General features: G+C 69.7%; 94 protein-coding genes, 3 tRNA genes, 1 pseudogene and 1 riboswitch. Of the genes and pseudogenes, 46 read left to right on the top strand and 52 right to left on the bottom strand.

Annotated elements, in window-relative coordinates:
* The first annotated feature begins 3 nt into the window (after positions 1-3).
* From rsmG to ACGFNN_RS18950, 4 genes are all read left to right on the top strand, one after another.
* Positions 4-720, top strand: coding sequence for a 16S rRNA (guanine(527)-N(7))-methyltransferase RsmG (gene rsmG / locus ACGFNN_RS18965; protein ID WP_362545325.1), 717 nt, complete (start codon positions 4-6; stop codon positions 718-720).
* Between the two features lie 303 nt (positions 721-1,023).
* Entirely contained in the window at positions 1,024-2,121 is a 1,098-nt protein-coding gene (locus tag ACGFNN_RS18960) for a ParA family protein (protein WP_393557740.1), read from the top strand.
* Positions 2,118-3,218: a ParB/RepB/Spo0J family partition protein gene (locus tag ACGFNN_RS18955; RefSeq protein WP_393557228.1), complete on the top strand. Its 1,101-nt coding sequence runs from the start codon at positions 2,118-2,120 to the stop codon at positions 3,216-3,218. The genes ACGFNN_RS18960 and ACGFNN_RS18955 overlap by 4 nt, the downstream gene beginning before the upstream one ends.
* Positions 3,219-3,523: 305 nt before the next feature.
* Positions 3,524-4,141 carry a GNAT family N-acetyltransferase gene (locus tag ACGFNN_RS18950; protein WP_393557226.1) on the top strand — a complete coding sequence of 206 codons (618 nt, stop codon included), beginning with the start codon at positions 3,524-3,526 and terminating at the stop codon, positions 4,139-4,141.
* A gap of 80 nt (positions 4,142-4,221) precedes the next feature.
* Here ACGFNN_RS18950 and trxA read toward each other — a convergent pair whose 3' ends face one another.
* From trxA to ACGFNN_RS18915, 7 genes are all read right to left on the bottom strand, one after another.
* On the bottom strand, positions 4,222-4,554 hold the full coding sequence (gene trxA / locus ACGFNN_RS18945; RefSeq protein WP_362545334.1) for a thioredoxin: 333 nt from the start codon (positions 4,552-4,554) through the stop codon (positions 4,222-4,224).
* Positions 4,555-4,597: 43 nt separating this feature from the next.
* Complete coding sequence (gene trxB, locus ACGFNN_RS18940; RefSeq protein WP_362545337.1) at positions 4,598-5,569, bottom strand: thioredoxin-disulfide reductase; 972 nt, start codon at positions 5,567-5,569, stop codon at positions 4,598-4,600.
* Positions 5,570-5,695: 126 nt separating this feature from the next.
* Positions 5,696-6,607, bottom strand: a complete 912-nt coding sequence (locus tag ACGFNN_RS18935) for a hypothetical protein (RefSeq protein ID WP_393557224.1) — start codon at positions 6,605-6,607, stop codon at positions 5,696-5,698.
* Positions 6,604-7,323: an RNA polymerase sigma factor SigM gene (gene sigM, locus ACGFNN_RS18930; RefSeq protein ID WP_393557222.1), complete on the bottom strand. Its 720-nt coding sequence runs from the start codon at positions 7,321-7,323 to the stop codon at positions 6,604-6,606. The genes ACGFNN_RS18935 and sigM overlap by 4 nt, the downstream gene beginning before the upstream one ends.
* Positions 7,324-7,373: 50 nt before the next feature.
* Positions 7,374-9,074, bottom strand: a complete 1,701-nt coding sequence (locus tag ACGFNN_RS18925) for a serine/threonine protein kinase (protein WP_393557220.1) — start codon at positions 9,072-9,074, stop codon at positions 7,374-7,376.
* 130 nt (positions 9,075-9,204) lie between these two features.
* Positions 9,205-11,364, bottom strand: coding sequence for a murein biosynthesis integral membrane protein MurJ (gene murJ, locus ACGFNN_RS18920; RefSeq protein WP_393557218.1), 2,160 nt, complete (start codon positions 11,362-11,364; stop codon positions 9,205-9,207).
* Positions 11,365-11,413: 49 nt separating this feature from the next.
* Positions 11,414-13,711 (bottom strand): DUF6049 family protein, encoded by a 2,298-nt coding sequence (locus tag ACGFNN_RS18915; protein ID WP_393557216.1) that lies wholly within the window; start codon positions 13,709-13,711, stop codon positions 11,414-11,416.
* 180 nt (positions 13,712-13,891) lie between these two features.
* On the opposite strand from ACGFNN_RS18915, the gene ACGFNN_RS18910 reads away from it, so the two are divergent.
* Positions 13,892-15,334, top strand: a complete 1,443-nt coding sequence (locus tag ACGFNN_RS18910) for a CCA tRNA nucleotidyltransferase (RefSeq protein ID WP_393557214.1) — start codon at positions 13,892-13,894, stop codon at positions 15,332-15,334.
* 141 nt (positions 15,335-15,475) lie between these two features.
* Here ACGFNN_RS18910 and ACGFNN_RS18905 read toward each other — a convergent pair whose 3' ends face one another.
* The 3 genes from ACGFNN_RS18905 to ACGFNN_RS18895 all read right to left on the bottom strand — a co-directional run bounded on the left by ACGFNN_RS18905 (position 15,476) and on the right by ACGFNN_RS18895 (position 18,704).
* Complete coding sequence (locus ACGFNN_RS18905; protein ID WP_393557212.1) at positions 15,476-16,765, bottom strand: MFS transporter; 1,290 nt, start codon at positions 16,763-16,765, stop codon at positions 15,476-15,478.
* Positions 16,766-16,858: 93 nt separating this feature from the next.
* A complete protein-coding gene (locus tag ACGFNN_RS18900; protein WP_393557210.1) occupies positions 16,859-17,941 on the bottom strand; it encodes an inositol-3-phosphate synthase in 1,083 nt (360 codons plus the stop codon).
* 61 nt (positions 17,942-18,002) lie between these two features.
* Positions 18,003-18,704: a helix-turn-helix transcriptional regulator gene (locus tag ACGFNN_RS18895; protein ID WP_362545365.1), complete on the bottom strand. Its 702-nt coding sequence runs from the start codon at positions 18,702-18,704 to the stop codon at positions 18,003-18,005.
* A 385-nt stretch (positions 18,705-19,089) separates the two neighbouring features.
* Between ACGFNN_RS18895 and ACGFNN_RS18890 the strand changes: the two genes are divergently transcribed.
* Together ACGFNN_RS18890 and ACGFNN_RS18885 are read left to right on the top strand one after the other, a co-directional pair.
* Positions 19,090-21,756 carry a transglycosylase domain-containing protein gene (locus tag ACGFNN_RS18890; RefSeq protein WP_393557208.1) on the top strand — a complete coding sequence of 889 codons (2,667 nt, stop codon included), beginning with the start codon at positions 19,090-19,092 and terminating at the stop codon, positions 21,754-21,756.
* Positions 21,757-21,929: 173 nt separating this feature from the next.
* On the top strand, positions 21,930-23,435 hold the full coding sequence (locus ACGFNN_RS18885) for a glycosyltransferase family 87 protein (protein ID WP_393557206.1): 1,506 nt from the start codon (positions 21,930-21,932) through the stop codon (positions 23,433-23,435).
* Positions 23,436-23,447: 12 nt separating this feature from the next.
* On the opposite strand, the gene ACGFNN_RS18880 is transcribed toward ACGFNN_RS18885, so the two are convergent.
* The 3 genes from ACGFNN_RS18880 to ACGFNN_RS18870 all read right to left on the bottom strand — a co-directional run bounded on the left by ACGFNN_RS18880 (position 23,448) and on the right by ACGFNN_RS18870 (position 26,219).
* Positions 23,448-24,479, bottom strand: a complete 1,032-nt coding sequence (locus tag ACGFNN_RS18880) for an alanine racemase (RefSeq protein ID WP_362545374.1) — start codon at positions 24,477-24,479, stop codon at positions 23,448-23,450.
* 79 nt (positions 24,480-24,558) lie between these two features.
* The gene (locus tag ACGFNN_RS18875) at positions 24,559-25,677 is read right to left on the bottom strand and encodes a peptidoglycan bridge formation glycyltransferase FemA/FemB family protein (RefSeq protein ID WP_362545377.1); all 1,119 of its coding nucleotides are present in this window, start codon (positions 25,675-25,677) and stop codon (positions 24,559-24,561) included.
* 185 nt (positions 25,678-25,862) lie between these two features.
* Positions 25,863-26,219 carry a hypothetical protein gene (locus ACGFNN_RS18870; RefSeq protein WP_362545380.1) on the bottom strand — a complete coding sequence of 119 codons (357 nt, stop codon included), beginning with the start codon at positions 26,217-26,219 and terminating at the stop codon, positions 25,863-25,865.
* Positions 26,220-26,505: 286 nt separating this feature from the next.
* On the opposite strand from ACGFNN_RS18870, the gene rpsF reads away from it, so the two are divergent.
* From rpsF to rplI, 4 genes are all read left to right on the top strand, one after another.
* Positions 26,506-26,796, top strand: coding sequence for a 30S ribosomal protein S6 (rpsF, locus tag ACGFNN_RS18865; protein WP_006604399.1), 291 nt, complete (start codon positions 26,506-26,508; stop codon positions 26,794-26,796).
* Positions 26,797-26,867: 71 nt separating this feature from the next.
* The gene (locus ACGFNN_RS18860; RefSeq protein ID WP_385020499.1) at positions 26,868-27,476 is read left to right on the top strand and encodes a single-stranded DNA-binding protein; all 609 of its coding nucleotides are present in this window, start codon (positions 26,868-26,870) and stop codon (positions 27,474-27,476) included.
* 43 nt (positions 27,477-27,519) lie between these two features.
* Positions 27,520-27,756, top strand: coding sequence for a 30S ribosomal protein S18 (rpsR, locus tag ACGFNN_RS18855; RefSeq protein WP_003967857.1), 237 nt, complete (start codon positions 27,520-27,522; stop codon positions 27,754-27,756).
* An 18-nt stretch (positions 27,757-27,774) separates the two neighbouring features.
* Positions 27,775-28,221, top strand: coding sequence for a 50S ribosomal protein L9 (gene rplI, locus ACGFNN_RS18850; RefSeq protein ID WP_014155197.1), 447 nt, complete (start codon positions 27,775-27,777; stop codon positions 28,219-28,221).
* Between the two features lie 141 nt (positions 28,222-28,362).
* Here the strand turns inward: rplI and ACGFNN_RS18845 are convergent, their stop codons facing one another.
* Positions 28,363-29,700 (bottom strand): MATE family efflux transporter, encoded by a 1,338-nt coding sequence (locus ACGFNN_RS18845; RefSeq protein ID WP_393557203.1) that lies wholly within the window; start codon positions 29,698-29,700, stop codon positions 28,363-28,365.
* Positions 29,701-30,176: 476 nt separating this feature from the next.
* On the opposite strand from ACGFNN_RS18845, the gene dnaB reads away from it, so the two are divergent.
* Positions 30,177-31,634, top strand: coding sequence for a replicative DNA helicase (gene dnaB, locus ACGFNN_RS18840; protein WP_181011555.1), 1,458 nt, complete (start codon positions 30,177-30,179; stop codon positions 31,632-31,634).
* A 169-nt stretch (positions 31,635-31,803) separates the two neighbouring features.
* Here the strand turns inward: dnaB and ACGFNN_RS18835 are convergent, their stop codons facing one another.
* The 3 genes and pseudogenes from ACGFNN_RS18835 to ACGFNN_RS18825 all read right to left on the bottom strand — a co-directional run bounded on the left by ACGFNN_RS18835 (position 31,804) and on the right by ACGFNN_RS18825 (position 32,949).
* A complete protein-coding gene (locus ACGFNN_RS18835) occupies positions 31,804-32,004 on the bottom strand; it encodes a hypothetical protein (RefSeq protein WP_393557764.1) in 201 nt (66 codons plus the stop codon).
* Positions 32,005-32,146: 142 nt separating this feature from the next.
* Positions 32,147-32,392: pseudogene (locus ACGFNN_RS18830) on the bottom strand (hypothetical protein); the annotation flags it as partial.
* 104 nt (positions 32,393-32,496) lie between these two features.
* Positions 32,497-32,949: a PPOX class F420-dependent oxidoreductase gene (locus ACGFNN_RS18825; protein ID WP_393557201.1), complete on the bottom strand. Its 453-nt coding sequence runs from the start codon at positions 32,947-32,949 to the stop codon at positions 32,497-32,499.
* A 495-nt stretch (positions 32,950-33,444) separates the two neighbouring features.
* Between ACGFNN_RS18825 and ACGFNN_RS18820 the strand changes: the two genes are divergently transcribed.
* Positions 33,445-34,824 (top strand): serine hydrolase domain-containing protein, encoded by a 1,380-nt coding sequence (locus ACGFNN_RS18820; RefSeq protein WP_393557199.1) that lies wholly within the window; start codon positions 33,445-33,447, stop codon positions 34,822-34,824.
* Between the two features lie 180 nt (positions 34,825-35,004).
* On the opposite strand, the gene ACGFNN_RS18815 is transcribed toward ACGFNN_RS18820, so the two are convergent.
* From ACGFNN_RS18815 to ACGFNN_RS18805, 3 genes are read right to left on the bottom strand one after another with little or no spacing between them, the layout of a single operon-like run.
* Complete coding sequence (locus ACGFNN_RS18815; RefSeq protein WP_393557197.1) at positions 35,005-36,168, bottom strand: winged helix DNA-binding domain-containing protein; 1,164 nt, start codon at positions 36,166-36,168, stop codon at positions 35,005-35,007.
* A gap of 44 nt (positions 36,169-36,212) precedes the next feature.
* Positions 36,213-36,665, bottom strand: a complete 453-nt coding sequence (locus ACGFNN_RS18810) for a GNAT family N-acetyltransferase (RefSeq protein WP_393557195.1) — start codon at positions 36,663-36,665, stop codon at positions 36,213-36,215.
* Positions 36,666-36,693: 28 nt separating this feature from the next.
* Entirely contained in the window at positions 36,694-37,152 is a 459-nt protein-coding gene (locus ACGFNN_RS18805) for a MarR family winged helix-turn-helix transcriptional regulator (protein WP_393557193.1), read from the bottom strand.
* 155 nt (positions 37,153-37,307) lie between these two features.
* Between ACGFNN_RS18805 and ACGFNN_RS18800 the strand changes: the two genes are divergently transcribed.
* The gene (locus tag ACGFNN_RS18800) at positions 37,308-38,582 is read left to right on the top strand and encodes an MFS transporter (protein WP_393557191.1); all 1,275 of its coding nucleotides are present in this window, start codon (positions 37,308-37,310) and stop codon (positions 38,580-38,582) included.
* Between the two features lie 200 nt (positions 38,583-38,782).
* Here ACGFNN_RS18800 and ACGFNN_RS18795 read toward each other — a convergent pair whose 3' ends face one another.
* The 4 genes from ACGFNN_RS18795 to ACGFNN_RS18780 all read right to left on the bottom strand — a co-directional run bounded on the left by ACGFNN_RS18795 (position 38,783) and on the right by ACGFNN_RS18780 (position 42,040).
* On the bottom strand, positions 38,783-39,262 hold the full coding sequence (locus ACGFNN_RS18795; RefSeq protein WP_393557189.1) for an NUDIX domain-containing protein: 480 nt from the start codon (positions 39,260-39,262) through the stop codon (positions 38,783-38,785).
* 52 nt (positions 39,263-39,314) lie between these two features.
* Positions 39,315-40,211: a LysR family transcriptional regulator gene (locus ACGFNN_RS18790; protein ID WP_393557187.1), complete on the bottom strand. Its 897-nt coding sequence runs from the start codon at positions 40,209-40,211 to the stop codon at positions 39,315-39,317.
* 267 nt (positions 40,212-40,478) lie between these two features.
* Positions 40,479-41,603 carry a cystathionine gamma-lyase gene (locus tag ACGFNN_RS18785; protein ID WP_393557185.1) on the bottom strand — a complete coding sequence of 375 codons (1,125 nt, stop codon included), beginning with the start codon at positions 41,601-41,603 and terminating at the stop codon, positions 40,479-40,481.
* Positions 41,604-41,662: 59 nt separating this feature from the next.
* Positions 41,663-42,040, bottom strand: coding sequence for a phage holin family protein (locus ACGFNN_RS18780; RefSeq protein ID WP_365092660.1), 378 nt, complete (start codon positions 42,038-42,040; stop codon positions 41,663-41,665).
* Between the two features lie 78 nt (positions 42,041-42,118).
* Between ACGFNN_RS18780 and ACGFNN_RS18775 the strand changes: the two genes are divergently transcribed.
* The 4 genes from ACGFNN_RS18775 to ACGFNN_RS18760 all read left to right on the top strand — a co-directional run bounded on the left by ACGFNN_RS18775 (position 42,119) and on the right by ACGFNN_RS18760 (position 44,439).
* A complete protein-coding gene (locus ACGFNN_RS18775; RefSeq protein WP_362545417.1) occupies positions 42,119-42,436 on the top strand; it encodes a cupin domain-containing protein in 318 nt (105 codons plus the stop codon).
* A gap of 150 nt (positions 42,437-42,586) precedes the next feature.
* Complete coding sequence (locus ACGFNN_RS18770; RefSeq protein WP_362663336.1) at positions 42,587-42,796, top strand: DUF5326 family protein; 210 nt, start codon at positions 42,587-42,589, stop codon at positions 42,794-42,796.
* Positions 42,797-43,132: 336 nt separating this feature from the next.
* Positions 43,133-43,900, top strand: a complete 768-nt coding sequence (locus tag ACGFNN_RS18765; RefSeq protein WP_393557183.1) for an IclR family transcriptional regulator — start codon at positions 43,133-43,135, stop codon at positions 43,898-43,900.
* A gap of 101 nt (positions 43,901-44,001) precedes the next feature.
* Positions 44,002-44,439, top strand: coding sequence for an SsgA family sporulation/cell division regulator (locus ACGFNN_RS18760; RefSeq protein ID WP_033296801.1), 438 nt, complete (start codon positions 44,002-44,004; stop codon positions 44,437-44,439).
* Between the two features lie 90 nt (positions 44,440-44,529).
* Here the strand turns inward: ACGFNN_RS18760 and ACGFNN_RS18755 are convergent, their stop codons facing one another.
* On the bottom strand, positions 44,530-45,885 hold the full coding sequence (locus ACGFNN_RS18755; RefSeq protein ID WP_393557181.1) for a YibE/F family protein: 1,356 nt from the start codon (positions 45,883-45,885) through the stop codon (positions 44,530-44,532).
* 71 nt (positions 45,886-45,956) lie between these two features.
* A riboswitch (TPP riboswitch) is annotated at positions 45,957-46,098 on the top strand.
* Here ACGFNN_RS18755 and thiC point away from each other — a divergent pair.
* A complete protein-coding gene (gene thiC / locus ACGFNN_RS18750; RefSeq protein ID WP_393557179.1) occupies positions 46,091-47,920 on the top strand; it encodes a phosphomethylpyrimidine synthase ThiC in 1,830 nt (609 codons plus the stop codon). (Overlaps the previous riboswitch by 8 nt.)
* A gap of 123 nt (positions 47,921-48,043) precedes the next feature.
* Here the strand turns inward: thiC and ACGFNN_RS18745 are convergent, their stop codons facing one another.
* The 3 genes from ACGFNN_RS18745 to ACGFNN_RS18735 form a co-directional block, all read right to left on the bottom strand.
* Complete coding sequence (locus ACGFNN_RS18745; RefSeq protein WP_393557177.1) at positions 48,044-48,868, bottom strand: hypothetical protein; 825 nt, start codon at positions 48,866-48,868, stop codon at positions 48,044-48,046.
* Positions 48,869-49,049: 181 nt separating this feature from the next.
* A complete protein-coding gene (locus ACGFNN_RS18740; protein WP_393557737.1) occupies positions 49,050-50,123 on the bottom strand; it encodes a metallophosphoesterase in 1,074 nt (357 codons plus the stop codon).
* 159 nt (positions 50,124-50,282) lie between these two features.
* Complete coding sequence (locus tag ACGFNN_RS18735; protein WP_362545438.1) at positions 50,283-51,395, bottom strand: LacI family DNA-binding transcriptional regulator; 1,113 nt, start codon at positions 51,393-51,395, stop codon at positions 50,283-50,285.
* Positions 51,396-51,798: 403 nt separating this feature from the next.
* Between ACGFNN_RS18735 and hisC the strand changes: the two genes are divergently transcribed.
* The 5 genes from hisC (at position 51,799) to ACGFNN_RS18710 (ending at position 61,162) form a co-directional block, all read left to right on the top strand.
* Entirely contained in the window at positions 51,799-52,878 is a 1,080-nt protein-coding gene (hisC, locus tag ACGFNN_RS18730) for a histidinol-phosphate transaminase (RefSeq protein ID WP_393557176.1), read from the top strand.
* A gap of 278 nt (positions 52,879-53,156) precedes the next feature.
* Positions 53,157-54,665 (top strand): cytochrome ubiquinol oxidase subunit I, encoded by a 1,509-nt coding sequence (locus ACGFNN_RS18725; RefSeq protein WP_393557174.1) that lies wholly within the window; start codon positions 53,157-53,159, stop codon positions 54,663-54,665.
* Between the two features lie 19 nt (positions 54,666-54,684).
* Entirely contained in the window at positions 54,685-55,686 is a 1,002-nt protein-coding gene (cydB, locus tag ACGFNN_RS18720) for a cytochrome d ubiquinol oxidase subunit II (protein WP_362663187.1), read from the top strand.
* 167 nt (positions 55,687-55,853) lie between these two features.
* Positions 55,854-59,402, top strand: a complete 3,549-nt coding sequence (cydD, locus tag ACGFNN_RS18715; RefSeq protein ID WP_393557172.1) for a thiol reductant ABC exporter subunit CydD — start codon at positions 55,854-55,856, stop codon at positions 59,400-59,402.
* Positions 59,403-59,461: 59 nt separating this feature from the next.
* A complete protein-coding gene (locus tag ACGFNN_RS18710; protein WP_393557170.1) occupies positions 59,462-61,162 on the top strand; it encodes a GAF domain-containing sensor histidine kinase in 1,701 nt (566 codons plus the stop codon).
* A 75-nt stretch (positions 61,163-61,237) separates the two neighbouring features.
* Here the strand turns inward: ACGFNN_RS18710 and ACGFNN_RS18705 are convergent, their stop codons facing one another.
* From ACGFNN_RS18705 to ACGFNN_RS18690, 4 genes are all read right to left on the bottom strand, one after another.
* Positions 61,238-62,080: a Cof-type HAD-IIB family hydrolase gene (locus tag ACGFNN_RS18705; protein ID WP_393557168.1), complete on the bottom strand. Its 843-nt coding sequence runs from the start codon at positions 62,078-62,080 to the stop codon at positions 61,238-61,240.
* 215 nt (positions 62,081-62,295) lie between these two features.
* Positions 62,296-63,207 carry an LLM class flavin-dependent oxidoreductase gene (locus ACGFNN_RS18700; protein ID WP_393557166.1) on the bottom strand — a complete coding sequence of 304 codons (912 nt, stop codon included), beginning with the start codon at positions 63,205-63,207 and terminating at the stop codon, positions 62,296-62,298.
* Positions 63,208-63,327: 120 nt separating this feature from the next.
* Positions 63,328-63,870: an RNA 2'-phosphotransferase gene (locus ACGFNN_RS18695; protein ID WP_393557165.1), complete on the bottom strand. Its 543-nt coding sequence runs from the start codon at positions 63,868-63,870 to the stop codon at positions 63,328-63,330.
* A 349-nt stretch (positions 63,871-64,219) separates the two neighbouring features.
* Positions 64,220-66,001: an SDR family oxidoreductase gene (locus ACGFNN_RS18690; protein WP_393557163.1), complete on the bottom strand. Its 1,782-nt coding sequence runs from the start codon at positions 65,999-66,001 to the stop codon at positions 64,220-64,222.
* A 389-nt stretch (positions 66,002-66,390) separates the two neighbouring features.
* On the opposite strand from ACGFNN_RS18690, the gene ACGFNN_RS18685 reads away from it, so the two are divergent.
* From ACGFNN_RS18685 to ACGFNN_RS18665, 5 genes are all read left to right on the top strand, one after another.
* Positions 66,391-67,401: an ABC transporter ATP-binding protein gene (locus ACGFNN_RS18685; protein WP_393557735.1), complete on the top strand. Its 1,011-nt coding sequence runs from the start codon at positions 66,391-66,393 to the stop codon at positions 67,399-67,401.
* Positions 67,391-68,308 (top strand): ABC transporter permease, encoded by a 918-nt coding sequence (locus ACGFNN_RS18680; RefSeq protein ID WP_393557161.1) that lies wholly within the window; start codon positions 67,391-67,393, stop codon positions 68,306-68,308. Before ACGFNN_RS18685 ends, ACGFNN_RS18680 begins: the two co-directional genes overlap by 11 nt.
* Positions 68,305-69,216 (top strand): ABC transporter ATP-binding protein, encoded by a 912-nt coding sequence (locus ACGFNN_RS18675; protein WP_393557159.1) that lies wholly within the window; start codon positions 68,305-68,307, stop codon positions 69,214-69,216. The genes ACGFNN_RS18680 and ACGFNN_RS18675 overlap by 4 nt, the downstream gene beginning before the upstream one ends.
* A 30-nt stretch (positions 69,217-69,246) precedes the next feature.
* On the top strand, positions 69,247-69,966 hold the full coding sequence (locus ACGFNN_RS18670; RefSeq protein ID WP_393557157.1) for an ABC transporter permease: 720 nt from the start codon (positions 69,247-69,249) through the stop codon (positions 69,964-69,966).
* 278 nt (positions 69,967-70,244) lie between these two features.
* Positions 70,245-70,940, top strand: coding sequence for a hypothetical protein (locus tag ACGFNN_RS18665; RefSeq protein WP_393557155.1), 696 nt, complete (start codon positions 70,245-70,247; stop codon positions 70,938-70,940).
* A 95-nt stretch (positions 70,941-71,035) separates the two neighbouring features.
* Here the strand turns inward: ACGFNN_RS18665 and ACGFNN_RS18660 are convergent, their stop codons facing one another.
* The 9 genes from ACGFNN_RS18660 to ACGFNN_RS18620 all read right to left on the bottom strand — a co-directional run bounded on the left by ACGFNN_RS18660 (position 71,036) and on the right by ACGFNN_RS18620 (position 80,974).
* On the bottom strand, positions 71,036-71,851 hold the full coding sequence (locus ACGFNN_RS18660) for an HAD family hydrolase (RefSeq protein WP_393557153.1): 816 nt from the start codon (positions 71,849-71,851) through the stop codon (positions 71,036-71,038).
* Complete coding sequence (gene serS, locus ACGFNN_RS18655) at positions 71,848-73,125, bottom strand: serine--tRNA ligase (RefSeq protein ID WP_362545484.1); 1,278 nt, start codon at positions 73,123-73,125, stop codon at positions 71,848-71,850. Before serS ends, ACGFNN_RS18660 begins: the two co-directional genes overlap by 4 nt.
* Before the next feature lie 746 nt (positions 73,126-73,871).
* Positions 73,872-74,807 (bottom strand): prephenate dehydratase, encoded by a 936-nt coding sequence (pheA, locus tag ACGFNN_RS18650; RefSeq protein ID WP_362663159.1) that lies wholly within the window; start codon positions 74,805-74,807, stop codon positions 73,872-73,874.
* 39 nt (positions 74,808-74,846) lie between these two features.
* On the bottom strand, positions 74,847-76,163 hold the full coding sequence (gene efeB, locus ACGFNN_RS18645) for an iron uptake transporter deferrochelatase/peroxidase subunit (protein ID WP_393557151.1): 1,317 nt from the start codon (positions 76,161-76,163) through the stop codon (positions 74,847-74,849).
* Between the two features lie 5 nt (positions 76,164-76,168).
* A complete protein-coding gene (locus ACGFNN_RS18640; RefSeq protein ID WP_393557149.1) occupies positions 76,169-78,136 on the bottom strand; it encodes a copper resistance CopC/CopD family protein in 1,968 nt (655 codons plus the stop codon).
* 13 nt (positions 78,137-78,149) lie between these two features.
* A complete protein-coding gene (locus tag ACGFNN_RS18635; protein WP_362545495.1) occupies positions 78,150-78,596 on the bottom strand; it encodes a copper chaperone PCu(A)C in 447 nt (148 codons plus the stop codon).
* The gene (locus tag ACGFNN_RS18630; protein ID WP_365092688.1) at positions 78,593-79,249 is read right to left on the bottom strand and encodes an SCO family protein; all 657 of its coding nucleotides are present in this window, start codon (positions 79,247-79,249) and stop codon (positions 78,593-78,595) included. The genes ACGFNN_RS18635 and ACGFNN_RS18630 overlap by 4 nt, the downstream gene beginning before the upstream one ends.
* A gap of 50 nt (positions 79,250-79,299) precedes the next feature.
* Positions 79,300-80,028, bottom strand: a complete 729-nt coding sequence (locus tag ACGFNN_RS18625; RefSeq protein ID WP_393557146.1) for a YcnI family protein — start codon at positions 80,026-80,028, stop codon at positions 79,300-79,302.
* Positions 80,029-80,140: 112 nt separating this feature from the next.
* Positions 80,141-80,974: a hypothetical protein gene (locus tag ACGFNN_RS18620; RefSeq protein ID WP_393557144.1), complete on the bottom strand. Its 834-nt coding sequence runs from the start codon at positions 80,972-80,974 to the stop codon at positions 80,141-80,143.
* Between the two features lie 294 nt (positions 80,975-81,268).
* Here ACGFNN_RS18620 and ACGFNN_RS18615 point away from each other — a divergent pair, with 294 nt between their 5' ends.
* A complete protein-coding gene (locus ACGFNN_RS18615; RefSeq protein ID WP_393557142.1) occupies positions 81,269-81,823 on the top strand; it encodes an ATP-binding protein in 555 nt (184 codons plus the stop codon).
* A gap of 33 nt (positions 81,824-81,856) precedes the next feature.
* Here ACGFNN_RS18615 and ACGFNN_RS18610 read toward each other — a convergent pair whose 3' ends face one another.
* Both ACGFNN_RS18610 and ACGFNN_RS18605 read right to left on the bottom strand, forming a co-directional pair.
* On the bottom strand, positions 81,857-83,320 hold the full coding sequence (locus ACGFNN_RS18610) for an aminopeptidase P family protein (protein WP_362545510.1): 1,464 nt from the start codon (positions 83,318-83,320) through the stop codon (positions 81,857-81,859).
* A 109-nt stretch (positions 83,321-83,429) separates the two neighbouring features.
* Positions 83,430-84,863 carry a PP2C family protein-serine/threonine phosphatase gene (locus ACGFNN_RS18605; protein ID WP_393557140.1) on the bottom strand — a complete coding sequence of 478 codons (1,434 nt, stop codon included), beginning with the start codon at positions 84,861-84,863 and terminating at the stop codon, positions 83,430-83,432.
* A gap of 614 nt (positions 84,864-85,477) precedes the next feature.
* Here ACGFNN_RS18605 and ACGFNN_RS18600 point away from each other — a divergent pair.
* The gene (locus ACGFNN_RS18600; protein WP_393557138.1) at positions 85,478-86,161 is read left to right on the top strand and encodes a bifunctional DNA primase/polymerase; all 684 of its coding nucleotides are present in this window, start codon (positions 85,478-85,480) and stop codon (positions 86,159-86,161) included.
* A gap of 765 nt (positions 86,162-86,926) precedes the next feature.
* Here the strand turns inward: ACGFNN_RS18600 and ACGFNN_RS18595 are convergent.
* From ACGFNN_RS18595 to ACGFNN_RS18585, 3 genes are all read right to left on the bottom strand, one after another.
* Positions 86,927-87,892, bottom strand: coding sequence for a DUF5926 family protein (locus tag ACGFNN_RS18595; protein ID WP_362663141.1), 966 nt, complete (start codon positions 87,890-87,892; stop codon positions 86,927-86,929).
* 171 nt (positions 87,893-88,063) lie between these two features.
* Entirely contained in the window at positions 88,064-88,615 is a 552-nt protein-coding gene (locus ACGFNN_RS18590; protein ID WP_393557136.1) for an ATP-binding protein, read from the bottom strand.
* 230 nt (positions 88,616-88,845) lie between these two features.
* Positions 88,846-89,673 carry a glycerophosphodiester phosphodiesterase gene (locus ACGFNN_RS18585; protein ID WP_362545519.1) on the bottom strand — a complete coding sequence of 276 codons (828 nt, stop codon included), beginning with the start codon at positions 89,671-89,673 and terminating at the stop codon, positions 88,846-88,848.
* A 197-nt stretch (positions 89,674-89,870) separates the two neighbouring features.
* On the opposite strand from ACGFNN_RS18585, the gene ACGFNN_RS18580 reads away from it, so the two are divergent.
* The gene (locus ACGFNN_RS18580) at positions 89,871-91,346 is read left to right on the top strand and encodes a S1C family serine protease (RefSeq protein WP_393557134.1); all 1,476 of its coding nucleotides are present in this window, start codon (positions 89,871-89,873) and stop codon (positions 91,344-91,346) included.
* 58 nt (positions 91,347-91,404) lie between these two features.
* Positions 91,405-91,489 (top strand) — tRNA-Ser (locus ACGFNN_RS18575).
* A gap of 363 nt (positions 91,490-91,852) precedes the next feature.
* On the opposite strand, the gene ACGFNN_RS18570 is transcribed toward ACGFNN_RS18575, so the two are convergent.
* Positions 91,853-91,996: a hypothetical protein gene (locus ACGFNN_RS18570; protein WP_393557132.1), complete on the bottom strand. Its 144-nt coding sequence runs from the start codon at positions 91,994-91,996 to the stop codon at positions 91,853-91,855.
* Positions 91,993-92,874 (bottom strand): bifunctional DNA primase/polymerase, encoded by an 882-nt coding sequence (locus ACGFNN_RS18565; protein ID WP_393557130.1) that lies wholly within the window; start codon positions 92,872-92,874, stop codon positions 91,993-91,995. The genes ACGFNN_RS18570 and ACGFNN_RS18565 overlap by 4 nt, the downstream gene beginning before the upstream one ends.
* Before the next feature lie 250 nt (positions 92,875-93,124).
* Between ACGFNN_RS18565 and ACGFNN_RS18560 the strand changes: the two genes are divergently transcribed.
* The 3 genes from ACGFNN_RS18560 (at position 93,125) to ACGFNN_RS18550 (ending at position 96,111) form a co-directional block, all read left to right on the top strand.
* A complete protein-coding gene (locus ACGFNN_RS18560; RefSeq protein WP_393557128.1) occupies positions 93,125-93,439 on the top strand; it encodes a hypothetical protein in 315 nt (104 codons plus the stop codon).
* A 213-nt stretch (positions 93,440-93,652) separates the two neighbouring features.
* The gene (locus ACGFNN_RS18555) at positions 93,653-94,207 is read left to right on the top strand and encodes a SigE family RNA polymerase sigma factor (protein WP_393557126.1); all 555 of its coding nucleotides are present in this window, start codon (positions 93,653-93,655) and stop codon (positions 94,205-94,207) included.
* Positions 94,208-94,464: 257 nt separating this feature from the next.
* Positions 94,465-96,111: a long-chain fatty acid--CoA ligase gene (locus tag ACGFNN_RS18550; protein ID WP_362663330.1), complete on the top strand. Its 1,647-nt coding sequence runs from the start codon at positions 94,465-94,467 to the stop codon at positions 96,109-96,111.
* Between the two features lie 60 nt (positions 96,112-96,171).
* On the opposite strand, the gene ACGFNN_RS18545 is transcribed toward ACGFNN_RS18550, so the two are convergent.
* Together ACGFNN_RS18545 and ACGFNN_RS18540 are read right to left on the bottom strand one after the other, a co-directional pair.
* Positions 96,172-100,251: a PAS domain-containing protein gene (locus ACGFNN_RS18545; RefSeq protein ID WP_393557124.1), complete on the bottom strand. Its 4,080-nt coding sequence runs from the start codon at positions 100,249-100,251 to the stop codon at positions 96,172-96,174.
* Between the two features lie 392 nt (positions 100,252-100,643).
* Entirely contained in the window at positions 100,644-101,114 is a 471-nt protein-coding gene (locus tag ACGFNN_RS18540; protein ID WP_393557122.1) for an SSI family serine proteinase inhibitor, read from the bottom strand.
* A 444-nt stretch (positions 101,115-101,558) separates the two neighbouring features.
* Between ACGFNN_RS18540 and ACGFNN_RS18535 the strand changes: the two genes are divergently transcribed.
* The 4 genes from ACGFNN_RS18535 to ACGFNN_RS18520 all read left to right on the top strand — a co-directional run bounded on the left by ACGFNN_RS18535 (position 101,559) and on the right by ACGFNN_RS18520 (position 103,369).
* Positions 101,559-101,649, top strand: a tRNA-Ser gene (locus ACGFNN_RS18535).
* Positions 101,650-101,899: 250 nt separating this feature from the next.
* A tRNA-Arg gene (locus ACGFNN_RS18530) sits at positions 101,900-101,972 on the top strand.
* Positions 101,973-102,191: 219 nt separating this feature from the next.
* Positions 102,192-102,776: a histone deacetylase gene (locus tag ACGFNN_RS18525; RefSeq protein WP_393557120.1), complete on the top strand. Its 585-nt coding sequence runs from the start codon at positions 102,192-102,194 to the stop codon at positions 102,774-102,776.
* A 149-nt stretch (positions 102,777-102,925) separates the two neighbouring features.
* Positions 102,926-103,369 carry a cytidine deaminase gene (locus ACGFNN_RS18520; protein ID WP_393557118.1) on the top strand — a complete coding sequence of 148 codons (444 nt, stop codon included), beginning with the start codon at positions 102,926-102,928 and terminating at the stop codon, positions 103,367-103,369.
* A gap of 58 nt (positions 103,370-103,427) precedes the next feature.
* Here the strand turns inward: ACGFNN_RS18520 and ACGFNN_RS18515 are convergent, their stop codons facing one another.
* Positions 103,428-104,624: an NAD(P)/FAD-dependent oxidoreductase gene (locus ACGFNN_RS18515; RefSeq protein ID WP_393557117.1), complete on the bottom strand. Its 1,197-nt coding sequence runs from the start codon at positions 104,622-104,624 to the stop codon at positions 103,428-103,430.
* Positions 104,625-104,717: 93 nt separating this feature from the next.
* The gene (gene sigJ, locus ACGFNN_RS18510; protein WP_393557115.1) at positions 104,718-105,662 is read right to left on the bottom strand and encodes an RNA polymerase sigma factor SigJ; all 945 of its coding nucleotides are present in this window, start codon (positions 105,660-105,662) and stop codon (positions 104,718-104,720) included.
* 601 nt (positions 105,663-106,263) lie between these two features.
* On the opposite strand from sigJ, the gene ACGFNN_RS18505 reads away from it, so the two are divergent.
* From ACGFNN_RS18505 to ACGFNN_RS18480, 6 genes are all read left to right on the top strand, one after another.
* The gene (locus ACGFNN_RS18505) at positions 106,264-107,169 is read left to right on the top strand and encodes a DUF2797 domain-containing protein (RefSeq protein WP_393557113.1); all 906 of its coding nucleotides are present in this window, start codon (positions 106,264-106,266) and stop codon (positions 107,167-107,169) included.
* Positions 107,170-107,216: 47 nt separating this feature from the next.
* Positions 107,217-108,218, top strand: a complete 1,002-nt coding sequence (locus tag ACGFNN_RS18500; RefSeq protein WP_393557111.1) for an amidohydrolase family protein — start codon at positions 107,217-107,219, stop codon at positions 108,216-108,218.
* Between the two features lie 86 nt (positions 108,219-108,304).
* On the top strand, positions 108,305-109,042 hold the full coding sequence (locus ACGFNN_RS18495) for a response regulator transcription factor (protein ID WP_393557109.1): 738 nt from the start codon (positions 108,305-108,307) through the stop codon (positions 109,040-109,042).
* Positions 109,043-109,045: 3 nt separating this feature from the next.
* On the top strand, positions 109,046-110,788 hold the full coding sequence (locus ACGFNN_RS18490; protein WP_393557107.1) for an ATP-binding protein: 1,743 nt from the start codon (positions 109,046-109,048) through the stop codon (positions 110,786-110,788).
* Positions 110,789-110,997: 209 nt separating this feature from the next.
* Complete coding sequence (locus ACGFNN_RS18485) at positions 110,998-112,416, top strand: glycosyltransferase (protein WP_393557105.1); 1,419 nt, start codon at positions 110,998-111,000, stop codon at positions 112,414-112,416.
* Positions 112,413-114,608 (top strand): ArnT family glycosyltransferase, encoded by a 2,196-nt coding sequence (locus tag ACGFNN_RS18480; RefSeq protein WP_393557104.1) that lies wholly within the window; start codon positions 112,413-112,415, stop codon positions 114,606-114,608. The genes ACGFNN_RS18485 and ACGFNN_RS18480 overlap by 4 nt, the downstream gene beginning before the upstream one ends.
* The last annotated feature ends 143 nt before the right edge of the window (positions 114,609-114,751 follow it).

Genomic DNA, 114,751 nt, shown 5'->3' with positions numbered 1-114,751 from the left:
CCCGTGACGGAGGAAGCAGAGCTCCCTCAGGCGCCCAAGGAGGCGCAGGCGGTATTCGGTGAGTTCCTCCCCGAGGCTGTCAGGTACGCGGAACTGCTCGCGGACGCGGGCGTCAAACGAGGGCTGATCGGCCCTCGTGAGGTGCCTCGTCTGTGGGAACGCCACCTGCTGAACTGCGCCGTGCTCTCCGAGGTGGTTCCTCAGGGCGTCACGGTGTGCGACGTCGGATCGGGGGCCGGACTTCCGGGCATTCCCCTCGCGCTGGTGCGCCCGGACCTGAAGATCACTCTGCTCGAGCCCCTGCTTCGTCGTACGAACTTCCTTCAGGAAGTCGTTGAACTTCTGGGCCTCGACCACGTGACGGTCGTTCGCGGACGGGCTGAAGAGGTACTCGGCACGCTGCAGCCCGTACACGTCGTCACGGCCCGTGCTGTCGCTCCGCTGGACCGGCTCGCCGGATGGGGCGTGCCCCTGCTGCGCCCGTACGGCGAGATGCTGGCCTTGAAGGGAGGCACGGCCGAGGAGGAGATCCAGGGGGCGCGTGCAGCTCTCAACAAGCTCGGGGTGGTGGATACCGAGGTGCTGCACGTCGGTGAGGGCTTGGTGGATCCGGCGTCCACGGTGGTGCGGGTGGTCGCCGGGGAGAGCCCTGGCGGTGTGAGGTTCGCCGCAAAGCGCGCCAAGGCGGCAAGGACGGGACGGGCGCGGCGTCGCCGTTAGAGAAGGTTCCGAGCGAAGCTCGACTCACGCTTTGTGTGCTTCTGCTGTATTTGGTAGCTCTTCGTGAAGATGCTCCATGCAAGCAGCGATATGCGCCTCGTGCGGAGTGTCGGAAGTCGCCCGCTGTACTGCACGGGCATCGTGTTTCACGTGAAACGTCGCTCTCTGCTGCAGGGAATTATCGGTCGCGGTCGTGCGGCTGCCGCGCCGCGCGACCGTAGGCCCGTAAGGGCTGCCGAGTTGTCCACAGAACCGGATTCATCCACAGAAGAGTCGGCCTCGCTGGTTCGCGACCCCGAAAGCATGGCAGGCTCTGTTCATTGCGAGCCTGAAGTCGAGGAGAGTGAATCCTTGCGGTCCGACGCCAACATCGCGGGACCGATGACCGATCCGGTCCCCGGTCCCCGTACCGAGTCCCTGGGGGACGGTGTTTCACGTGAAACACCGCCGCCGATGGACGACACACCCATTGGCCGTGCGGCTCAGCTGGCGGTCGAGGCCCTCGGCCGTGCCGGCGAGGGGCTGCCACGACCAGACCGGACACGGGTCATGATCGTAGCCAACCAGAAGGGTGGCGTGGGGAAGACGACCTCGACGGTCAACATTGCCGCATCGCTCGCGCTCCACGGTGCGCGTGTTCTGGTGGTCGACCTCGACCCGCAGGGCAATGCCTCGACGGCGCTGGGGATCGATCACCACGCCGAGGTTCCCTCCATCTACGACGTTCTGGTGGAGAGCATGCCGCTCTCCGAGGTCGTACAGCCGGTCCCTGATGTAGAGGGTCTCTTCTGTGCCCCCGCGACCATTGATCTCGCCGGTGCGGAGATCGAGCTGGTGTCGCTGGTGGCGCGGGAGAGCAGGCTTCAGCGCGCGATCCAGGCGTATGACCAGCCGCTGGACTACATCCTTATCGACTGCCCTCCCTCCCTCGGTCTTCTCACCGTCAACGCTCTTGTTGCCGGAGCTGAGGTACTCATTCCGATCCAGTGCGAGTACTACGCGCTGGAGGGCCTGGGGCAGCTGCTGCGAAACGTCGATCTGGTCCGAGGGCACCTGAACCCTGACCTCCACGTCTCGACGATTCTTCTCACCATGTACGACGGCCGGACCAGGCTCGCGTCCCAGGTCGCTGAGGAGGTGCGCAGTCACTTCGGCAAGGAGGTGCTGCGAACCAGCATTCCGCGTTCCGTACGCATCTCGGAGGCGCCCAGCTACGGACAGACCGTCCTGACGTACGATCCGGGCTCCAGCGGTTCGCTGTCCTACCTTGAGGCGGCTCGTGAGATCGCGCTGAGAGGCGTAGGGGTGCACTACGAGGCTCAGCACGCACCGATGGCGGGCGAACCCGCCCACACAGGTGTCCAGAACAGCCAGCAGAGCAATCCGGAGGGCATGCAGTGAGTGAGCGTCGTAGAGGGCTGGGGCGTGGACTCGGTGCGCTGATCCCCGCAGCCCCGCAGGAGAAGCAGGTCACCGGTCCGGCGTCCGGTGCGAACCCGGTGGCCGCATCACCCGTGATGACCGCTGAGCGAGGGGTGGCAGCCGCGAAGCTGGCCGCCCTCCCCGCCGGTGCCTTGGTCCCGGAGCCGAGTTCGCCCGTGGGGGAGCCGGGAGCCGCGACAGGGCAGTCGGATTCTGCTGGAGCGTACTTCGCCGAGATTCCTCTGGCATCGATCACGCCGAACCCGAAGCAGCCTCGTGAGGTCTTCGACGAGGACGCTCTGGCAGAGCTTGTCACCTCCATCAAGGAGGTCGGACTGCTCCAGCCGGTTGTCGTGCGCAAGGTCGCTGACAGCCGCTACGAGCTCATCATGGGTGAGCGACGGTGGAGGGCGTGCGGCGAGGCGGGCCTGGAGCGGATCCCCGCCATCGTCCGGGCGACGGACGACGAGAAGCTGCTCCTGGACGCCCTTCTGGAGAACCTGCACCGCGCACAACTGAACCCCTTGGAGGAGGCGGCGGCTTACGACCAGCTGCTGAAGGACTTCAAGTGCACTCATGACCAGCTGGCGGACCGGATCGGGCGGTCCCGTCCCCAGGTGTCGAACACGCTCCGTCTGCTGCGGCTCTCCCCGCCGGTGCAGCGCAGGGTCGCGGCCGGAGTGCTCTCAGCAGGGCACGCGCGTGCCCTGCTCTCGGTGGACGACTCGGAGGAGCAGGACAGGCTTGCCCACCGGATCGTGGCCGAGGGCCTGTCGGTGCGTGCCGTCGAGGAGATCGTGAATCTTCTCGGGTCCGAGCCCACGAGTTCGGCGAAGCCCCGAGGCCCCAGGGCGGGCGGCCGGGTTTCTCCGGCATTGACCGATCTCGCTTCGCGTCTCTCTGATCGCTTCGAGACGCGAGTGAAGGTCGACTTGGGCCAGAAGAAGGGAAAGATCGTCGTCGAGTTCGCTTCGATGGAGGATTTGGACCGCATCCTCGGCAGCCTTGCTCCTGGTGAGGGACGGGTGTTGGAGCGCAGCCTCGAAGAGGAGCAGGACGAGACCGACGAAGCCTGAGTCCACCAGCGCTGAGGGCGGGCCGAGTTTCCGGAGAACTTCCCGGAACTCGGCCCGCCCTTTGCCGTCTCTCGGTATCCCCATCACCTCTGGGTGGATACGATGCGTTCTGGTATGGCGTATCCACCACCGTGATCCACCTCAGAGGAGGCGGGGGTAGTGCGATCACTGAATCGCAGCCACCTGGTGACGGCCGGGTTGGGGCTTGGTGCTGTCGGAGGATTTGTCGGCAGCCTGTTCCGAGAACGGAGTGCGCTGGCAGCCGCGCGTGATGTGGCGGGCGCAGGAAGTGAGGTACCGCCTACATGGGGCGTCGGCTTGTACCGCTCACCTTGGACAACCTTCCGGATCTCCCAGCGCGATGCCGGGCGTGTGTCTTCTGGGAACTTGATCCGGTCAGCGGGAAAGCAGCGGTAAAGGCCGGCAGAGCCGGGCTCGAGAAGGAAGCCTGGATCTCCGCAGTGCTCCTGGAGTGGGGCTCATGCGGACGGGTCGTCTACGTCGACGATGTACCTGCCGGCTTTGTGCTGTACGCACCGCCCGCGTATGTGCCTCGGTCGACGGCCTTTCCCACCAGTCCCGTCTCCCCTGACGCCGTGCAGCTCATGACCGCGTTGATCGTGCCGGAGTTTCAGGGCCAGGGGCTGGGCAGGGTGATGGTGCAGACAGTGGCCAAGGACTTGTTGCGGCGGGGCTTCAAGGCGATCGAGACATTCGGAGACGCCCGTTGGAAGGAGCCCGCGTGTCTGCTGCCTGCGGAGCATCTGCTCGCGGTGGGGTTCAAGACGGTGCGTCCCCACGCAACACATCCCCGGCTGCGGCTCGAGCTGCGCACGACGCTCTCCTGGAAGGAGGATGTCGAGCTGGCGCTGGACCGATTGCTGGGGGCGGTTCAGAAGGAGCCCGCGTTGAGGCCCCTCTGACCGTCTCGGAGTAGAACGGCACACGAGAACGGGCCCACCCTTGGTGAGGGTAGGCCCGTTTCACGTGAAACCGTCGGGTGTTACTTCTCAGCGATGAAGCCCTCGAGGTCCCGGAGAATGGCAGCCTTCGGCTTGGCGCCGACGATGGTCTTGGCGACCTCGCCACCCTGGTAGACGTTGAGCGTGGGGATGGACATCACGCCGTACTTCGCCGCAGTGGCCGGGTTCTCGTCGATGTTCAGCTTGACGATCTCGATCTCGCCGTGCTCAGCCGCGATGGCTTCCAGCGAGGGAGCGATCTGACGGCACGGTCCGCACCAAGCGGCCCAGAAGTCCACCAGTACCGGCTTGTCGTTCTTCAGGACGTCCTCTTCGAAGGAAGCGTCGGTTACGTTCTTCAGCGCGCCGGCCACGGCGGCCTCCTTAGCTGTACGGGGTGTGTTTTGGGGGATCTGGTCAGACTGCGGGGGTCTTCTCCGGCTCGGCGGGCTGCTCGTCGGAGAGCGCGGCCAGGAAGCGCTCCGCGTCCAGAGCCGCGGAGCAGCCGGTGCCGGCTGCGGTGATGGCCTGCCGGTAGGTGTGGTCGACAACGTCGCCGGCGCCGAACACACCCTTCAGGTTGGTGCGCGTGGAGGGCGCCTCGACCTTGAGGTAACCCTCGTCGTCGAGGTCGAGCTGGCCCTTGAAGAGCTCGGTGCGCGGGTCGTGGCCGACGGCGATGAAGAGGCCCGTCACCGGAAGCTCGGAAGTCTCACCGTTCTTGGTGTTGCGCAGGGTCAGGCTGGAGAGCTTCTGGTCTCCGTGGACCGTGGCGACCTCGCTGTCCCAGGCGAACTTGATCTTGGGGTCGGCGAAGGCGCGCTCCTGCATGGCCTTCGAGGCACGCAGGGAGTCACGGCGGTGGACGATGGTGACGGACTTGGCGAACCGGGAGAGGAAGGTCGCCTCCTCCATTGCGGTGTCACCGCCTCCGACCACGGCGATGTCCTGGTCCTTGAAGAAGAACCCGTCACAGGTCGCGCACCAGGAGACACCGCGTCCGGAGAGAGCGTCCTCGTTGGGGAGCCCGAGCTTGCGGTGCTGCGACCCGGTGGTGACGATGACCGCCTTGGCCCGGTGCACGGTGCCCGCGGTGTCCGTGACCGTCTTGACGTCCCCGGTGAGATCGACGGAAACCACATCGTCCGGGATGAGCTCAGCGCCGAACCGCTCGGCCTGGGCGCGCATGTTGTCCATGAGCTCGGGGCCCATGATTCCGTCCTGGAAGCCCGGGAAGTTCTCCACGTCGGTGGTGTTCATCAGCGCACCGCCGGCGGTGACCGCACCCTCGAACACCAGCGGCTTCAGCGACGCGCGAGCGGTGTACAGGGCTGCGGTGTAACCGGCCGGCCCGGAGCCGATGATGATCACATTACGGACGTCGCTCACGGGTTCTTCCTCGTCTCTGCAGACTGCCTACTGCCTACTGGGGTCGGTTCCACGACTCTCACCCCACCCAACGGATCCTACGGGGCATGCATTCCCGAAATGCCCGCGCGGATCCGGTCCGGGGTGTCAGGGACGGGTGTAGGAGTGCGTGAGCAGGAGACGACCCTTGGCCGTGGCCGAGGACACACACGCCGCGTCGACCACGTAGGCCTCCACGCGGGCCGAGTCGGTGGTGTGCGGCAGGATGACGAGGAATGCGGCCGTGCCGTTGAATCTGCCCTGTTCCAGAGCCAGCGCGGGAGCGTTCCGCCCTGTGCCCTTCTGTACGCAGGGCGGAACATCGACGGCAGGTGCGTTGAGAGGGGCTGGGGGCGAGGCGTTTTCAGGGGAGGCGAGATCCGGGGAGGATTTCGTCTTCAGAGAGGGGGTTCGAGTGTCGTGCCCAGCAGGCTCGGAAGCCTCCTTCCCTCCCAGCAATGAGTGCACGCGCCCTTCCAGCGAGCCGTCCGCGTAATCGCTCGCGCTCCTCTTGTCGGCGCTGACTCCCTGGTCGGCTGCCGAGCTCGACGAACTATGAGACGACTGGAAGGGCTGAAGGAGGAGAACGCTCATCCCGACAGCGGCCGCGCCGAAGGCGGTTCCGAGGATGACCGTGCGCCGTCGGCGCCGCCCTGCGGGAATTCGTCCTGGGCCCGTTGCCCCGCGAGGCCGGCCCCCCGGGCGATCGGCAGTCGAGGCTTCCTGGCCTCGGTATGTTTCACGTGAAACTGAGGGCGTGGACGTCACGCCAGTGGCTGCTGCCTCTGCAGCGAGCGCTGCGTCGATACGATCAGCGATGTCGACCGGCATGGGTTCATGCGAGGCCGTGTCGCCGAGCAGGGAGCGGATCTCCTCCAGGGACGCGTGGACCTCACCACATTCTTCGCAGGTGGCGATGTGGCGTCGGACCGCTCCCTCACGCGAAGGAGCCAGAAGCCCCTCGATGAGCTCGGAGATTTCCGAGACGTCGGGGTGCTGAGCCGTGTCGGCCGATGTCATGCGAGCCCACCTCCACCCTTGATCGCGGCAGGATCGCCGAAGCCTGAGTCTTTTGGTCGTGACGGCGGTGGGACGGATGCGCGCCGCGTGCGGTTCCCCTCGTCGGAGCCGCCCTCGCCGGGCTCGTTCCCGCCCCCCGCGTTTCTGCTGCGGAGATGCGTCAGGAGAGGAAGTAGCTTCGCCCGACCGCGTGCGCAGCGGCTCTTCACCGTGCCTGCGGGCACGTCGAGGATTCGGGCGGCCTCCGCCACGGGGTAAGCCTGCATGTCGACGAGGACCAGGGCGGCACGCTGTTCCGCGGGAAGAGTGGAGAGTGCCGCCAGAAGTTCGCGGTGCAGGTCCTGCCGTTCGGCTGGAGCCTCGGCTGATTCGTGAGGGTCCATGAGCTGATCGAGCCGCTCGGCGTCGTCGACCGGAGCGGTTCTGCGGGAGGCTGCCTTTCTGGCCCGGTCGAGGCAGGCATTGACGGTGATCCGGTGCAGCCATGTGGTGACAGCCGACTGACCACGGAAGGTGTGGGCCGCGCGGAAGGCTGAGATCAACGCGTCCTGCACAGCATCGGCTGCCTCTTCGCGGTCGCCGAGCGTACGAAGGGCGACCGCCCACAGCCGGTCACGATGCCGTCGGACGAGCTCACCGAAGGCATCCGGATCGCCTCCGACGTGCTGGGCCAGAAGATCCTGGTCGTTGATGTCGGCGAATCTGGCGTCGTCCAACGGTGAGCCCCCTCCCCTGGTGCCGTCAGCCGGCTGGTGCCCCGAGGCCGTCAGCTGGTGACCTTGATGTCCGAGATCTTGCCCCGGTAGTTGCCGGAGTCACTCGGCGGCAGCTTCGTCAACCAGACCAGAAGGTACCGCGCCTGCACGGGCTTGTCGGGCTTGAGGGACACCTTCGTTCCGGATCCTTCGGCGACGTCCGTGAATCCGTTGGGCATCTGCGGCACCGACGAGTCCGTTGTGGCCTTCAGCTCGACCGAGGTGGTGCCGCCGAGGAAGGACACCTCGACGTTGCCCACCCGCTGCACCTTGCCGAGGTCGAGCACGACACCGACGCCTTCCTTGAGCCGTCCGAAATCGGCGCTGAAGTAGCCGTCCGTGTTCCAGTACGAGCTCGCGTCCCCGTCGTAGACGTTCTTTATGGAGGCGGGCTTCTCGGACCCGTCGGAGCCGAGCGGGTCGTAGTCCTGCGCACCCACGATGGAGACGGGCTTGCTCGGCTCGACGGCGTTGTTGTTGTGCTCGCCCTTCTCCTCGGTGCTCGTCCGGGTCGGCGTCGGTTCCCCGGAGTCGTGGCTCCGGTCAAGGACCGTCTCGGCCAGCTGCCAACTGCCCAGGCCGAGAGCGGCGATGAGCAGTGCGGACACCGCCCACTTCAGGACCTTCCCGGTACGGCTCTGGAGCGGCGCCGGCGGGGCCGTGATGACCGGCTGGGTGGCTGAGGCAGGTCGAGTCGACGGGCGGCCGTAGGTGCCTTGCTGGTAGGTCGTGCGCTGGTACTCGGGAGGTGCGCTGTAGGCGGGCTCAGGAGGAAGGATGCGCGGCATCGCCGCGACGGCCTTCGCGAGCTCGTCCGGTGTGGTGCACGGCTGTTCCTGGCGCGACGCGGTGGCGCCGTCGTTGGCAAGGGCCCGCATGGCGAGTTCGGAGAGACCGCGGTGGACGCCTGCCCTCACCTGGTCCGGGGGGATCAGGCCGAGGTCCTTGGGGAGCCCGGTCAGACCGTAGGCGTCGCTCTCGTAGGGCCAGCGCCGCGTCAGTGCCGCGTAGAGGAGAGCGCCGATCGCTTCGGTGTCCGTGCGCTGCGGCTGGTCGGCCGTGATGCCGCGGAGAGCGGCGTTCACAGCCAGACCACGGATCCGGTACTGGCCCGTCGAGCTCCGCAGGACAGCACCCGGAGTGAGGCGCAGGTGCGCCAGCCCTTCACGGTGGGCGGCAGCCATCGCCTGGGAGATCTGGCTGACCAACTGGTAGGCGTCGTGGGCTTCCAGCGGGCCTGCGGCGAGCAGAGCCGTCAGCTCGGTGGCATCGGGGAGCCATTCGTGGACGACGTAGACGAGGTCGTCCTCCTCGACGGCGTCCAGGACCTGGACGAAGCGCGGATCACCGAGCAGGGCCGAGGAACGGGCGGCGGCCAGCACCGAGCGTGCGCGGGGGTGATCGGCGGTCAGCAGATGGACACCGACCGCGCGCCGCAACTTCTCGTCGACGGCACGCCAGCTGCTGAATCCGTCCAGTCGGGTGACGCACTCCTCAAGGCGATAGCGTCTGGCCAGCTTGTGACCGCTGTGCAGGTCGGGAGAGGCCGGGACAGTACCGGAGGCGTCCTGGCCTGCCTCGTTGCTGCCTGAGCCCTCAGCATCCGGGGTTTCTGCCGTCCCGTCGGTCGTGGCCGCGTCCGCCTTGGCGGTCAGCGGCTCGTCGCCGCTGTTGTCGGCCACGTCGACAGCAGCCGTGCTACGTTCCGCCACCGTCGTTCCTGCCTCCCCATCCGTTGCGCGATGCCAGCCAGCTCTGCACAGTCACGCCAATTGTGCCCACACTCCGGCGCTATGCACGACACGCGGTGTCCAGCGATGGTTGTGCGGCTCGGAGCGTTGTTCAGCGTCCGAGACGACCACGGACCATGCCGACCATGCCGTTGAGCTCTTCGATACGCATCTTCTTCGCTGCGACGAAGAAGATGCCCAGCAGGACGACGCTGCCACAGACCAGTGCCACGACGGATCCTCCCGCCCCATCGCCGAGCGCCTTGAGTAGAGCGAAGCCCACAGCGCCGCCGATCGCCGCTGCGGGGACCGCTGCCAGGCAGAGCCGGGCGTAGGTGCGGACCACACGGGCTCCGTCGAGATCTCCGCCGAGGCGGTTTCTCAGCCGTCGCCATGCGATACCGACACCCACCGCGTAGGCCAGACCGTAGGAAGCCGCCATCCCGACGACTGCCCACTGTGCCGGAAGAATCACGTAGCAGAGGGCGGAGGCCGCAGCATTGACCGCTGCGACGATGACCGTGTTGTAGAAGGGCGTGCGGGTGTCCTCGTACGCGTAGAAACCGCGCAGGACGACGTACTGCACGGAGTACGGGATCAGCCCGAGGCCGAACGCCATGAGGATGAAGCCCATGGACCGCGCGGCCTCAGTGCCGCTGGAGGCGTAGAGCAGGGTGCACATCGGCAGACCGAGGGCCAGGAAGGTGAATGCGACCGGGACGATGGCCACGGCCGAGTTGCGCAGACCCTGGGAGATGTCGTCCCGGACCGCACCGGGGTCGTTGTCGTGCGCGGCGCGGGAGATGCGCGGCAGCAGGGCGGCCATGACCGACACGGTGATGATCGCCTGGGGCATGCCCCAGATCAGCTGAGCGTTCGAGTAGGCCAGGAAGCCCGCGCCGTTCCGGTCGGAAAGCTCGCCCGCCGAGGTAGCCAGCTGGGTGACGACCAGCACGCCTGCCTGGTTGGCGAGGACGAACAGGACCGTCCACTTCGCGAGCCGGACCGTTTTTCCGAGCCCGTGGCCCCGCCAGTCGAAGCGCGGGCGGAATCGGAACCCTGCTTCGCGCAGGTACGGGATCATCGCCAAGGCCTGCACCACCAGACCGAGCAGCGTGCCGATTCCCAGCAGCCGCACGCCCTCCGGCGGGATCGTCTCGACACCCATCTGGGACTCGGCCGAGGTGCCGTAGACCCAGATGAAGAGGCCGAACGTGAAGATCATCACGATGTTGTTGAGGACCGGAGTCCACATCATCGCGCCGAACTTTCCACGGGCGTTCAGGATCTGGCCCATCACCACATGGATGCCCATGAAGAAGATGGTCGGCAGGCAGTAACGGGCGAAGGTCACGGCCACGGTGTCGGCCGCGGGCTTGTTCGCGATGGTGCTCGACATGAGGTGGACCAGTTGCGGCGCTGCGAAAACGGCGATCGCGACGATCACGCCGAGCGCGACCATGACCAGCGTCAGCAGCCTGTTCGCGTATGCCTCGCCGCCGTCCTCGTCGTCCTTCATCGACCGGACGAGCTGCGGGACGAACACCGAGTTCAGCCCGCCGCCGACGGTGAGGATGTAGATCATCGTCGGCAGGGTGTACGCGATGGTGAAGCTGTCACCGAGTACCGCGGCGCCCAGTGCCGCAGTGATCACCAGGCTGCGGACGAAGCCGGTGAGCCGGGAGACCAGGGTGCCCGCCGCCATCAGAGCGCTGGACTTCAGTATCCCGGCGGCCTTGCCACCCGACTTCGGAGGGGCGGGAGCCGGCGCCGGAGCGGCTTCGGCGGCCGGTCCGGGAGTCCTGCCGGAGCCCTCCTGGTCACGGAAGAGGTGGGCGAAGGCGTCCTGTTCGCCACGGTCGTCCGCTGCCTGCGAGACCAGGTCGTCCACGCCGACGTACTGGGTGGTACCGGCGTCGTCCCCGTAGGGAAGGTGCCGGGAAGGGCCTGCCGGCTCCGGTGGCGGCGTCTGAGCCCAGATGCGGGGGTCGGGGGCGTGCTGGGCTGCGGGAGGCTGCTGGTACAGCCCCTGCGGCTCCTGATAGGTGCCCGGAGGGGGTGGAGGGTGCGAGGCGCGGTCGTAGAGCGCCTCTGCCACCGGATCCTGCGCGGCCAGATCCTGGGATCGGTACGGATCGTGATCGTACGCGTGCTGAAGGTAGGGGTCAGGCTCGTACCCGGCCTGGCCGGCGCCGGGTGGCACAGGCGGATCGCTGGACCACCCGTCCCCGCCGACGCCCTGGCCGCGGTCACCGTCGTACGGCGCGTTCATCGAAACCCCACCTCATTGTCCCCGGCCGACAGGCCCCGACAGACATCGCTCAACGGTCCACTTTCTCACTCGGAACCGAAGGGTCACCGCTTTCCGGACCGGTGTCCGGCGTCGGGTCACTCGGCTGCTCGGGTTCACCGCCGTTGCCCTCCGCCGGCCCGCCGGCAGCGGTGCGCTTGCGATGGGTGTACATCCTGATGCCCGCCAGCACCAGCAGCAGAAGTCCACCCGCGATCACCAGGAGCACCGTGGGTGTCACCTCGGACGCCTTCACGGTGAAGGTCATTTCCTCACCGTACGGAACTCCGTCCGCGGTGAAGAGCCGAGCCTTGATCTGAGCCTGTCCGTTGGCGTTCGCCGAGGCGTCGAACTTCACGGACTGGCTGTGTCCGCCGGCGATCTCGACGGGCTGCTCGGCGACGGCCTTGCCGTCGTCGAGCTTGAGGCGGGTGGCATTGCCCGAGGTCAGACGGAGCACCAGATGATCGACACCCTGGACCAACTTGTTCTGCACGGTCACAGGAATGGTCGCGCTGCGGCCGGACAGGGTCACGTCCGACTTGGTGATCAGCTGGACCTCGTTGGAGAGGCCCTGCAGATAGGTGCGGACCGAGTCTCGGTACTGCTGGGCTTCCAGCGCCTTCCCTCGCCATGAGGTCGACACCGCGCGATTGATCGCGTTCCCGAAAGGCGTCACGACTCGGTCGGGCTGGGTCAGGATCACCTGGAAGCTGTCGAGGGAGTCCTGAGTCGTCCTGATGTCCTGGAACGCCTGGGTGGGCAGCTCCTGGCTACGCAGCCGCTTCGGGTACCGGGACGCACCGGGCACCTTCGTGGTGGCCCCTGAGTCGGGCTTCTGCTCCGCCGCCTCCGTCAGGTCGATCGGCTGCGTCCAGTGTTCCGTGCTGAGCGCCCGCAGAGCACGCGCCATGCTCTGGGCCTGGGCCGCGGTGGGAGTCCGCTGAGGCGCGACGACGATGCTGCGTTCTTTGTCGGGCGCCTGCTCGGTCAGGGTCAGGGTCTGTGCCAGGAACTTCTGGACGGCGAGGGTGGAGGCCCCTGCCTTGGACATGTCTCCGGTGAATGCGGTGGAGAGCCGGTAATCCGAAACGACGGCGGTGGTGCCGCCACCGATCGGCCGGGCAGATGTCGGCGTGTAGGGCAGCCCACCGGTGTCCTTGAGGCTGTCGCTGCGGGCGATCACCTTGTGCGCGCCGGCGGAGGTGGCGACGTCTACCACGGAGGGATCGACGGCGCCGTCCACCGGCCACGCGAAGTCCGTCGACGGCTTCACATGGAGAACGGTCTCCACCGTGGTGGCGGCTACCTCCGTGGCGGTCTGCAGATGGCCGAGGGCGCCCGGCACGTTCTTTCCTCGATGGGCGATCGATGCGAGGTCGGGGTCGGCGAACGGCAGGGCCACCACCTTCCGGTCCTTCACCGCCGCTTGCAGGTCCGAGAGCCACTTCTTGGCAATGGCCTGGTTCTTCCCCGCAACCGTGGTGTCACCGACCTTGACGCGGTAGTTCTTCGTCATCGCGTCGACCGAAGCGAGAAGATCCGGGTCGATCACCCAGGTCACGGGCAGCTGACGCCCCAGCGAGACCATCTGCTCCAGGCGGCCGCCCGGAGCGAGTTCGAGTGCCAGATCGTCGTTCGCGAATACCGGCGTCTGCTGCTCGTCGGAGCCGGTCTCGGCGGTGACGTGCGCGGACGCGATGAGCGGCCACAGGTACGTGAGCTTGGTCTTGCTCTCGGTGTCCTCCGGCTGCCAGGGGAGGAAGGTCCGCTGAATGCCCAGCACCTGGTCGTAGGCGTAGTCCGAGGTATGGCCCGTGAGCGACACCCCGAGCTGATACACACCCTCGGCGCCCAGGTCGAGCTTGTCGACCGGTACAGCAAGGGTGAAGTCCTGACTGACACCGGGGGCGAGCTTGGGGACCTTCACCGTGTAGGGGTCGCCGAGCCTGGCCGGGTCACTGCCCGGCTGGTACCCGGTGCGCTTGGCCGCCTCATCGACCTGGCCCCTCCCGGAGAGCCGCGGGCCGACTCGCAGATCGACCTCGGCGTCCGAGACAGCCTTGCTCCCCCTGTTGGTCAGAGTTCCGGAGACGGTGAGTGTGTCGCCTTCGACCGGCGCGCTGGGGGCGAGCGTGTCCAGGGACACATCGACCGTGCGGGACCCGGTGGGTGCCTTCGTCGTTTCTTCGGCCTGCGCCGAGGACACTGAGGGACCGGCCAGTAGGCCGGCGATCAGCGGTGCCCCGAAGATGAGGGAGGCTGTGCGCCGGAGCCACCGGCGGGCAGGGGAGGGATTCATCCCCTGAAAGTCTGCCGCCTCGGCCACGCGTATCCGTCCCTCGTCGTCGTCGGCTGGTGCCGGTCCTGCCGGTCTCTGCGTCCCCGCATGGTAACGATGTGCCCGACGGCTGAGTGCCGCGGACCGTGCCACATGATCGGGAGAGTCTCGCAGGGCCTCGGGAAACGATGACGCCGGGGCCGGTCGGGGCACGTACCCTTTTCTGTTGTGCCGAACGCCAACGAAGACAGCCCCCGTGAACTGAGCCAGGTGCAGCATCGCGCAGTCAGTGAACTGTTGCAGGTGTCTCCTGTCGCCGACGATCTCGCCCGCAGATTCCAGAAGGCGGGATTCGGTCTTGCTCTGGTAGGGGGTTCCGTCCGGGATGCGCTGCTCGGCAGGCTCGGGAACGACCTGGACTTCACCACCGATGCCCGGCCTGAGGACGTGCTGAAGATCGTCCGGCCGTGGGCCGACTCGGTCTGGGAGGTCGGCATCGCCTTCGGTACCGTCGGCTCGCAGAAGGACGGCTACCAGATCGAGGTCACCACCTACCGGTCGGAGGCCTACGACCGGACCTCGCGTAAGCCCGAGGTGTCCTACGGCGACTCGATCGAGGAAGATCTCGTGCGCCGCGACTTCACGGTCAACGCGATGGCTGTCGCGCTGCCACAGATCGAGTTCATCGACCCTCACGGAGGGCGCGACGACCTTGCACAGCGTGTGCTGCGGACACCGGGCACGCCCGAGGAATCCTTCTCCGACGACCCGCTGCGCATGCTCCGTGCCGCTAGGTTCGCAGCCCAGCTGAACTTCGAGGTCGCTCCCGACGTCGTAAAGGCCATGACGGACATGGCTGGACGTATCGAGATCGTCTCGGCAGAGCGAGTCCGTGAGGAACTCAACAAGCTTCTGCTCTCCAACCACCCCCGCAAGGGACTCGGGCTTCTCGTCGACACAGGCCTGGCCGACCGGGTGCTGCCCGAGCTTCCCGCGCTGCGGTTGGAGCGTGATGAGCATCATCGCCACAAGGATGTCTACGAGCACTCGCTGACTGTTCTTGAGCAGGCCATCGACCTGGAGCAGGACGGACCGGACCTGGTGCTGCGTCTGGCTGCCCTGCTCCACGACGTCGGCAAGCCGAGGACGCGCCGCTTCGAGAAGGACGGCCGCGTCTCGTTTCACCACCACGAAGTGGTCGGCGCGAAGATGGCCCGGAAGCGCATGGCCGAGCTGAAGTACTCCAACGAGATGATCAAGGACGTCTCGAAGCTGGTGGAGCTGCATCTGCGCTTCCACGGCTACGGCGACGGCGAATGGACCGACTCCGCCGTGCGCAGGTACGTCCGGGACGCGGGGCCCCTGCTGGACCGGCTGCACAAGCTGACGCGTTCCGACTGCACGACGCGGAACAAGCGCAAGGCGAATGCTCTGTCGCGCACCTACGACAGCCTCGAGGAGCGCATCGCGCAGCTGCAGGAGCAGGAAGAGCTGGACGCCATCCGGCCTGACCTGGACGGCAACGAGATCATGCAGATCCTCGGTGTGGGCCCGGGCCCCGTGATCGGGAAGGCCTACGCGTTTCTGATGGAGCTCCGTCTGGAGAACGGTCCGCTGGAGCGGGATGCCGCGATCGCTGCCCTCAAGGACTGGTGGGCCGCGCAGGAGTGACCCCCAGGGTCTGGGTGCAGGTCTGTGGCTGAGGGAACCGGGTGATGTTTCACGTGAAACATCACCCGGGAGGCCTCGATGCGGAAGACCGTGAGAGGTGCTGTTTCACGTGAAACAGCACCTCTCACTCTTTGGCGCCGGTCACTCTTTGACGCCGGTTCGCGGAAGGCGTGCACTTGTCCGCCGACGACGGAGCATCGCCGCCGACACCAGTGCATAGAGAACGGCCACGGTGCCGACCACGACGACGGACCTGCCGTCGGAGGGGAGCACCAAGGCGGCCATGGCGGCGGCGGCCACGAAGGCGACGTTGAAGAGCACGTCGTACAGAGAGAAGACGCGGCCGCGGTAGGCGTCGTCCACGGAGGTCTGTACCTCGGTGTCCGTCGCGATCTTGGCGCCCTGGGTTACGAGCCCGAGGACGAAGGCGGCAGCGAGCATGGGGACGGGGGCGAACGGAAGCCCCAATGCCGGCTCCAGCACGGCCGCTGCCCCGGAGCAGAGTGCCAGCCATCCGTAACGCCCCAAGCGGCCGACGGCCCAGGGAGAGGCCAGGGCCGCCACGAAGTACCCCGCCGCAGAGGCGCCGAGGGCCAGGCCGAGGAGGGCCAAGCCGTCGGATTCGCCGTCCGACCAGGCGTAGCGGCACAGCATCAGCACCATCACGGTCAGCGCTCCGTAGCAGAAACGCAGCACCGTTATGGCACCCAGCGCGTAGGCCGCGTCCCGGCGCTCGGCCAGGTGACGCAGGCCCGCGACGAGACCTCGTGCGGTGGTGGAAAGCGCCTCCGACAGCGGCACACGGTGCTCGGCGAGATCGGGCCCGAGGAGAGGGCGGGGCAGGCTCAGGGAGACCAGAGCCGAGAGCAGGTAGAGGAGTGCGCCGAGGAGGACTACTGCGGCGTCGGATCCGTCCGTCAACAGGCCGACGGCCAGCGCCAGTCCGCCACCAGCGGTGGCGGCGAGCGTGCCCGCTGTCGGGGAGATGGAGTTGGCGAGGACGAGCCGCTCGGAATCGACTACGCGGGGCAAGGCGGCCGACAGGCCCGCCAGCACGAACCGGTTGACGGCGGTTACGCAGAGGGCGGAAGCGTAGAACAGCCAGTCAGGTACGGAGCTCAGGAGCAGAAGGGCCGTGCAGCACGCGAGCGAGGCGCGGAGCAGGTTCCCGTACACGAAGACCTGACGGCGTGCCCAGCGGTCGAGCAGCACCCCCGCGAAGGGGCCGATCAGGGAGTAGGGGAGCAGTAGCACCGCCATCGCGGAGGCGATGGCTCCCGGTGTCGTCTGGTTCTCCGGCGAGAAGACGACGTAGGTGGCGAGCGCGACCTGGTAGACGCCGTCGGCCGACTGGGAGAGGAGTCGTACGGCCAGCAGGCGACGGAAGTTCCGAAGGCGCAGGAGTACGCCCAGATCACGTACGACAGGCATGTGTGCAAGGGTCACACACGCGGGGGGCCTCCGGGCGCATTGCCCAGGGACCCCCCGCAGGGTGAAGCGTCACTACGACAGTGAGCGGCTGGATCAGCGCTCGACTTCGCCGGCGATGAACTTCTCGACGTTGGCACGGGCCTCGTCGTCGAAGTACTGGACCGGCGGGGACTTCATGAAGTACGAGGAGGCCGAGAGGATCGGGCCGCCGATACCGCGGTCCTTGGCGATCTTCGCCGCGCGCACCGCGTCGATGATGACACCGGCGGAGTTCGGGGAGTCCCAGACCTCGAGCTTGTACTCCAGGTTCAGCGGGACGTCACCGAAGGCGCGGCCCTCGAGGCGCACGTACGCCCACTTGCGGTCGTCCAGCCAGGCCACGTAGTCCGACGGGCCGATGTGGACGTTGTCCGCACCGAGCTCGCGGTCGCGGATCTGCGAGGTGACCGCCTGCGTCTTGGAGATCTTCTTGGACTCCAGGCGCTCACGCTCGAGCATGTTCTTGAAGTCCATGTTGCCGCCGACGTTCAGCTGCATGGTGCGGTCCAGGATGACGCCGCGGTCCTCGAACAGCTTCGCCATCACACGGTGCGTGATGGTGGCGCCGACCTGGGACTTGATGTCGTCACCGACGATCGGGACTCCGGCCTCGGTGAACTTGTCCGCCCACTCCTTGGTGCCGGCGATGAAGACCGGGAGAGCGTTGACGAAGGCGACCTTGGCGTCGATCGCGCACTGGGCGTAGAACTTGGCGGCGACCTCGGAGCCGACCGGCAGGTAGCAGACGAGGACGTCGACCTGCTTGTCCTTGAGGATCTGGACGACGTCGACCGGGGCGTCCGCGGACTCCTCGATCGTCTCGCGGTAGTACTTGCCCAGTCCGTCGTGCGTGTGGCCGCGCTGAACGGTCACGCCGGTGCTCGGGACGTCAGCGATCTTGATGGTGTTGTTCTCGCTGGCGCCGATCGCGTCCGCGAGGTCGAGACCGACCTTCTTCGCGTCGACGTCGAACGCGGCGACGAACTCGACGTCGCTCACGTGGTAGTCGCCGAACTGGACGTGCATCAGACCGGGCACCTTGCCGGCCGGATCGGCGTCCTTGTAGTACTCGACGCCCTGCACCAGCGAGGCGGCGCAGTTGCCCACGCCGACGATGGCTACGCGAACCGAACCCATGCCGATTGCTCCCTGTGTGTTCTCGGTGTGCCCCGTGGCGCCCTGAGGGCCGCCGGGGGTGTCACTTGGTGTCGTCGGACGGATCCGGCCGGGTGTCGTCCCGGTACCGGGGCAGGCCGCCCGTCTCTCCTGATGTGTCGTGCTGAGTGGAGCCCTCGGGCGAGGATCGTCGCTGATCCCGTCCCGACCGCTCGCTCTCGATGAGCTCGTTCAGCCAGCGCACTTCGCGCTCCACGGACTCCATGCCGTGTCGCTGCAGCTCAAGCGTGTAATCGTCGAGTCGTTCACGGGTGCGGGCGAGGGAGGCACGCATCTTCTCGAGGCGCTCCTCCAGCCTGCTGCGGCGGCCTTCGAGGACCCGCATACGCACATCGCGCTCCGTCTGCCCGAAGAAGGCGAAACGAGCAGCGAAGTGCTCGTCCTCCCAGGCATCAGGACCGGTGTGCGAGAGCAGTTCCTCGAAGTGCTCCTTACCTTCTGCCGTCAACCGGTAGACGATCTTCGCCCTGCGGCCGGCCAGTGAGGACGAGGGAGCGACCCCACGGCTCGTGCTGCTCGGCGGGGCGGGAACGCTCCCCGGTTCCTCGATCAACCAGCCGTTGGCGACCAGCGTCTTGAGGCAGGGGTAAAGGGTGCCGTAGCTGAAGGCCCGGAAGATTCCCAGCGAGGTGTTGAGACGCTTCCGCAGCTCGTACCCGTGCATGGGGGACTCGCGGAGCAGGCCGAGCACGGCGAATTCGAGGATGCCGGAGCGTCTGCTCATCTTCGCCTCCTCCTTCGACCCGGCTTCCGCGGGCCGTCGGGCCCACCTTATGTCGTGCTGATGTATCGACTCGATACATCAGCACGATAGATCGACTCGTGATGTTCGACAAGGGGGCGTTTCGTGAGCGGCGTCACATCCTCGATTCATAGGGAGTGACTTGCGTAATTTGGGGTGAACTTCGGTCCCTGGAGGTTTTTGACCGTGCGTAGTCTGTGCGGCATGCAGACCACCGGGAACCGCGAGGCGCCACCGTGCGTCAGTACTCGCGGACTGCCGGATGTAACGCGGGTGAGCCTTCCGCAGGGCTTGTCCGTAATTCGGGGGGACCGGATCTCAACTGCCGCTTCCAGGCGCTCTCGCCTGCCCGAGGAGTAGTCGTTCGATGAGCGAGCACCGTCGCAAAGCGCCGCAACCGCAAGGTGGCGGGCGCGCAGCGGCCAGACGAGCCGCCCAGCAATCTGCCGGACGCCGAGTCCCGCAGTCACGTAGGGCTACCAATGAAACACCCTCCGGATCGCACGGCGATGAGCCGGTCTACGGCAGCCGTGCAGAGGCCCGGCGCGCCGCGCAGCGTGGAGGGGGCCGACGACGAGGCGCCGGCGGCCATGAGGGCCACGGCCGCGCGGACACCGGCAAGAAGCGCTTCATCGACTACCCGCGGGCCGGCAAGTACGGCTTCCGTCGCTGGGTTCCCTCGTGGAAGCTCGTCTCCGGCCTGTGCCTGGGCTTCCTGGGCGTCATGATGGGCGCCGCCGGTATCGCGTACGCGCTGGTGGTCCCGCCTGAGCCCAAGGACCTCGCCACCGCGCAGAACAACGTCTACTACTGGGACGACGATACGCAGATGGTCGCCACGGGCGGTTCCGTCAACCGGCAGTCGCTCGATTACGCCCAGATTCCCAAGGAGATGCGGAACGCCGTCATCTCGGCCGAGAACAAGTCGTTCGAGAAAGACCGTGGCATCGACCCGATGGGTATCGGCCGCGCCTTCTACAACATGGCGCTGGGAGGCGAGACCCAGGGTGGTTCGACGATCACGCAGCAGTACGTGAAGAACTCGTTCCTCTCGCAGGAGCAGACGTTGAGCCGGAAGGTGAAGGAGCTCTTCATCACGCTCAAGGTCGGCGAGACGGTGCCCAAGGACGAGGTCATGGCGGGGTACCTCAACGTCTCCTACTACGGGCGGAGCGCCTCAGGCCTCCAGGCTGCGGCGCGCACGTACTACGGCAAGGACGCCACCAAACTCAACGCGAGCGAGTGCGCCTTCCTGGCGACCCTGCTCAAGGGCGCGAGCTACTACGACCCCGCTGGTGCTCCCGAGGTCGACCCGGTGAATGCGACTGCGGCGAAGAACCGTGAGCGCGCCGAGAAGCGCTGGCGCTGGATCCTCGACGAAGAGGTGAAGGACGGCCGGCTCAGCGCGACCGAGCGGGCGAAGTACACCGAGTTCCCCATGCCGGATCCGCCGAAGAAGGATGCCAAGCTCGGTGGGCAGACCGGTTACCTGGTCGACCTCGCTACGAAGTACTTCCTCGCTCACAACACGGAGAACGTGACCGAGAAGGAACTCGCCCAGGGCGGCTACGAGATCCACACGACCTTCAACAAGAAGAAGGTCCAGCAGCTCGAGAAGTCGATCGCGAAGGTACGCGCGGCCAAGATCGACCCGAAGAAGCGGCCTGATCTGGACACGCACGTCCAGTTCGGTGGTGCGTCCGTGGACACCAAGACGGGAGCCATCGTCGCCACGTACGGCGGAGAGGACGCCACGAAGCACTACACCAACAACGCCGACGCGACGGGCGCCCAGGTCGGCTCCACCTTCAAGCCGTTCGTCCTGGCGGCCGCGATGGAATACGGAAAGCGTGACCCCAAGCTCGGCCCCGAGCAGAGCGAGTCGGAACGCACCCCCGTATCGCCGAAGAGCGTCTACAACGGTGACAACAAGCTCAAGATCAATCTGTACAACGGCGAGGTCTGGCAGAACAAGGAGGGTAAGGAGTGGCTGCAGACCAACGACGGTGACCGCAGCTACGGCGACATCGACCTCCGCTACGCGATGCAGCAGTCGGCCAACTCTCCGTACGTACAGCTCGGAATGGACGTCGGTACGGACAAGGTGAAGCAGGCCGCGATCGCCGCGGGGCTGCGGGACGACGACTACATGGCGGACGCGAGCGTCCCCTCGTTCTCCATCGGCACCTCCTCCCCGAGCGCCATCCGGATGGCGGGCTCGTACGCCACCTTCGCGACCAGTGGCAAGCAGCGGGAGCCGTTCTCCGTCACCGAGGTCAAGCACGACGGAAACGTCATCTACCAGCACGAGTCGGTCACCAAGCCGGCCTTCAGCAGCGCTGTCGCGGACAACGTGACCGACGTGCTGAAGAACGTCGTCGAGCGAGGGACGGGTACCCCCGCCAAGATCCCGGGACGCGACGTGGCCGGCAAGACGGGTACCACGGACGGCAACAAGTCGGCCTGGTTCGTCGGGTACACCCGGCAGCTGTCGACCGCCGTGAGCATGTTCCGCATGGACGACAACGAGAAGAACAAGAACCGCAAGTTCCTCGAGATGTACGGCACCGGTGGGGAGAAGAGCATCCACGGTGCCTCGTTCCCCGCGCAGATCTGGCACGACTACATGGTCCAGGCGGTCGACGGCACCGAGGTCGAGGCCTTCCCGAAGCCGGAACCGATCGGTGACACGCTCTACGGTGGTGGCGCGGCCAGCCCCAGCCCGACGCCGAGCCCCACGCCGTCCCCCACGGAGTCGAGCGAGCCGCCGGCATCTCCGACGCCCACGCCGTCCTCCCCCACCCCCACGCCGAGCGACACGTGTGCGCCGCTCGACTGGGAGTGCAGGAACAACCAGAACGGTGGGAACAGCAACGGCAACAACAACGGAGGGGCCACCGACGGATCCTCCGACGGCGGTACCGATGCCGGGACCACGGACGGTGGTACCGACTCCGGGACGACCGACGGCACGACGGACGGTCAGACGCAGGGCAACGACAACGGGGGCGGGGGCTTCATCGGCGGCACCTAGCCGCCGGGCGGCCGGAGCGGTCGACAGCGTCGCGCTCCGGTCCGGACCTCGCCAGGCGCCTTCCTGACGCCACAGGGGCCCGCCGGCACCTCTTGCAGGTGCCGGCGGGCCCCTGCCGTGTGTCCCGGCGTGAGCCACGCCCGCACACAGCCCCGTACGGCAGGATGTGCGACATGCCAAGCGCAGAAGACACGAGCGTGCACCAGGAGCCGTCCGTCGTACCGCCCACGCGACAGGACGAGATCGCCGCGGCGGGCAGCGAGCTGATCGGCGGTCCCGCCGGCCGCTGGGCGCGGTTCGGAACGAGCCCGCTCACCCCGGTGCGTGTCATCGCGCTGGTGGCCATCGGGATGTTCGCGCTCGGCATGGTGCAGAAGATCCCCTGCTACGACTGGGCCTGGTTCCGCGGCACCAGCTCCCAGTACACACACGCCTGCTATTCGGACATCCCCCACCTCTTCGTCGGCCGGGGTTTCGCCGACGGTCTCGTGCCGTACGCCGACCGCCTCAGCGGGGACATGTCCTACCTCGAGTACCCCGTCCTGACCGGCCTCTTCATGCAGGTCGCGTCCTGGCTGACGCTGACTCCCTCGTCGGACCCCATGCAACAGCGTGAGCAGATGTACTGGATGGTCAACGCGGGCATGCTCATGATCTGCGCGGTGATCCTCGCGGTGTGCGTCGCCCGCACCCACCGGCGCCGCCCCTGGGACGGCCTGCTGGTCGCGCTCGCCCCCGCACTCGCGCTCACCGCGACGATCAACTGGGACCTGCTCGCCGTCGCGCTGACCGCCGCGGCGATGCTGATGTGGTCCCGCGGCCGGAACCTCGCTTTCGGCGTCCTCATCGGTCTGGCCACCGCCGCGAAGCTCTACCCTGTGCTGCTCCTCGGTCCCCTGCTGGTGCTGTGCTGGCGAGCGGGCAGGTGGCAGGAGTACGGGAAGGCGCTCCTCGGTGCCGCCGGTGCCTGGCTGGTGGTGAACCTGCCGGTGATGATCTACGCCCCGGAGGGGTGGAAGAAGTTCTACACCTTCAGTCAGGAGCGACAGATCGACTACGGCTCCTTCTGGCTGATCATCACCCAGCGCACCGGCCGGCCCATCGACGTGGCCACGGTGAACACCGCTTCGGTGCTGCTGATGATCCTGTTCTGTGCAGGGATCGCAGGACTGGCTCTGACCGCCCGGCACCGGCCGCGCTTCGCCCAGCTGGCCTTCCTGGTGGTGGCCGCGTTCATCCTGACCAACAAGGTGTACTCACCGCAGTACGTGCTCTGGCTGATCCCGCTCGCCGCCCTGGCCAGGCCCCGGTGGCGGGACTTCCTGGTCTGGCAGGCCTGCGAGGTCGCCTACTTCCTGGGGATCTGGTTCTACCTCGCCTACACGACGAGCGGGGACAAGCACCAAGGGCTGCCCCAGGAGGGCTACCAGGTCGCCATCGCCCTGCACCTGCTGGGCACCCTCTACCTGTGCGCGGTGATCGTCAGGGACATCCTGAGGCCGGACAAGGACCCGGTACGGCAGGACGGGTCCGACGACCCCTCCGGCGGCGTCCTCGACGGGGCACCGGACCGGGTGGCCCTGATGCAGATGCAGGAGCATGCCGACCGGAACACGGCACCCGCGGTCGAGGGACCGCGGGTGACGTGGGGCGCTGCGAGCCGGGTGGCCTCGGACTGACGGAATACCGGCCTACCGGTCCACGAGGCGGTCGAACTGGGTGGTCGTGTGGCGCAGATGGGCCACCAGTTCGTCGCCGACCCTCGGCTCCTGGGCGTCCGAGGGCACGAAGAGGATCGACACCTGCATGTGCGGAGGCTCCGCGAACCAGCGCTGCTTGCCTGCCCAGACGAACGGTGACAGGTTGCGGTTCACGGTGGCCAGTCCGGCCCGCGCCACGCCCTTTGCCCGCGGCATCACGCCGTGCAGGGCCTTCGGCGCCTCCAGGCCGACGCCGTGGGAGGTACCGCCGGCGACGACGACCAGCCAGCCGTCCGACGCTGCCTTCTGCTGGCGGTAGCCGAACCGGTCACCCTTCACCACGCGCGTGACGTCGAGGACCGCGCCACGGTACTCCGTCGCCTCGTGGTCACCGAGCCAGAGCCGGGTGCCGATGCGGGCGCGGAAACGTGTCTGCGGGAACTGCTGACGCAGCCGAGCCAGCTCCTCGGCCCGCAGATGACTGACGAACATCGTGTGCAGCGGCAGCCGGGCGGCACGCAGCCGGTCCATCCAGCCGATGACCTCCTCGACCGCGTCCGAACCGTCGGTGCGGTCGAGCGGCAGGTGGAGGGCGAAGCCCTCGAGGCGTACGTCCTCGATCGCCGCGTGCAGCTGGCCGAGCTCCTCCTCCTTCACCCCGTGACGCTTCATCGAGCTCATGCACTCGATGACCACACGCGCGCCCACCAGGGCATGTACCCCGTCCACGGAGGAGACGGACCGGATCACCCGGTCGGGCAGCGGAACCGGCTCCTCACCCCGTCGGAAGGGGGTGAGCACGAGCAGGTCGCCGCTGAACCAGTCCTTGATGTGAGCGGCCTCGTACGTGGTCCCGACAGCGAGGGTGTCGGAGCCGAAACGGATCGCCTCGTCGGCCAGCCGCTCGTGCCCGAAGCCGTAGCCGTTGCCCTTGCAGACCGGCACGAGACCGGGGAACTGGTCCAGCACCGACTTCTGGTGCGCCCGCCAGCGCGCGGTGTCGACGTAGAGGGAGAGCGCCATGGCCGGCCCGGAACCTTTCTGGTGGATGCGGTGTAAGTGAGAGAGAGGAGAGGAGCTGATGGATGTGACCGGGACGGGATCAGCGGCGCGACATGTACATATCGAGCGCCTTGTGCAGCAGCTTGTTGAGGGGGAAGTCCCACTCACCGACGTACTCGACGGCCTCGCCACCGGTGCCGACCTTGAACTGGATCAGGCCGAAGAGGTGGTCGGTCTCGTCCAGCGAGTCGCTGATGCCTCGCAGGTCGTAGACGGTCGCTCCCATCGCGTAGGAGTCGCGGAGCATCCGCCACTGCATCGCGTTGGAGGGGCGGACCTCGCGCCCGATGTTGTCCGAGGCGCCGTAGGAGTACCAGACGTGCCCGCCGACCACGAGCATCGTGGCCGCGGACAGGTTCACACCGTTGTGCCGGGCGAAGTACAGCCGCATGCGGTTGGGGTCCTCGGAGTTGAGCACCGACCACATGCGCTGGAAGTACGACAGCGGGCGCGGCCGGAACCGGTCGCGTACGGCCGTGATCTCGTAGAGCCGCTGCCATTCGGCGAGGTCCTCGTAGGAGCCTTGGACGACCTCGACCCCGGCCTTGTCGGCCTTCTTGATGTTGCGCCGCCAGAGCTGGTTGAAGCCCTTGAGCACGTCTTCGAGGGAGCGGTTGGCCAGGGGCACCTGGAAGACGTAACGGGGCTGTACGTCACCGAATCCGGCGCCGCCGTCCTCGCCCTGCTGCCATCCCATCTTCCGCAGCCGGTCGGAGACCTCGAAGGCACGGGGCTCGATGTGGCTGGCCTCGACATCACGCAGCCGCTTCACATCGGGGTCCTGGATGCCGGACTTGATGGCTGCCGAGTCCCAGCGGCGGATGACCACGGGCGGGCCCATCTTCACGGAGAAGGCACCCTGCTGCTTCAGGTGGGCGAGCATCGGCTGGAGCCACTCGTCCAGGTTCGGGGCGTACCAGTTGATGACCGGGCCCTCGGGGAGGTAGGCGAGGTAGCGCTTGATCTTGGGGAGCTGGCGGTACAGCACCAGGCCCGCGCCGACCATCTCGCCGTTCTTGTCGAACCAGCCCAGATTCTCGGAGCGCCATTCGGTTTTCACGTCAGCCCACGCCGGGACCTGGCAATGACTGGCCGAGGGCAGACTCTGGATATACGCCAGGTGCTGTTCTCGGCTGATGGTCCTCAGGGTCAGGCTCATGCGGGGCGCTCCTCGGCAGGTGTGTCCCCATCGGTCAGGGGCTCCGGCTCTCGCGCCGAAGCCTACTGTGACCGACGGGTGCCCGGCCTGGCCCATCCGGACCCGACCGGGCACCACCTGTGCGGGATCGCCCGGTGGGACACCGAGCGAGGCGGCCGGCGCCGCGTCCGCGTGCGCTGTGCCGGTCAGGTGACGACGCCGCCGAAGAGCCCGCCGTGCGCCATACCCAGGTAGAAGCCCACCGCGGATGCGCCCAGCCCCATGATCAGGCCGAACCGCTGCCAGGTGGTCCTGGAGATGAACTGGCCGTACGCGCCGGTCAGGATGCCGATCAGCCCGGCCCACGAGCTGATCAGGTGCAGGTTGTGGAACATCGCCGTCACGAACGCCAGCACGCCCAGGACTCCGGTCACCACCATGAGAGCTTCCTGAAGCGGATGCGGCTTGCCGTCGGTCGCGAAGAGTGATCCGTTGGCCGGTCGGGCATTGGCCACCCGGCTGGGGGCGATCCGGGTGCCTGCGGGACGGACGGTCTGTGCCATGGAGCACCTCCTGGCGGGAAGGGCGGTGCAATGTAGCGCCTCTCACACCGCATCTGTCTCGATTGTGCTCCCTGAACACCGGATTTCAACCGGAAGCCGGTCTGCGGGTAGTCTGTACGGTCTGCACCGGTGTCTGCCTTGAGCCAGCACTGCGGCCTCCCTCGACTCACGAAGACGGACGTTGTCAGTGGCGGCTGTTTTACTCGGAGACACTGTTGCTTACGCATCACGACCCTCCTGCCACGGAACGACCGTGGCCGCTGAGTCCAAAGGAGGTGGGTTCCACATGCGTCACTACGAGGTGATGGTCATCCTCGACCCCGATCTCGAGGAGCGAGCAGTCTCCCCGCTGATCGAGAACTTCCTCTCCGTCGTCCGTGAGGGCAACGGAAAGGTCGAGAAGGTCGACACCTGGGGCCGTCGTCGTCTCTCTTACGAGATCAAGAAGAAGCCCGAGGGCATCTACTCGGTCATCGACCTCCAGGCCGAGCCTGCGGTCGTCAAGGAGCTCGACCGACAGATGAACCTGAACGAGTCGGTCCTCCGGACCAAGGTCCTCCGTCCCGAGACCCACTGAGCTTCTAGCTCAGTGGTCATCGGGTTCGAGTAGCAAGCAGCCAGAAGCAATCCCCGCCGAGAGGTTCACCCATGGCAGGCGAGACCGTCATCACGGTCGTCGGCAATCTCGTCGACGACCCCGAGCTGCGCTTCACCCCGTCCGGTGCGGCGGTCGCGAAGTTCCGTGTCGCGTCCACTCCCCGCATCTTCGACCGGCAGACCAATGAGTGGAAGGACGGCGAAGGCCTGTTCCTGACCTGCTCGGTCTGGCGTCAGGCGGCGGAGAACGTCGCGGAGTCGCTCCAGCGAGGCATGCGCGTCGTCGTGCAGGGCCGGCTGAAGCAGCGGTCCTACGAGGACCGTGAGGGCGTCAAGCGCACGGTCTACGAGCTGGATGTCGAGGAAGTCGGCCCCAGCCTGAAGAACGCCACGGCCAAGGTCACCAAGACCACGGGTCGAGGTGGTCAGGGCGGTGGCCAGGGTGGATACGGCGGCGGCCAGCAGGGCGGCGGCAACTGGGGCGGCGGTCCCGGTGGTGGCCAGCAGGGTGGCGGCGGTGCTCCCGCCGACGACCCGTGGGCGACCGGTGCTCCGTCCGGCGGCGGCCAGCAGGGCGGGGGCCAGCAGGGTGGCTGGGGCGGAAGCTCCGGTGGCTCCGGTGGCTCTGGCGGAGGCTACTCGGACGAGCCTCCCTTCTAGGGCAGCTCGTACCCCCACTTCTTGATCACACAGGAGAAACACCATGGCGAAGCCGCCTGTGCGCAAGCCTAAGAAGAAGGTCTGCGCTTTCTGCAAGGACAAGACCCAGTACGTGGACTACAAGGACACGAACATGCTGCGGAAGTTCATTTCCGACCGCGGCAAGATCCGTGCCCGCCGCGTCACCGGCAACTGCACGCAGCACCAGCGTGACGTCGCCACGGCAGTCAAGAACAGCCGTGAGATGGCGCTGCTGCCCTACACGTCCACCGCGCGATAAGGGAAGGGTGACCGAATCATGAAGATCATCCTCACCCACGAGGTCACTGGCCTCGGTGCCGCCGGCGACGTCGTGGACGTCAAGGACGGGTACGCCCGTAACTACCTGGTTCCGCGTGGCTTTGCCATCCGCTGGACCAAGGGTGGCGAGAAGGACGTGGCGCAGATCCGCCGCGCCCGCAAGATCCACGAGATCGCGACGATCGAGCAGGCCAACGAGATCAAGGCCAAGCTCGAGGCCGTCAAGGTTCGTCTGGCTGTTCGCTCCGGCGACGCCGGCCGTCTCTTCGGCTCCGTCACCCCGGCTGACATCGCCTCGGCGATCAAGTCCGCTGGTGGTCCGGACGTCGACAAGCGTCGCGTCGAGCTCGGCTCGCCGATCAAGACGCTCGGCGGACACCAGGTGTCCGTCCGTCTGCACCCCGAGGTTGCCGCGAAGCTCGGTATCGAGGTCGTTGCTGCCTAAGGGCACAGCTCGGCAGAGCTAGGTGAAGGGCCGCACCCCTGGGGTGCGGCCCTTCGTCGTTTCACGTGAAACAGGGCTGGCTGGGGTGAAACAGGGCTGGGGATGACCGGCCGGCCCCGTCCCTCGAAGGCATTGGTCGCCTCAGCGCGTAGCTCCAGTCACGATCCATCGGCCTGACCGCATACGGAACCAGAGTGTCGCCAGCCGGACGGTCATCATCAGCGTCATCGCCCCCCAGAGGGCGGTCAGTCCCCCTCCGGCATGGGGAACGGCAAGCGCGACCGGGGCGAAGACGGCCAGGGTGAGGACCATCGCCCAGGCGAGGTAGCGGCCGTCTCCGGCTCCCATCAGCACCCCGTCGAGGACGAAGACCACGCCGGAGACCGGCTGGGAGAGGGCCACCACCAGCAAAGCGGGCAACAGGGTGTCCTGGACGGAGGGATCGCCGGTGAAGAGCGGCACGAAGAGCGGTCTGGCGAGGACGATCAACGCGCCGATGACCACTCCGGACGCGATGCCCCACTGGACCATCCGTCGGCATGCCTCACGAGCGCCGTCCTCGTCACCGGCCCCTAGGTAGCGGCCGATGATGGCTTGTCCAGCGATCGCGATCGCGTCGAGAGCGAAGGCCGTCAGGCTCCAGAGCGACAGGATGATCTGGTGCGCGGCGATGTCCGTATCGCCCAGCCTGGCAGCGACAGCGGTGGCGATCATCAGGACTGCGCGCAGGGAGAGGGTGCGGACCAACAGAGGCAGGCCGGCCTGCGCGCTCGCTCGGATCCCCGAGATGTCAGGCCGCAGCGACGCTCCGTGCCGATGTGCGCCGCGGATCACGACGATCAGGTAGGCGCTTGCCATGCCCACCTGGGCGATTACGGTCCCCCATGCGGATCCTGCGATGCCTAGCCCAGCACCGTAGACGAGTCCGGCGTTGAGGGCGCCGTTGGCGGCGAATCCCCCGATGGCGACATAGAGGGGAGTCCGGGTGTCCTGCAGCCCACGAAGGATTCCTGTCGCTGCCAGCACGACGAGCATCGCCGGGATGCCGAGGCTGGAGATTCGCAGATAGGTGACGGCATACGGTGCTGCCGTGTCGGATGCGCCGAAGATCTCGATCAGCCAAGGAGCCAGAGGCAGGGTAAGGGCGACGACCGACGCGCCGATCAGCAGAGCGAGCCAGATGCCGTCCATCCCCTGACGGATGGCGGATGCCAGGTGCCCGGCACCGACCTGGCGGGCGACTGCCGCAGTGGTGGCATAGGCGAGGAAGACGAAGATGCTCACTGCCGTGGTCAGAAGTGCGGCCGCGACCGCCAGACCAGCAAGTTGCGGAGTGCCCAGATGGCCGACGATGGCGCTGTCCACCATGACGAAGAGTGGTTCGGCGACAAGGGCGCCAAAAGCCGGCACGGCGAGCGCGATGATCTCGCGATCGTGCCGACGGCGGGTGGGCGGCAGGGCCGTGAGCGCCTTGGTCATGGGGGTCAATCTAATCTTCCACAGGTAATAGATGCAATGTGATAGAGGGGCTTACTTGCTCCCGGCCGGAAGACTCGCGGCCGGGTCGATTTCGGTGATCTTGGGCTGAGGGCGCAAGTTTTTCTACCCCACAGCCGGTGGACGGGGAATTCCCAGGTCAGAGGCACCATGGGTGTGCCGCTATGAGTTTGTCCACAGTGCTGTCCCCCGATCCATGCACAGGATCCGGTGACTTCTCCACAGCATCTGGTCCGTCGTCCACATGCCCTGTGGATAACCAGATTGGCTGACGGTGCTGACGGGCCTACCGTTGTCCGGCGCCCGCACTCCGTTCCGGCTTGGAAGCCCGCAGAACTTGACGCGCCGGAACCGGAGTCGGGCGCCTTGTTTGTCGGTGCTGTGCCGTAAGAAAGAGTGGCATGGCTAGGTCCGCGAAGCGGACGGGAGGAGGTGGCCCGGTGAGCATTCCCGAGCCTTTGGACGATCCCTGGGCCGATGTCGGTCCCAGTGACCGCCTTCCCGTTTCCCGTCAGCGCCGCGGAGAGGGCAAGGGTCGCGACGAGCAGCATGAGCGCGGCCGCGAGAGCGGCTGGGACGGCGGCTCATCGGGTTTCGAGAGGGTCCCCCCGCAGGATCTGGATGCCGAGCAGTCGGTCCTCGGCGGAATGCTGCTCTCCAAGGACGCCATCGCCGATGTCGTGGAGATCATCAAAGGCCACGATTTCTACCGCCCTGCCCACGAGACCGTCTACACGGCGATCCTCGACCTCTACGCCAAGGGCGAGCCGGCCGACCCGATCACGGTGGCCGCGGAACTCGTCAAACGGGGTGAGATCACCAAGGTCGGCGGAGCCCCGTACCTCCACACACTGGTCCAGTCCGTACCGACCGCGGCCAACGCGTCGTACTACGCGGAGATCGTCCATGAGCGCGCGGTACTGCGTCGCCTGGTCGAGGCCGGCACCAAGATCACACAGATGGGATACGCGGCCGACGGCGACGTCGACGAGATCGTGAACTCGGCTCAGGCCGAGATCTACGCCGTCACGGAACAGCGGACCAGCGAGGACTACCTTCCCCTCGGCGACATCATGGAAGGTGCTCTCGACGAGATCGAGGCGATCGGCTCCCGCAGCGGTGAGATGACCGGAGTGCCGACAGGTTTCACCGATCTCGACTCCCTGACCAACGGCCTTCACCCGGGTCAGATGATCGTCATCGCGGCTCGCCCCGCCATGGGTAAGTCCACACTCGCCCTGGACTTCGCCCGTGCCTGTTCGATCAAGAGCAATCTCCCGAGTGTCATCTTCTCCCTGGAGATGGGACGCAACGAGATCGCCATGCGCCTGCTCTCCGCCGAGGCCAGGGTGGCGCTTCACCACATGCGATCCGGCACCATGACCGACGAGGACTGGACGCGTCTCGCGCGCCGGATGCCGGATGTGTCGGCGGCGCCGCTCTACATCGACGACTCGCCGAACCTCTCGATGATGGAGATCCGTGCGAAGTGCCGTCGGCTCAAGCAGCGCAACGACCTCAAGCTCGTGGTGATCGACTACCTGCAGCTGATGCAGTCCGGCGGGGCGAAGCGGGCGGAGAGCCGTCAGCAGGAGGTCTCCGACATGTCACGTAACCTCAAGCTCCTCGCCAAGGAGCTCGAGCTGCCCGTGATCGCGCTGTCCCAGCTGAACCGTGGTCCCGAGCAGCGCACGGACAAGAAGCCGATGGTCTCCGACCTCCGCGAGTCGGGCTCCATCGAGCAGGACGCCGACATGGTGATCCTGCTGCACCGTGAGGACGCCTACGAGAAGGAGTCCCCGCGTGCGGGTGAGGCGGACCTGATCGTGGCGAAGCACCGAAACGGTCCGACGGCGACCATCACAGTGGCCTTCCAGGGCCACTACTCCCGCTTCGTCGACATGGCTCAGACCTGATCCGGCCTCGTGCAGGTCTCCAAGTTCGAGTCTCAGGTCTCCGCCCTCTCGGGCACCTCTTGCTTGAGCGCGTCGAACGCGGACGCCCGATGAGGCGGACACCGGTTGGCTAACGGTCCCGCGATTGATCTTGGGGTGTGTCGGCCTGGATGTCCGGCTGGTGGGTGATTCAGCAGGCCGTCGCGCGGACGAGTACGAGTTCGGTGCTCGCCTTGCGGCGAGTGAGTCTGCGGGCGGCGCGGCCCAGGCCGTCGCTGATGGTCGTCGTCTTGATCGTGTTCTGCCTGCGCTTGCCGGAGACGAACGCCCGCCGCCCGGGTCTGCCTGCTCTCGGGCGGCCGACCTGGGTCTCCATCCCATCGATTCGCAAAGTGACATTCTCGGCCTCGGCGTAGGCGAACACGTCCTCCAAGGTGCGCAGCCGCAGCCCGGGTTGGGTTGGGGACGGCGAAGCCACGCTCGGCGAGCAGGGGCCGGATCTCGGCGATCGCCCGGCCGACGGTGGACGAACCCACCTCGTAGATCACGCCGAGTGCGGCATGGGTGAGCCGGGTCGGCACATGCACCAGCGTGGCCGGCAGCCGGTCGACGAAGACCAGTTCGTACGTCGGCCCGGACTTCGGCCCGGCTCCGGCGTCCCGTTGCCGTACACCCCCGCGTCGGTCCCGGCGCCCTGGCCCACACCGCGCCCCCAGCGCGTGGCGAGCTCCATGGTGAGCCCGCCCAGTGCTCCTGCGACAGGACACAGAGGGCAGCATGGGACATGGCCGTGCGGGCCTGACTCTTCATCACACCCGACTCGACTCGCACGGCCTTCGCCATGTGCCCACCTGTGACCAAGATGGGTCGCGGGCGCAGTCCGTCAAGCGGAGAAGCCAGTGACCTTGTTCGGTTTCACCCGCACGATAAGCCGGAGTACTTCCTCCGGCTCGGCCGGCGGGTTCTCACCGAGGTATTTCTGCGAGAGCGTGCGAGGCAGCGACTTCTCCCGGTCCTCGATCAGCTCGGCGGTGCCCCGGATGTCTACAGAGTGGTACGGGTTCTCGGTATCGAAGACGGTAAGGCTGACCCGCGGGTCCCGGGCGAGGTTCCTGGCCTTCTGGCGCCCCGCCGTAGTGGAGAAGAGCACCGTGTCTCCGTCCCTCGCGATCCAGACCACCGAGGTCTGCGGCCCACCGTCCCGGTTCAGCGTCGCGACAGTGGCGAAGTTCCTCCCGTCCAGCAGTGTGCGCGTCCCCTCGTCAAACGTTGCCGACACAGCCCCACCCTTCTGTTCAACACTCCGAGTCGTGCGCTGCTGATGCAGAACAGGCATGGAGATCGAATTCTTCCCACCACAGGGCCAAGGGCTGCTGACCTCAGCCACGGCACCGGCCCTCGCTGGTACCGCAGACGGCGCCGAGACAAGTGCGGCCGCGATCGCGCATTGCGCACCGGTGAAGAGACGGTGACGGCGGGTCCAGCAGAGATCCTGCCCGTGGGTAACTGATGTTCGATGCTCTGGCGGGGGGGTATCGCGGGTCAGCCCGAAAGAGGCCGCCGCCTCGGTGGGATCCAAGACCCCACATCCCGCGTCCCCTTCCCGGCCAGGCGGTGTCCCGTCGGCAGGCGACCGGACAGGGCTACAAGGCGAGTGTGGTGCCTCCGGAGGCTGGTGGGGCCGTGGGGCCGGAGGGGGCGAGTCGCTGTCGGCCTGGCGACGCCAAACCGTGTCCTGAGCCGCTTGGCCGGTGCCCGTCCGAACCACCGGGCCGGCCGTCATGCACGGTGGTCTGTTCCACGGTGCGCTGGTTCATGGTCATGCTTGGGCATGACCACTTCCGAAGTTCTGCTTCCGACCACCCGCCGAGCTCTGTTGCACCGCATCGCCACAGCACAGGCCGAAGGCCGGACGCCCTCCCTCGTCGCTGCCGTACAGCGCGACGGGCGGATCGCCTGGAGCGGCGCGCGCAGTTGTGTGGACGGCCATGAGCCCGACGGGGATACGCAGTTCAGGATCGGCTCACTCACCAAGACCTTCACCGCTGTGCTCGTGATGCGGCTGCGGGACGAAGGGCTGCTGGATCTGGACGATCCCCTGGAGAAGCACCTCCCCGGCACGGATGCCGGCGAGGTGACCGTTTTCCAACTGCTGGGTCACAGCGGTGGGCTGGCGGCGGAGACACCTGCCCCCTGGTGGGAGAGGACGCCCGGGGAGACCCGGCCCGCTCTGGTGGATGTGCTCGGCGAGGAGCCGCTGATCCATCCCTCCGGGCACGTGCACCACTACTCCAACCCCGGTTACACACTGCTCGGTTCGCTCGTCGAGCGAATGCGCGGCGCATCCTGGCCCGAGGTCCTTCGGCGGGAGATTCTGGAACCACTCGGGATGGAGCGCACGACGACTCAGCCGCACGCTCCGCATGCGGGAGGCTGGGCTGTCCATCCGTGGGCCGATGTCATGCTGCCCGAGCCGGTCGAGGATCTCGGGCTCATGGCACCGGCGGGTCAGCTCTGGTCTACCACCACCGACCTGCTCCGCTTCGCCGCGTTCCTGGCGCAGGGCGATGCCCGGGTGCTGTCCGCTTCCTCGGTCGAGGAGATGCGAGCTCCCGCGGCTCCCGCGGAGGCCGGTGACTGGGCCTCCACCTATGGCCTGGGTCTTCAGTGCGTACAACGGGGGGACCGCACCCTCCTCGGTCACTCGGGATCGCTTCCCGGATTTCTTGCGACGCTGTGGTTCAGCGTCGAGGACGATGTGGCTGCCGTGGTGCTCACGAATGCCACTTCCGGGCCGCTGGTGGGCACGGTCGCTGCTGATCTCGTGCAGATCGTTGCCGAGGCGGAGCCCCGGATCCCGGCGCCCTGGCGCCCACTACCCGATGTGGATGCGGAGCTCCTGGCGCTGACCGGGCCCTGGTACTGGGGCACTCACGTGTACGGGCTGAAGCTGCTCGCGGACAGAGGGCTCGAGCTGCGACCGCTACGAGGGGCCGGCCGTGCGGCGCGCTTCCGGGCCCGTCCTGACGGCACCTGGACCGGGCTCAACGGCTATTACGCGGGAGAGACGCTGCGCGTGGTGCGCGCGGCTGACGGCACGGTGGACCACCTGGACCTCGGATCCTTCGCCTTCACCCGGGAGCCGTACGGAGGGAGTGCGTCCATTCCCGGAGGTGTGGACGAAGGAGGCTGGCGGGGGCTGATGATCTGAGGGTGGTGCAGGGCGTTTCACGTGAAACGCCGACGCAGGAACGTCGGAACGGCGCGCCCTGAGGGGCCGCAGCGGTCCCCTGAAGTGCCTTCGACGGTGCCCTGGACGCCGCCCTGAACGGACCGACGGGGCCGCGGTGGTCCCGTGGGCGTCGGTCCCCGCGGGACGACGCCAGGGCGGTCAGGCCGTCAGCTCGCGCTCCAGCGGTGTCCGGAAGCGCGGGGTGATCCGCGCCGCACCCACCCACGCCGACAGCCGGGAGGCCTCCGCCTCGATGAGGTGGGAGGCCTCCCGGCCCACGTCGGACAGGAGTCGCCACCGTACTTCTCCGTCGGCACGCTGGGCCCAGCCACCGACGACCGTACCGTTCCACCACACCGTGGGCCCGATGTTGCCGGCGCGGTCGAAGAGAGCGGCACGATGCTCGGTGGGCAGGTGAAAGCCGCGGTCGGTCCAGCCCATCCCGCTCGGGTCCAGCCCGGGCAGGAGGGCGGCCCAGGGTTCCGGAGCCGGTTCGGTGGCGAGGTCCCCGGGAGCGACCCAGCCGACAGCCCCGTTGTCGAGCAGGACTTGCTCGGCACCCACGGAGCCCAGGGCGGCACGTGTCTCGCGGATGCCCCACCCCGTCCACCATTTCAGGTCCGCCTCGGTCGCTGGTCCGTAGGCGAGCAGCCAGCGCCGGGCCACGTCCGCGCGAGCCTTCGAAGGGTCCGAGGCCGGCCAGGGCTCGGCTGTCGTCCACCGGAACTGGCTGGATGTCCAGGAGCCGCGTGGTCGGTCTCGCCGGATGCGCCCGTCCGCCGCCAGCACACGGATCACACGCGTGGCGACTCCCTGAACGGCCTCCTGCTTGGTCCCCGGGAAAATGGTGATCTTCGTACGCAGAGCCGGCACAGCGGCGGAGAGTTCGCTCCCCGTGGCGTGGCCCCGGGCGGACAGCTCGGCGAGGGTCTGGCGCTCGGTCTCGGCGAGCCAGTTCTCGTCCAGGCCGTTCACCTCGTCTCGCAGATGGGCGACGAGCTTGCGACGCTCCTTCGTGGCGACCGGCCGGGCGCACGACGCGTCGACGGCGGGTGCGACGACCGTGGAGACCGCGAAGAGGGTGTTCCGCATGGAGAGGAGCCGCACCAGCGAGACGTCGTCGTAGAGCGCCTTCTCCACGACTCCGACCGCGGGTGTGGCCATGCGCGCGCAGACGGACAGGTGGACGGTGGCGGCGTCGGTCGCGTGCAGGCCGACGACGGCATCAGCCACCGCTACGGCGGAGGCGGCGCGGGAGGACGGAGCGAGCAGATGGCGTCGGCCGAGTCTGATCCGGCGCTGCTCGTCGTCGATGCGATGCACTCGATGCCTTTCCGGGGGAGTGTGGCGCGTGCGGAACTTCCGTTTCACAGACTGAGTTTGAACCCCACGTGGCTCGCGGTGAAGCCGAGACGTTCGTAGAAACGATGGGCATCGGTCCGGGTCGCATCCGACGTCAGCTGCACCAACTGGCATTCCTGACGCCGGGACTCGTCGACCGCCCATTGGATCAGCCGTGTTCCGAGACCGTCCCCGCGAGCGTCCGCGTGCACCCGGACCCCCTCGATGAGGGATCGGGTCGCGCCTCGCCTCGACAGTCCGGGAATGACCGTGAGCTGCAACGTACCGACCACGCGGCCCTCGCGCACGGCCACGACCACGTGCTGGTGCGGGTCGCCGGCGAGCCGCCGAAACGCCGACTGATAGGGGGCGAGGTCATCGGGCGATTCGCGATGCGCTCCGATCGGGTCGTCGGCCAGCATGGCGACGATGGCGGGGATGTCGGCCGCCACCGCAGGGCGTATGTCGATGTCGCTCATGATCGGCAGACTACGCAAACCCGTGGGTTCAGGCGTGGACCTTCAGTGACTCGACCGTCTGGACCAGAGGGGCGAGCTCGGGGTTCTCGGCCGCCTCGTCGAGTGCGGCCCGGAGAGCGGTGTCATTGGTCGGCCTGGCCTCGTTCAGCAGGGTGAGCCCCGCTTCCGTGACATCGGTGTAGATGCCTCGGCGGTCGGTGTCGCAGAGGTACCGCGTGAGCAGTCCGCGGTCCTCGAGCCGGGTGACCAGCCTGGTGGTCGCGCTCTGGCTCAGCACGACCGCGTCGGCGACCTGCTTCATCTGCAGGTGGCCGCCGGTACCGCTGTGCTGTCGGCTCAGGACGTCGAGCAGGGAGAACTCGCGCGCGCTGAGGCCGTGACCGGCCTGGAGCGCCCGCTCGATCCGGGCCTCGATCTTCCCGTGGAGCAGGGAGAGAGCACACCAACTCTGGGCGAGGGCTGTCAGTGCCGGGTCTGCCGCTGTCATCAGGTCTCTCCTCCGGGCCTGAGCCCTCCGTGTCGGAGCCGCTTACATCCAGGGTAGGGCACGGGCGCAATATCCAGCGCTTGCAATTAAACGGCGCATGCAATTATTGTGTACGCCTGTAAAGCGCACACGCAAAGCAAGAAATGGGTGATCTCATGCCGCTCGCGCTCCTGGCCCTCGCCATCGGGGCATTCGGGATCGGCACCACGGAGTTCGTGATCATGGGGCTGCTGCCCGAGGTCGCAGCCGATTTCCAGGTCTCGATCCCCACGGCCGGCTTCCTCGTCACGGGCTATGCCCTGGGGGTGGTCCTCGGCGCTCCGCTCATGACCTTCCTGGGCACCAGGGTGACCAGGAAACGAATGCTGATGCTCCTGATGGGGCTGTTCATCGTCGGCAACGTGGTGTCCGCTCTCGCCCCCGTCTTCGGTGTGATGCTCGCGGGCCGAGTGATCGCCTCACTCGCCCACGGAGCCTTCTTCGGCATCGGCTCCGTGGTGGCGGCGGACCTGGTTGCCCCGGAGAAGAAGGCCGGTGCCATCGCGATGATGTTCACGGGGCTCACGGTCGCCAATGTCGTCGGGGTTCCGCTCGGCACCTTCGTCGGCCAGAGCCTGGGCTGGAGGGTGACCTTCGTCGTCGTCGCGGGACTCGGAGTCCTTGGGCTCCTCGGGGTCGCGAAGCTCGTCCCCGAGCAGCCGAAGCCTCAGGGGGTGCGACTGCGCCATGAACTCGCCGCGTTCAGCAACGTCCAGGTGCTGCTGGCCATGGCGATGACGGTTCTGGGTTTTGGCGGCGTGTTCGCGGCCGTCACCTACATCACGCCCATGATGACGGAGACCGCCGGCTACGCGGCATCGTCCGTCACCTGGCTTCTGGTGCTGTTCGGTCTCGGCATGGTCGGGGGCAATCTGCTCGGGGGCAGGTTCGCGGATCGCCACCTGATGCCCATGCTGTACGTCTCGCTGGGCGGGCTCGCCCTGGTACTGGCCCTGTTCACCGTGACCGCGCACAACAAACTCTCCGCCGCGGTCACCATCGTCCTCATCGGTGGGCTCGGCTTCGCGACCGTGCCGCCGCTGCAGAAGCGAGTTCTGGACCAGGCGGCTGGTGCGCCCACGCTGGCCTCGGCGGTCAATATCGGCGCCTTCAACCTCGGCAACGCACTATCGGCCTGGCTCGGCGGAATCGTCATTGCGGCAGGCTTCGGGTACACGGCCCCCAACTGGGTGGGCGCCGCGCTCGCGGCATCGGCACTGCTGCTGGCCGTGCTCTCCGGGGCGCTCGAGCGGAGGAAGGCCGTACAGGGTCTCCTGCCGTCCGCCCCGCCTTCGGCGGCCGCGGGATCCTCCGGTGCCGGGGAGTCGGTCCCAACGGCATCGGTCTCTGCGGTCTCGAAGCCCGAAGCCTCGGTACCGATCGCTCGGTGACAGGTCCCGCCGGCGCCCCGATGCCTGCCGAAGCCATGCTTGTGCGCGCGTTTCACGTGAAACTGAAACGCGCGCAAGCGAGGCATCGGTCAATCACGACCCACAGCCCACGACCCACAGCCCACGGCCCATGGATGGCCCACGGAGCGGGGCGACGCGGCCGAGGCGGACGTCGGGCCTTCGGTCCCCAGGTCCTGGAATCAGCCCAGATCCGGCGCGTGCATCGCCCGCACACCCTCGATGTTGCCGTCCAGGTAGTGCCGTAGTGACAGGGGCACCAGATGGACGGCCGCGATCCCCACCCGGCTGAAGGGGACCCGGACGACCTCGTACTCCCCTCGGGGCTCGTCGATCTCCGGTCCGTGCCGAAGGGAGAGATCCATCGACGCCAGTCGGCAGACGAAGAAGTGCTGCACCTTGACGCCCTTCACCCCGCCGCCGGCGATGTGTTCGACGGTGTCGACGAAGCAGGGTACGACATCGACGATCTTGGCGCCGAGTTCTTCGTCGACCTCGCGGTGCAGAGCGTCGACGACTGTGGCGTCCTCCGGCTCGACGCCCCCGCCGGGGGTCACCCAGTACGGATCGACACCGGACTTGGTGCGTTTGATCAGGATGAGGTCATCGCCGTCGAGCAGTACGGCGCGGGCTGTGCGCTTGACCACGGGGCGTTCGGTCATGGCAAGAGAGTGGCCCAGGAATGCCGGTCTGAAACGCGTACGGGCCGACCGGTCACCAGTCCACAGCGGCACGCGCCAGCCACTCGTGCGCCCGCGCGATATGAGGGAGCCCGAATGTGCCGGTCCTCGCGACGAGGAAGTACGTACGCAGCGGTGGCACCGGAGGGTCGTGCAGCGCGACGACCTCGCCCCGCTCCAACGCGGACTGGCAGAGGTAGCGCGGAAGGACGGCGAGGCCGGCACCCGCGGCGGCACACTCCAGAACCGCCCGGAGATCGGGGGCGATCACGGCGGCGGACGTCGGCGGGCGACTGTCGAACACCGTCACCCAGTACTGGGAGACCAGCGGCAGGCTCTCGTGCACCTCGATCACCGGCCACTGCTCGAGGACGGCGGGCCCCTTGTGCCGCAGCACCCCGGGTCCCAGCCGGCCGGCCCAGCGCGGGGCGGCGACCAGGACGTGCTCCTCGTCGCAGAGCGTGGTCGATGCCAGCAGCCCGCCACGTGGACGGGCGGTCGTGATGGCCAGATCATGATGGCCCGCGGCCAGTCCTTCCAGTGCCTCGTCCGTACCGGGGACGAACACGCTGCGCACGGCCAGGCCCTGTGAGACCAGGGCCGCCAGGGCGGGAAGAGCCCGCAGGGCGGTGAACTCGGGAGGCCCGGCCAGATGCAGGGTCCGCGCACCGGACGTGTCGTCGAGACCGGCCTCGACGATGTCGACCAGTGCGTCGAGATGGGGTGCCGCGCGGTGCGCGAGTTCGTCTCCCACGGTGGTCGGCGTGACACCGCGGGCGCGGCGCAGGAACAAGGGGCGGCCCAGTTGCCGCTCCAGTGTCCGTATCTGCGAGGTGACAGCGGGCTGGGACAGACCGAGCAGTGCGGCAGCCCGGGTGAACGATCCGGCCCGGTGCACCGTGACGAACGTGCGTAACAGGGCCAGGTCCATGCTCCGCCCCCATCCCCTCGCGCAGGTTGCGCAGCCCGGTGGCCGGCTACGTGAGCGCCCAACTATAAATATGTCGATACCTGGCTGTCGCTACTGTGATTGGACACTGACGTTCCGTCAACTAGCCTTGAACAGAGGGTTCCGGACATCTGAACCAGGGTGGTCCGAGCCACGAGGGGGGAGGCTCGGACCACCCGTCCCCAGCAGGACCGGCCGGGCCGGGGACGCCCGTCCACGGCCGGTCCTGCCGCCAGGCCGGATGAGCGCTCAGCGCGCCGAGGCGTCCAGCGCGTGTTCCACGTCCGCCAGCAGATCATCGAGGTCCTCCGCGCCGACCGAGAACCGGATGAAGCCCTCCGGTACCGCGTCCCCGCCCCAGCGCCCCCGGCGCTCGGCGGTGGAACGAACGCCCCCGAAGCTCGTGGCGTCGTCGACGAGGCGCAGCTCCGCGAGGAAGCGTTCCGCTGTGGCCTTGTCCGCCAGCCGGAACGAGACCACGGAGCCGAAGCGCCGCATCTGCCGGACAGCGGTCGCGTACGAGGGATCGCCCGGCAGCCCGGGGTAGCGCAGTCCTGCCACGTCCGAGCGCTCGGCGAGGGTCTCGGCGAGGGCCAGCGCGTTCGCGCACTGGCGGTCGATCCGCAGATGCAGAGTCGCCAGCGAGCGGTGCGCCAGCCACGCCTCCATCGGGCCGGGAATCGCGCCCACGATCTTGCGCCACCGGTGCACCTCGTCCGTGAGCCCGGGGTCCCCGCAGCTCACATGGCCGAGCAGGATGTCCCCGTGCCCGGTCAGCCCCTTGGTGTCGCTCGCGACCGAGAAGTCGGCCCCGAGCTCCAGCGGTCGCTGGCCGAGTGGCGTCGCGAGGGTGTTGTCGACGGCGACCAGTGCGCCGGCCCGGTGCGCGGCTTCGGCGAGTCCGCGTACATCACAGACGTCGAGCCCGGGGTTCGACGGTGTCTCGATCCACAGCAGCTTCGCGCCGTCGAGCAGCCCCAGCACGGTGTCGGTGCCGGTCGGCGCCGTCCGCACCTCGACGCCGTACGCCTCCAGTCGCTCCCGGACCAGGGGAAGAGCCTGGTAGCCGTCGTCGGGCAGGACCACGACGTCGCCGGTGCGTACCTGGGACAGCAGAACGGCGGAGACGGCCGCCATCCCGGAGGCGAACACCGTGGTCCCGACCGGTTCACCTGGCGCCTCCAGCTCGCTGATGGCGCGTTCCAGGTGCGTCCAGGTCGGATTGCCGTCCCGGCCGTAGGTGTAGGGGCCCACGGGGTCGCCGGACAGGTGGAAGTGCGCGGCGAAGACCGGCCCTGGAAGCGTCGGCTCGTACTGCTCCGGTGTGGGAAGACCCGCTCGCACGGATCGTGTTCCGTCACCCGTCGTGCTCATCGTCGATTCCTCGTCTCCCCGGCTTCCGCCGGTCGGCCCGGTCGTGTGATCGGGAGCGGTCAGTCCTCGTCGGGCAGCACCACGTTGAGCGCCCAGGAGACGACCGAGATGATCAGGCCGCCCAGGACCGCTGTCCAGAATCCGTCGACGTGGAAACTCAGATCGACGGTGCCCGCGAGCCACGAGGTCAGCAGCAGCATCAGGGCGTTGACCACCAGTGTGATCAGTCCCAGGGTGAGGATGAACAGCGGCAGTGTGAGCACCTTCACCACCGGCTTGACGATGAAGTTCACCAGCCCGAACAACAAGGCGACGACGATCAGCGTGAGCACCTTGCGTCCGGTGCTGTCCCCGGTCAGCGTTATGTCGTCGAGCAACCAGATGGCCACGGCCAGCGCACCCGCGTTGGCGATCGTCTTGACTACGAAATTCTTCATGTGTCTGATCGTGGCAGACATGATCGGTGGCGGACACCGACGGTACGCAACGGTACTGGCGCGAGGGGCGGACGGACGATGAAGGCTTTCAGACTGGACGAACTGGAGGCGGAGCGCGTCGCCAACGACGGCGCGTATCTGCAGTTCGTCCGCGAACGGAACATGTCCGTCGGCCTGTACGCCCTGGACGCCGGCGCACTGGACCCCCAGCAGCCGCACGGACAGGACGAGGTGTACCTCGTCGTCAGCGGGCGCGCGTCGATCACGGTGGGCGCGGAGACCACCCATGTGGGGCGGGGGAGCGTCGTCTATGTCCCCGCCGGCGTTCCGCACAAGTTCCACCACATCACCGAGGATCTCCGGGTGATGGTGGTGTTCTCCCCGCCGGAGGGCTGAGCGCCGCGGGGGCCGGGCCGTCGGGGCTTCCCCCGATGTTCCCTAGGGGATCGTTCAGGGGAGTTCAAGGGCTCCCGGCGCTCCGCCGACCGCCCGCGCGCCTCTAGCATCGAGGCAGGAACTCACAGAGACGAGGTAACGGCGATGGCGGTGCGGGAGATTTTCGCGGGGATGCCCTGGTGGGTGAAGTGGATCGCGGTGCCTCTCATCGCGATCGTCGTGTTCGGCGGCCTGATCGCCAGCGTGGTCGGGTTCGTCATCGGTCTGCTCTTCAAGGCGCTGGTCTTCGTCGTCCTCGTGGGTGGCCTGATCTTCGTCGTACGGAAATTCATGTCGTCGTCCGAGCGCAGCGACTGGTAGGGCGAAGAGCGCAGCAGGCCGGCCGTCGTCCTGTGCGCGGGGGTCGGTCACTCCTCGTACGAGGACGAACGGTGCACGGCCGCCCGGACACCTGTGGCAACCACGGATTCACCGATTAGCCCAGCTGAGCTAAGTCCAGATCGAAACCTCACTCGTGACTGTCCGTGCCGATACAGTGGCGTACCGCTGCCGCCAGCCGGGAAAAGACGGCTCGTCACCATCCTGCCCAGTGGTTTGTGCGACCGTCCGGTCTCCGGACCCCAGGCTCGCGGCGGGCCCGTGGGGGCGGCCCCCTCGGGAGGGCTGACGGCCCGTCACCATGCCTGGGGGTGACCTGTGACCACGGCATCGAGTACCGCTGTCCCGACGTTGATCGGTTCGGTTCAGCGTGCGCTGAGACTTATGGAGGCTGTGGGCACCCATAGGGACGGTGCGCCGGCGAAGCAGCTGGCCAGAGAGGCGGGTCTCCCTCTCCCCACCGCCTACCACCTGCTGCGGACCCTGACCTACGAGGGATATCTCCGCAGGGAGAACGGCGTCTTCCTCTTCGGTGACGCGGCCGAACGTCTCCGTGGTGGCCCCGCGACGCCGCGGCCGGGGGTGATCGTCGACTCGCTGGCCCACTGGGCCGAGGTCATCGGTGCTCCTGTGTACTGCGCCCTGTACAAGGACGGCGAGATCGAGATGGTGGCCGTGGCCGATACGCCCGCCGTTCCCGCGGTGCACGAGTGGGCGTCGTTCCGTGAGACCGGTCATGCCCACGCCCTCGGACAGTGTCTTCTCGGACAGCTCGACGAACGGGCGCGTGAGGACCATCTCGACCGCCATCCCGTCCGTCCCCTGACGCGCTACTCCGTGAGGGACCGTCAGTCGTTCCTGAACCGGCTGCGGTCGATGAAACATACGGAACCGGTCATTGAACGCCAGGAGTACGCGATCGGAACGGTCTGCGCCGCCATTCCGATCACTGTCGGTAGCGCCCTGGCCGCCATGGCCGTTTCACTCCCGATCCACCAAGAGGAACGGTTGCTCCCCGCAGTCGAACAACTACGCTGCGAAGTAACCACTCTCTTGCGCTCGTTCGTGTTCTCTATCAGTATCTGAAAAATCACTCCTTGTGATCTGCTATCGCGTGCACCACGATGGCGTCAATAGGGCCATGGGGGATCATTCCTGGCCAGTTTCATCTACTGCGGGGTTGAACGATGCGCGAGTCGGTTCAGGCAGAGGTCATGATGAGCTTCCTCGTCTCCGAGGAGCTCTCCTTCCGTATTCCGGTGGAGCTCCGGTACGAGGTCAGTGATCCTTATGCGATCCGGATGACCTTCCACCTGCCCGGTGACGCCCCCGTCACCTGGGCATTCGGCCGTGAGCTGCTGCTCGACGGTCTCAACAGCCCCAGCGGTGACGGTGATGTGCACATCGGTCCGACCGAGCCCGAAGGGCTGTCCGATGTGCACATCCGTCTTCAGGTCGGTGCGGACCGCGCACTGTTCAGGGCCGGTACGGCACCGCTCGTGGCCTTCCTCGACAGGACGGACAAGCTGGTGCCACTGGGGCAGGAGCACACGCTGGGTGACTTCGACGGCAGTCTCGAAGAGGCGCTGGGCCGCATCCTCGCCAAGGAACAGAACGCCGGCTGAGGAAGAAGGGCCGGCCGAACACGGAACGCCGCCGCTTCATGGCCGAGATCCGGGTGTGCCGGCTCACGGCCACGCGTACGAGGCCCTGTCTCACGCCTTGCGGCGTCGGCCTCGCCCGGTCCGCGCGGGTGCGGGAGTTCCGGCTTCCGCACCGGGCCCCGAGCGGTCCGCGGAGACCACCAGGGCCGCGAGCGCCGTCGTCACCGGTACCGAGGCGACCAGCCCGATCGACCCGACCAGGGTCCGTACGATCTCCTCTGCGACCAGTTCGCTGTTGGCCACCGTGCCCACACTGCTCTGGGCGATGGAGAAGAGCAGCAGCAGGGGAAGCGCAGCGCCCGCGTAGGCGAGCACGAGCGTGTTCACGACCGAGGCGATGTGGTCGCGCCCGATCCGGATGCCCGCGCGGTAGAGCCGGCGCGCCCCCATCGTCGGGTCGGCCTGGTGGAGTTCCCATACGGCGGAGGTCTGGGTGACCGTGACATCGTCCAGCACACCGAGAGATCCGATGATCACACCGGCCAGCAGGAGTCCGCTCATGTCGATGTCGGGATAAAGCCCGTGGATCAGGCCGGTGTTGTCATCCGTGTTGCCGGTGAGGCTCGCCCACCCGATGAACAGGGAGCCCAACAGGCCGATCAGCAGCAGTGAGATGAGTGTCCCGACCACGGCCACGGAGGTACGGGCCGTCAGCCCGTGGCAGGTGTACAGAGCGATGAGCATGATGGCGCTCGCCCCGATCACCGCGACGACCAGCGGATTCGAGCCCTGCAGAATCGCGGGCAGGATGAAGAGGGTCAGCACCATGAAGGACACGGCGAGCGCGATCAGCGCCATCAGACCCCGCATCCTGCCCACCACCACGACGGAGACCGCGAAGATCCCGGCGAGCAGTGCCATCGGGAGGCTGCGGTCCACATCCGTCACCGAGTACTGCAGGTCGCGGGGCGCGTCGGGCGCGTAGGCGACCACCACTCCCTGCCCCTCGTGCAGCTGGCGGGGGGCATCGGGCTGGATGACCTCGACGAAGGTACGGCCCTTGTCGTCGCCGGACGTCACCTCGACGGTGGCCTTCTTGCACTGTCCCTCCTGCTCGTTCACCGCCTCTCTTCCGGACGGGGTGGAGGTGTCGCCGGTGGCAGGCACCTGCGAGGCGTTGACGTCCGCGCAGTCCACCTGCACGACCTTCGTCACCCGGCCGTCCTGGGTCTGCCGGTCGAAACCGACGCCCGTGCGCTCGTGCGGAGGGGCGCCGCCGGGCCAGAACGCCACCAGACCGACCAGAACCGCAGCGGCGAAGGGGATCAGCACGGCGGCGATCACCTTGCGCAGGTGTTTCGACACGGGCGCCGCAGGGCCGTGGGTGTGGGAATGGGCATGTGCATGGCTCTGCGTGCTGCCTGATGCGTGGCCGTGCGGCTCGGGGGTGTTTCCGGGGGACGTCACCCGCCGATCATCCCAAGAACCGTGGAGGCCCTCTGGTCTCCACGCCACGAAGGGGGTTAGCGTGGAGCCACATCTGTACACGCGGGAGCTCGGAGCACCGGGCTGAGAGGGCGCTGACCTTCGTACATCCCTACGGGGGCTACGGGAAAGCTGCGCCGACCGCCGAACCTGTTACCGGGTAATGCCGGCGTAGGGAGAAGGTCTCATGACCACAGCGGACGCACGCACGCCTGCCTCGAAGCGGAACGCACCGCTCACGGCGGACACGGAGAGCACGGTCGGCTCCGTGGACACCGGGAGCGACGGGGCCGGGAAGTCCATCGGCTGGCACAAGGGTTACGTCCAGGGCTCACGCCCTGACCTCCGGGTGCCGGTCCGTCAGGTGCACCTCACCAACGGCAAGGACGTGACGCTCTACGACACGTCCGGGCCGTACACCGACCCCACCACCGACACCGACGTACGCCGCGGACTGGCCCCGCTCCGGGAGAACTGGATCATCGCCCGCGGGGACACCGAGGAGTACGCGGGCCGCCCCGCCCGTCCCGAGGACGACGGAGTCAAGCACACGTCTCCCCGCGGCGGTCTGCGCAACCTCGACGCGGTCTTCCCGGGCCGTCCCCGGCAGCCGCGCAGGAGCCGCGACGGCCGGCCCGTCACACAACTCGCCTACGCGCGGCGGGGGGAGATCACCCCGGAGATGGAGTACGTCGCGATCCGGGAGAGTGTGGAGCCCGCGGTCGTGCGGGAGGAGATCGCCGCGGGGCGCGCCGTCCTGCCCGCCAACGTCAACCACCCCGAGATCGAGCCGATGATCATCGGGAAGCGATTCCTGGTGAAGGTCAACGCCAACATCGGGAACTCCGCGGTCACCTCGTCCATCGAGGAGGAGGTGGACAAGATGACCTGGGCGACCAAGTGGGGCGCCGACACGGTCATGGACCTGTCCACCGGGCGGAACATCCACACCACCCGCGAATGGGTACTGCGCAACTCTCCCGTGCCGATCGGCACCGTCCCCCTCTACCAGGCCCTGGAGAAGGTCGACGGCCGGGCGGAGGAGCTGACCTGGGAGATCTACAAGGACACGGTCATCGAGCAGGCCGAGCAGGGCGTCGACTACATGACGGTGCACGCCGGGGTCCGGCTGCCGTACGTCCCGCTCACGGCCCGCCGCAAGACCGGCATCGTCTCCCGTGGCGGCTCCATCATGGCGGCCTGGTGCCTGGCGCACCACAAGGAGTCCTTCCTCTACGAGCACTTCGATGAGCTCTGCGAGATCCTCGCCGCCTACGACGTGACGTACTCGCTTGGCGACGGCCTGCGCCCCGGCTCGATCGCCGACGCCAACGACGAGGCGCAGTTCGCCGAACTCCGTACGCTCGGTGAACTGAACTCCGTGGCCAAGCGGTTCGGTGTCCAGACGATGATCGAGGGCCCGGGGCACGTCCCGATGCACAAGATCAAGGAGAACATCGACCTCCAGCAGGAGATCTGCGAGGAGGCGCCGTTCTACACACTGGGTCCGCTGACCACCGACGTCGCTCCCGCGTACGACCACATCACGTCCGGGATCGGCGCGGCCATGATCGCGTGGTGGGGTACGGCGATGCTCTGCTACGTCACGCCGAAGGAGCACCTCGGGCTCCCGAACCGCGACGACGTGAAGACCGGTGTCATCACGTACAAGATCGCCGCGCATGCGGCAGACCTCGCCAAGGGGCATCCGGGGGCGCAGGAATGGGACGACGCCCTGTCCGACGCCCGGTTCGAGTTCCGCTGGGAGGACCAGTTCAACCTGGCGCTCGATCCGGACACCGCCCGGGAGTTCCACGACGAGACCCTGCCGGCGGAGCCCGCCAAGACGGCGCACTTCTGCTCGATGTGCGGGCCGAAGTTCTGCTCGATGAAGATCTCGCACGACATCAGGCGGGAACACGGGGACGAGCAGGCCGAGATCGAGGCGGGAATGGCTGAGAAGTCGAGGGAGTTCGCCGCGGCGGGCAACCGGGTCTATTTGCCGATCGCGGACTGACCACATCCGGCGTTCCGGCAGGTCACGCGGGTGCCGTTCCGGCAGGGAGCCGGAGCGGCAGCCGGTGCCGTCCCCCTCGGCCCCCGCACGCGGACCCTCGGTCCCGCACGCGGACGCCGTCGGTCACTCCGGCTGGTGCTCGGGACCGCCGAAGTCGGGGCTGGTGAAGTCGGGGCTGGTGAAGGTGGGCCGAGGGCCGGCCGCGGGGCCGTCCTCCGGCCCGGAGAAGTCGGGTCTGCTGTAGCCGATCTTCGGGATCCGGTTCGCCGAACGGTGCGGGGTCCGTGAGGCGGGCCCCGCGGTCGGGTCGTCCAGCGCGTCGCGCAGGAAGGGCAGGATGCCGCGCTCCAGCAGGGCGTGGCGCCAGGCCTCACGTGCGCGCGCGACGTCCTCCGGCAGCTCCTCCTCCTCGTCCACGGCCGGCAGCGCGGTGGCGCCGTTGCGCAGGGCGGTGAGGAGGAGGCCGATCGCGGCGGCCAGGATCGCGGCGGCGGCGACGGCGGCGAAGAACCATCCTGCGGCGACCATGGTCCCGGCGAAGGCAGGGGCGGGGCTGAGGGCCTTCAGGGGGTAGCCGATCAGCAGGAATATCAGCGCGGCGGTGCCCGCGAGCAGTGGCGCCAGCACGGTGATCACCGCGAGCGTTCCGGCTCCCGCGGGGCTGGTCACGTCCGTGCCCGGGTCGAGGACGGACTCGTGCGCGTCGGCGGTGTCCGGGCCGCGCAGTTCGCCGCGCACCTTCACGTAGTGGTCGTACTCGGTGGCGGCGGCCGCGGTGATCAGGGGTGTGGCGTTCAGCGCCATCGTCCGCAGCTGTTCCGTGTTGAGACGGTCGCCCACGCCGTCCAGATCCGGTCGTTCATGAGCATGACGCAGCGCGTCGGCGAGGATCCGCTCGTACTCCGGGCGGTCCTCGGCCAGCAGGTGCGGAGCGCTTTTCATGTGCATCCCCCGATGCTCCGTAGGGCCTGACCGGCCGAGCGAGCCGGGCGATCGGGCGGAAACGGAGGAGAGCCTGCTACTGATAGGCCGATGGTAGAGCGCCTACGGCACAGGGTGACAGGGGGTTTCCGGAAATAGGCCCAGCCGTCGACCGAGTCAGGTCATGAAGCGTCTTCCCCGGAGGATGTCAGGCATGCAGGGGCAGTTGGACGACCAGAAGCGTTCCGGCCATGGTCACCCCGCCGTCCATCGCGATGGCCAGGCCGTCCGCGTAGACGTGCGGACCGTCCACCACGGGGCGTGCGGCCTCCTCGCCGTCCTCCGATCCGACCTCCCCGAGCAGGTACGGGATGGGGCTGTGGCCGTGGACGACGCGCTGACCGCCGTACGTCGACATCAGCTCGCGGACGGCCTCGGCGCCGCCTTCGTCACGGAAGGCGAACCGCTTGGTGAGCTTGCGGAAGAGGTCCCAGCACTCGTCGGCGTCGTTCCGGGTGAGGATGTCGTGCACGGTGTCGTTGACGTCCTCGATGGTGGACCCGTAGTCGAGGTAGGCCGTGGTGTCGGAGTGCATCAGCAGGTGCCCGTCCTCCTCGACCACCGCGTCGAGCCGGGACATCCACTGGAGATGGACGTCCTGAAGCCGCTCCATGTCCGACTTCTGGCCGCCGTTGAGCAGCCAGGCGGCCTGGAAGGTGGCGGTTCCGGCCCCGGAGTTCACCGGGGTGTCGCCGAACCGCTTCGCGCCGAGCAGCAGCAGTTCGTGGTTGCCCATGAGGGCCTTGCAGTACCCGCCCGCCGCGGCGGCCTCGGCGGAGAGGCGCATGACGAGGTCGATGACGCCGATGCCGTCGGGGCCGCGGTCGGTGAAGTCGCCGAGGAACCAGAGCCGTGCGTTCCCCGCCGACCAGCGGCCTTCGGTGTCCACCAGGCCCTGGGCGTGCAGGGCTGCCAGGAGCTCGTCCAGATAGCCGTGGACGTCGCCCACGACGTACAGCGGACCCCGCCCGGCCCCGGAGGCCGGCCCGGCCTCCGGAACGGCATGCACCTGGACCGTGTCACCCCGGTTGATCACCGGCAGGTCGCGCTCGGTGGGCGTGTACCCCTCCGGGACCTCGTCGCCGACCGTGGCGTTGCCGGGGTGCGGCAAGCGTCCCTCCACGGGCACCTGTGCGTAGGGCGGTACGCGGAAGTCGCGCAACGTCGCTGTCCGCACCACGGGTTCCTGACCGGCCCCCTGAGTCATCGACCCCTCCACCACCGTCGCGCCTCCGTACACCTGACGGGCCCTGCCTGGTAGTGGTGGTCCGCGGTGTCGTGCGCCCATCATAGGAATGCGGATCGTGCTGTGTGATGCACCAGGGGTGGTGAATCCGTGCGCGCTCCTGGTTCGTCGGCCGTTTGATCCGGAATAATCCGATCAGTCCCCGGCGGGGGATCTCGGTGGACTGACCGTGGTGCGCGGCGGACGCCGCTGCGACGAGGTCCGGACGATGAGTTCCGTCGGTATCACCCGCTCCACCGGGCCGTCGTGCTCGACCCCTTCGATGGCGTCGATGAGGAGCTGGACGACCGCTGTGCCGATTCTGCGGGGCTTCAGCGAGAGCGTCGTGATGGGGGGCTCCGTCGACGCGTACACGGTGGATTCGCTGCAGCAGACCAGCAGGAGGTCCTCGGGGACCCTGAGGCCGTAGCGGCGCGCGGCCGCGAGCAGATCGGTCCCGTTGGGGTCGAAGAGACCGTAGACGGCGTCCGGGCGGTCGGGGCGCGCCAGGAGGCGGTCGGCCGCGACCGCGCCCGCGCAGGGGTCGTGGGCCGGGTAGGACTCGTAGACCGGATCCTGGCCGACCCGCTCGCACCAGTGGAGGTAGGCGGACGTGGAGAGCCGGGTGTACGTGTCGGTGGTGGTGCCGGTCAGCAGCCCGATGCGGCGGGCTCCCGCGGCGGCGAGGTGGTCCAGGAGGTCGAGCACGGCGGCCCGGTGGTCGTTGTCGACCCAGGCGGTGACCGGGAGCGAGCCGGCCGGACGTCCGTCGGAGACGACGGGCAGCCCCTGTCGCACGAGTTCGGTGACCACCGGGTCCTGGTCGGAGGGGTCGACGACGACCGTTCCGTCGAGCGCGACGTTCGACCAGACGTCGTGGCGTGAGGTGGCGGGAAGGATCACCAGGGCGTAGCCGCGGGCCAGCGCGGCCGAGGTGGCGGCCCTGGCCATCTCCGCGAAGTAGGCGAACTCCGTGAAGGTGAAAGGTTCATCCCCGTACGTGGTCACCGTGAGGCCGATGAGGCCCGACTTGCCGGTACGGAGGGTCCGGGCAGCCGCGGACGGGCGGTAGCCCAGCCGCTCCGCGACCTCGCGGACATGGCGACGGGTGGCGTCCGGGAGTCTTCCCTTGCCGTTGAGGGCGTCGGACACGGTCGTGATGGAGACCCCGGCGGCCGCGGCCACATCACGGATCCCCGCCCGTCCCTGCCGGCCGCTGCGCCGGGGCGTCTCTGTCCGGCTCACCTGGTGCTTCCCTGCTGCTGTCATGGCGAGCCGATAGTAGGGCTCCCGCGCCGGGTCTGGCCGGTCGCATATGCGCACGTTGACAGGCACGTTTCTGCATGATCGTACTGCCCTAAATGCCTTGGTAATCAAGGGTGTTGGGGATCTCAGGGTCGATGTGTCATGCACCGACGCCGATGAACCTGCTGAATGGCTCACGTCTCGAAGAGGTCTCAACTCACCTGTTCGAGGGATGCGCGCCACGGAGTGAGCGACCGGCGCGCGCCATGGGGCCTGACGCTCCCCCCTTCCGGGGCCCGCCGGGGCGGTGCGTGACGGGTGTCTCCCGTCGTGGGGGCCGTTTTCGGCACACGGGCATTCGCACGGATGCCCAATCCTCTTAAGGTGAGCAGTATTGATGTGTACGGATGGTCGAGGAGGACCTGCGGTGAGCGAGACGAGCCCCAAGCTGCGCGCCGAGCTGGACGGCGTCCCTGCGTATGTACCGGGCAAGCCGGCGTCCGCGGAGGGACCGGTCGCCTTCAAGCTGTCCTCCAACGAGAACCCGTATCCCCCGCTGCCGGGTGTCATGGATTCGGTTCTCGCCGCGGCCGCGGACTTCAACCGCTACCCGGACATGGCCTGCACCGGCCTGATGAACGAACTGGCCGACCGTTTCGGCGTGCCGGTCTCGCACCTGGCGACGGGCACCGGATCGGTGGGCGTCGCCCAGCAGTTGCTCCAGGCGACGTCGGGGCCGGGTGACGAGGTCATCTACGCGTGGCGTTCGTTCGAGGCGTACCCGATCATCACGCAGATCAGCGGGGCGACCTCGGTCAAGGTGCCGCTGACCGCCGGTGAGGTGCACGATCTCGACGCCATGGCGGACGCGATCACCGACCGGACCCGGATGATCTTCGTGTGCAACCCGAACAACCCGACCGGCACGGTGGTGCGGCGGGCGGAGCTGGAGCGGTTCCTGGACCGCGTGCCGTCCGATGTCCTGGTGGTGCTCGACGAGGCGTACAAGGAGTTCATCCGGGACGCCGACGTGCCGGACGGCATCGAGATCTACCGGGACCGGCCCAACGTCGCCGTTCTCCGCACCTTCTCCAAGGCGTACGGCCTGGCCGGTCTGCGTGTCGGATTCGCGGTGGCGCACGAGCCCGTGGCGGCGGCGCTGCGCAAGACGGCCGTCCCGTTCGGGGTCAGCCAGGTCGCCCAGGACGCGGCGGTCGCCTCGCTGCGGGCCGAGGACGAGCTGCTGGGCCGGGTCGGATCGCTGGTCGCGGAGCGGGCCCGGGTGTACGAGGGGCTCGTGGGGCAGGGCTGGACCGTACCGGAGTCCCAGGCGAACTTCGTCTGGCTGCGGCTGGGGGAGCGGACGCTCGACTTCGCCGCCGTCTGCGAGCGGGCGGGCGTGGTCGTGCGGCCCTTCGCCGGTGAAGGGGTGCGGGTCACGATCGGGGAGGCCGAGGCCAACGACGTGTTCCTGAAGGTGGCCGAATCCTTCCGTCAGCAGGACTGACCGGCTGAGCCCGTCCGGCCTCCGGTGGCCCCGGACCTCGATCGTCGAGGTCCGGGGCTTTTGCGTGCGGGGAGCGAGGTCCCCGAGCGTGTCCGGATCGGGTGGACTCGGGCCGGTGCGGCCGGAAAGGGACCCCCGGGCGACGCTCTCGAAGGTGTGTGCGCCATAATGCTTGTGAATGTGAACGCGTTCACAAGCGTGCCCCGTTTCATCCCGTGATCCGGTGGATTAATGGGGCAAGCTGCGGCTGTGATCACGGCGACGTAAGGAGAAGCGGCGTGGACCTGGCTCTGGCACCGGAGACGCTGGCGCGATGGCAGTTCGGCATCACCACCGTCTACCACTTCCTGTTCGTCCCACTGACGATCTCTCTCGCCGCGCTCACCGCCGGCCTGCAGACCGCGTGGGTGCGCACGGAGAACGAGAAGTACCTCAGGGCGACGAAGTTCTGGGGCAAGCTCTTCCTGATCAACATCGCCATGGGTGTGGTCACCGGCATCGTGCAGGAGTTCCAGTTCGGGATGAACTGGTCCGACTACTCGCGGTTCGTCGGAGACGTCTTCGGCGCCCCGCTGGCCTTCGAGGCGTTGATCGCGTTCTTCTTCGAGTCGACCTTCATCGGGCTGTGGATCTTCGGCTGGGACAGGCTGCCCAAGAGGATCCATCTCGCCTGCATCTGGATGGTCTCCGTCGGCACGGTCCTCTCGGCGTTCTTCATCCTGGCGGCGAACAGCTGGATGCAGCACCCGGTCGGCTACCGCATCAACGAGGAACGCGGCCGGGCCGAACTGACCGACTTCTGGCACGTGCTCACGCAGAACACGGCGCTGGCCCAGTTCTTCCACACGATCACGGCGGCCTTCCTGGTCGGCGGCGCTTTCATGGTCGGCATCGCCGCCTTCCACCTGGCGCGCAAGCGCCACATCCCGGTGATGCGGACCTCGCTGCGGCTCGGACTGGTCACCGTGGTCATCGCCGGTCTCCTGACCGCGGTCAGCGGTGACGTCCTCGGCAAGGTGATGTTCAAGCAGCAGCCCATGAAGATGGCTGCCGCCGAGGCCCTGTGGGAAGGCCAGGACGGGGCACCCTTCTCGCTCTTCGCGGTGGGTGACGTCGCCAAGGGCCACAACACCGTCGAGGTCTCCATCCCGGGGATACTGTCCTTCCTCGCGGACGACAACTTCACCTCGTACGTGCCCGGCATCAACGACATCAACAAGGCGGAGCAGGAGAAGTACGGCCCCGGCGACTACCGGCCCAACATTCCGGTGGCGTTCTGGAGCTTCCGCTGGATGATCGGTTTCGGCATGGCCTCCTTCGGCCTCGGACTGCTGGGGCTCTGGCTGACCCGGAAGAAGTTCATGCTTCCCCCGGCCCTGCGTACCGGCGAGGACGAGGTACCGAATCTGGTCCTCCTCAAGAGCAAGGCGCTCAGCCCGAAGCTCACCAAGCTCTACTGGATCACCGCGCTGTGGACCATGCTCTTCCCGCTGATCGCCAACTCGTGGGGCTGGATCTTCACCGAGACGGGCCGTCAGCCGTGGGTGGTCTACGGGGTCTTCCAGACCCGCGACGCCGTCTCACCCGGCGTCTCGCAGGGCGAGGTCCTCACCTCGATGATCGTCTTCACCGTGCTCTACGCGGTGCTCGCCGTGATCGAGGTCAAGCTCCTCCTGAAGTACGTCAAAGCCGGTCCCCCGGAACTCAGCGAGGGCGACCTGAACCCGCCCACCCGGATCGGCGGCCACGACGAGGACGCCGACAAGCCGATGGCCTTCTCCTACTGAGATCAAGCGGAGCTGAGAGATGGAACTCCACGACGTCTGGTTCGTGCTCATCGCCGTTCTCTGGATCGGCTACTTCTTCCTGGAGGGATTCGACTTCGGCATCGGGGTCCTCACCAAGCTGCTGGCCAGGGACCGCAAGGAGCGGCGGGTTCTGATCAACACGATCGGGCCGGTCTGGGACGGCAACGAGGTGTGGCTGCTCACCGCGGGCGGTGCGACCTTCGCGGCCTTCCCGGAGTGGTACGCGACGCTCTTCTCCGGGTTCTACCTTCCGCTGCTGATCATTCTGCTCTGCCTGATCGTGCGCGGGGTGGCCTTCGAGTACCGCTCGAAGCGGACCGAGGAACGCTGGCAGACCAACTGGGAACACGCGATCTTCTGGACCTCGCTGATCCCCGCCTTCCTCTGGGGAGTGGCCTTCGGGAACATCGTCCGCGGGGTGAAGATCGACGCCGACATGGAGTACGTCGGCAACCTCTGGGACCTGCTCAACCCGTACGCCATCCTGGGCGGACTGGTCACGCTGCTCCTCTTCACCTTCCACGGGGCGGTGTTCGCCGGACTGAAGACCGTGGGCGACATCAGGGAGCGGGCCCGTGGGATGGCGCTCAAGCTCGGTCTGGGCAGCGCGGTCCTCGCACTGATCTTCCTGGTCTGGACCCAGGTGGAGAACGGCGACGGCACGAGTCTGGTGGCGATGTTCGTCGCGGTGGCCTCGCTGGTCGCCGCTATCGCCACGGTCGCCGCGGGACGCGAGGGCTGGTCCTTCGCCTTCTCGGGCGTGACCATCGCGGCGGCGGTGGCGATGCTCTTCCTGACGCTCTTCCCGAACGTCATGCCGTCCTCGTTGAACGACGCCTGGAGCCTGACGGTCACCAACGCCTCGTCCACCCCCTACACCCTCACGATCATGACCTGGTGCGCCGGGATCGCCACTCCGGTGGTGCTGCTCTACCAGGGCTGGACGTACTGGGTGTTCCGCAAGCGCATCGGTACGCACCACATCGCCGATGCGCACTGAAGGCCTCCGGGCGACGGCCGCTCCGGCGCGGCCCCGCCCCGGATCCGTACGCCAGGCCCTGCGCGGGCACCGGTCCACGGTGAAGGTGTCGATCTGCGGGCGCCGCACCGAATCCCGTGTCGCACGGGCCACGTACTCGACATGAGCTCACTGGGGAGCTGTTTCACGTGAAACCGATCGACCCGCGTCTCCTTCGGTACGCCCGGGCCACCCGGTTCTTCCTCGCGGCTGTCGTCGGCCTGGGACTGGTGGGAGCGGCGCTGGTCATCGCTCAGGCCATGCTCATCGCCGAGGTGGTGGTGGGTGGCTTCGAGGACGGCCTGTCAGCTGCCGGGCTTCGCACGCCCCTGCTGCTCCTCACGGGCGTGGCCCTCGGCCGGGCGTTCGTCGCCTGGCTGACCGAACTCGCGGCCCACCGGGCGAGCTCCGCGGTCAAGTCCGAACTGCGCGGCCGGCTCATGGAGCGAGCCTCAGGTCTCGGCCCCGCGTGGCTGGACGGGCAGCGGACGGGATCGCTGATCGCGCTGGCCACCCGAGGCGTGGACGCGCTGGACGACTACTTCTCGCGGTATCTCCCCCAGTTGGGCCTGGCGGTCGTCGTACCGGCGGCGGTGCTGGCCAGGATCGTCACCGAGGACTGGGTCTCAGCGGCGATCATCGTGGTGACCCTCCCGCTCATCCCGCTCTTCATGATCCTGATCGGCTGGGCCACACAGTCCCGGATGGACCGGCAGTGGCGGTTGCTCTCCCGGCTCTCCGGGCACTTCCTCGACGTGGTCGCCGGTCTGCCCACGCTGAAGGTCTTCGGCAGGGCCAAGGCCCAGGCCGAATCGATCCGGACCATCACCTCTCAGTACCGCCGGGCCACCCTGAGGACGCTCCGGATCGCCTTCCTCTCCTCGTTCGCCCTGGAACTCCTGGCGACCCTCTCCGTGGCCCTGGTCGCGGTGACGATCGGGATGCGGCTGGTCCACGGAGAGCTCGACCTCTACACGGGGCTGGTCGTCCTCATCCTGGCTCCCGAGGCCTACCTGCCCATCCGTCAGGTCGGTGCCCAGTACCACGCGGCGGCGGAAGGGCTCTCGGCCGCGGAGGAGATCTTCGGGGTGCTGGAGACCGAGCCGGCCGCCGTCGGTTCCCTGGACGTCCCGCACTCGCTGCGGCTGGAGTTGGAAGGCGTGACCGTCCGGCACCGTGGCCGGCGGGACCCCTCCCTGAGCGCCGTCTCGCTCACGGTGGAACCGGGTGAGACGGTCGCCCTGGTCGGACCCAGCGGGGTCGGCAAGTCCACCCTCCTCGACGTGGTGCTCGGTTTCACGCCGGCATCCGAGGGGCGGGTGCGGGTGGGCGGGACCGACCTGTCCGCCCTCTCCCCCGAACTCTGGCGCGAGAAGATCGCCTGGGTGCCGCAGCGGCCCCATCTTTTCGCCGGGACGATCGCCGAGAACGTACGGCTGGCGCGTCCTGACGCCGATGACCAGGCGGTCATGGCCGCGCTGCGCGAGGCCGGGGCCCACGACTTCGTGACGGCGCTGCCCGCCGGGGCCGGGACGGTGCTGGGCGAGGACGGGGCCGGACTCTCCGCGGGGCAGCGTCAGCGCCTCGCGCTGGCCCGGGCCTTCCTCGCCGATCGTCCCGTCCTGCTGCTCGACGAGCCGACGGCGAGCCTCGACGGCGAGACCGAGGCAGGCATCGTCGACGCGGTGAGGAGGCTCGCAGCGGGACGTACCGTCCTTCTGGTCGTCCACCGGCCCGCGCTGCTCCCGGTCGCCGACCGGGTGGTGGAGCTGCGTCCCGGGGCTGACGGGGTGGCATCCAAGGACGAGGCACCGGCCGGTGCGGGCTCGCCCGCGCCGGGCGCTCCGGGGCGCGACGCGTATGGAACGACGGGCGGATCAGAGGCCGGGGACACCGCTGAACTCCTCCGGGCCACCTCCCCCAGGGCCGGTGGCCGCGTACTGGCCAGGGTCCGGGACGCCGCCGGGCGGCAGCAGGGGAAGCTGGGGCTGGCGCTGCTCCTGGGCAGCCTGGCCGTGGGGTCTTCGGTAGGTCTCATGGCGGTCTCCGGATGGCTGATCTCACGCGCCTCCGAGCAGCCCCCGGTGATGTATCTGATGATCGCGGTGACGGCGACCCGCGCCTTCGGCATCGGGCGTGCCGTCTTCCGCTACGCCGAGCGTCTGGTCTCCCACGACGCGGTGCTCAGGATGCTCGCCGAGCTCAGGGTCGCTGTGTACCGGGGGCTGGAGCGGGTCGCGCCCGCCGGTCTACGGGTGACGAGGAGGGGCGACCTGCTGTCCCGGCTGGTGTCCGACGTGGACGCGCTGCAGGACTACTGGCTGCGCTGGCTGCTGCCCGTGGGCACGGCACTCGCGGTCGGGGCCTGTTCCGTCGCCTTCACCGGCTGGCTGCTGCCGGAGGCGGGCCTGGTCCTGGCGGCCGGTCTGCTGCTCGCCGGTGTGGCTGTTCCGTGGCTCGGCGGTGCCTTTGCCCGCCGGGCGGAGCGCCGCCTCGCCCCCGCCCGGGCCGCGCTGGCGGTCCGGGTCGCGGATCTGCTCGGCGGTACGGCCGAACTCACGGTCGCGGGCGCGCTGCCCGCCCGCAGGGAGCAGGTTCGGAAGGCGGACACCGTCCTCACACGCATCGCCTCCCGGGCGGCAGGGGCTACGGCTCTCGGCGGTGGCCTCTCCGCCCTGGTCTGTGGGCTCACGGTCGTGTGCGCCGCGGTGGTCGCCCTGCCGGCCGTGCTCGACGGACGGCTGGAGGGTGTGGAGCTCGCCGTCGTCGTCCTCACCCCGCTGGCCGCCTTCGAGGCCGTCACGGGGCTTCCGCTCGCCGTGCAGTACCGGCAGCGGGTCAGCCGGAGTGCGGAACGTGTCTTCGAGGTGCTCGACGCTCCGGTCCCCGTCGCCGAACCGGCCGTCCCGGCCGAGGCGCCTGCCTCGCCCTTCCCGCTGGAGGTGCGGGGCGTCTCGGCCCGGTACGAGGGTGCGGAGCGCGATGCCCTGCACCGCGTCGATCTGACGCTGCGTCCCGGTGAGCGGGTGGCCGTCGTCGGCATGTCGGGTTCGGGCAAGACCACACTGGCTCAGGTCCTGCTCCGCTTCCTGGACGCCGGGGAGGGCACGTACCGGCTCGGCGGTGTCGCGGCCGCAGACCTGGACGGTGACACGGTCCGGTCCTTCGTGGGGCTCTGCGCGCAGGACGCGCATGTCTTCGACAGCTCGGTGCGCGAGAACCTGCGGCTCGCCCGCACCGGCGCGACGGACGCCGAACTTCGGGAGGCCCTCGCCTCCGCGAGGCTGCTGGACTGGGTCCTGTCCCTGCCCGACGGCCTCGACTCGATGGTGGGCGAACACGGCGCCCGGCTGTCGGGCGGCCAGCGGCAGCGGCTGGCGCTCGCACGCGCGCTGCTCGCCGACTTCCCCGTGCTGGTGCTCGACGAGCCCGCGGAGCACCTGGACCTGGAGACGGCGGACGCGCTGACCGCTGATCTGCTGACCGCCACCGAGGGCCGCTCGACCGTACTGATCACCCACCGGCTGGCCGGTCTCGACGCGGTGGACGAGGTCATGGTGCTGGACTGCGGACGGATCGTGCAGCGGGGCGCATACGCGGACCTCGCGGCCCAGGAGGGGCCACTGCGCCGGATGCTCGAACGTGAGGAGGGGGCGGCAGGGCCCCGGCGCGTGGCAGCGGTGTCCGCGGGGTTCTGAGGGAGCGGATCCGGCATTACCGACTTTCCGGACCGTCGGGTGTTCATTAGGCTCGGCCCATGCCCGAGCAGGAGCGGAAGGAACCGTCCGGAGCCGCGCATCCCGCCGGCGGCCTGCGAGAGCTCTCCGCGGAACTGACCGCGCGGGTTCCCCAGCTTCTGGAGGCGACCCGGTCCTCCGGCACCGGTCTGGAACTCCGCTCCACGCTGGAGCGCATCTGCGAGACGGCGGCGGAGCTCGCCCATGCCCGGTACGCGGCCATCGGGGTGGTGGAGGCTCCGGGGGAGAGTCTCAGTGACTTCATCACGTACGGCGTGCCCGAGGAGGTCTCCCGGGCGATCGGCCGCCCGCCCGACGGGCACACCGGTCTCCTGGGGGCGCTCATCGAGGAAGGCGTGCCCATCAGGCTGGAAGACCTGGAAGCCGACCCGCGTTTCGCGGGCTTCCCGGCGGCCCACCCCCTGATGCACACCTTCCTGGGGGTTCCCATCCGCGTCCAGGGAGAGATCTTCGGCAACCTCTACGTGATGGGGAAGCTCGACGGCGAATCCTTCGGCGACGACGAACTGCACATGCTGCGGGTCCTGGCCACCGAGGCCGGCATCGCGATCGGCCACGCCCGGACGTACGAGGCGGCAAGGCAGCGCGGACGGTGGATCGACGGTTCGGTGGCCGTCACGACGGCTCTGCTCTCCGGAGGGGACGCCGACGAAGCGCTCACCGTCGTTGCCGAACAGGCGCGCAGGCTCGCGGACGCGGCCGCCGGAATCGTGCTGCTCCCCGCCGAGGGCGGCGGGATGGAGATCGTGGCCGTCGCGGGCGACCGGCCCTCCCGGTCACTTGGGGTGATCATTCCGCCGCAGAGTCCCGTGGTGGCGGCGCTGCTGAGGGGGGAGGAGGTGTTCCTCGAGGACTCTGCGACCGACCCCCGGCTGATCACCAGACTGGCCGAGAGGTTCGGACCGCACATGCTGCTACCCCTGCGCAGCGGTGGGCGCGTGCTGGGGGCTCTCTCCGTCCCGCGGGCACGGGGAGGCCGGCCGTTCACCCACGCGGAGCGGAGGCTGGCCGCTCACTTCGCCGCGCAGGCCGCCTTGGCCCTGAAGCTGGCCGAGAATCAGCGGGACCGGGAGAGGCTCGTCGTCTACGAGGACCGGGACCGGATCGCCAGGGACCTCCACGACCTCGTCATCCAGCGCCTGTTCACCACGGGGATCATGCTGGAGGGGGCTCAGCGCCGTACGTCCGTCCCCGCGGTGCGGGAGGGCATCGGACGGGCCGTGGACGAGCTGGATGTCACGATCCAGGAGATCCGTACTGCCATCTTCGCCCTGCAGCCGGAACAGGAGGAGGAGCCGTCCGGGCTGCGGACCAGGGTGCTGAGGGAGATCAACCTGGCGGCCGTGCCTCTGGGATTCACGCCGGATCACCGGTTCCTGGGCACGGTGGACTCGCTGGTGGGGGAGCCGGCGGGAAGGAACCTGATCGCGGCCCTGCGCGAGACGCTGTCCAACACGTTCCGTCACGCGGGAGCCTCCCGCGTCGAGGTGAGTGTGGACGCGACCGCCGTGCTGCCGGACGGCCGGGACGCGGTGCGGCTGACCGTCGTGGACGACGGGGTTGGCATTCCGGAGGGTGGGCGGCGCAGCGGGCTGCGCAACCTCGCCCGGCGTGCCGAGTCCCTGGGAGGTGCGAGCTGGTTCGGTCCGGGCACGCCGGGAGGCGGCGGCACGAAGGTGACCTGGCAGGTTCCGCTGTGACGGAAGGCCGGCTCCGGGCGCGGCGACCGTACCGGTGGTTCGCCGTGCTGCCGTGCCGCGGACCCGGCCGTGGCCTCAGCGCGCGGCGAGGATCCGTTCGATGACGACTGCCACGCCGTCCTCGTCGTTCGTCAGCGTCACGCCCGAGGCGGCGGCCATGGCGGCGGGGTGGGCGTTGCCCATGGCGAAGGAGGCGCCGGCCCAGCTCAGCATCTCCACGTCGTTGGGCATGTCCCCGAAGGCCACCACCTCGGCCGGACCGATCCCCCGCTCCGCGCAGCACTCGGCCAGGGTCCGGGCCTTGGAGACCCCGAGCCCGCTGATCTCCAGCAGGGCGGTCGGGCTGGACCGGGTGAAGGAGGCGCGGTCCCCCGCGATGTCGCGAGCGAGCGCGAGGAAGGCGTCCGGGGTCATCTCCGGGTGGTGGGCGAGGACCTTCAGGACAGGGGCCGCGGTGCCCGGGACCTCTTCGTGCAGCAGCTTCTCCGCGACGGCGACCGTGGCCCCCGGGTCCATGTGGAACGGCGGGTAGGCCGGCTCGTAGTGGATACCGGTGGTCAGCTCGACGGCGAACGACACACCGGGGGCGGCGTCTCGGAGGACGGCGACCACGTCGAGCGCGATCTCACGGCCCAGCGGATGGACCGTGACCAGACTGGCGTCGTGGAGGTCGGCGACGGCGGCACCGTTCGCGCAGATCGCCATGCCGTGCCCCTGGACCACGGGACTGACCACCTCCATCCAGCGCAGTGGCCTTCCGGTGACGAAGAAGACCTCGATCCCCGCCTCCTCGGCGGCCGACAGGGCGGCGATCGTGCGGTCGGACAAGGTCTTGTCGTCGCGCAGGAGAGTGCCGTCCAGGTCGGTGGCGATCAGCCGGGTAACGGCAGGCAGGGGCGAATCGGTCGCTGAGGTCACCCGCTCATTCTCCCGTACGGAGTCGCACGGGCGTGCAGAGGGGCGCACATCTGAGAGTGCGCGCCGCTGAACTGCGGTATCTGACAAAGGCATATGCCTTCGGCTCCGGGGGCTGCCAGGTCCCTGGTTCGTCGGGCCGGCCGTGGGCCCGGCGCCCGGTTCCGAGGGGAAGCACGGACGCCGGTGCAGCTTCGGACGGCGGCGGAGGCCGCCGGTCAGGTGAGCTGGGACAGCGCTTCGGTGGCGATCCGCTCGAACACCTTGGTGTCCGTATCGAAGACGGAGTCCGGTTCCGGCCAATGGACGACGATCTCGGTGAAGCCGAGCTCGAAATGGGTTCCGGCGAAGTCCACGAACGCGTCGAAGGAACGCAGCGGGCTGCCGGGGGTGAAGCCGGAGAGCAGGATCTTGTCCAGCCCGGCCACGTCCCGGCCCGCTTCCTCACAGGCCGCGCCGAGCCGGGAGAGCTGGCCGCCGATGGCCGCCACGGACTGCTCCGCGGTGCCGTCCTCGAACAGTTTCGGATCACCGGTGGTCACCCAGGCCTGGCCGTGCCGGGCCGCGAGCCTCATGCCGCGCGGACCGGTGGCGGCGACCGCGAAGGGGAGCCGGGGCCGCTGTACGCAGCCGGGGATGTTGCGGGCCTCGTTCGCTTTGTAGAACCGGCCCTCGTGCGTCACGGACGGTTCGGAGAGCAGTCGGTCGAGGAGCGGGACGAACTCGTCGAAGTGGTCGGCCCGCTCGCGCGGGGTCCAGGGCTCCTCGTCGCTCCCGCGCAGGGTGGTGGCGTCGAAGCCGTTGCCGCCGGCGCCGATACCTAGCGTGATCCGCCCGTCGGACACGTCGTCGAGCGTGATGAGGTCCTTGGCGAGCGTCACGGGATGCCGGAAGTTGGGCGAGGTCACGAGGGTGCCGAGGCGCATGCGCGTGGTGGCCGCGGCGGCGGCTGTCAGGGTGGGGACCGCCCCGAACCACGGTCCGTCCCGGAAGGTGCGCCAGGCCAGGTGGTCGTAGGTGTACGCGGCGTGGAATCCCAGCTCCTCGGCGCGCACCCACGGGGGCCGGCCTCCGTCGTGCCAGCGGCGGATGGGCAGGATCACGGTGCTCAGTCGGCGCGAGGTGGTCATGGCCACGACTCTACGGCGACGAGCGCGACGGCCTGCCGGGGCGCCCTGAGCAGCGGGACGACACCGCTCAGGACCGCGCCCCGCGGCGACCGGGCGGGTGGGCGCGGTGTCCCCGTACGGTCACCCGGAGAGGCGGAGGAAGGCGGGCGGTACGGCATCGGTGAGCCATACCCCGTTGGCGCTGACGTGGAAGACATGTCCGGCCCGGTGCATGGCACCCGCGTCCACCGTGAGGACGACCGGCTTCCCGCGGCGGGCCCCGACGCGGACGGCCGTCTCACGGTCGGGCGAGAGATGGACGTGGTGACGGTTCATGGGCCGCAGCCCCTCGGAGCGGATGGCGGCGAGGGAGCCACCCACGGTGCCGTGGTAGAGGTACGCGGGCGGCTCGGCCGGGGGCAGGCCGAGGTCGACCTCGACGGAGTGTCCCTGGTTCGCCCGGATGCGCTCACCGGCCACGGTGAAACGACGCTTGTCGTTCACCGCGACGACGTGATCGAGCTCCTGCCGGGTGATGGCGAACCCGTGTCGCGCGCAGGCGCGGAGCAGCTCGTCCACGGCCACCCAGCCGGCTGGATCAAGCTGGAGGCCGATCCGCCCCGGTTCGTGCCGAAGGTGTTTCGAGAGGTACTTGGACACCTTCACGGTGCGTCGCTCGTCCATCCGGTCAGAGTGCCCGCGACGCGGCCCGTGCCGCACCCCGATTTCACTCGATGTTGGCACTGTTCGAGCGTGAAGGAATGTTTGATCCACAGCCAACTTGCTTTATCCACAGGTATTTTGGCGATTCTGTGGACAAGTGCCGTCAGCTATGGGGTTTTTGACCAACTGTGTTGCAACATGCCCTATATGTCGAGCCTAAGGCTTTTCGCGCCTCAACTCGGCTGCGCGCGGTCACAGTCGCGGAACTGGCGCACCAGCAGCCCTGGTTGGTGTTCGGGGCGACGGCACACAGCAATACGCGCCTACCGCAGCAGACTTGACCACATCGACAGGCCAACTCCCACCGGTACTACAACGGCGGACGCAACCGCGCGACACCACGCAGCAGCCGTGGGCTGACCCGGTGCAGCAGCCGTGCTCCACGGGCTTCCGGCGTCACCGGCACCACGGCCCGGTTGTGCACCACGGCCTCCAGGACCGCGTGAGCGACCTTCTCCGCAGGGTAGTTGCGCCGAGCGTACAGCTCCGCCGTCCGTGATCGCAGGCGCGCTTCCTCCTCGGCGTCCGTCCCGGCGAAGTGCGCGCTTCCGGTGATCGCGGTGTTGACGAATCCCGGGCACACCGCCGTGACGCCGATCGAGCGCTCGGCGAGTTCGGCGCGCAGGCACTCGCTGAGCATCAGCACCGCCGCCTTGGAGGTGCCGTAGGCGGACAGCATCCGGGAGGGCTGATAGGCGGCAGCCGAGGCGATGTTGACGATGTGACCGCCCTGCCCGCGCTCCGCCATCTGCCGGCCGAAGATCCGGCAGCCGTGGATCACGCCCCACAGGTTCGTGTCGAGCACCCTTCGCCAGTCCTCGCCGGTGGTGTCGAGGAAGGAGCCGGCCAGTCCGATGCCCGCGTTGTTCACCAGGACGTCCAGGACGCCGTGTTCGGCCGCGATCCGCGCCGCCAGCTTCTCCATCGCCTGTTCGTCCGAGACATCGGTCACCTCGCCCCATGCCTCGGGTGCTCCGGCGGCGAGGGCGCGCTCCACCGTGCTCGCGAGGCCCTCGGCATCGCGGTCGACGACCACCACGCGGGCTCCGGCCTTCGCGAACGACAGTGCCGTGGCACGGCCGATGCCCGAAGCCGCGCCCGTGACCAGGACCAGCTGTCCGCCGAATCGCTGGGCATGACCGTGAGGGGCCGCGGTCGTGGATCGTCCGGGCGTGTCCGCCGCCTCCACGGAACCGCTCTCCACGTCCGTCACGAAGTCGCTGATCCAACGAGAGAGTTGGTCGGGCCTCGTGCGCGGGACCCAGTGCTTCGCCGGGATGGTCCGACGGATCAACCGGGGCACCCACGAGTCGAGTTCGTCATGGAGCGAGGGCGAGAGAAAGGCGTCGCCGGTCGGAGTGATCAGCTGCACCGGGACGTGCGCGTAGGCGTCCTCGCGTGGCCGGCGCAGGCGTGCCCTGATGTTGTCGCGGTAGAGCCAGGCGCCGTGTGCCGCGTCCTGGGGGAGCGAGGAGGTCGGGTACCCCTTCGTGGGAACCTTCTCCATCCGCCGCAGAATGCCGGGCCACTGCCTGCCCAGGGGCCCGCGCCAGGCCATCTCGGGCAGGACCGGGGTGTGCAGCGCGTACACGTACCAGGACTTGGCGCCCTGGCCGAGCAGTTGCCCCACACCGCGCGGGCTGGGCCGGGAGACGCGGCCCTTGATCCAGTGGCCGAAGTGGTCGAGCGACGGCCCCGACATCGAGGTGAACGAGGCGATCCGGCCCTGCGTCCGCTCCACCGTCGCGAACTCCCAGGCCTGGACCGAACCCCAGTCGTGGCCGACCACGTGGACCGGCCGGTCGGGGCTCACCTCGTGCGCGACGGCGAGGAAGTCGTCGGTCAGCTTCTCCAGCGTGAAACCGCCGCGCAGTGGACGGGGAGCGGTCGATCTGCCGTGACCGCGTACGTCGTAGAGGACGACGTGCCACCGGCTGGCGAGGCGTCCGGCGACCTCGGACCAGACCTCCTTGCTGTCCGGGTAGCCGTGGACGAGCACGATCGTCGGCCGGGAGCGGTCTCCCAACTCGGCCACGCACAGGTCGATTCCACCCGTACGCACCCGGCGCTCGCGCGCCTCTCGCAGGTCCATGCCGCCTCCTCGTCCGCTGCCGGAGTCGCGTTACGCACCCGACCGCCGTCGCGGTACTCGTCCGTAACGTGACACCGGTGCAATCTGGCAACCGGCCTCCTGTCGCGTCAAGAGGGGGCCCGAACCTGTGGACGAGACCCTGTGGAGAAGGTGCTCACACCGCTAGGTCTCCGGTACGGCGGGCGGGACCGCTCCGTGACCGGGAGGCAAGCGGACCCGGACCACTGGCCGGGTCGGTGCGCCGAGGCGGGGACCCCCTGGCCCCCTTACAGGCCCGGGCGGGCACCCCCTGACCCCTTACGGGCCCGTACGCCTCGAGTCGGACGCGGATACAGCCGTCTGGTCTGACGACTGCCCGGACTCCTGCCACTACCTTCGAACACGTGACTGTGATCGCAACCGAAAGCCTGAGCAAGCGGTTCCCGAGGGTGACCGCTCTTGACCGGCTCTCCCTGGACATCGGACCCGGTGTGACCGGCCTGGTGGGTTCCAACGGAGCCGGCAAGTCCACACTGATCAAGATCCTGCTGGGTCTGTCCCCCGCCACCGAGGGCCGGGCCGCGGTGCTCGGGCTGGACGTCGCCACCGAGGGGTCGGCCATCCGGGAGCGGGTCGGGTACATGCCCGAGCACGACTGCCTGCCGCCCGACGTCTCGGCCACCGAGTTCGTCGTGCACATGGCCCGGATGTCCGGGCTGCCGCCCACCGCCGCCCGCGAGCGCACCGCGGACACCCTGCGCCACGTCGGTCTGTACGAGGAGCGTTACCGCCCCATCGGCGGGTACTCGACCGGCATGAAGCAGCGGGTGAAACTGGCCCAGGCGCTGGTCCACGACCCGAAGCTGGTCCTGCTCGACGAGCCGACGAACGGCCTCGACCCGGTCGGCCGTGACGAGATGCTCGGACTGATCCGCCGGGTCCACTCCGACTTCGGCATCTCGGTGCTGGTCACCTCGCACCTCCTGGGCGAGCTCGAACGGACCTGTGACCACGTCGTCGTCATCGACGGCGGAACACTGCTGCGTTCCAGCTCCACCAGCGACTTCACCCGTAGCACCACGACGTTGGCCGTCGAGGTGACCGACAGCGACACCCACCCGGACGGTGCGGACGCCCTGCGCCGGGAGCTCGTCGTCGCGGGTGTCTCGCTCGTGGGCCACGACGGATCGGAGGCCGAAGCGCTGCCGGGAGCGGGGCACATCCTCCTGGTCGAGGCGGAGAGCGAGGAGACGTACGACCTGATCCGCGACACCGTCGCCCGGCTGGGCCTCGGGCTCGTGCGGATGGAGCAGAGGCGCCACCACATCGCCGAGGTCTTCCGAGCCGACGCGTCACGGCCGGCCACCGCCGTGACGGCGGGAGTCGTACAGCAGAAGGGGAGCGTCCGGGATGAGCACTGAGACAACGACGTCCGGGACCGTGGGCGGGGGCGACACCTCCCGGATCCACAACATCGGCTACCGCTCCTACGACGGGGTGCGTCTCGGCCGGGCGTACGCGCGCCGCTCGCTGTACGTGCAGTCCCTGCGGGGCTCGTTCGGGCTGGGCAGGTCCGCCAGGTCGAAGGTGCTGCCGATGCTGCTGTGCGGGGTGATGTGCCTGGTGGCGCTGGTCCTGGTGGCCGTCGCCATCGCCACGCCCAACATGACGAAACTCCCGATCAAGTACACGGACTTCGCGATCTACCTGCAGGCCGTGATCGGGCTGTTCATCGCCTCGCAGGCCCCCCAATCCGTGTCCAGGGACCTCCGCTTCAAGAGCGTGCCGCTCTATTTCTCCCGGCCGATCGAACGCGTCGACTACGTGGTCGCCAAGTTCGCCGCCATGGCGTCGGCCCTGCTCATCCTCACTGGCCTCCCCCTGGTCATCCTCTACGCGGGCGCGCTGCTGGCCAAGTTCGACCTCGCCGACCAGACGAAGGGCTTCGGACAGGGGATGGTCTCGGTGGCACTGCTCTCCGTGCTGTTCGCCGGACTCGGTCTGGTGGTCGCCGCCCTGACACCCCGCAGGGGCTTCGGGGTCGCCGCTGTGATCGCCGTGCTCACGATCACCTACGGAGCGGTCTCCACCGTCCAGGCGATCGCCTGGCAGACGGGCTCGCCCGGTGCGGTGTCCTGGCTGGGGCTGTTCTCGCCCATCACCCTGATCGACGGGGTGCAGACCGCCTTCCTCGGCGCGGCCTCCGCCTTCCCGGGCGGAGAGGGGCCGGGCGCGGCCGCCGGTGTGGTCTATCTGATCGTCGTCCTCGCGCTCGTGGCCGGCTCGTACGCCGTACTGATGCGCCGCTACCGGAGGGTCGGACTGTGACCACCATCGAGATCGACCACACCTCCCGCTGGTTCGGAAACGTGGTCGCGGTCAACGACGTCAGCATGACGGTGGGCCCCGGAGTCACCGGGCTGCTCGGCCCCAACGGAGCCGGCAAGTCCACGCTGATCAACATGATGGCCGGTTTCCTCGCGCCGTCGACCGGCGCGGTGACGCTGGACGGCGCGCCGATCTGGCGCAACGAGGCGGTCTACAAGGCGATCGGAATCGTGCCGGAGCGGGAAGGGATGTACGACTTCCTGACCGGCCGCGAGTTCGTCGTCGCCAACGCCGAGCTGCACGGGCTCGGTGACGCGGCCGCGCACAAGGCACTGGCGACGGTCGAGATGGAGTACGCCCAGGACCGCAAGATCGCGACGTACAGCAAGGGCATGCGCCAGCGGGTGAAGATGGCGTCCGCGCTGGTCCACGACCCTTCGGTGCTGCTCCTCGACGAGCCCTTCAACGGAATGGACCCGCGCCAGCGGATGCAGCTGATGGACCTGCTGCGCCGGATGGGCGCGGAGGGCCGCACGGTGCTCTTCTCCTCGCACATCCTCGAGGAGGTCGAGCAGCTCGCCTCGCACATCGAGGTGATCGTGGCGGGCCGGCACGCCGCTTCCGGGGACTTCCGGAAGATCCGCCGGCTGATGACCGACCGGCCCCACCGCTACCTCGTACGGTCCAGCGACGACCGGGCCCTCGCGGCCGCGCTCATCGCGGACCCCTCGACGGCGGGTATCCAGGTCGACGTGTCGGAACGGGCGCTGCTCATCCAGGCGGTGGACTTCGGGCGGTTCACGACGCTGCTGCCCGCGGTGGCACGCGAGCACGGCATCCGGCTGCTCACGGTCTCCCCGTCCGACGAGTCCCTCGAATCGGTCTTTTCCTACCTCGTAACGGCCTGAGTAGTGGCCGATAAGGAGCTGTGAAGCGTCATGTACGACCCCACAGTCGCCCGGCTCACCTACCGGGCACTGCTCGGCCGGCGCCGGGCCGCCATCCTGTTCGTCCTGCCGGTCCTCCTGGTGGCCATCGCCGTGGCGGTGCGGGCGTTCGCCGGAGCCGATGACGGCGTCGCGTCGGGGGTGCTGGGCGGTTTCGCCATCGCCACGATGGTCCCGCTGATCGGCGTCATCGCGGGCACGGGTGCCATCGGGCCGGAGATCGACGACGGGTCGATCGTCTACCTGCTCGCCAAGCCGGTGAAGCGGCCGACGATCATCTTCACCAAGCTGATCGTCGCCATCGGCGTGACAATGCTGTTCTCCGCGCTGCCGACGCTCGTCGCCGGGCTGATCCTCAACGGCAACGGCGGGCAGATCGCCGTGGCGTACACGATCGCCGCCCTTGTCGCCTCCATCGCGTACAGCGCGTTGTTCCTGCTGCTGGGCACGATCAGCAGGCACGCGGTGGTCCTCGGCCTGGTCTACGCGCTCGTGTGGGAGGCCCTCTTCGGCAGTCTGGTGCCGGGAGCCAGGACGCTGAGCGTGCAGCAGTGGTCCCTCTCGGTCGCCGAGAAGGTCGCGGGCGACGGCCTGGTCACCTCGGACGTCGGACTGCCGCTCGCGACGGTGCTGCTGGCCGGGGTCACCGTGGTGGCCACGTGGTACGCGGGCCAGAAGCTGCGGGCGCTCAAGCTCGCCGGCGAGGAGTGACCGGAAGGATCCCGCGCAACCCCCGTCCGACGGGCGGGGGTTCTTCCATGGGTGCGGGACAAATGGCGTAACCATGTGCTTATCGGTTCGTTGGGCGGGGTGCGTGGAGGCAACTGGAATCCGTGGCGTCGAGCTTTCGTGAATTCGGGGAATGCCGGCGGCGGGTGTCGTGCCCGCCCGGCCGGTCATCGAGTGAGTGGCAACCGTGAGCGTCCTCCGCCCTCGCAGCCCGGGGAAAGGGCGCCCATCGCCGTACCCGCGCACGAAAGGCATCTCCCATGCCCACGGAAGTCGCCCTGCTCGAATCCCACGCCCTGCGTGCCGAGCAGATGGGGCGCGTCGAAGCTCTCGACAAGGTCAAGAGCCTTGTCATGCTCCCTGACGGAATTCACCTTCGCACAGAAGAGGTAGCCCGTTACTTCGAAGTATCCACAGAGGCCGTCAAGAAGGTGACCCAGCGCCATCGTGCTGAGGTCGAAGCGAACGGGCTCAGGCTTCTCCGAGGCTCTGAGCTGCGCATCTTCCATAGGGACATGATGTCCCTATGGGGAGGGGCGGAGGAGGGAAGTTATCCACAGGCGGCCACCAGGCTCACCCTCTACACCCGCAGGACCGTGCTCAACATCGCGATGCTTCTTCGCGACAGCGACATCGCCTGCAGTGTCCGGACCCATCTGCTCGACGCGGAGGAGGACCTCAGGGCCTCGTACGTCTCGCTCGAACGGCGGGTCACCCGCATCGAGGGCTGCCTCGCCGGTGTGGGCAGCGCGCTGCAGGAACTGGGACCGGTGCTCGGCCGCATGTCGCAGCGGCTCGACGTCATCGACCGGAAGGCGGACGTCACCCATCAGGTCATCGGTGCCCTCAGCGTCAGGCTCACCGACGTCTCCCAGGACGTCGTCCGGCTGGACGCCCGGTTGAGCGAACTCGCCCGTCTGCTGCGGGAGGTGGGGGGCGGTAGGCGCGCCGGTTGATCGGCCGGGGACCGCAGGCGGCCCGTCCGGGTTCCCGGGCTGCCGCTCGTCCCCTGGTCCCCGGCGAACCGCCGCCGGGGACCAGGGGACGAGCGCTACGGGCGCGAGGGGGTACGCAGGAGCTCTTCCAGCACCAGCGCGATGCCGTCGTGCTCGTTCGAAGCGGTGATCTCGTGCGCCACGGCCTTCAGGTCGTCGTGCGCGTTGGCCATGGCGACCCCGTGCCGCGCCCAGCCGAACATGGGGACGTCGTTCGGCATGTCGCCGAAGGCCAGCGTGTCCGAGGCCTTGAGCCCAAGTCGGCGTGCGGCCAGCGAGAGGCCCGTCGCCTTGCTGAGACCCAGCGGCAGGATCTCGACGACACCCGGGCCCGCCATGACGACGTTCACCAGGCTGCCCACGGCCTGGCGTGCGGCGTGCGCCAGGGCGTCGTCGTTGAGCTCCGGGTGCTGGATGTAGACCTTGTTGAGCGGAGCGGTCCACATCTCGGCGGGGTCGTTCATGAAGACCGCGGGCAGCGGCCCTTCCTGCACCCGGTACCCCGGACCGACCAGCACCTCTCCCTCGAGCCCGTCACGGCTCGCCGCCAGCGCCAGCGGACCGACCTCCGCCTCGATCTTGGACAGCGCCAGCCCGGCGAGCTGCCGGTCCAGGGTCAGCGAGGTCAGCAGCTTGTGCTCGCCCGCGTGGTAGACCTGCGCGCCCTGTCCGCACACCGCGAGGCCCTCGTATCCGAGGTCGTCCAGGATGTGCCTGGTCCACGGAACCGCCCGGCCGGTGACGACGATGTGCGCCGCACCGGCCGCGGTCACCGTGGCCAGCGCCTCCCGGGTGCGGGGGGAGACGGTGTGGTCGTCGCGCAGCAGGGTGCCGTCGAGGTCGGTCGCGACGAGCTTGTAGGGGAAGCTCACTTGGAGACCGGCTCCAGAAGCTCGCGACCGCCCAGGTACGGGCGGAGGACCTCGGGCACGCGCACCGAGCCGTCGGGGAGCTGGTGGTTCTCCAGGATCGCCACGATGGTGCGCGGGACGGCGCAGAGCGTGCCGTTCAGCGTGGCCAGCGGCTGGACCTTCTTCCCGTCGCGCATGCGGACGGAGAGCCTGCGTGCCTGGAACCCGTCGCAGTTGGACGCGGACGTCAGCTCGCGGTACTTGCCCTGGGTCGGGATCCACGCCTCGCAGTCGAACTTCCGCGACGCGGACGCGCCCAGGTCACCGGTGGCGACATCGATCACCTGGAACGGAAGCTCCAGGCCGGTGAGCCACTGCTTCTCCCACTCGAGGAGCCTGCGGTGCTCGGCCTCGGCGTCGGCCGGGTCGACGTACGAGAACATCTCGACCTTGTCGAACTGGTGGACACGGAAGATTCCCCGGGTGTCCTTGCCGTACGTGCCCGCCTCCCGGCGGAAGCACGGGGAGAAGCCGGCGTACCGCAGCGGCAGCTTGTCGGCCTCGATGATCTCGTCCATGTGGTACGCGGCGAGAGGAACCTCGGAGGTGCCGACGAGGTAGTAGTCGTCCTTCTCCAGGTGGTAGACGTTCTCCGCGGCCTGGCCGAGGAATCCCGTGCCCTCCATGGCGCGCGGGCGCACCAGGGCGGGCGTCAGCATGGGGGTGAAGCCGGCCTCGGTGGCCTGGGCGATCGCCGCGTTGACCAGGGCCAGCTCCAGCAGCGCGCCGACGCCGGTCAGGTAGTAGAAGCGCGAGCCGGACACCTTGGCCCCGCGCTCCATGTCGATGGCGCCCAACGCCTCGCCGAGTTCCAGGTGGTCCTTCGGCTCGAAGCCTTCCGCACCGAAGTCGCGGATGGTGCCGTGGGTCTCCAGGACGACGAAGTCCTCCTCGCCGCCGACCGGCACGTCCTCGTGGACGACGTTGCCGAGCAGCAGGAGCAGGCGCTTGGCTTCGGCGTCGGCCTCGTCCTGCGCGGCGTCGGCCGCCTTGACCTCGGCCTTCAGCTGGTCGGCCTTCTTGAGGAGCTCGGCGCGCTCCTCGGGGGTGGCCTTGGGGATCAGCTTTCCGAGCGACTTCTGCTCGGATCGGAGATCGTCGAAGCGGACGCCGGACGACCTGCGCAGCTCGTCGGCGGAGAGCAGGGCGTCGACGAGGGCGACGTCCTCTCCACGGGCGCGCTGGGAGGCGCGAACACGGTCGGGGTCCTCACGGAGCAGGCGAAGGTCAATCACCCCACAAGGCTACCGGTGCGGGGGTCCGCCACTCGAACCGATATCGATGAGCGTGGCGCTTTGCCCGTATTGCCTGAATTGATAATTCTGAGTGGAATCCAGGGCGAGGGGCGTGGATCGCCGATTAAGGATCTCACCGCTCGAAGGGAATGCGGGGCCCTCCGGCCCGCATATCCCTTCCGCAGGCCCGCCGGCTCGGCGTCTCCGGGGGCGTTGTCCACAGGTTCGCATTGATCGAATTAGTTATCCACAGGCTGTGAGGGAGGGGCTGTGGATCTGGAGGAGATCGTTCCGAATCGCCCATCTCGCTGCACGGATTCGCGACTCAAACCCGATCCGCGCACTCATTCGGGTGCCATTCGGGTGGGAATCCCCGTCTCAATGAGTTGATCAACGTAATTCCGGGACACGGGCGATCTTGTGCCCCCATGGGGGATGCGGGAGTGCTGGGGTGATTTGTCGACCATGTCATGGCGAGGTGTCGACTTGTCCCCAGGCGACATGAGGCGCCTGTGGATAACTCCGGCCCTCCTGTGTGAAACGAAAATACGTAGGTAGGACCGGGAGTTGGTGCGTGCGGGATCCACCGGCCGTTTCACGACCGGTCACCTCTTCTCCGGCCGCACGCCAGGGCCGCTCTCAGCCGCTGTCGCCCGCGCGTCCCGGGCCGGGCGACCCGGGTGGCGCGGTGGGCAACGGGAGGTTCCCCGCGAGGCACAGGCCCGGCGGGAGGTTCACCGAAGGGCTCAGGCCCGGCCGTCCTGGCTCCGGGCAAGCCAGTCCGACGCCTCGGTGAAGTCCGTGTCGGACGTACCGATACGCAGCGGGCTCACCTCGTCGGGCGTCACGCCCGCCCGCGGGTACGAGCCCAGGAAGCGCACGTTCGGGCAGATCCGCTTCAGCCCCATCAGCGCCTCGCCCACCCGGCGGTCCGCGATGTGCCCCTCCGCGTCCACGGCGAAGCAGTAGTTCCCGATGCCCTCCCCGGTCGGCCGGGACTGGATCAGCATCAGGTTGACCCCGCGTACGGCGAATTCCTGGAGCAGTTCGAGGAGCGCGCCCGGATGGTCGTCGCCGAGCCAGATGACCACGGACGTCTTGTCGGCTCCGGTGGGTGCCGACGGCCTGGCCGGGCGTCCCACCAGCACGAAGCGGGTCTGGGCGTTCTCCGCGTCGTGGATCTCCGTCACCAGCGGTTCCAGACCGTAGGTGGCCGCGGCGAACTCGCCCGCGAAGGCCGCGTCGTAGCGCCCCTCCTGAACCAGCCGCGCACCGTCCGCGTTGGACGCGGCCGACTCCCACACCGCGTTCGGCAGATGGTCCGCCATCCAGTTGCGCACCTGGGGCTGGGCCGCGGGGTGGGCCGTGACGGTCTTGATGTCCGACAGCTTCGTCCCGGGGCGCACCAGCAGCGCGAAGGTGATCGAGAGCAGCACCTCGCGGTAGATCATCAGCGGGGCGCCGGTGGTCAGCTCGTCGAGAGTCGCGCTGATGCCGCCCTCGACGGAGTTCTCGATGGGGACGAGCGCGGCCGCGGCCTCGCCGTTGCGCACCGCGTCGAGCGCGGCCGGCACCGAGACCATGGGGACGAGTTCACGGGTGGCGGCTTCGGGGAGAGTGCGGAGGGCCACCTCGGTGAAGGTGCCTTCGGGACCGAGATAGGCGTAGCGCGTGGCTGACATACGGTCACCCTAATGGCCCGGAGGACGGGCCCGTGCGCCTCACGCCTCCAGCAGCCGCTGCCCCACGTACTCCCCGGACGCCGGCCCTCCGGGTACGGCGAAGAGGCCGCTCGCCTCGTGCCGGATGAACGGCGAGAGCGCGTCCCCCCGGTCGAGCTTGCGCTGGACGGGAATGAAGCCCCTGAACGGATCGGCCTGCCAGCAGACGAAGAGCAGTCCGGCGTCCGGGGTCCCGTCGTCGGCGATGCCGTCGTGGTACGAGAACGGGCGCCTCAGCATCGCGGCCCCGCCGTTCTTCTCGGGGGAGGAGATCCTGGCGTGCGCGTTGGCGGGGATCAGCGGCTTGCCGTCCGGCCCCGCCTTCTCCAGGTCCATGGCGGTGTCCTCGGTCCCGCCGCTGAGCGGGGCGCCGTCCGCCTTACGCCGGCCGATGACCTGTTCCTGGCGTTCGACCGTCAGTCCCTCCCAGTCGTCCAGCAGCATCCTGATCCTGCGGACCACGGCGTACGAACCGCCCTCCATCCAGGCGTACGCCGGTGAGCCGCCGGTGGGGACGAAGATCCGCTCCTCGAAGTCGCTGTCGTCCGGCGCGGGATTGTTGGTTCCGTCCACCTGCCCCATGAGATTGCGCGTGGTCATCGGCCGGGCGGTGGCACCCGGTGCGCGGTTGAAGCCGTTCATCTGCCACCGGACGCGGGCAGCCGAACCCGCCTCCTTCTGGAGGGCGCGCAGCGCGTGGAAGGCGACGAGCGAGTCGTCCGCGCCGACCTGCACCCAGAGATCGCCCTCGGAGCGCTTGGCGTCGAGCCGGTCGGAGGAGAAGGCCGGCAACGGGTCCAGGGACGGCGGCCGATGGCCGGTGAGGCCCGTGCGGGAGAAGAAGGTCCGTCCGAAACCGAAGGTGACCGTCAGGGACGACGGTCCGGCGTCGAGGGCCACTCCGGTGTCGTGCTCCCCACCGCCCGCGACCGGTTCCCCGGCCATCAGACGTTCTGCCACGGCCGACCAGCGCCGCATCAGGGCGGCCGCCTCCTTGCGGCCCGAGCCGGGCGTCAGGTCGAAGGCGACCAGATGCCCACGTGCCTGAAGCGGAGTGGTGATCCCCGCTTGATGTTTCCCGTGAAACATCGCCTCGGTCGAGCCGACCGTGGTCAGAGCCGTCGGCGCTTCACTCCGGGTCGCGGCGTAGCCGCCCGCTCCGCCTGCCGCGCCCAGGACGAGCCCCGCCGCCCCGGCGGCTCCGGCGCTGCCGATCAGCCGCCTCCGGGAGACACCGCCGGGCGCCTCGGGAACCGGCTGTCCGCGACGGATGCCGGAGCCACGGACCTGGGTACGGTCGTCCTTCTTCTTGCTCATCCTGCTCAGCCGATCTTCACGTTCTTCTCGACGGTGGTCTGGTCGATGTCCGACGTACGCACCGTCACGGCGATCTTCCAGTCACCCGCCATGGGGATCTGCACTCCGCTCGCGGTCCAGTGCCCCGCGGTGAGACGGTCGGGGACGACCGGCAGCGGGCCGATCTCCTTGGCCTCCAGGGTGAAGGCGAGCTTCACCTCGGGTACGTCCAGGGGCGTCCGGTCCGGTGCGTCGACCCACAGGTGCACGCTGTTGGCGCCGGTGGAGCCGGGGGTGAGGTCCAGCCGGACGGTCCCCTTGCCGTCGGGGCCACCGGTGTCGAAGGGCAGGCTCAGGCTGACCGGCTCCGCTGCCGCCGGAGCCGCCGCTGCCGTGGAGCTGCCCTTGGCGGCCTCCTCCTCCGTACGGCCGGGCTCCGTGGACGTCAGGATCGTCGTGACGACGAGCAGCACCACGGCGATTCCGGTCTCCGCCATCACGGACCGGCGCAGTCCTGCACGGTCGGGGTCGGCGTCGCGCTCGCGCTTCGCCTTCGTCGCGGTCAGCGCCGCCCGCTGGCGGGCGAGCTGGGCGGCACGCGCGGGATCGACGTCCTCGTCCCGCGGGGTGCCGGTGGCGGTCACGAGAGAGGGTTCGTCCTCGGCGGTCCCGGGCGACGGGATTGCCGGTTCGGCGCTCTCCTCCGCGGCGACGAGGCTTTCGGAAGTGCGCCCGAGGAGCCGGCCCGTCCACCGCCGGGAGATCCAGGCCACCCCTACGAGCAGGACGACCAGCGCCACCTTGACGAGCAGCAGCTGCCCGTACCGGGTGCCGGTCAGCGCGGACCAGCTGCCGACCTGGCGCCACGACTGGTAGACACCGGTCGCGGTGAGGACCAGCACGCTGCCGAACGCCAGCCGGGAGAACCGCCGCACCGCGCCGCTCGGGAGGTCCGGGGTCCGGTGCAGAGCCACCAGGAGCGAGGCCAGCCCGCCCAGCCAGGCGGCGACGGCCAGCAGGTGGAGCACGTCGGCCGGCATGGCGATGCCCGGCTGGAGGCCCGTCGAGGCGTGCTCGGCCAGTGCCCAGGTACCGGCGATCCCGGTCGCGATGACCAGCCCGCCCGTGGCGAGGCCGAAGGTGAGGTCCTTCTTCTCCTTCTCGTCCTCGCGCTTTGCGTACGCCCCGAAGAGGACGGCGATGAAGAGGGCCGAGGCGCCCAGGAGCAGCAGCCGGGAGACCAGTGCGGCCCCCGGCTTGGTGTCGAGCACGGACTGGAGGCCACCGAGGTCGAAGGCGTCCCCGAGCTTTCCGGAACCCGTGTAGGGGTTCCGGAGGAAGAGCATGACCAGGGTCGCGGCGGTGATGGTGATCCAGCCGCGTACGACCAGCCGCTGCAGCGGCCGTGCGCCCGCCCCGCCCTGCCAGCAGGCGAGCACGAAGGCGGATCCGCCCACGAGCAGGACGAACCCGGCGTAGGCGGCGTAGCGCGCGATCCCGTACAGCGCGCCGACGAGGCCGCCGCCGACCTCGTTCGAGGGGAGCGCCACAGTGGTCTCCGACGGCGCGCCGACGGAGAAGGTGAAGGCCCCCGACACCGGGTGGCTGTCCGCCGAAATGGCCTGCCAGGCCACGGTGTACGTCCCGTCGGGCAGCCCGCTGTGCAGCGTGACGCCGTACCGTACGGCGCCCTGGCCCGTGATTTCGCGCGGGGCGCCGTCATTGGCGCGCTTGCCGCTCGGGTCGAGCACGCGGATCGAGTCGTCGCCGACCGCGATCTGTTCGGAGAAGGTGAGCGTGACCTCGTCGGGAGCGGTGGCGACCACCGACCCGTCCTTCGGGTCGCTCCCGGTGAGGGCGGCGTGCGCGGACGCGGGGCTCGCGCCCGCCAGCACCAGACCGAACAGCAGGCCGATCAGGGTGGTGAGGAGCGCTGCCGCGGCGAGCGGCCGTCGTATGAGGGAGGGTCCGAAGTGCGGGGCGGTGGCAGCCATGGGTGTCAGTACCTCAACTCTTCTTCGGGTTGTAGGTGGTCTCCTTCACGGGGATGTCGACCTTGATGGGGTCGGCCTTCTCGAAGTGCAGTTCCACGGAGACCGTCTCGCCTCGCTTGGGCTGCTGCTTGAGATCCGTGAACATGATGTGGTTGCCGCCCCGTTCGAGGTCGAGCTCGCCGCCGGCGGGCACCTCGAAGGAGGAGACCATGCGCATCTTCTGGTCCTTCGTCTCGTGGATGGAGACATGGTCGGAGAGCGAGCTGGTCACCGAGGTGAGCCGGTCGGTGGAGCCGCCGCTGTTCTTCACGAGGAGGAATCCGGCCGCCATGTCGCTGACGGGCTGCGGCATGAAGGCGCCGGTGACCTCGAGGTGCGGTGCGCTGTCCGAGGAACATGCCGACAGGGCGAGCCCGGTGGTGAGGACCAGGGCTCCGGCGAGAGTCGTGCGGCGGTTCACGGGGTCTCCCCCTTGACGATCTTCGGGAGGTCCTTCGTGTAGTCCTCGGCGGTGGTGTCCTCGCTGTAGAGCACGTATCCCTTGTCGGTCTTCGGGGAGAACGCGATGACCTGGGAGCCGTGCATCGAGACGACCGTGCCGTCCTTCTCCTTCTTCGGCGGGTCGATACCGATTCCGATGGACCGGGCTCCCGCCTGGATCGCGGAGAAGTCACCGGTGAGGCCGGTGAATTCAGGGTCCTGGGCCTTCAGCCAGCTTCCGAGGGACGCCGGGGTGTCCCGTTCGGGGTCGGTGGTGACGAAGACGACCTGGAGCTCCTTCTGCTCGGCCTTGGGCAGGGCCCGCTTGGCGAGCGCGATGTTGCTCATGGTCAGCGGGCAGACGTCGGGGCAGTTGGTGTAGCCGAAGTAGATGAGGGTGGGCTTGCCCTTGGTCCGTTCACGCAGGTCGTACTTCTCACCGTGCGTGTCGGTGAGGACGAGATCCGGCTTGGCGAAGGGCTGGTCGAGCACGGTCGCGGGCTTGGACGCGGTTTCGGAGGAGACATCGGCGACGGAGTTGTCCGCCGAGTCCCCTCCGTTTCCGCATGCCGACAGGGTCAGTGCGGCCACGGCGACGAGCGCCGCGGCCAGCACCTTCTTCTTGCTGTGCATGGGGAACGTGATTCCTGATCTGTGAAATGCGGGTGGTGGCGCCGGTGGGATCAGGCCGCGCGACGGCGGCCGGCGAGGATGCCGAAGGCGACCCCGGCGACACCGACGACGATGCCCACGATGCCCAGGACCCGGGCGGTGCTGTCGGTGTCCGACGTGGATTCCGCGGCCACCGTCGTGGTCTTCTCCGCCTTGTCGGCGTCGCCGCTCTTGGCGTCCGCCGCGGCGCCGTGGGCGTCGCCTGCGGGGGCCGACAGGGCGAGGACGGGCGCGGGGCTCTCGGGCTCCTCGCCGCCCGCGGTGGGCTCCTCGATCCAGCGGACGACTTCCTTGTTGCTGTACGTCTGGAGCGCCTTGAAGACCAGCTGGTCCGCGTCCTCGGGCAGCTGTCCGACGGAGAGCGGGAACTGCTGGAAGAAGCCGGGCTCGATGCCCTTGCCGTCCGCGGTCCAGGTCACCTTGGAGACGGCCTGGTCGATCTTCTTGCCGTGGACCTCGAGCGGCTCGGCGAGCTTGCTCTTGGTGACCTCGATCTTCCACCCGGCCACCGGCTGCGGGCTGACCGACGCCAGCGGGTGGTCCATCGGGAAGTTCACCTCGAGCTTGGTGGTGGAGGCGTTGTCGCGCTCGTTGGGAACCTTGAAGTTGACCGTGGCGTAGCCGCCCTTGGCGGCCTCGCCCTGCGGCTGCACGGTGACGTGCGCGGAGGCGGTACCGGCGAGCAGGAGGACGGTGGACGCGGCGACGCCGCCGACGAGGGCGATACGGGAAACGTTCATGGCAGGGATCACTCCACAGGTCACGGGAAAGGGTGGTCCGGCGCGCGGATGCGCGACGGCATCACGACCCGCCTCGTCACCGGATCACCGGATCACCGGAGGAGGAGTCGTGTCAGGCTGCGCGTACGTATACGGGCGGCGGCCCGCGCCTGATCACCATGTGCTGCAGAGGGTCCCCGGAGGCCGGTGCGGCGGCCTCCGCCGACCTGCGGAGAGGGCGCGGCCCCGTCGTGGGCCGTCCCGGAAGTCCCGCACGCAGGGCGCGCACGAGTGCCATGGCCGCCCGCAGCGCGCGCAGCCTCGCCGCCGCCGCGAGTTCCCTGCCGCCCTGCGCCGACAGCGCGACGAGCCGGAAGAGGGCGATCTCGCCCCGGCGCAGCAGCCAGCCGGTGACCAGCGCGGCGAGCAGGTGGCCCAGGAACATGGGCAGGCCCGGCAGTCCGGACATCACCGTCGACAGGAACGTCGGGGCTACGGCGGAGGCGGCGTCATGGGCTGCCGCCGCCCCGCCCGCCAGATGTGTGTGACCCTGGGCCACTGCCGTCGGGTCGAGTCCCGCAGTGGTCACGATGCGATGGGCCTCGCCGGCGCTCAGCTGCGCCGGTCCCGCGCCGCACACCAGGCCGGCGGCGAAGCGGATCAGCGAGGCGTCGCCGGAGCCCGCAGCGGTGGCGGCGGTGTGCTGTCCGAGCCCGAAGAGGACGTGCAGGGCCACCTGGCCGGCCGTGAGGGCGGTGGTGATCGCGAGCAGCGTCCGCTCGCGTCCCGCGAAGAGGGCGGCGAGGGCGAAGATCCCGGCGAACCCGGCCGGCAGGGTCCACCCGGAGACGGTCATGCCCGAGGCCAGCCCGTGCCCGGCGGCGGCCAGCACGACGCAGACCGCGGCGAACACCGCGGTCCTCAGAAGCCGCATACCGGCTCCGGCGCGTGCGACAGGCATAGACATGGCCGGGTCATCATCCCACTGCGACCCCGCCCTCCGTACGGCAGGTCCGGAAGGTCGGCATCCGTCCGCATCGGGGGGTGATCAGGTGGTGTTGCACCTGTTCATGGGGCACTTCCCGGCCTCGGCCCGAGGCGTGTCCGGAAGCTGTACGTGGCCTGTCGGGGGCCCGCATACACCTGCGAGCGGAATATCCACATCCGCCGAATGAGGGCTCTCACAGCGGATCCGTGCTTACGGAGCGCTCATCTCGGCAATACGTAACGGTATGTCGAGCCGCAGCCAGGAGGCTGGAGCATGAGCATGTGGTGGTCACTCCATTTGCGGCGCGACGCTGCGAGCGTTCCGCTCGCCCGTCGTTTCCTGCTCGGAACAATGGAGACCGCGGGGGTGGATCCGGACATCTCCTACGACCTCTCGGTCGCGCTCAGCGAGGCCTGCGCGAACGCCGTGGAACACGGCGGCGAGAGCCGGGTGGAGGAGACGGGAGAACAGGGATCCGCTCACGCCCTCGACGGGGCGACCGGGAAGTCCTGCGGACAGTACCGGGTCACCGCGTATCTGGACGGCGAGATGTGCCGTATCGAAGTCGCCGACTCGGGGCCGGGTTTCTCCTCCCGGCGCACGCTTCGCACCGCCGCACACCCTTCCGCCGCCCATCCGGAGAGCGACGCGTCGCCCGGGTACGCCGCGGTGCAGCCGCCGGAGACGGCGGAGAGCGGCCGGGGACTCTGCCTGATCGAGGAGCTCGCCGACCACGTCCACTTCGGCAACGGACCGGGGCGCGGCGCGGTGGTCAGCTTCGACAAGATCCTCAAATGGCGCGAGGGTGCGCTGCTCATGGTGTCCTGAGCAGCGCACCCTCGCGCGTGGTCGTGCCGGAGGTCAGCCCTTGAGGGCGGCCATCCACGCCTCGACGTCCTCGGCCCGGCGCGGCAGCGCCGCAGACAGGTTCCGGTTGCCGTCCTCGGTCACCAGGATGTCGTCCTCGATCCGCACGCCGATCCCCCGGTACTCCTCGGGGACGGTCAGGTCGTCGGCCTGGAAGTACAGTCCCGGCTCGACCGTGAGGCAGACCCCGGGTTCCAGGGTGCCGTTGACGTACGACTCGGTGCGGGCGACCGCGCAGTCGTGGACGTCCATGCCGAGCATGTGACCGGTGCCGTGCAGGGTCCAGCGGCGCTGCAGGCCGAGCTCCAGGACCTTCTCGACGGACATGTCGCCGAGCAGGCCCCACTCGACGAGCTTCTCGGCGAGGACCCGCTGGGCGGCGTCGTGGAAGTCGCGGAAACCGGCGCCGGGCTTCACTGCCGCGATCCCCGCCTCCTGGGCCTCGTACACCGCGTCGTAGATCTTGCGCTGGAGCGGCGAGAACGTGCCGTTGATCGGCAGCGTGCGGGTCACGTCGGCGGTGTAGAGCGCGTCGGTCTCCACGCCCGCGTCGAGCAGCAGCAGCTCCCCGGGGCGGACCGCGCCGTCGTTGCGGACCCAGTGCAGCGTGGTGGCGTGCGGGCCGGCCGCGCAGATCGAGCCGTAGCCGATGTCGTTGCCGTCGACGCGGGCGCGCAGGAAGAAGGTGCCCTCGATGTAGCGCTCGCTCGTCGCCTCGGCCTTGTCGAGAACCTTCACGACGTCCTCGAAGCCGCGCGCCGTGGCGTCGCACGCCTTCTGCAGCTCGGCGATCTCGAAGGCGTCCTTGACGAGGCGGGCCTCGGAGAGGAAGACGCGGAGCTCCTCGTCGCGCTCCGCGGTGACCTTGTCGGTGAGGGCCGCCTCGATGGCCGCGTCGTGCCCGCGCACGGCGCGCACCGGGCCGGTGGCCTCGGCCAGCGCGGCGGGGAGTTCGCGGACGTCCTTCGCGGGGATGCCGAGCAGCTGCTCGGCCTCGGTGAGGGAGTTGCGGCGGCCGACCCAGAGTTCGCCCTGGCCGTCGAGCCAGAACTCGCCGTTCTCGCGGTCGGAACGGGGCAGCAGGTAGATCGTCGCCTCGTGGCCGCCGTCGGTGGGCTCGAGCACCAGGACGCTGTCCTGGGTGAGGTCACCGGTGAGGTAGGCGTACTCGGTGGAGGCGCGGAAGGCGTACTCGGTGTCGTTGGAGCGCGTCTTCAGGTTGCCCGCGGGGACGACGAGCCGCTCACCGGGAAATCGCGCGGACAGCGCGGCGCGGCGGTCGGCGGTGTGCGAGGCCTGGGCGATGGGCTCCAGGCCGTGCAGCTCGGTGTCGGCCCAGCCGGACTTCATGTTCTCGGCGAGCTCATCGGAAATGCCCGGGTACAGGCCGTTCTTCCGCTGCTTGATCGGCTCTGTCTCCGCTGCTTCCGGGGTCTCCGGGGCGAGCTCCTCAGACACGTTATGTCCTCCTTGTACGACACTGGACCGAACCCATCGTACGGGCGTGCGGAAGGGCGGCCCAGTGCCGGAAGACCTCTTCGCCGGGCCGGAGGGCCGGGAGACGCGCTCAGTCGAAGCGCGCGGCCAGCAGGACGGCGTCGGACGGTTCGCCGACGGCGCCCCGGCCGTCCGCACCCTCCGGCAGTAGCGTGCGCAGGATGTGGTCCGCGACGGCCCCGGGGTCCTGGCGCACGTCCTTCGGCACCCCCGCCGCGGCGGAGCGGAGCCGGGCGAACGCCCGGTCCATGGTGTCGCCGGTGCGGCGCAGCAGGCCGTCGGTGTAGAGGAGCACCGTCTCGCCGGGGCGGAGTGTGAACTCCACGCTGGGCGCCTCCCAGCAGGAGAGCATGCCCAGCGGTGCGGACAGGGTCGTCTCCACGAACTCGGTCCGCCGTTCCCCCGTCACCAGCGGAGGGGTGTGCCCGGCGCCGGCCAGAGCCATCGTGCGCCGGCCGGGCTCGCAGTAGGCGTAGAGAGCGGTCGCGGCGGTGGCCGGCTCGGTCAGGCGGAGGAGCAGTTCGAGGTCGGAGAGGACGGCCACGGGATCCTCGCCCTCCATCACCGCGTAGGCGCGGAGCCCCGCGCGCAGCCGGCCCGTGGCGGCCATCGCGGCGGGCCCGGAGCCGCCGACCGAACCGACGGCCAGTCCGAGCGCGCTGTCCGGCAGCAGCAGCGCGTCGTACCAGTCGCCGCCGCCTCCGGGGGCGGCCAGGTGGCGCGCGGCGAGCCGTACTCCGGGGGTCCGGGGCAGTCTGCGGGGGAGCAGTTCCTCGGCGATGAGAGCGGAGTCGGCCCGGGTGCGTTCCAGCTCGAGAAGCCGGGCCAGATGCTCGGCGGCGTAGCGGGAGTACACACCGACGAGATGGCACTGGCGTTCCAGCGGCTCGGCCGGTTCGTCGTAGAGCCAGACCGCGGCGCCGAGCCGCCCGGCGGTCCCGGTGGAGAGGGGCAGGGTGTAACTCGCGGCGTACCCGAGCCGCCCGGCGACCTCGCGGCACAGCGGGTCGAGATCGGCGTCGGCGAGCAGGTCGGGGCAGGCGAGGGGGACGTCCGCGCCGGGGAGGCCGTCGAGGAACCGGCCGTGGGCGGTGGCTCCGCGCGGAAGGGTCTCGATGTGACCGAGGTCGGAGTGGGAGAGGTTCAGCCCGAGCGTGCGGGACGGCCCGCGGCCGTCGGCGGGCTCGAGGACGAGGAGACCGCGGCCGGCGCCCACGAGCGCCGCTCCCGCGCTCAGGAGTTCGTCCAGGGCGTCGTCGAGGGAGCTGGTTCCGGCCAGCCGTTCGGTCAGTTCGTGCAGTGTCGTCAGGTCGGAGACCCACCCGGCCAGCCGGTCCTGGATGAAGACTCCGGGGGCGGAGGCTGTGGCTTCCGTGGGCGCGGCAGTGTGCGTTGAAACGGGAACCATGGGGTCGATTCCAGCCACTTTCGGAAGGTGGGGGGCGCTCATGGCAGTAGGCTCTCCGACCGGCGTGTTCTGTCGAATAGCATCGCAAACCCCCATGTCGTGCTGCGCCGCTATCGGTGCAACCACATGTACACGTCCCCACATGTACACGCACAAGTAAGGCGATGTCCAGCATTGTCCTGGCGGTATTTGTGGCGCCGCGAGAGGGCTCCACCAGATGGCTAACTTGGCCGAAAAATGTACCCCCGGAGCGCCTTCTGGGGTCGACTGGGACCGCTCGACAGGGAGCACCCTCGGGGTGAAATGCCGGAGGGAGCGTCATCCCGGGCATGCTGGGTACGTAATCGTGGATGGTCAGGGGCACTTGTGACCGCCCGGAACCCGACAGTCGACCCGGGCGTCCCTACTGATGACGGCCGCCCGCCCACCGCCGCAGAGTGGCGTGGTTGCACAAGGGGCGGCGCGCGCGGTGCGCACGCCGACCGCGCGAAGTTTTGACTGGACTCGGCTCGGCACAACCCGGTTCGAATCAGCTCAGCTCCATTCTGTTCGGTTCCACTCGGCTCCGCTCGGCTCATGCACGGCACCGGCTGTCCGGCCGTACCGCAGACCCGATGAGCATGTACGCACAGCGAAGACACGCACGCGTGGTGTGACGAACACGTGGTGCGATGTGGACCTCGGCGTTCAACGGAAAGGAACGAGCGCTCATGCGCGAGATCCTCGGAAGGCGACGCAGGCACCGGCCCCGCCGCAAGGGAAGTTCCGCACAGCTCGACGCGGCGCTGATCTTCGCCACGGCTCGGAAGTGGCCCGTACTCCCCGGAGTGGGCCTGGCGGCGGGGGCCGTGCGCGGCGAACGCGGCCGCGGCTGCGCCTGTCCCGACCCCGAGTGCGCCGTCCCCGGCGCACACCCCTTCGACCCCGGCATCCTCGCCGCCACGACGGACGCGCGCATGGTGCGCTGGTGGTGGACCAACCGGCCCGCGGCCCCCGTCGTCCTGGCCACCGGTGGCAGGGCGCCCTGTGCGCTGAGCCTGCCGGCCGTGGCCGGCGCCCGGGCGCTGACGGCGCTCGACGGCATGGGGCTGCGCATCGGTCCTGTGGTGGCGACACCCACCCGATGGTCCCTGCTGGTCGCCCCGTACACCCTGGAGCGGCTCGGTGAACTGCTGCACGCCCAGGACCGGGTGCCCAGCTCGCTCAGGTTCCACGGGGAGGGCGGGTATCTCGTCCTGCCCCCGTCCGAGGCGGGCACGGGGCAGGTGCGCTGGGAACGCCCGCCGGCGGCGGGGGACGCCGAGCTCTGGCTCCCTGACGTCGAGTCGGTCCTGGACGCCCTCGTCGAAGCGAGCAACGGGGCTCCGGACGGCGGCAGTCGGCTCGCGTACTGAACTCGGGCCTGTCCGACGGATCAGGGTCGAGCAGGCCCGTTCGTGCGGCGGTGCGGCAGCCCGACGGAACTGATGTCGGGTCACCGTGCTCTCGGAGCCGGTCCTTCGGCGGATTGGCGCCCCTGTCCGAAGGGGGGCGGGGCTCCGGGCCGTGAAGGCATCCCCGGAGCCCCGGGCGGGGGTGCCGGGCCGCCCGGTCCGTACGGCTGGGCGGGAGGTCCGGGCGTGCCGTTGCCATTACCGACGAGAAATGACCGTGCTCGCGGTATTTCTGACGCTCTTTCGCGATGTGACCATGACGGTGCGCACGGTGATGCCGATGTGAATGTTTCCTCCGCGCCCCGCGGTATTCGCGGGCAACCGGCAGCAGCTCCCTGATTAATGTCCGAAAGCGGCCACCTGTGGGAGAGGCGATCCGGGGCGCGCACTCCCGGCGTGCGGTGGCGCCTGCACGTCCGCGGGGGTCCGGCAGGTGTCGGGACCTGGGGCGAGGCGGATTCAGGGAGGCCCGGGAGGGCGCTCACCCGGTGGGTCTGCGCAGGCTGCCCGCGTGCGTCGCGCTCCGGCGTGCGCTCGGGCGTCCGGGCCCGGAAACGGGAACGTCCGGCCGCTGGCGACGGGGGATGCACCAGCGACCGGACTTCCTGAACCGTAACAAGAGATCTGCCGTGCGCAAATTCGATCTGGCCTATTCGGACAGTGATTTACCGGCGGGTACCGGGAGTTGTGACGGGAGTCACCGTCGGGCCCCGGCTCTCGTCACTGTCAGCTGAGCGTCACTTGGCGGTTGGTGAGCCCACCGCGTGCCCTGCGCTCGTCGGCAGTGAGCGGAGCGTCGGACGCGAGAGCCCCGGCGAGCCGCTCGGCGAACTGCGCGGCGGGCTTCTCGCACTCCTCGGCGCCCATCGTGCTGGGCAGGTCCCAGACGGGGACCATCAGACCGTGGGCGCGGAACGAACCCACCAGACGGGTTCCGTCGCCGAGCGAGGAACTTCCCGCCGCGTGCAGCCTGGCGAGGGCGTCGAGGAGCTGCTCCTCGGGGTGCGGCATGACCCAGCGCAGGTGGTTCTTCTCGGGGGTCTCGCACCAGTAGGCCGCGTCCACGCCGGAGAGCCGGGTGGTGGGGATGGCGGCCGCGTTGGCACGCTCCAGGGAGGCGGAGACCTCGGCGGTGGCGTTCGAAGCGTCCGGGACCCAGAACTCGAATCCGGAGTGCACGTCCGGCTCGAACGGCGCCTCGGGGTCCAGCACGTCCTGCAGCCGCGGGCCGTCGGCGGGCACCCGGCGCGCGGTGACCGGCGAACCGGGCTCGGCCTCCAAGGCCCGCTGGAGGGTGTCCGCGAGGTCCCGGCTGAGGTCACCGGAGGAGGTGTCGTTCTGCAGGGCGAGCAGAACGGATCCGTCGTCGCGGCGCAGCGCCGGCCAGGCCATCGGAAGGACCGTGGCGAGGGAGACGGACGGCACGCCCTCGGGGAGGCCGCCCTTCAGCGTGAGTGCGACGGTGGCGGCGGGGACCAGTTCGCGCAGGGCGATCCAGTCGCACTCGCCGGAGATTCCCTCGAAGGGGCGCTGGACCAGCTCGGTCACGGCGTGGGCGGCTGCCCGTCCATGACAGGCCTTGTAGCGGCGGCCCGAGCCGCACGGGCAGGGCTCACGAGCTCCGACGACCGGGATTTCACCGTCCTTGAGCTGCGGCTTCCCGGCCTTGGACTGAGGGCGCTTCTTGGCCATGGTGGGCGTTCTCCCGATTGCGACAGTGCGGTCTCGGCGCGAGCCTAGCCGCCCCTGTCGGCGCCGTGGCACACCTGTCGTGGCACCGCCTCGGCCCGGCTCCGGTACGCCGTCCCCCTGACCGCCCTCGGCCCACACCCCCGCCGCTCCCGGACGACCCTCCGGCCGCTCTCAGCCCGCGTCGTCGAAGGCGTCGAGGACGTCGGCGAGCTCGAGTCCGTCGAGCGATCCGAAACCGCTGATGCCGTCCAGCCCGGTGAGCCTGGCCCGGCCCTCCCGGGAGCCCGGCCCTTCCCCGCCGCCCGGGCCGGACCGGTCGCGGCGCGCGGACCTCATGTGTCCGGGCGGCGCCAGGGCGAATCCGCCGGACCTGTGGTCCGTGGAGACCTGGGCCCACACCGTGACTTCACCCGACGATCCGTCGCGTACGCCCCACTCCTGGGCCAGGGCGCTGATGATGTTGAGCCCGCGGCCGCCCCGGGCGGTGACCGACGGTGTGGCCGGGACCGGCCTGGTCGGGCCGCCGCCGTCCGTGACCTCGACGGTCAGGGCGCCTCTGCCGTCCACGCGCCATGCGGCGCGGATGTCGCCGTCCCCCACGTCGGAGTGCCGCCCCAGCGGCCTGCCGTGCCGGCAGGCGTTGCTGAGGAGTTCGGAAAGGATCAGTACAGCGTCGTCGACCACGGTGTCCGGGACCCCGTTGCCGCGCAGTTGCTCGCGCATACGGTGTCTCGCCTGTCCCACGCCCGCAGGGCCATGGGGTACGGCCATGCTCGACGACGCGGGCACTTCCTGTGCCACCACAAACGCCACCCCCGAGACCTCCTTCGCCCCACGCCACGGAGTGAATGCCCCTCTGCACTCCGCCGGAAACCGGCCAAAGCCGGGGCAGTGATGCACTCGTAACGATCGATTGCGGAGCGAATGCGCCGGTGCACCCCTGGTGAGGGTGGTTAAGAGCGGCCAAGTTGTGACAGGACCTGCTTCGGGCGGTTCGTGATGATTGCTTCCACTCCCAGACGTACGCAGAGCTCGACGTCCTCGGGTTCGTTCACCGTCCAGACGTGCACCCGGTGGCCCGCCCTGTGCAGCCGTTCGATGTACCCGGGGTGATTGCGTACGATCCGCATCCCCGGACCCGCGATCCTGGCCCCGGCGGGCAGCCGGCCGTCCCTCATGCGCGGTGAGACGAACTGCATCAGGAAGACGGTCGGCAGGGTGGGGGCCGCGGCCCGGATGCGGTAGAGGGAGCGCGCGGAGAAGCTCATGACACGCACCGGGGACGGCCCGTCCGCGGGCGGAGCGTCGAGGCCGAAGCGCTTGAGCAGCTGGAGCAGCCGGTCCTCGACCTGTCCGGCCCAGCGTGTGGGGTGTTTGGTCTCGACGGCGAGCTGGAGCGGCCGCCCGGTGGCCCGGACCTCGTGGACGAGTTCGAGGAGGCGTTCGAGTGTGAGTACGGACGTCAGCTCGCCCGGCACGGGGTCCCACTCCGGGGACTCCTCGTGGTCCTTCCAGGAACCGAAGTCGAGCGCTGCCAGGTCGGCCAGTTCCAGCGCCGACACGGCGCCCCGCCCGTTCGACGTACGGTTCACCCTGCGGTCGTGCACACAGACCAGCTGCCCGTCCGCGGTGAGGCGGACGTCGCACTCCAGGGCGTCCGCTCCGTCCTCCACGGCCTTCCGGTACGCGGCCAAGGTGTGCTCGGGGGCGTCGTCGGACGCTCCGCGGTGGGCGATGACCTGGATGGCGGGCTGTTCGGAGGGTAGGCGTGCGTGGGTCACCGCGACATCGTGTCACCGGGACGCGTCGTATGCCGACACCTTGTCACGTGCGACCGTTTTGCCTGATGTAAAGATTGGTGTGCGGATGCACAGGTCCTGCTTACAGTGGCCTGACGTGTTATGGGAAAAGCTGACCGCAGACACGTACACAGCGGATCTCTTGCCGAATGCCGAGTGGAACCTAGGAGTAAAGAGCTGTGAGCACCGAGAACGAGGGCAACGAGGGCAACGCGGCTCAGTCCGTACCGCCCGTCCCGTCCGCACCTCCCGTGCCGGCTGCCGCTCCCGAGGGCGCCCCGCAGGGGGGTTCGCCCGCGCCCGACGCCCCGGCCGTGGCACCCGCGGACGCGCCGACGGCCCAGGTTCCGGCCGCGACGCACCACGAGGGCGTCGGCCAGCCCGCCGCCGGGCATGACCCGCACACCTACCCGCAGCAGCCTTCGCAGGACCCCGAGGCCTGGCCGCCGCCTCCTCCCGCCATCCCCTCGTACGCCGACGGCGGAAGCCCTCCGGCCTGGGGAGCCCCCGCGCACCCGGACGCCGAGCCCCCGCGCAAGCGCCGCGCGAGCGGCCTGGTCGCCGCCGTGGTCGTGGCGGCCCTGGTCGCGGGTGGTGTGGGCGGAGCCCTCGGCTACTGGGCGGCCGACAGCAACGACTCCTCGGCCGGCTCGACCACGGTCGCCGCGGCCAACAGCCCCAAGGACTTCAAGCGTGACCCGGGCACGGTCGCGGGGGTCGCCGCGAGCGCGCTGCCCAGCGTGGTGACGATCGACGCGCAGTCCGGCGACGGCGAGGGCGGCACGGGCACGGGCTTCGTGTACGACAAGGAGGGCCACATCCTCACGAACAACCACGTGGTGGCCTCCGCGGCGGACAGCGGCCAGCTGACCGCGACGTTCTCCAACGGCAAGAAGTACGACGCCGAGGTCGTCGGCCGCGCCCAGGGCTACGACGTGGCGGTGCTGAAGCTGAAGAACGCCCCCGACGGGCTGACCCCGCTGGCGCTCGGCGACTCCGACAAGGTCGCCGTCGGTGACTCCACCATCGCGATCGGCGCACCGTTCGGCCTCTCCAACACGGTCACCACGGGCATCATCAGTGCCAAGGACCGCCCGGTGGCCTCCGGGGACGGCTCCAGCAACAAGAACTCGTACATGAGCGCCCTGCAGACCGACGCCTCGATCAACCCGGGCAACTCGGGTGGTCCGCTCCTGGACGCGGGCGGCGCGGTCATCGGCATCAACTCCGCGATCCAGTCGACGAGCGGCGGCGGCGTCGGCCAGTCCCAGGCGGGCTCCATCGGCCTCGGCTTCGCCATCCCCGTCAACCAGGCGAAGAACGTCGCCGAGCAGCTGATCAAGACGGGCCAGCCCGTCTACCCGGTGATCGGCGCGACGGTGACCATGGAGGAGAAGACCGGCGGCGCCGTCATCTCCGACCAGGGCGCGGGCGGCACCCCCGCCGTCACCCCGGACGGCCCGGCGGCCAAGGCGGGTCTGAAGGCCGGCGACGTGATCACCAAGTTCAACGACACCGTGGTCGAGAGCGGCCCGACGCTGATCGGCGAGATCTGGACCCACAAGCCGGGCGACAAGGTCACGCTCACCTACAAGCGCGACGGCAGGACGGCCACGGCCGAACTCACCCTGGGCGAGCGCAAGGGCGACAGCTGACCGGCTAGGCTGTCCCACGCATCGAGCCGACCCGGCCTCCGGGCCCGGCACGACGCGGGGTGGGTTGCCCGAGCGGCCTAAGGGAACGGTCTTGAAAACCGTCGTGGCGCGAGTCACCGTGGGTTCAAATCCCACACCCACCGCAGCGCGAGAAGGCCCCCGACCAGGCGATATGGTCGGGGGCCTTCGCCATGTCCCGTGCTCGCCGGTCACCGCTGTTCCCCCTGGTGCCCAGGCTTCTGTCGGGCGGGAGAAAGCACATGGGTGGGGCATTGTCCTCCGGTGTCCGCCAGGTGCGTGCTCCCGTGCGGCCGTGTGTACGCCTTACTGAGCCTGTGTGAGATGCGGAAGTCTGCGTCGGTCCGGATTTCCCGAGGCTTTGTCAGGGGGTACGTGATGGCGTCTCAGCCCAGGTGTGGTGCTCGTACGGGGGCCGGGAAGGCATGCAGGAACCTCGCGTTGGTGGGCACGTCGCGCTGCGCGAAGCATCAGGGGCCGTGGTCGGCCTACGGCGTCGCGCAGCGCAAGGAGAAGGAGGCCAGGGCGAAGAAGCGGGCGATTCGCAGGAAGCGGTAGTCGCCGCGGCCGGACTCGGGTGTCCGGCATGCGGCGGCAGGGTGGCCCGTACCGGCGGCTCGTCGTCCGCTCACGAGACGTCCCGCGGCGTGCTCAGCCGGGCGGCCGAGGCGATCGCGGCGCGGGCCTCGTGTTCGGTGAGGCCGGTGCTGAGGGCGGCGTCGGTGAGGGCGTCCGCGAGGGCGTCGCCGAAGCCGTGTTCGTAGGCGCGGCAGGCCGCCCAGAACAGACGGGTGTTGCGCTGGCCCTCGTGTGCGGCGCGTACGAACTGGACCAGGCCCTGCCCCTGTCGGTCCGGCGTGGCCCGGCCCGTGTGCCGGTGAGGGCGGGGAGGCGGTGTCAGGAGGTGGAGGAGGGCGCGGGGGCAGGGCGCCGGCTCCAGGTGGGCCGTTCCGGGGGCGAGCCGGTAGCGGCCGTGGGTGGTGACCGAGCCGGGGCCGACGAGGTAGCCGCCCATGCCGCGTACGTCGATGCCCGGGGCGAGGCGGCTCGCGGAGTTCGGGACCACGACACCGGGCGGTCCTGTCAGCCAGAGGTGCCGGCCGCCGCTGGGCGTGAGCACGGTGACGGTGGGCGGGAGGGTGAACAGGTGCTGGAGGGCGAGCTGTTGGAGCGCGGCGACGGAGTCGTTGCCGTGGGCGGTGTCGATGTCCAGGTCGATGCCGATGAGGCGGTGCGGTGGCCGGCCGCAGGCGATTCCGTATCCGGTTGCCCTCGGGGCGGCGGCGAAGAGCGCGCGGACCGTCGCGGGGTCCGTGGTGGCGTCGTGGACCCCGTGGCCGGGCAGGCCGCAGGCACCCCGGCAGTGCGCGGGAGGGGTCTCGGCGCGGTGGGGTGAGCGCAGGGCGGGGAGCTTGTTGGCGGACAGGGGGAAGACGGGGAGCCCGCGCTCGGCGGCGGAGAGCGCGTGGGCCAGGGCCAGGGTGGAGGTCTGCCGGTCGATGGTGGCCATGGCACCATGTTCGTACGTACGTTCGAAAAAAGGAAGGGCGGGTTCGAACGCCCGGGGCGGATAGCTGTCGGGACGGGAGGTTTAGGGGGCCTCCCTCATACGTGCGGGGGAATCGGCCGGTAGGCGTGGTTCGCCGCCGAGGCGGTGGGCAGTTCTGCATCCGCGACGTCGCGACCCGTCCGGAGCGGTCGGCCAACTGCTCCGGAACCAGCCGTTTCTGTCCCTGTTCCCGGTTCCTGGAGGAAATGACATGGCACGTATCCGCACTGCTCGCGCTCTGGCCGCGGTCGCCGCCGTTCCGTTGGCCGTAGCCCTTTTCGGAGGGGTCGCCGCTGCCGACAACGGTGCGTTCGCGAGCGACGGGTCGAACGCGGGGGTGGCGACCCTCGGTTCCGGTGTCGGCGGGGACAACTCCGGCAACGCCTCCACCTCGCAGCAGCAGGCCGTCGGCGCGGGGGCGTCCAACCACAACAACACGGTCCAGGTGTCCGGGGGGCGCCTCACCTACATCGAGCAGGCCACGTACAACTTCTATGTGATCTTCCCGCCGCTCTGGGCGGACTGAGCCCGGCCGCCCCCTGTGGTGCCCTGTGGGGGCCGCCTCCGGGGCGGGTGGAGGGGAAGAGGCGCTCACCCCGGGGTGAGGACCCTGACTGCGGGGGGTGTCCCCCTCCACCCTCAGGAGGTGGAGTCGGGGACCGCCCTACAACCTGAGGCGGACGTGGCTTCGGGACCTGGGGCCGATCCCCTCGGCGGGGCCCGCTCCTAGCGTGGAGACATGACCACGCCAGTCTGCGCCGACGCCTCCAGGGCGGCCGCCACATCCACGGGACACCGCCGGTATCCGTCGTTCTCGTCGTACGTCCGGGCGCGGGGCCCGGTGCTGCTGCGCACGGCGCGCTCCCTGACCGCGAACCCGAGCGACGCCGAGGACCTGCTGCAGACCGCCCTCACCAAGACCTACGTCGCCTGGGAGCGGATCGAGGACCACCGGGCGCTCGACGGGTACGTCCGTCGCGCCCTGGTGAACACGCGCACCTCGCAGTGGCGCAAGCGCAAGGTCGACGAGTTCGCCTGCGAGGAACTGCCCGAGCGGGAGGCCGCGCCGGCCCCCGACCCGGCCGAGCAGCAGTCCCTGCACGACGCGATGTGGCGCGCGGTGCTCAAGCTCCCGGACCGCCAGCGGGCCATGGTGGTCCTGAGGTACTACGAGGACCTCAGTGAGGTGCAGACCGCAGATCTTCTCGGGGTGTCCGTCGGTACGGTGAAGAGCGCGGTCTCCCGGGCGCTCGGCAAACTGCGTGAGGACCCGGAGCTCGGCCCGGTGCGCTGAGACGTCCGTGCCCCGACCTCCTGAGGCGTCCGCGCTCCCGATCCCTGAGGCGTCCGCGCTCCCGACCGCCGAGACGTCCGCGCCCCCGGTGCGTCGAAGGCCCGTGCCAGGCCCCGCCCGCCCTCGGGTGGCCCGGGAACCCCGCCGCCTGCGTGATCGGCTCCGATTCGTACTCCCGGAAGTATCGACATACCGCGTGGTATGTGAGCAGAATCAGCGAACCCTTACTGCCGCGTAGCGCCCACCGGGAGGACGCCGTGCTGAGCACCATGCAGGACGTACCGCTGACTACCACCCGCATCCTGACCCATGGGATGACCATCCACGGGAAGTCGCAGGTGACGACCTGGACCGGCGAGCCGGAGCCGCACCGGCGCAGTTTCGCCGAGATCGGCGTACGCGCCACACAGCTGGCGAACGCCCTGCGCGACGAGCTCGGCATCGACGGCGACCAGCGGGTCGCGACTCTGATGTGGAACAACGCCGAGCATGTCGAGGCGTATCTGGCGATCCCCTCGATGGGCGCCGTACTGCACACCCTGAACCTGCGGCTCCCCGCCGAGCAGCTGATCTGGGTCGTCAACCACGCCGACGACAAGGTCGTCCTGGTCAACGGCTCCCTGCTGCCGCTGCTCGCACCGCTGCTCCCCCATCTGCCCACCGTCGAGCACGTGGTGGTGTCCGGTCCCGGCGACCGCTCGGTGCTGGAAGGTGTCACGCCCCGGGTCCACGAGTACGAGGAGCTGATCGCGGGCCGCCCCACCTCCTACGACTGGCCCGAGCTGGACGAACGCCAGGCCGCCGCCATGTGCTACACCTCCGGCACGACCGGGGACCCCAAGGGCGTCGTCTACTCCCACCGCTCGATCTACCTGCACTCGATGCAGGTCAACATGGCGGAGTCGATGGGGCTGACGGACAAGGACACCACCCTCGTCGTCGTGCCGCAGTTCCATGTGAACGCCTGGGGCCTGCCCCACGCGACGTTCATGACCGGCGTCAACATGCTGATGCCCGACCGTTTCCTGCAGCCCGCGCCGCTCGCCGAGATGATCGAGCGGGAGCGCCCGACGCACGCCGCCGCCGTGCCCACCATCTGGCAGGGACTGCTGGCCGAGGTCACCGCCAACCCGCGCGACCTCAGCTCCATGTCCCACGTCACCATCGGCGGCGCCGCCTGTCCGCCCTCCCTGATGGAGGCGTACGACAAGCTGGGCGTCCGGCTCTGCCACGCCTGGGGGATGACCGAGACGTCCCCGCTGGGCACCATGTCCAACCCGCCCGCCGGGCTCACCGCCGAGGAGGAGTGGCCCTACCGCATCACCCAGGGCCGCTTCCCGGCCGGCGTGGAGGCCCGCCTGGTCGGCCCCGCCGGTGAACTCCTGCCGTGGGACGGCGAGTCGGCGGGCGAGCTGGAGGTCCGGGGGCCCTGGATCTCCGGTGCCTACTTCGGCGGCGCGGACGGCGAGGCCATGCGCCCCGAGGACAAGTTCAGCGAGGACGGCTGGCTGAAGACCGGTGACGTCGGTGTGATCAGCGACGAGGGCTACCTCACCCTGACCGACCGGGCCAAGGACGTCATCAAGTCCGGCGGCGAGTGGATCTCCAGCGTCGAGCTGGAGAACGCGCTGATGGCCCACCCGGACGTGGCCGAGGCCGCAGTCGTCGCGGTCCCCGACGAGAAGTGGGGCGAGCGTCCGCTGGCCACCGTCGTCCTCAAGGAGGGCGCCACCGCCGACTACGCGGCGCTGAGGACCTTCCTCGGCCAGTCCGTCGCCAAGTGGCAGCTGCCCGAGCGCTGGACGATCGTCCCGGCGGTGCCGAAGACGAGCGTGGGCAAGTTCGACAAGAAGGTGATCCGCCGCCAGTACGCCGAGGGCGAGCTGGACATCACGCAGCTCTGAGCAGCGCGCCCCGGGAACACCGCGAGTGCGGTGCTCCCGGGGCGCGTCGGCGGTACGACGTCAGTTCGTCCCTATCTTCGCGAGCAGGTCCACGATCCTGGACTGCACCTCGTCGCTCGTCGACCGTTCGGCGAGGAAGAGCACCGTCTCACCGGAGGCGAGCCTCTCCAGGTCGCCCTCCTCCATACCGGCCGAGGTGTAGACGACCAGCGGGGTGCGGTTCAGCGCGCCGTTCGCGCGCAGCCAGTCGATGATCCCCGCGCGGCGGCGACGCACCTGCATCAGGTCCATCACCACCAGGTTCGGGCGCATCCGGGTCGCGAGGTCGACCGCGTCGCTGTCCCCGGAGGCCCGGGCCACCTGCATGCCGCGGCGCTCCAGGGTCTCCGTCAGCGCCAGCGCGATCTCCTCGTGCTCCTCGATCACCATGACCCGGGGCGGATGCTGCTCGCTGTCACGCGGAGCCAGTGCCTTGAGGAGCACCGCCGGGTCGGCGCCGTACGCCGCCTCCCTGGTGGCCTGGCCCAGACCGGCCGTGACCAGCACCGGAACCTCCGCGGCGACGGCTGCCGTCCGCAGGGACTGCAGGGCGGTACGGGTGATCGGCCCGGTCAGCGGATCGACGAAGAGCGCGGCGGGGAACGCCGCGATCTGGGCGTCGACCTCCTCACGGGAGTGCACGATCACCGGCCGGTAGCCGCGGTCGCTCAGCGCCTGCTGGGTGGAGACGTCCGGCGCAGGCCAGACGAGGAGCCGGCGCGGGTTGTCCAGCGGCTCCGGGGGCAGCTCGTCGTCTACGGGCTGCGGCTGGGGCTGGTTGGCCACCTCGACCGCGCCACCGGGGCCGTCCAGCGGCTCGGGGCCCTCGGCGCCCTCGTCGGGTGCCCCTATCGCGTAGGAACGCCCCTCGGACGCCGGCGCGGAGAGCAGCCGGCCCGTGCCGGAACCCTGCACCGTGCCGCCCTGCGTGGCGGCGGGCTGCGGCGGCACCGGGGCCGGCTGGGGAGGTACGGGGGCCACGGCCGAACCGGGCGCCGGGCGCTCGGGTTCCGGCGGGGCGGCCAGCTTGCGGCGGCGCCCGGCGCCGCCCAGCGTCTGGTTCTGCTGATGCGCCAGGTGCTGCGCGAACGGCACGCCCTGCCCCAGGGTCCGCACGCTGAACGCGCGCCCCTGGGTCGAGTCCGAGGACACCGGCATGGGCGCCTCGGCCGGCAGCGGCTGGCGGCGCGCGTCCGGGGCGGGGGTGCGTCCGGTCTCCACCGGGTGCGCTTCCGGTGCGGGCGCCTGGGCGTCCGCGTCGGCCGGGTGCGGTTCCTGAGCGGGCTCGGCCTTGGGCTCGGGAGCCGGAGCGGCGGGAATCGCGGCCGCGCCCGTGGTGTGCGCGGTGGAGCCGGGCGCCGTCCACTCGTCGGCCGAGGGGCTGACGACCTCGTCGGGGCCCGGCACCGCGGCGACCTGGGACGTACCCTCCTCGGCCCAGTCGGGCTGCGGGGGGACGGCGGGCAGGGGCTGCCCGGGTACGGGGTGACCGGGCCTGGCCTGCTGCTCGGGCGACTCCTGGGCGGGACGTGCCCTCCGGCGGCCGGACGGCACGGGGTGCGGCTGCGGCGGGGTGTGGTCGGCGTCCGGCACCGGCCCGACGGCGTCGTGACGTTCGGAACCGTGGGATCCCGTCCCGGCCGGCTGCTGGACGGGGGAGAGCGCCGACATCGCCTCGGACGGCGGTGCCACGACCGGTGCGCCCGGGGCGACCGGAGGAATCCGGTCGGCGGCGGCCGGAGGCAGCGCGAACGCCGTACGGGGACCCTGCGCGGGAGCCTCCGCGGCCGCGCGCTCCTGGGCGGCGGCGAGGGCCCGCCGGGCACGTCGGCCTCCGGGCTGCTGCGCGGGCTGCTCGTGCGCCGCCGGCTCCTGCCGGCCGGGGGCCTCGGCTGAGGCGAGAGCGGGCAGCGCGGGGCGGCCGCCAACTTGATGTCCGGAGCCCTGATGCCCTGAGCGGGCGGCGGGGTTCTGCGGCACCCCCTGGGGCGGCACGGTCCGCCCGCGCTGCGGACGGGCCCCCTGGGCGCCCTCGGCCGCCGTCACGACGGAGCCCTGCGAGGCGGCCGGGGCCGCGGCGGGGAGCGCCAGAGCCTGCCTGGGCTGGTCCGCCGCTGCCGGCGCCGCGTCCGTCTCGGCGGGGCTGGGGCGTCCGCGCCTGCGGCCGGACCCCTCGCTCCGCCGAGGCGCGGTCACGTCCTGTTCGTGCTGCTGCTCCTGTGCGGCCTCGGGCTCCCGGCGCGCCCTGCGCCGGCCGGTCGGTTCCCCGGCTGCCGAGGCGGCGGTCTCCGGCGTGGCCGCCGTGTCGAGGGGGCTGTCCAGGAACGCGTCGGTCGACGACCTGCGCGCCCTGCGCCGGCCGCCGCCCTGGGCGGGCTCCGCGGCGGGCTGCGGGGCGGGCTCCGCCACGAGTTCCTCGGGAACCGGGAGCGGCTCGGGCACGACCGTCCCGGAGCCCTTCCCGAGAGGGACCTCGAGGACGTACGCGCTGCCGCTCATGCCCGGCATCTCGTGCGTCTGGAGCACCCCGCCGTGGGCTTGCACGATGCCGCGCACGATCGGTACGTGTACGGGGTCCCCGCCGGCGAACGGCCCGCGCACCTCGATCCGTACGACGTCACCACGCTGCGCCGCGGCCACCACGACCGTGGAGTCCACGTAGCCGCCGCCCGGGACGGGACGCGTCTTGCCCGTCGAGTCGACACCGGCCACATCGGCGACGAGATGGGCGAGGGCCGTGATCAGCCTGCCCGCGTCCACCTCGGCTTCGATCGGCGGCGCGTGCACCGCGAACTGTGCCCGGCCGGGACCGATCAGCTCGACCGCGCCGTCGATGCCCGCCGTCACCACCGCGTCGATCAGCACCGGCTGCTTGACGAGGTCCTCGGTGCCGTCGTCCAGGCGCTGGTAGCTCAGCACGTTGTCGACGAGCGTGGTCATGCGCGCGTAGCCCGCGGCGAGATGGTGCAGGATCTGGTTGGCCTCGGGCCAGAGCTGGCCGGCCGGGTCGGCGGCGAGGTTCGAGAGCTCGCCCCGCAGTTCCTCCAACGGCCCCCGCAGCGACTCACCGAGCACCGCGGTCAGCTGGGTGTGACGCGCGTCGAGGCCGGTGAGGCGGTCCGTCTGCTCCTCGATCTCGGAGGCGTACCGCTCGGTCCGGTCGGCGGACTCGGCCGCGTGCTTCTCGGTGAGCGTGGCGACCTCGGCGCGGTGGCTCTCGGTGAGCTCGGCGATCTCCGCGGCGTGGCGTTCGGTCAGCTCGGACACCTTGTCGGTGTGCTGCTGCGTCAGTTCCTCGTAGGGCCTGCGGTCGGTGAACGTCATGACGGCGCCGACCAGCTGGTCCCCGTCCCGCACCGGCGCGGTCGTCAGGTCGACCGGCACCTGGTCACCGCTCTTGGACCAGAGGACCTGTCCCCGCACCCGGTGCTTGCGACCGGACCGCAGGGTGTCGGCGAGGGGTGACTCCTCGTACGGGAAGGGCTCGCCCTCCGCACGCGAGTGCAGGATCAGCGGGTGGAGTTCCTTGCCGCCGAGGTCGCTGGCGCGGAAGCCCAGGATCTGGGCGGCCGCGGGGTTGACCAGGACGACCCTGCCGTCCGTGTCCGTGCCGACGACGCCCTCGGAGGCGGCGCGCAGGATCATCTCGGTCTGGCGCTGCGAACGGGCCAGCTCGGCCTCGGTGTCGACGGTGCCGGACAGGTCCCGTACGACGATCATGAGCAGCTCGTCGCCGGTGTAGCTGGAGTGGATGTCGTTGTAGCCGGCCTGCCCGCTGTCCAGGGAGGCGCTGGTGACCTCGACGGGGTAGTCGGTGCCGTCGGTGCGGCGCGCGACCATCCGCGTGGGCTTGGTCCTGCCCTGCTCGTCCGCAGCATCCGGCCTGCGCATCGACCCCGGGATCAGCCTGGAGTCGAACTCCGGAAGCAGATCGAGCAGTCCTCGTCCCACGAGCGCGGTGCCCGGGGTCTCGAACATCTCGAGGGCGATGGTGTTGGCGTTGACGACCGTGCCGTTGCAGTTGACGAGCAGGAGCCCGTCCGGAAGGGCGTCGAGTATGGCTGCGAGGCGAGCAGCGCCTCGGGATGGCCTGCTGCTCACGAGACGCTTCCTCCCTGAATACCGCACCTTGCCGACAGCGGGCCCCATCCTGCCCCTCGGGCCTCAGGCTGTCACTGGAGGAGTCTAAAGGCAGGGAGCGCGTGGCGGGCGGCGGATGAGGGGGAGCTCTCACCAAGGTTCTGTGCACACGGTGTACGCCGGCGGTCCACGACATGCCGGTGAGCGCCCCCTCTGACGTGCCCGGATGCGTCCCGGTGCGGGCCCGGACGCACCCCGGATCGCCGCGCGAAGCGGGTGCCCGGGCCGCCGGCCCCCGCCCGAACGCGCCCCCTTCGAGCGCCCTCGGGCCGGTCCGAAGTCCCGGCGTACGCCCCGCCGAACCGGCGAACCGGCTCACCGGCGGGGGCTGCCGGAGGGGCGGGGCCTGTGGGCTACCTCGCGGAGGGGAGTACGGGGACCATGTTGTTCCAGCGGGAGATCTCGCAGCCGTTGGCCTGGCTGAACCGGGCGTCCACGGCCTCCCCCTGCCAGGTGCCCTGCACCCTGGCCGAGGCGGGTCCGCCCATCTGCTGGGTGCACATGGCGTTCCGGTCCGTCGCCACGAAGGGGTTCTCCCCCGACTCGGCGGCCTCGTCCAGCAGGTCGCACGCCCGCTGCGCCTCGGGGTGGGTGCCGCCCGCCGGGTCGCACTCCAGCTCGAAGGTCCCGTTGGCCGCCGGGTTCCCGGACTCCGAGACCGTCACGGTGAGCTTGGTCCGCGAGTCCTGCGCCGCCGGCCAGTCCCCCTGGAGCACGGGGAGCGGGGGCAGCGGCACCAGGGGGGCCACGGCGGTGGCGGCGGGCGCGGCGGCCGACAGGGCGGCGAGGGACGCGACGGCGGTGAGGGTCAGTCGGCGCAGCATGCGGGGCTCCAGTTGTTCTGGCGCGCCCGGGAGCGCGCCGGTCCGCCGGGTACGCGCCGGGTGGACGCGGAGGCCGGCACACGGGGTGACGGGGTCGGAGGGCGGAGCCCTCGTCCTCTCTAACGCTCCGCACGCCCGCACGTTGCGCAACTCATGGGGGGCCGACCGGAACCGCCGTGGGTGACCGTGCCGGGAACCATGCCGTGCGGGGAGTCCGCTGCGGGCGGTCGCCGAGGACTGTCCCGCAGTCCCCGGTGGGACGGCCCTTGAGCCGGCCCCCGGTCGTCGCGGTCCCGCCCGGCACTCCAGGCATCGGCCCGCCCGACACTCCTAAGCCCTTTGCCTCGCCGCCCACCTGCCTAGTACCGTGGGCGGCGATTGGTGACAGCACGCTCGACTGTGTCATCATCTGCACGCACCACTCGCGTTCGCGCGAGGTGTGCTGGAGGCGTCGCCTAGTCCGGTCTATGGCGCCGCACTGCTAATGCGGTTTGGGTCTTAAAGCCCATCGAGGGTTCAAATCCCTCCGCCTCCGCAGCGAACCGAAGCCCCGTGCCCCAGGCACGGGGCTTCGGTCGTATCCGGGTCCTCCCGCTGCGCCGCGGGTCGGACCCCGGGCCCCTCTCTGGTGGCGGGAACTGGCTTCGGAAGGGTGTTTGCCCAGGTCAGGCAGGGTTTGGCTAATGGATTTCGCGTCACGGCGCAGGTCATGTAATGTTGTTCTCGCAACGCCGACCGGGGAGAAAAAAACCGGGAAGCGGGACCGAGGCTCAGGCCGAGGACACGCACTCGTAGCTTAACGGATAGAGCATCTGACTACGGATCAGAAGGTTGCAGGTTCGAATCCTGCCGAGTGCACACAGCTCAAAGGCCCCCTGGACATCGTCCAGGGGGCCTTTGACATCAGCGGGTGACATCGACCCCGACCGGATGACCCCGCGTCTGCGGTATGACGTCCCGGCAGAGTGAGAACGCCCCCAGGAGCGCGCCACGGTGAAGTCCCCGCGAAGTATTGATCCCAGGCTTCCGGGCACCCGGTGCCCCGAGCGGGTCTGGTACACGTCCTACGGATCGAACATGAACCTGGACCGTCTGGCGGCCTACGTCCGGGGTGGCCGGCCGGCCGGGGCGGCGCGGGCGTATCCCGGCTGCCGCGACAGCGCCATGCCCGCGCGGTCCGTCGCGGTGGAACTGACCGGTGCGATGTACTTCGCGACGAGGTCGCCCGTGTGGGGCGGCGGGCGGGCCTTCTACGACCCGTACGCGACCGGGCGGGTGCCCGCGCGGGCGCATCTGGTGACCGCTCAGCAGTTCGCGGACATCGCGGCACAGGAGATGTACCGGGAGCCGGGGACGGATCTCGATCTGGCCGGCGCGCTGACGCGGGGGCGTGCGGTTCTGGGCGAGGGCCGGTACGAGACGCTGGTGTGTGCCGGGCAGATCGACGACGTGCCCGTGCTGACCTTCACCGCCCCCTGGCGGATGGATGACGTGCCGTGGGTGGCTCCCTCGGCCGCCTACGTGCGCTGCCTGGCGTCAGGCATGCTGTCGGCCGGGGCGTGGGACGCCGAGGCGGTCGCTTCGTACGTCGCCTCCTGCCCCGGGGCGGCGGGGCGTTGGTCCGAGGCGGACATCGTCGGGCTGCTGGGTGAGGCGGCGTGAGGATTCGCGTCCCACGGGCGTCCGAGTGAGCCCGGTCGGGCCGTCGCGCAGGAGTCGTCGTGGGCACGGGCGTTGAGCGGATCGTCCCCTCGGGCGGTTGGGTGGTCGGGTGGTCGGAAGGCCTCAGGGCCTCTGCCATGCTGCCGGGCATGAAACTGGACCAGGGGCTCGTGGACGCCGCGGTGGAACTCATGGAACGGCGCTGGCCGGAGGGGGAGCCCGGGGGCGCTGCCGCTGTGCGGCTCGCCGACGGGGGTGTGCTGACCAGTGTCGGGCTGGACAACATGAACGGAGGGGTCACCCTGTGCCAGGAGACGGGGGCGTTCATCCAGGCCTACACCCAGGAACGTACGGTCACCGCCTCCGTCTGCGTCTGCCGTGACGTGGAGCGGGGCAGGGTCCTGATCCTGCCTCCCTGCGGGGTCTGTCAGGAACGGCTCGCGCTGTGGGGCCCGTCCGTAGAGGTCGCCGTCCCACGGGAGGACGATCCCACGCGGTGGGAGGCGAGGACCCTGGCCGAGGTGAATCCGTACTACTGGGGAAAGCAGTTCGCCGACGGACGGTGGCCGTCCCGGGAGCAGCACTCCGAGTGAGTGCGGCGTTCTCCCGGGACGGTGCGCCGGGTGGTGCGTCTGCTGGCGCGGCGGCCGGTCAGGCCGATGCCGGGGCGGCCTGGGTCTGACCGGGCTGCGGCTCCGTGACGGGGCGTCGTCGCGTCGGCAGTCCGAACGTCGGGTTGGCCACGCCCCAGGCAGCCCCCTTGCAGACCAGTTCCTTGTAGAAGGCGGCGAACCGGCCGGTCAGGGCGGCGCCGATCGCGCGGTCGTCGGCGGTGACGTACTGGATCAGGCCCTCCTTGCGGCCGAGGGAGATGCACTGGTTGAAGTAGCGGGGCTCGGTGGTGGGGAGCTTCCCGCCGGTCAGGCGGGCGGCGATGGCGTCGGCGGCCTGCCAGGCCATGGGTACTCCGGAGGCGCACGACATCCGCAGCGGCTTGTCGCCCGGCCCCATGGCCATGGCGGAGTCGCCGACGGCGTAGACGTCCGGGTGGGAGACCGAGCGCATGGTCGGGTCGACCACGATCCGGCCGGTGTCGGTGACCTCCAGCGCGGTGGCCTGCGCGATCGGGTGGGCCGCGAAGCCGGTGGTCCAGACGGTGACCTCGGCGGGAAGGTCCGTGCCGTCCGCGGTGGTCACACGGCCGGCCTCCACTCCGGTGACGGCGGTGTGCTCGTGCGCTGTGATGCCGAGCCCGCCGAAGACCTTCCGTACGTGGGCCCGGCCCTTGGGCGAGAGCCAGTCACCGAGTCCGCCCCGGGCGGCGAGGGCGACGTCGAGTTCCGGGCGGGTCTCGGCGATCTCGGTCGCCGCCTCCAGCCCGGTGAGCCCGCCGCCGACGACGACCACGCGCTGCCCGGCTTCTAGGCCGGCCAGACGTTCGCGCAGCCTGAGCGCCCCGGCCCGTCCGGAGATGTCGTGGGCGTGCTCGGCGGCGCCCGGTACGCCGTGGGTGTTCCAGCTGCTGCCGAGTGCGTGGACGAGGGTGTCGTAGGGCAGTTCCTCGGCGCCGTCGGCTCCGGTGACGGCGACGGTCCTGCGGTCGACGTCGACGCCGGTGACCCGTGCGAGCTTCAGTTCCACGCCCGTCCCGGCGAACATCTCGGCGAAGGGCCGGGGAGTGAGGTCCTGCCCGGCCGCCAGCTGGTGCAGGCGGACGCGCTCGACGAAGTCGGGTTCGGCGTCGACGAGGGTGAGGGAGACGTCCTCGCGGCGCAGTCGCCTGGCGAGGCGGCCGGCGGCGACGGCTCCGGTGTAACCGGCGCCCAGGACGACGATGCGGTGCTTCATGTGCCTGCTCCTGTCTCGCGGGGGTTCGCCTCCTGAACCGGACAGCCGGGCGATTCCTGACAGGTGCACCGTGTGAACTGGGTCACATGGTGATCAGAACGGGCGGAGCAGGGGTTCCCCGTGGTCGGCGGCCGCCCACCGCTCGTTGGCACGTTCGAGCTTGTCGGGGTTGACCTGGCTGCGGAAGGCGGCGATGCCGTCCTCGGTGATCTCCAGGCACATGACGGCGATGACGCGGCCCTCGACGACCACCACGAGCGCGGGGGTGTTGTTGGCGTCCGCCGCGTAGATCTCGGGTGATCCGCCGATGATGGCGCGCTGGGCCTTGCCGGACTTGAACATGCCCCGCATGAAGGTGGCGACCGCGCGGGCGCCCTCGAAGGCCTTGGCGCGCGCCGGGACCTTTCCTCCGCCGTCGCCGATCGCGACCGCGTCGTCGGTGAGGAGCCGCACCAGTGGTTCGGTCCTGCCGCTGGTGGCGGCGACCAGGAACTCGTCGACGATCCGGCGCGCGGCGGCCTGGTCGATCTCCGCCCGGGCCCTGCCTTCCGCCAGGCGCTTCTTCGCCCGGTGGAAGATCTGCTGGGCGGAGGCTTCGCTGATGTCGAGGATCTCCGCGGTCCGGCGGTGCGGGTAGTCGAAGGCCTCCCGCAGCACGTAGACCACGCGCTCGTTGGGGGAGAGGCGTTCCATCAGGGTGAGGACCGCGTAGGAGACGGATTCGCGCTGCTCGGCGGTGTCGGCGGGGCCGAGCATGGGGTCCCCGGCGAGCAGGGGCTCGGGCAGCCACTGACCGACGTAGGTCTCGCGCCGTGCGCGGGCCGAGGTCAGCTGGTTGAGGCAGAGGTTGGTGAGCACCTTGGTGAGCCAGGCCTCGGGGACCTCGATGCGGCTGACATCGGTGGCCTGCCAGCGAAGGAAGGTGTCCTGCACCGTGTCCTCGGCGTCGCTCGCGGAGCCCAGGAGGCGGTAGGCGATGGCCTGCAGGCGGGGCATGGCGGCCTCGAACCGGTCCACGTCGTCCATCGTCAGAGCCATGGCCCGGATTCTAGGGTGTTCGCCGTGCCGTGGTGGTTCGAAGAGCGGACGCCGGGAAGACCGGGCCGGGTGATCTCGGGGCGTTCCGCCGGGAAGGCGGGCCGAGTGTCCGGAGCCCGCTGAGTCCCGGCACGACCCGTTCCCTCGCCGGGTCGTGCCGGGGGCCTCGGTGCGCGTAAGGCCCGAGGCCGGTCAGGCAGGACGCGTACCCCTCGTACGAGGCCCTTGCGGGGCCGCACGGAGGCGCGTGCCGAGCAGGTGGGCCGACCTCGATCGACCTCCTGCGGAGGTGCTGTGCCGTACGGCGGACATGAGGGCAGTGTGGACCGCCGTGAGATCAATTGGAGGCGGTTTCTAGAAATCCGCTCTAGAAAGAGTGCGCGGAGGTACGGATCGGCCGGATTTCGCGGTCCGGCCCCGGAGACCGGTTCCCTGTCCGCGTCTCCGTTCCCGCCTCCTCGTTAAGGTCGTCCGGGGTTCGCGCGGTGCGCGCCGGGCGGCCGCTCGGTCCCACCCCGGTCCTGTCGCTGCGGAGGAGACCAGTCATGTGCCCACACCCGTCGGAGCGGCCCGTCCGGACCACGTCCGTGGGGGTGCGCGCATGACCGGCTGGAGGTGCACCGGGATGGGCTGGCCCCGGCACGGTGCCCCCGCGCTCGGCTGGGCGCGCGGCGACGGGGCGCGTGACGCCGGGGCGGGTCCCGGCCGGGTGAGCGTCCTGGCGTACGGGAAGGAGCTCGGGTTCCGGGCCCTGGGCGAGCGGCACTGTGTGGGGGCGCGCGGCAATCCGTGTCCGCTCATGGCCGTGGTGCCCGCGCGGAGTACGGGGGCGCGCTGCGGGGAGTGCGCGCGGCTGGACCGGACGCACTCGGTGGCCGCCGACACGATGGCCGACGACCCGCGTCCCTACCGTGTCTACCTCGCCTGGTTCGGGCCGGGGCTGGTCAAGGTCGGGATCACCCGCGAGTCGCGTGACGCGGCCCGTTTGCGGGAGCAGGGGGCCGTGGTCTTCAGCTGGCTGGGGCGCGGGCCGCTGATGGCCACGCGGCGGACCGAGGAGCTGCTGCGCAGCGCGCTCGGGGTGCCCGACCGGATCCTGTACGCCCGTAAGCGCGCGGTGCGGGCCGTGCTGCCCGGCGAGACGGAACGTGCCCGGGAGATCGAGGAGTTGTACGGGCGGGCCGTGGCGCTGGAGGGCGCCGGATGGCCGCAGGCCCTGGAGCGCCTGCCGTTCGAGGCGGTCGACCATGGGGAGGTGTTCGGGCTGGCCTCCGTGGGACCCGTGCTGCGGGTGGTGAACGGGCTGGTGGACGACGGGGTGGTGGCCGGGCGGCTGGTGGCCGCCGCCGGGCCGGACCTCCACCTGGAGACCGCCGACGAGGGGCAGGTCGTCCTGGACACCCGGCTCGTGACGGGGTGGGAGCTGACGGGTGCCGACGAGCGCTCGGCCACCAGTGTCCCCCTCCTGTCGACGGGGGGCGGTGGAGTGCAGGACGAGCTGTTCTGAGATCGTCACCGGGATCGTTCCCGAGACGTACGAGGCAGGTGGGGCGGATGTGCACCGGTGACCACTACGGCGACGGGGTGCCGGACACCGGCGAGCGCGGCCACGGCGGCGCCCGGGGGTCCGGGGACCACGGTCAGGAGGGTGCGCCGGGTCCTGATGGCGGCGGGGCGCGGGACGCCGCCCGTGAACGTGACGAGGTGCTGCGTTTCCAGGAGCGGCTCGGGCTGCCCGGACTCATCGACGTACACACGCACTTCATGCCGGAGCGGGTGCTCAGCAAGGTCTGGGCGTACTTCGACTCGGCGGGGCCGCTGACCGGTCTGGAGTGGCCGATCACCTACCGGCGTGACGAGGACGAGCGGCTCGCTCTGCTGCGCTCGTTCGGGGTGCTGAGGTTCACCTCGATGCTCTACCCGCACAAGCCGGGCATGGCCACGTGGCTGAACGGCTGGGCGGCCGCGTTCGCGGACCGGGTGCCGGACTGCCTGCACACCGCGACCTTCTTCCCGGAGGAGGGCGCGGAGCGCTATGTGCGCGAGGCGGTCGAGTCGGGTGCCCGCGTCTTCAAGTCGCACCTCCAGGTGGGGGCGTACGACCCGAACGATCCGCTGCTGGACCCGGTGTGGGGGCTGCTGGCGGAGGCGGGCGTCCCGGTCGTGACGCACTGCGGATCGGGACCGGCACCCGGCGCCTTCACGGGCCCGGGCCCGATCGGCCGGCTGCTCTCCCGTCACCCCCGGCTGCGGCTGGTGGTGGCGCACATGGGGATGCCGGAGTACGCGGAGTTCCTGGAGCTGGCGGAGCGGTACCCCGAGGTGCGGCTGGACACGACCATGGCGTTCACCGACTTCACCGAGGGCTTCATGCCCTTCCCGGCCTCGCAGCGCGGACGCCTGGCCGATCTCGGTGACCGGATCCTGCTCGGTACGGACTTCCCGAACATCCCGTATCCGTACGTCCACCAGTTGCACGCCCTGGAGCGGCTGGGGCTGGGTGACGCCTGGCTGCGGGCGGTCTGTCACGGGAACGCCCACAAGCTGTTCCTGTGAGCGCGAGGGGCCGGGCGGGGGCGTTTCTCAGGAAATTCACAGGGAGGCGAAAGCTCTCTCTCACGGCGGTCTCACAGCCTTGAACCATGATGACGACCTCGCCCCAGGGGCGTACTGAACTGCTCAGGCCCGACCGCAACCCCGTCCGCGTACTCGTCGTGGACGACGAGGCTCCGCTCGCCGAGCTGCTCTCCATGGCCCTGCGGTACGAGGGGTGGGAGGTGCGCAGTGCCGGGGACGGCGCTGGTGCGCTCCGCACCGCGCGCGACTTCCGTCCGGACGCGGTCGTCCTCGACGTGATGCTCCCCGACATGGACGGGCTCGCCGTGCTCGGCCGGCTGCGCCGTGAACTCTCCGACGTACCGGTGCTGTTCCTGACGGCGCGGGACTCGGTCGAGGACCGGATCGCCGGGCTCACCGCGGGCGGCGACGACTACGTCACCAAGCCGTTCAGCCTGGAGGAGGTCGTGGCGCGGCTGCGCGGGCTGATCCGCCGTTCGGGCACGGCCGCGGTGCGCAGCGAGTCCACGCTCGTCGTCGGTGACCTGGTCCTGGACGAGGACAGCCACGAGGTGAGCCGGGGCGACGAGTCGATCCACCTCACGGCGACCGAGTTCGAGCTGCTGCGCTTCCTGATGCGCAATCCCCGCCGGGTGCTGAGCAAGGCGCAGATACTGGACCGGGTCTGGAACTACGACTTCGGCGGCCAGGCGAACGTCGTCGAGCTCTACATCTCCTATCTCCGCAAGAAGATCGACGCGGGGCGCAGCCCGATGATCCACACCCGGCGCGGGGCGGGATATCTCATCAAGCCGGGCGAGTAGCGCATGGCCGGCAGGAGGACACGCCGTCCCTGGACGCTGCGGACCCGGCTCGTCGTGTACGCGGTGACGCTGATCGCCGTCGTCGCGGCGGTGATCGGCTCGGTGACGGCCATAGCCTTCCAGAGCTACATGTACGGAAAGCTGGACGGGCAGCTGCACGACATCTCCAAGCGGGTGTCGGGGCCGCTGCCCGGCGGCAAGGGTGCGCCCTCCCCCGGCGGTTTCGGGAGCGACGAGACGCTGGACTTCATCGGGATGGGCGGCGAGCCCTTCAAGACGGTCGGCGCGGTCTCCGTGGACGGCGCCGTGACCCTGTCGAAGGTGCTCAAGGACGGCGGCCCCGGGGTGCGGCCGACCTCCGAGCAGCTGACCGATGCGCAGCAGGGTGCCCTTGAGGCGAGTGGGGTCACGGTGGGTGGTGGGCCGAGCGACGTCGGTCTGCCGGGACTCGGCGAGTACCGCGTCGAGGCGGTCGAGGCGCACGACGGCACCACGGTGCTCGTCGGGATTCCCACCGCCGAGGTGACCGGGGCCGTCAACACCCTGATCGTCGTGGAGGTCTGCGTCACCGGGGCCGGGCTCATCGCGGCGGGCATCGCCGGTGCCGCCATGGTCGGCGTCGCCCTGCGTCCGCTGCGGCGGGTGGCGGTGACCGCCACCCGTGTGTCCGAACTCCCTCTGCACAGCGGGGAGGTGGCGTTGCTCGAACGTGTACCGGAGGCCGAGGCGGACCCGCGTACGGAGGTCGGTCAGGTCGGTGCGGCGCTCAACAGGATGCTGGGCCACGTCGGTTCGGCCCTGGACGCACGCCAGAAGAGCGAGACCAGGGTGCGGCAGTTCGTCGCGGACGCGAGTCATGAGCTGCGCACCCCGCTCGCCTCCATCCGGGGTTACGCGGAGCTGACGCGGCGCGGCCGTGAGGACGCCGGGCCGGACACCCGGCACGCCCTGGGCCGCATCGAGTCGGAGGCGGAGCGGATGACGGGCATGGTGGAGGACCTGCTGCTCCTGGCCCGTCTCGATGCCGGACGGCCGCTCTCACTGGAGAGCACCGATCTCTCGCCGCTCGTCATCGACGCGGTGAGCGACGCCCGCGCCGCGGACCGCCCGTCCGGCGGAGGGGCCGGGGCAGGTCACCACTGGCGGCTGGAGCTGCCCGAGGTTCCGGCGACGGTGTCGGCCGATCCGACCAGGATCCAGCAGGTCCTGGTCAACCTGCTGGCCAACGCACGTACGCACACCCCGCCGGGGACCACCGTCACGGTCCGGGTCCGCGAGGCGCGCGGCCCCGCCCCGTGGGTGACCCTGGAGGTACAGGACGACGGGCCCGGCATCCCCGCGGCGTTGCAGCCGCGGGTCTTCGAGCGGTTCGCCCGGGGCGACGCCTCGCGCTCCCGTCACGCGGGGTCGACGGGGCTCGGCCTGGCCATCGTGCAGGCCGTCGTCGCCGCGCACGGGGGGCGGGCGGAGGTACGGTCCGTCCCCGGCAACACGGTCTTCGCGGTGCACCTGCCGGCGGACGCCGTGTACACGGGCGGCGCACACGGCGCCGGGCACGGCGAGTCCTACGAGCCCGGGCACGGCGAGTCCTACGGCCCCGGCCACGGCGCGCCTCACCAGCCGGGCCACGGCACGTCTCACGGGCCCGGCCACCGCGCGCCGTACGCCCCCGAGGGTGCCTTCGCCCGGCCCGTGGAGGGCAACCCGTACGCCGGGCACCCCACCGGTGCGGGCACTCCGTCGTAGGGGTCCAGGGCGGGTTCGGGCACGTCGTCGTAAGGGTCCGCGCCGGGTCCGGGCCTGCCCGCGTCCGGGCCCCGGGCGGGTGCGGACACGCTGTCGTACGGAGCCGCGGCGACCCCGGAGCACGCCCCCGACGTCTTCCGGGCGCACTCACAGGCCGGGCACAGGCACAGCACACGGCCGTGACAGGGCGGTTGGCGAATGTCTGTGTCATGCGAACCGACACTCCTTGGAGCACCCTGCCGGCCCGGGAACATCTCCTGGCCGCAGCGGTCGGCGCTGCCGGCGCTCCCGTACCCGTACTCGATGTGGTCGTCCCCGTGTACAACGAGGAGAAGGACCTCGAAACGTGTGTGCTGCGCCTGCACGACCATCTGGCGCGGACGTTCCCCTACGGATTCCGGATCACCGTGGCGGACAACGCGAGCACCGACCGCACCCCCCAGGTGGCGGCGCGGCTCGCCGGTCTCATCCCGGAGGTCCGGTCCTACCGGCTGGAGGAGAAGGGCCGGGGCCGCGCGCTGCGGACCGTCTGGTCGAACTCGGACGCCCCGGTCCTCGCCTACATGGACGTCGATCTCTCGACCGATCTGAACGCCCTGCTGCCGCTGGTCGCCCCGCTCATCTCGGGCCACTCCGACCTGGCCATCGGGTCGCGCCTGGCGCGCAGTTCGCGGGTGGTGCGGGGTTCCAAGCGGGAGTTCATCTCGCGCGCGTACAACCTGATCCTGCGTTCCTCGCTGGCCGCCCGCTTCAGCGACGCGCAGTGCGGCTTCAAGGCCATACGGCGGGAGGTCGCGGAGCGGCTGCTGCCGATGGTCGAGGACACCGGCTGGTTCTTCGACACGGAGATGCTGGTCCTCGCCGAGCGCGCCGGGTTGCGCATCCACGAGGTGCCCGTGGACTGGATCGACGACCCGGACTCCACGGTCCACATCGTGAGGACCGCGACCGAGGACCTCAAGGGCGTGTGGCGGGTCGGCCGTGCCCTGGCCACCGGGGCGCTGCCGCTGGACCGGCTGGGCCGGCCCTTCGGGGACGACCCCCGCGACCGCGCCGTGCCCGGGGTGCCGCGCGGACTCGCCAAGCAACTGGTCGGCTTCTGCGTCGTCGGGGCGCTCTCCACGCTCGTCTACCTCGCCCTGTACTCCGCCTTCCGGCTCGGTGCCGGTCCGCAGATCGCCAACGCGGCGGCGCTCCTGGTCTCCGCCGTCGCCAACACCGCGGCCAACCGGAGACTCACCTTCGGCGTACGGGGCCGGGGCGGGGCGGTGCGCCACCAGGCGCAGGGGCTCGTCGTCTTCGCGATCGGCCTGGCCCTCACCAGCGGTTCGCTGGCCGCTCTGGGCACCGCGTCCGGATCGGCGTCGCACACCACGGAGGTGGCCGTCCTGATCGCGGCGAATCTCGCGGCCACGGTGCTGCGGTTCCTGCTCCTCCGCGCCTGGGTCTTCCCCGACCGTCGCACCGGCCACCAGGACACCCGCAGGGGCGCCGCCCACGACGCCGTTGAGGCGTACGGGGCCGGGCGGGCGTACGCCGCCTCCGCCCCCGTGAGCCGGCACGTGACGCTCGACGTCCAGGGCACCCACGCAGCCCCCGACACACACGAACTGAGGAAGATCCGATGACCGCGGCCACCCACTCCGCCCCCGTCCAGCCCCCACCGGGCGCCCCGGGCGCCCCCGCGCACCCGGGACATGCGAAGGCGACGCTCCCGCGGCGTGCCCTGCGGGGCAGGCCCGAGGACCCGCGCTGGGCGAGGCCCGCCTTCCTCGGCCTGCTGGCCGTCGTCGCGCTCGCCTACCTTTGGAACCTCAGCGCCTCCGGCTACGCCAACTCCTTCTACTCCGCGGCCGTGCAGGCCGGCAGCCAGAGCTGGAAGGCCTTCTTCTTCGGCTCGCTCGACGCGGCCAACGCGATCACCGTCGACAAGCCCCCGGCCACCCTCTGGCCCATGGCCCTGTCGGTGCGGATCTTCGGGCTGAGCTCCTGGGCGATCCTCGTACCGCAGGTGCTGATGGGCGTCGCGACGGCCGGAGTGCTGTACGCGGCGGTGCGCCGCCGTTTCAGCGCCGCCGCGGGGCTGATCACCGTGGCCGTCTTCGCGCTGACCCCGGTCGCCGCGCTGATGTTCCGCTTCAACAACCCGGACGCGCTGCTCGCGCTGCTGATGGCCGTCACCGTCCTGTGCCTGCTGCGCGCGCTGGAGGCCGGCCGGACCAAGTGGCTGGTGTGGGCAGGTGTCGCGGTGGGGATCGCGTTCCTGTCGAAGACCCTGCAGGCGTTCCTGATCCTCCCGCCGCTCGCCGTGCTGTACGCGGTGTGCGCGCCGGTGTCCGTCCGGAAGCGGTTCGGCCAACTCGGCCTGGCGGCAATGGCGATGGTCGTGTCGGGTGGATGGTGGGTGGCGGTCGTCGAGCTGTGGCCGGCCTCCTCGCGGCCGTACATCGGCGGCTCGCAGAACAACTCCTTCCTCGAGCTCACCTTCGGCTACAACGGTCTCGGCCGGATCAACGGTGAGGAGACCGGCAGCGTCGGTGGCGGCGGAGGCGGCCAGGGCGGCGGCTGGGGTGAGACCGGCATCGGCCGGATGTTCAACTCCGAGATCGGCGGCCAGATCTCGTGGTTGCTGCCCGCGGCCCTGATCCTGCTCGTCGCCGGTCTCTGGCTGACCCGCCGGGCGAAGCGGACCGACACGGTCCGGGCGGCGTTCCTCGCCTGGGGCGGCTCGTTGCTGATGACGGCCCTCGTCTTCAGTTTCATGGCCGGCATCTTCCACCAGTACTACACGGTGGCCCTGGCCCCCTACATCGCGGCGCTCGTCGGCATGGGCGCCACGGTGCTGTGGGAGGAGCGAGGCAACCGGTGGGCGGGTGCCACGCTCGCCGTGACCGTCGCGGTGACGGCCGTCTGGTCGTGGGTCCTGCTGGGGCGCACCCCGGACTACCTGCCCTGGCTGCGCTGGGCCGTCCTGATCGGCGGGCTCCTGGGCGCCGCCGGGCTGCTGTTCGCGGCACGGCTGGGGCGGGCGCTCGCGACGGTCGCGGTGGGCCTGGGCCTCGCGGCCTCCCTGGCCGGTCCGACGGCGTACACGATCAGCACGCTGAACACGGGGCACCAGGGGTCGATCGTGACCGCCGGGCCGTCCGGCGCGAGCATGGGCGGTCCCGGTGGCGGACAGGGCGGCGGTCCCGGTGGCGGCGGGGGCATGCGGCCCCCCGGCCAGGGGAGCCGGCAGGGCGGTCAGCCTCAGGGGAACCAGCAGGGAGGCGGCCAGGCCAACCAGCAGGGCAACGGCTTCCCGGGTGGCGGCCTCCCCGGCGGCGGAACGCCGGGCCAGGGCCAGGCACAGGGCCAGGGCCAGGCTCCCGGCGGGCAGCAGGGCAACGGAATGCCCGGCGGCGGTCCGGGTGAGGGCGGTACGGGCGGTGGCGGTATGGGCGGCCTGCTCAACGGCGCGACCGTCGACTCCGAGGCCAGGACGCTCCTGGCGCAGAACGCGGACGCCTACACCTGGGCCGCGGCGGCCATCGGTTCGCAGAACGCCGCGAGTTACCAGCTCGCCACCGGTGACCCGGTGATGGCGATCGGTGGGTTCAACGGCAGCGACCCCTCCCCGACGCTCGCGCAGTTCAAGGAGTACGTGGAGGCCGGAAGGATCCACTACTTCATCTCGGGCGGAATGGGCGGTATGGGCGGCGGCGGAACGGGCGGCGGCCAGGGCACCTCGTCCCAGATCTCGTCCTGGGTGCAGGAGAACTTCACCGAGGTCACGGTGGGCAGCGCGACCTTCTACGACCTCACCGAGCCGAAGAGCTGAACACCCCGCGGCACGGGGAACGCGGAAGGGGCGGTGGCCCCGGAGCAGACGGATGCTGTTGGTTAATCCGGGGTCTTGATCAGTTCGCCCCGTCGAGCGTCAGCTCGGCGGGGCGAAGTGCTGTGAAGTGGCTGGTGCGGGTG

It is taken from the genome of Streptomyces sp. NPDC048590, assembly GCF_043199535.1.
Taxonomy (GTDB): domain Bacteria; phylum Actinomycetota; class Actinomycetes; order Streptomycetales; family Streptomycetaceae; genus Streptomyces.
Note: the sequence above shows the minus strand (reverse complement) of the source record. Positions and strands in the feature narration are given on the sequence as shown.

Excerpts from the sequence above, each read along its gene's own strand:
- ACGFNN_RS18480 (WP_393557104.1), top strand. The coding sequence starts at position 112,413 with ATGACCGCGGCCACCCACTCCGCCCCCGTCCAGCCCCCACCGGGCGCC.
- ACGFNN_RS18880 (WP_362545374.1), bottom strand. The coding sequence starts at position 24,479 with ATGGCGCTCTCCCTCTACGTCGACACCGCGCGCTGGCGGGCGCACCAG.
- ACGFNN_RS18605 (WP_393557140.1), bottom strand. The coding sequence starts at position 84,863 with ATGGGGGTTTGCGATGCTATTCGACAGAACACGCCGGTCGGAGAGCCT.
- ACGFNN_RS18950 (WP_393557226.1), top strand. The coding sequence starts at position 3,524 with ATGGGGCGTCGGCTTGTACCGCTCACCTTGGACAACCTTCCGGATCTC.
- ACGFNN_RS18875 (WP_362545377.1), bottom strand. The coding sequence starts at position 25,677 with ATGAGCCTGACCCTGAGGACCATCAGCCGAGAACAGCACCTGGCGTAT.
- ACGFNN_RS18890 (WP_393557208.1), top strand. The coding sequence starts at position 19,090 with ATGAGCGAGCACCGTCGCAAAGCGCCGCAACCGCAAGGTGGCGGGCGC.
- ACGFNN_RS18790 (WP_393557187.1), bottom strand. The coding sequence starts at position 40,211 with ATGGACCTGGCCCTGTTACGCACGTTCGTCACGGTGCACCGGGCCGGA.
- thiC (WP_393557179.1), top strand. The coding sequence starts at position 46,091 with ATGACCACAGCGGACGCACGCACGCCTGCCTCGAAGCGGAACGCACCG.
- sigJ (WP_393557115.1), bottom strand. The coding sequence starts at position 105,662 with ATGGCTCTGACGATGGACGACGTGGACCGGTTCGAGGCCGCCATGCCC.
- ACGFNN_RS18615 (WP_393557142.1), top strand. The coding sequence starts at position 81,269 with ATGAGCATGTGGTGGTCACTCCATTTGCGGCGCGACGCTGCGAGCGTT.
- ACGFNN_RS18515 (WP_393557117.1), bottom strand. The coding sequence starts at position 104,624 with ATGAAGCACCGCATCGTCGTCCTGGGCGCCGGTTACACCGGAGCCGTC.
- cydB (WP_362663187.1), top strand. The coding sequence starts at position 54,685 with ATGGAACTCCACGACGTCTGGTTCGTGCTCATCGCCGTTCTCTGGATC.
- ACGFNN_RS18885 (WP_393557206.1), top strand. The coding sequence starts at position 21,930 with ATGCCAAGCGCAGAAGACACGAGCGTGCACCAGGAGCCGTCCGTCGTA.
- rpsF (WP_006604399.1), top strand. The coding sequence starts at position 26,506 with ATGCGTCACTACGAGGTGATGGTCATCCTCGACCCCGATCTCGAGGAG.
- efeB (WP_393557151.1), bottom strand. The coding sequence starts at position 76,163 with ATGAGCAAGAAGAAGGACGACCGTACCCAGGTCCGTGGCTCCGGCATC.
- ACGFNN_RS18520 (WP_393557118.1), top strand. The coding sequence starts at position 102,926 with ATGAAACTGGACCAGGGGCTCGTGGACGCCGCGGTGGAACTCATGGAA.
- ACGFNN_RS18630 (WP_365092688.1), bottom strand. The coding sequence starts at position 79,249 with ATGCACAGCAAGAAGAAGGTGCTGGCCGCGGCGCTCGTCGCCGTGGCC.
- ACGFNN_RS18905 (WP_393557212.1), bottom strand. The coding sequence starts at position 16,765 with ATGCCTGTCGTACGTGATCTGGGCGTACTCCTGCGCCTTCGGAACTTC.
- ACGFNN_RS18780 (WP_365092660.1), bottom strand. The coding sequence starts at position 42,040 with ATGAAGAATTTCGTAGTCAAGACGATCGCCAACGCGGGTGCGCTGGCC.
- ACGFNN_RS18625 (WP_393557146.1), bottom strand. The coding sequence starts at position 80,028 with ATGAACGTTTCCCGTATCGCCCTCGTCGGCGGCGTCGCCGCGTCCACC.
- ACGFNN_RS18495 (WP_393557109.1), top strand. The coding sequence starts at position 108,305 with ATGATGACGACCTCGCCCCAGGGGCGTACTGAACTGCTCAGGCCCGAC.
- ACGFNN_RS18700 (WP_393557166.1), bottom strand. The coding sequence starts at position 63,207 with ATGACCACCTCGCGCCGACTGAGCACCGTGATCCTGCCCATCCGCCGC.
- ACGFNN_RS18895 (WP_362545365.1), bottom strand. The coding sequence starts at position 18,704 with ATGAGCAGACGCTCCGGCATCCTCGAATTCGCCGTGCTCGGCCTGCTC.
- pheA (WP_362663159.1), bottom strand. The coding sequence starts at position 74,807 with ATGTCAGCCACGCGCTACGCCTATCTCGGTCCCGAAGGCACCTTCACC.
- ACGFNN_RS18845 (WP_393557203.1), bottom strand. The coding sequence starts at position 29,700 with ATGACCAAGGCGCTCACGGCCCTGCCGCCCACCCGCCGTCGGCACGAT.
- ACGFNN_RS18710 (WP_393557170.1), top strand. The coding sequence starts at position 59,462 with ATGCCCGAGCAGGAGCGGAAGGAACCGTCCGGAGCCGCGCATCCCGCC.
- ACGFNN_RS18960 (WP_393557740.1), top strand. The coding sequence starts at position 1,024 with ATGGCAGGCTCTGTTCATTGCGAGCCTGAAGTCGAGGAGAGTGAATCC.
- ACGFNN_RS18565 (WP_393557130.1), bottom strand. The coding sequence starts at position 92,874 with ATGGCCACCATCGACCGGCAGACCTCCACCCTGGCCCTGGCCCACGCG.
- ACGFNN_RS18500 (WP_393557111.1), top strand. The coding sequence starts at position 107,217 with ATGTGCACCGGTGACCACTACGGCGACGGGGTGCCGGACACCGGCGAG.
- ACGFNN_RS18870 (WP_362545380.1), bottom strand. The coding sequence starts at position 26,219 with ATGGCACAGACCGTCCGTCCCGCAGGCACCCGGATCGCCCCCAGCCGG.
- ACGFNN_RS18680 (WP_393557161.1), top strand. The coding sequence starts at position 67,391 with ATGAGCACTGAGACAACGACGTCCGGGACCGTGGGCGGGGGCGACACC.
- ACGFNN_RS18505 (WP_393557113.1), top strand. The coding sequence starts at position 106,264 with ATGACCGGCTGGAGGTGCACCGGGATGGGCTGGCCCCGGCACGGTGCC.
- ACGFNN_RS18935 (WP_393557224.1), bottom strand. The coding sequence starts at position 6,607 with ATGACATCGGCCGACACGGCTCAGCACCCCGACGTCTCGGAAATCTCC.
- rplI (WP_014155197.1), top strand. The coding sequence starts at position 27,775 with ATGAAGATCATCCTCACCCACGAGGTCACTGGCCTCGGTGCCGCCGGC.
- ACGFNN_RS18805 (WP_393557193.1), bottom strand. The coding sequence starts at position 37,152 with ATGACAGCGGCAGACCCGGCACTGACAGCCCTCGCCCAGAGTTGGTGT.
- rpsR (WP_003967857.1), top strand. The coding sequence starts at position 27,520 with ATGGCGAAGCCGCCTGTGCGCAAGCCTAAGAAGAAGGTCTGCGCTTTC.
- ACGFNN_RS18670 (WP_393557157.1), top strand. The coding sequence starts at position 69,247 with ATGTACGACCCCACAGTCGCCCGGCTCACCTACCGGGCACTGCTCGGC.
- ACGFNN_RS18860 (WP_385020499.1), top strand. The coding sequence starts at position 26,868 with ATGGCAGGCGAGACCGTCATCACGGTCGTCGGCAATCTCGTCGACGAC.
- murJ (WP_393557218.1), bottom strand. The coding sequence starts at position 11,364 with ATGAACGCGCCGTACGACGGTGACCGCGGCCAGGGCGTCGGCGGGGAC.
- ACGFNN_RS18900 (WP_393557210.1), bottom strand. The coding sequence starts at position 17,941 with ATGGGTTCGGTTCGCGTAGCCATCGTCGGCGTGGGCAACTGCGCCGCC.
- ACGFNN_RS18485 (WP_393557105.1), top strand. The coding sequence starts at position 110,998 with ATGCGAACCGACACTCCTTGGAGCACCCTGCCGGCCCGGGAACATCTC.
- ACGFNN_RS18595 (WP_362663141.1), bottom strand. The coding sequence starts at position 87,892 with ATGGCCAAGAAGCGCCCTCAGTCCAAGGCCGGGAAGCCGCAGCTCAAG.
- ACGFNN_RS18560 (WP_393557128.1), top strand. The coding sequence starts at position 93,125 with ATGGCACGTATCCGCACTGCTCGCGCTCTGGCCGCGGTCGCCGCCGTT.
- ACGFNN_RS18695 (WP_393557165.1), bottom strand. The coding sequence starts at position 63,870 with ATGGACGAGCGACGCACCGTGAAGGTGTCCAAGTACCTCTCGAAACAC.
- ACGFNN_RS18775 (WP_362545417.1), top strand. The coding sequence starts at position 42,119 with ATGAAGGCTTTCAGACTGGACGAACTGGAGGCGGAGCGCGTCGCCAAC.
- ACGFNN_RS18525 (WP_393557120.1), top strand. The coding sequence starts at position 102,192 with ATGAACCTGGACCGTCTGGCGGCCTACGTCCGGGGTGGCCGGCCGGCC.
- ACGFNN_RS18785 (WP_393557185.1), bottom strand. The coding sequence starts at position 41,603 with ATGAGCACGACGGGTGACGGAACACGATCCGTGCGAGCGGGTCTTCCC.
- ACGFNN_RS18735 (WP_362545438.1), bottom strand. The coding sequence starts at position 51,395 with ATGACAGCAGCAGGGAAGCACCAGGTGAGCCGGACAGAGACGCCCCGG.
- ACGFNN_RS18590 (WP_393557136.1), bottom strand. The coding sequence starts at position 88,615 with ATGCGCGAGCAACTGCGCGGCAACGGGGTCCCGGACACCGTGGTCGAC.
- ACGFNN_RS18540 (WP_393557122.1), bottom strand. The coding sequence starts at position 101,114 with ATGCTGCGCCGACTGACCCTCACCGCCGTCGCGTCCCTCGCCGCCCTG.
- ACGFNN_RS18555 (WP_393557126.1), top strand. The coding sequence starts at position 93,653 with ATGACCACGCCAGTCTGCGCCGACGCCTCCAGGGCGGCCGCCACATCC.
- ACGFNN_RS18800 (WP_393557191.1), top strand. The coding sequence starts at position 37,308 with ATGCCGCTCGCGCTCCTGGCCCTCGCCATCGGGGCATTCGGGATCGGC.
- ACGFNN_RS18810 (WP_393557195.1), bottom strand. The coding sequence starts at position 36,665 with ATGAGCGACATCGACATACGCCCTGCGGTGGCGGCCGACATCCCCGCC.
- ACGFNN_RS18795 (WP_393557189.1), bottom strand. The coding sequence starts at position 39,262 with ATGACCGAACGCCCCGTGGTCAAGCGCACAGCCCGCGCCGTACTGCTC.
- ACGFNN_RS18825 (WP_393557201.1), bottom strand. The coding sequence starts at position 32,949 with ATGCCTGTTCTGCATCAGCAGCGCACGACTCGGAGTGTTGAACAGAAG.
- ACGFNN_RS18665 (WP_393557155.1), top strand. The coding sequence starts at position 70,245 with ATGCCCACGGAAGTCGCCCTGCTCGAATCCCACGCCCTGCGTGCCGAG.
- ACGFNN_RS18820 (WP_393557199.1), top strand. The coding sequence starts at position 33,445 with ATGACCACTTCCGAAGTTCTGCTTCCGACCACCCGCCGAGCTCTGTTG.
- ACGFNN_RS18760 (WP_033296801.1), top strand. The coding sequence starts at position 44,002 with ATGCGCGAGTCGGTTCAGGCAGAGGTCATGATGAGCTTCCTCGTCTCC.
- ACGFNN_RS18690 (WP_393557163.1), bottom strand. The coding sequence starts at position 66,001 with ATGGACCTGCGAGAGGCGCGCGAGCGCCGGGTGCGTACGGGTGGAATC.
- ACGFNN_RS18620 (WP_393557144.1), bottom strand. The coding sequence starts at position 80,974 with ATGTCTATGCCTGTCGCACGCGCCGGAGCCGGTATGCGGCTTCTGAGG.
- ACGFNN_RS18600 (WP_393557138.1), top strand. The coding sequence starts at position 85,478 with ATGCGCGAGATCCTCGGAAGGCGACGCAGGCACCGGCCCCGCCGCAAG.
- ACGFNN_RS18640 (WP_393557149.1), bottom strand. The coding sequence starts at position 78,136 with ATGGCTGCCACCGCCCCGCACTTCGGACCCTCCCTCATACGACGGCCG.
- ACGFNN_RS18490 (WP_393557107.1), top strand. The coding sequence starts at position 109,046 with ATGGCCGGCAGGAGGACACGCCGTCCCTGGACGCTGCGGACCCGGCTC.
- ACGFNN_RS18745 (WP_393557177.1), bottom strand. The coding sequence starts at position 48,868 with ATGCACATGAAAAGCGCTCCGCACCTGCTGGCCGAGGACCGCCCGGAG.